Source organism: Pseudomonas sp. B7(2017) (assembly GCF_002112745.1).
Classification (GTDB): Bacteria; Pseudomonadota; Gammaproteobacteria; order Pseudomonadales; family Pseudomonadaceae; genus Aquipseudomonas; species Aquipseudomonas ekonensis.
Genome location: NZ_NEIP01000002.1, coordinates 511,139 through 624,199, shown reverse-complemented (window position 1 = coordinate 624,199; position 113,061 = coordinate 511,139). Strand labels below are relative to the sequence as shown.

The window sequence follows — 113,061 nt, the reverse complement described above, 5'->3', positions numbered from 1 at the left end:
TGCGCGCCCCGATCTCGGGGAAACCGTTTGACCCGGCGGCCCACCATGACCTGTTGCTCGACTGGAACGCACACTTGAACGGCACGCCGCCCAAGAATGCAGCCTATTGCATTGCCTACATTGACGAAGTCGCCCATTTGTCCGCCGCCACGTCAACCGCCCCGGCCAACCGCGACGAAGGCCCCACGAGCTGGCACTCCCCAAGACTCATGGCACTGGCGCAATGCGTCGCTTCCGAGTTTCTGTTTGTCGACGAACACCGCTTGCGCACCCAGGCCCGTGGCTTGACCGTCTTCGACGAGCAAAGGGCCAGGGAGGCAGAGCGCTGGGAAACGCTGCTGGCGATCATCAAGGGACTGGTGCCTTTCTGGGGCAGCACTGAAGACCTTCAGTCCGAGAAGACCACCGACAGGATCATGGGCGGCATTGCGCTCTTCCTGGATCTGGCGTCCTTTCTTTTTCCTGTCGGCAAGTTCATATCGGGCTCGGTGCGCCTCGCCAGGGTCGGCGCCAAAGCCTCACAAATGGCGGTAAAGGCCAGTCTGCCTACATTCTCCACGCTGTCGCGCAAACTTTTTGTCAGCTCACTGAACAACCTGAATCCGCTCGACGGCCTGCCGACGCTGTTAAAGTCCCTGGTCAGCGGCGTACGCCTGGCAGGTCAGACCGGCCTGCACGCGCTCAAGAACCTGAGCACGGGAAAAAAATCCTTTCCCCCGCTCCATGACGGTTCCTACGCAATCGACCCTGCGCGCTGGAAGCCCATGACCGAGCGCGACCGACTGGCAACGGTCAACGGAACGGATGACGTGTGGGTGCGCAACACCCACCCATCGAATCCGGCGCGGCACCATCGGGTCGATCCGTCGACAGCGTTGCCCTACGGCCCCCGCCTGTCCCTTTACCCCAAGGATTTCGTGCAGGGACAGTCATCCTTCCCGATGCTGCCGCCGACCGACACCCATGCGCTGGCCTTGATTCCCGAAAAGGCGCATGTCCGGGAACTGCTCGAAGTCGACGGCCGCACCACGCTGCTGATCGATGACATTCCCTATCGGCTGGACGGCGATCAACTGCGCCGCGCCGACCTGATCGACGATCGGGTGATGCACAAACCCTTGCCTTGCCGGGCAAAGCGTTCGCCGGGAGATGAAGTCTGCCGCACGATCTATGTCACCCGGGAACCGGCCCCGACGCCCCCCATCGGCAGCCAGGACGAAAGCAAGGGCTGGGCGCCGTGGTTCGGCGATTTCCTCTACCAACCCGCCGTCGCAAGACAGCCGACAGCGTTGAAGGCCCTCAAAGGCATCAGAGGGCTCAAGGCCTACGTCAATTTCCAGAAAGGGATCTACGCACGGATCAAGGCAAGGATTCCCTATGGGCGACGCAATCTGTTCGACGAGTTCAAGGTCGGCGCCATCCTTGTCCCGTCGAAGGACGAATCAACGCGCTACCTGTTCACTCGGCTCTATGCAGGCGATTTCTATGTCGCCGAACTGGCGCCGGGCCAGAACATCTTTCCGCCGCTGTCCTTGCGCAAGGCAGATACCTTGCCCGCAGACCTGGCCGAAGAACTGAAGACGGTCTACACAGGCTCGCTCAACGCCAACAACATGGTCAGGATCCACGGAAAGGCGCTGGTGGAGCGCGCGCTGAAAACCATGGAGGAGATCGCCATTCCGATCGGCGGACATGCCAATCCTCCGCAAACGCTGAAGCGGCTCAAGGTCGACACCAGCCCGGGGGAAGCCCTGCTTTTTGACCACGCCACACGCATGATGGTCAGCCGCCTCCCGGCCGGAACCGCCTCATGGTCGCGCAGCAAGACCGCCGACGAATCCTTCCGCCGCCGGGCCGCCGAGATATTCGATACCTTGTTTGGGGAAAAGACCATTGCCGTCAAACCGAACAGCGACCTGAAAATCAACAAGGCGATGGACAAGTTTCAGAACCTGTTGCCTGAGCAACAGAGAACGACGAATGCGCGCAACATCGCGTATGCCGACGTCGAGACGGCAACCGGAGCTCGCGAAGTCTACGTAAGCGTTTCCGGCGGACAAGGATTGACGGGGGAACTGCCGCTGTTCAAGTCGGCGTCGGCCCAAGAGAAGGTTGTCGTCGACGGCACCACCTACATCAACGCTGACTTCGGTCAGGACGTTGCCAGAACGTCGTTGGGCGTCTCCGGCGAAGGAAAGGTGTACGCGATTCCCCTTACGATCCTCGACGTGGAAACCTACACGCCGGCAAGGACCGGCCGACCGACCTCGCTGGACAGCGAGGCCAAGCTGATCGCCCTCCTCAGGGAACGGTATCCGGACAAAAACAGGCTCCGATCGGTGGACGTGGCCACGACCATGCCGCCCTGCACCAGTTGTTCGGTCGTCATCAAGGAGTTCGGGTACGACGGTTCGGCAGAGGCGCTGAACATCCTGTGGGGCTGACCTACAGCCGCTGCAGGTGCCCGTAGAGCTTGGCGTACAGCCCGCCGTCGGCGATCAGTTGCTGGTGGTCGCCGTCTTCGGCCACCTGCCCGCCGTCGAACACCAGCACCCGGTCGGCCTGTTTCACCGCCGACAGGCGATGGGCGATGATCAGGGTGGTACGGCCGTCGAGGAACTGCGCCAGGGCCTGGTGCAGGTTGTACTCGGTGGCGGCGTCGAGGGCCGAGGTGGCTTCGTCGAGGATCACCACTTTCGGCTCGGCCAGGATCATCCGCGCGATCGCCAGGCGCTGGCGCTGCCCGCCGGACAGGCGTACGCCGGAGCGGCCGACGATGCTGTCCAGGCCATCGGGCAGCGCACGGATGGCGGGTTCGAGCTGAGCGATCTGCAACGCCTGCCAGCAGGCCTCGTCGCTGCGGGTGCGGCCCATGGTCAGGTTGGCCCGCACCGTGTCGTTGAACAGCGCCGGATGCTGCAGCACCACCGCCACGTTTTCCCGTACCGTCTCCAGGCCGATGTCCTGCTGGGTGCAGCCGCCGAAGCGGATGGTGCCGGCCAGCGGCGTGTACAGCCCCAGCAGCAGTTGCACCAGGGTGCTCTTGCCGCCGCCGCTGGCGCCGACGATGGCCACCTTCTCGCCGGGGGCGATGGACAGATCCATCCGGTCCAGCACCAGCTCGTCGCCGTAGCCGAAGCTCAGGCCCTGCACCTGGATGCCGACCGTCTCGCGGCCCTTGAACGGATCGATGCCGCCGGGGTACTGCGGCTCGTCGGCGCGGGCCAGCAGTTCGTTGATCCGCGACAGCGCGCCGCCCGCCGCGTAGTAGGCATATTGCAGGTTCAGCAACTGCTCGACCGGGCCGATCATGAACCACAGGTAGCTGAACACCGCGAGCATCTGGCCGATGGACAGGTCCGAGAACAGCACCGTGAGCATCGCCGCCGCGCGGAAGATGTCGATGCCGAACTGGAACAGCAGGCCGCTGGCCCGGTTGGAGGCGTCGGTCTTCCACTGCGAGTTGACCGCGTAGTTACGCACCTCCTGGGCGCGCAGGCCGAGGCGACCGAGGAAGAAGCCCTGGCGGTTGCCGGCGCGCACTTCCTGGATCGCGTCGAGGGTTTCGCTCAGCGCCTGGGTGAAGCGCGACGTGCTGTCGTTCTCCAGTTTCTTCAGGTGCTTGACCCGTTTGCCCAACTGCACCGTGGCGTAGATCACCAGCGGGTTGAACAGCAGGATCAGCAGCGCGAGCTTCCAGTGCATCCACACCAGAATGCTCGCGGTGCCCACCAGGGTCAGCATCGCCACCAGGAAACGGCTGAGGGTTTCGCCAACGAATTTGTCGAGGGTGTCCAGGTCGGTGACCAGGTGCGTGGTCACCGTGCCGCTGCCCAGGCTTTCGTATTCGCCGAGGGAGATGCGCTTGAGGCGCTCGATCAGCCGGATCCGGATGCGGTAGACGATGTCCTTGGCCAGCCGGGCGAACAACCGCGCCTGCAGCACGCCGAAGCACAGGGCGCTGCAGCGCAGGGTCAAGGTCACCAGCAGCATGAGGCCGATGTAGCCGGCCGCCTGCTGCCACATCGACGGCAGCACGTGGTTCATGACTTTGAGCGCGGCGTCGCCGTGGCCCAGCAGGACTTCGTCCACCAACAGCGGCAACAGCAGCGGGATCGGCACGCTGCACAGCGTCGCCAGCACGGCCACGCCGTTGGCGATCCACAGGGATTTCTTGTGATGCAGCGCCAGTCGCCGGACTTCAGCCCAGCTCAGCCGGTCGACACGCTTGACGGCTGGCGTGTCATCGGCCGGGTCAGACACAGGCGGCGCGCTCCAGCCATCGGCCGAGCAACGGCGAGAGCTCGCCCAACGGCTGATAGCCGTTGGTCAGCAGCGCCAACTGGCCGTTGCGCTCGGCCAGCAGGGTCGGGAACCCGGCGATGCCCAAGTCCTGCACCCAACTGAAATCGGCGGCGGTGGCCGCGTGCTGCTCGGCGCGGTCGAACGCTTCGGCGAACTCGATGCGCGGCACGCCGGCCCGCTCCGCCAGCTCCACCAGTACGCTGGCGTGGGTGACGTCGCGGCCTTCGGCGTAGAACGCGTGCTGGATCAGGCCCAGCAGTTTCCAGGCGCAGTCCGGCGCCAGGCTGCGTGCGGTGACGATGGCGCGGCAGGCAGGCTCGGTGTCGTAGACGAAACCGTCGGGCAACGCGCCTTCGAACCGGAACGGCTGGCCCGTGGCCTCGGCGACCGCGTGCCAGTGCTCAAGGATGTAGCGCCGGGTGGTCGGCTCCAGTGCCGCACCGCTGCCGGTGCGCAATCCGCCGACCACCAGGTGCAGTTCCACCCCCGCCGCCTGCGCCTGCTCGACCAGGGCCTTGGCCACCGGAGCGAACCCCCAGCACCAGGAACACATCGGATCCATCACATAGAGCAGGCGCGCAGACATGGTTCAGGCCTCGGTGGATGCTTGCTTATAGTTGTAGCCGATCGGGTGCGGCATGTTGCGCGCCTTGGCCAGTTCGATCTGCTTTTGCCGGTCGATGGCGCTGCGGCGGGTCTTCTCGCTGAGGGTGTCCCAGCAGTGCGGGCAACTGATCCCGGCCACGTAGTGTTCGGAGGCGCGATCCTCGACGCTCACCGGGTTGCGGCAGGCGTGACATTGGTCGTAGTCGCCTTCGCTCAGGTCATGGCGCACGGTGACGCGGTTGTCGAACACGAAGCAGTCGCCCTGCCACTTGGTCTCTTCCTGCGGCACTTCTTCGAGGTACTTCAGGATCCCGCCCTTGAGGTGGTAGACCTCTTCGAAGCCTTCGCCCAGCATGTAGCTGGAGGCCTTCTCGCAGCGGATGCCGCCGGTGCAGAACATCGCGACCTTCTTGTGCACGGCCGGGTCGAAATGCGCCTTGATGTAGTCCGGGAACTCGCGAAAGGTCGTGGTCTTCGGATCGATGGCGCCTTCGAAGGTGCCGATCGACACTTCGTAGTCGTTGCGCGTATCGATCAGCAGCACCTCGGGATCGCTGATCAGCGCGTTCCAGTCCTGCGGTTCGACGTAGGTGCCGACCTTCTTGTTCGGGTCGACGCCCGGGACGCCCAGGGTCACGATCTCTTTCTTGAGCTTGACCTTGGTGCGGTAGAACGGCTGCTCGTCGCAGTACGATTCTTTGTGGTCGATGTCGACCATGCGCGGGTCGTCGCGCAGCCAGGCCAGCAGCCCGTCGATGCCTTCGCGGGTGCCGGACACGGTGCCGTTGATGCCTTCCTCGGCGATCAGCAGGGTGCCTTTGATGCCGTTGTCGAGCATGGCCTTGAGCAGCGGCTCGCGCAGGTCGACGTAATTTTCGAGGGTGACGAACTTATACAGTGCCGCCACGACAATCGGTTGTGTCATGGGTGTCTCTCCAGGTGGCTACCCTCGCAAAGGGTGAACCGGATGCGAAAAAAAACGCGCCGGGTCAGCGGCGCGTTGCGGATTCTAGCAAAAAACCAAGGGTCAATGCTTGCTGCCGCCAGCGCAGGTCGGCGACGCCGGGGCGGCCCCGACCTGCGCCCATTCCTGCGGGGTGTAGGTGTGCAGCGCCAACGCATGGAACTCGCCCATCAGCTCGCCGAGCGTGCCGTAGACCTTCTGGTGGCGCTTGACCCGGTTCAGGCCCTCGAACTGGGCGCTGACCACCACGGCCTTGAAGTGGGTCTGCAGGCCGCGGCTGTGCATGTGGCTTTCGTCCAGCACCTGCAGGTGTTCAGGCTGAAGCAGGGCCAGCGTCGATTCGATGCGTTGTTGCATGGTCATCACGGACTCCGCTTACGGCTTTTTCTTGGCCGGTGCCGCGCCTTTCGGGGCCAGCTCGTTGGTCATGTCGTCCAGCAGCTTGTTGACCACCGGCACGGCGCTTTCCAGCTTGGCCTGGGTCATCTGGGCCGATTGCTGGGTCAGCTGCGGCATTTTCTCCAGGACTTTCTTGCCCAGCGGCGACTGGTAGAACGCCACCAGGTCCTTGAGCTCCGATTCGCTGAAGTTGCTGGTGTAGAGCTTGACCATGTCCGGCTTCAGCTTGTTCCAGCCGATGGCCTGGTCCAGGGCGGCGTTGGCCTTGGCCTGGTAGGTCTCCAGCACGGCTTTCTTGGATTCGGGCGCCTTGGTCTGTTCAAAGCGTTGGGCGAACATCTGCTGAACCTGCATGTACACCGGAGTGCCCAGCTTGTCGGCGTGCGCCAGGGTCAGGAAAGCTTCGGCACTGGCGTTGTGGCTGGCGGTATCGGCAAGCACCTGGCCGCTGGCGCAGACCAGGGCAACCGCGGTGCAGATGGCACGAAGACGAGTCATCGAGTTTCCTTTTCTAGCAGGCGAGGTAAAACCCCAAGGGCGACCATTCTGCGCCTGATTAACATCGGGGCTCAACCCCCGGGCCTTGCCGCGCTTGCCTGGCGGGCGTGAGCGGTCAACAATCGGTTCGATGGAACCACCCTGGCCGAAGCCGGCCTAAACAGCGCAAATCAGACCGACAGGAGTGTGCACGATGAGCCGTATCGAAACCGACAGCCTGGGCCAGATCGAGGTCCCGGACGACGCTTACTGGGGCGCTCAGACGCAACGCTCGCTGATCAACTTCGCCATCGGCCAGGAGCGCATGCCGTTGCCGGTGCTGCACGCCCTGGCGTTGATCAAGAAGGCCGCCGCCCGGGTCAACGACCGCAACGGCGACCTGCCCGCCGACATCGCCCGCCTGATCGAACAGGCCGCCGACGAAGTGCTCGACGGCCAGCACGACGACCAGTTCCCGCTGGTGGTCTGGCAGACCGGCAGCGGCACCCAGAGCAACATGAACGTCAACGAAGTGATCGCCGGGCGCGCCAACGAACTGGCCGGCAACCCGCGCGGCGGCAAGCTGCCGGTGCACCCGAACGATCACGTCAACCGCTCCCAGAGTTCCAACGACTGCTTCCCCACCGCCATGCACATCGCCACGGCCCAGGCGGTGCAGAGCCAGTTGCTGCCGGCCATCGCCGAGCTGTCCGGCGGCCTCGCGGAGCTGTCGGCGCGGCACCTGAAGCTGGTCAAGACCGGCCGCACCCACATGATGGACGCCACGCCGATCACCTTCGGCCAGGAGGTCTCCGGCTTCATCGCCCAACTGGACTACGCCGAGCGGGCGATCCGCGCCGCCCTGCCGGCGGTGTGCGAACTGGCCCAGGGCGGCACGGCCGTCGGCACCGGCCTGAACTCGCCCCACGGCTTCGCCGAAGCCATCGCGGCTGAACTGGCGGCGCTGTCCGGGCTGCCGTTCGTCACCGCGCCGAACAAGTTCGCCGCCCTCGCCGGCCACGAGCCGCTGACCACCTTGTCCGGCGCCCTGAAGACCCTCGCCGTGGCCCTGATGAAGATCGCCAACGACCTGCGCCTGCTCGGCTCAGGTCCCCGCGCAGGCTTCGCCGAAGTGAAGCTGCCGGCCAACGAGCCGGGCAGCTCGATCATGCCCGGCAAGGTCAACCCGACCCAATGCGAAGCGCTGTCGATGCTGGCCTGCCAGGTGCTGGGCAACGATGTGGCGATCGGTTTCGCCGCCAGCCAAGGCCACCTGCAACTGAACGTGTTCAAGCCGGTGATCATCCACAACCTGCTGCAATCGATCCGTCTGCTGGGGGACGGCTGCAGCAACTTCCAGCAGCACTGCATCGCCGGGCTGGAGCCGGATGCGGAGAAAATGGCGGAACACCTGGAACGCGGCCTGATGCTGGTGACGGCGCTGAACCCGCACATCGGCTACGACAAATCGGCGGAAATCGCCAAGAAGGCCTACAGCGAAGGGCTGACCCTGCGGGAGGCGGCGTTGCAGCTGGGTTACCTGACCGATGAGCAGTTCGACGCCTGGGTGCGGCCGGAGAACATGCTGGAGGCCGGGGCCAAGGGCTGATCCTTGCGGCGCCTTCGCGGGCGCCATCGCCAGCAGGCTGGCTCCCACAAAAGGCTCGGGTGAATGCAGCCCCTGTGTTCACCGCAGAACCCTGTGGGAGCCAGCCTGCTGGCGATGGGGTCGGCAGAGCGCCGCCTAGATTGTGGGAGCTCGGTTTGCCCGCGATGGCGTCAGCGAGGGCCCCGCTCAGCCCGGCACGACCTTGGCCCGCCGCGCCTTGAGCCCGGCGATCAGCGAAGGCCCCAGGGCCACCAGCGCCGAACCCAGCACCACCAGCACCGCCCCGCCGTACGCCAGCAGGTTGATCTGCTCGGCGTGCACGTAGTCAGGCCAGCACCAGGCCGCCACCGCCACCGCCCCGAACGTCACCAGCGGCGTGATCGCCAACGTCGCGCTGACCCGCGACGCCTCCCAATGCGCCAGCGCCTCGGCGAACGCGCCGTAGGCGATCAGGGTGTTCATGCAGCACGCCAGCAGCAGCCAGCCCTGCAACGGGCTGAGGCCGAGCGCCTCCTGCGGATGCACCCAGGGCGTGAGCAGCAAGGCGCAGAACAGGTAGATCACCATCATCACCTGCAGCGAATTCCACACGGTCAGCAACTGCTTCTGGCCCAGCGCGTAGAACGTCCACACGGTCGAGGCCAGCAGCACCAGCAGGACGCCGGCGGTGTAGTCGGACAACGACGTCAGCAGCTCCGCCAGGCGCTGGTTGAAAAACAGCGCGAAGCCGATCAGCAGCACCGCCAGGCCGATGCCCTGGCCGATGCTGAAGCGCTCCTTGAACACGAACAGGCTGGCGATCAAGAGCATGATCGGCCCCATCTGCACCACCAACTGCGCCGTGCCGGGACTGAGCAGGTTCAGGCCCATCAGGTACAGCACATAGTTGCCCACCAGCCCGAGCACCGCCATCAGCACCAGCCAGCCACCCTTGGGCCCGAGCGCCTTGCGGCTGGGCAGGCGCCGGGTGGCCGCCAGATAGACGAACAGGCAACCGCCGGAGACCAGCAGGCGGAACCAGGTCACCGTGACCGGATCCATCGCCACCAGCACCTGCTTGAGCTTGATCGGCAGGATTCCCCACAGGAACGCCGTCAGCAAGGCCAGGAACATGCCGTACACCCAACGGCCCGATGAAATGTGCATGAGTCCCCCGGAAAACGACTGACGAGTGCGCTCATTCTAGGCGCGGCGGCCGGCGCGACACAGGGACAGTTGGGGTCAGGCCGCAAACGGAACGGTGCGGGTCGCAGCGGAATGTTGACGTACGCCCGTTGATCGGCTCGGCAGGCGCGCCAAGTGCTTCAGGCATAAGCTCATTGGATCCTTCCAGCGCCCCTCCAGGAGACCCACCATGTACGGCATGCGCGCCCAGGATCCGGCACCCGCCATGCACTTTCGCAGCGACCGGCTGTGCCGGGTCAACGGCGAACTGTTCTTCAGCACGCGGGAGAACACCCTCGAAGGGCCGTTCGACAGCCTGGAGAAAGCCGAGCAGGAGATCCGCGCCTACATTGCGCGGATGCAACTGCTGGATGCTGGCAGATAGAGCAAGAACCTGTTCCCTGCTCGCGATGGCGGTCAATCAGGCGACCTTGCTGTCTCAGGGCTCAACGCACCGCCTCGAACAACCCCGTCGCGCCCATTCCGCCCCCCACGCACATGGTGACGATCCCGTAACGCAGGTTGCGCCGCTGCAGTTCGCGCACCAGATGCCCGACCTGCCGCGATCCTGTCATGCCGAACGGGTGGCCGATGGAGATCGAACCGCCGTTGACGTTGTACCGTTCGTTGTCGATCTCCAGCCGGTCGCGGCTGTACAGGCACTGTGAGGCGAACGCCTCGTTGAGCTCCCACAGATCGATGTCCGCCACTTGCAGGCCCTTGGCCTTGAGCAGTTTCGGCACCGAGAACACCGGGCCGATGCCCATTTCGTCCGGCTCGCAGCCGGCCACGGTGAAACCGCGGAAAAACGCCTTGGGCTTGAGCCCCAGCTGCAGCGCTTTCTCAAGACTCATCACCAGGGTCATCGACGCGCCGTCGGACAATTGCGACGAGTTGCCGGCGGTCACCGAACCGTCTTCGGCGAACACCGGCTTGAGCCCGGCCAGGCTTTCGTAGGTGGTGTCGGGGCGGTTGCAGTCGTCGCGGTCGACGATGGCGTCGAGGATCTGTTCGGCGCCGGTGGTCTTGTCCTCGACCCGGTACTTCACCGCCATCGGCACGATTTCGTCGTCGAACAGCCCCGCCGCCTGGGCCTGGGCAGTGCGCAGCTGGCTTTGCAGCGCATAGCGGTCCTGCGCTTCGCGGGTGACGCCATAGCGCCGCGCCACCGTTTCGGCGGTCTGGCCCATGGTGTGGTAGATGCCCGGCACCCGTTGCTTGAGCAGCGGGTTGATCAGGTGGTCGGTGTTGACGCTCTTGAGGGTCAGGCTGATCGACTCGACGCCGCCGGCCACGATGATGTCGCTGCAGCCGGACGCGATCTGGTTGGCCGCGATCGCGATCGCCTGCAGGCCCGACGAGCAGAAGCGGTTGAGGGTCATGCCGGCGGTGCCGGTGCCCAGGTGCGACAGCACCGCCACGTTGCGGCCGATGTTGTAGCCCTGGGCGCCTTCGTTGGAGCCGGCGCCGACGATGCAGTCCTCGACGCTGGCCGGGTCGATGTCGTTGCGGGTGAGCAAGGCATTGACGCAATGGGCCGCCATGTCATCGGGACGGGTCATGTTGAACTTGCCGCGAAAGGATTTGGCCAGGCCGGTCCGGACGCTGTCGACGATCACCACTTCACGCATCGCACACCTCATTGCAGTAGTCGGTTGGGAGTGGCTCCGAGCATAAGTCCACCCCTGGACCTGCCGCGACGATCATTCACCCGGCGTATGCGTGTCCATCGGTTCAGCTCTTGTGCTTTTTCTCCCGGCGGTCGGACTTTTCGAAGGCCTCCTCCAGCGCCCGGTTGATCGTGCGCAGCACCTTGACCCGGGCCCAGCGCTTGTCGTTGGCCTCGACCAGCGTCCACGGCGAGACCTCGGTGCTGGTGCGGTCGACCATGTCGCCCACCGCCGCGCGGTAGGCATCCCACTTGTCGCGGTTGCGCCAGTCGTCCTCGGTGATCTTGAAGCGCTTGAAGGGGATCTCTTCCCGGGCCTGGAAGCGTTCCATCTGGGTGTCCTTGTCGATGGCCAGCCAGAACTTGACCACGATCACCCCGGCGTCGGCGACCTGCTCCTCGAAGTCATTGATCTCGCCGTAGGCCCGCAGCCAGTCGGCCTTGCTGCAGAAGCCTTCGACCCGTTCCACCAGCACCCGGCCGTACCAGGAGCGGTCGAACACGGTGAACTTGCCCCGCGCCGGAATGTGCCGCCAGAAGCGCCACAGGTACGGTTGCGCACGTTCCTCTTCGGTCGGTGCGGCAATCGGCACGATGCTGTACTGACGCGGATCGAGCGCCGCCGCCACCCGGCGGATCGCCCCGCCCTTGCCGGCCGCGTCGTTGCCTTCGAACACCGCCACCAACGCATGGCGGCGCATGCGCTTGTCGCGCATCAGCCCGGACAGCCTGGCCTGTTCGGTGATCAGTTGCTCTTCGTAGTCTTTCTTGTCCAGGGACTGGGTCAGGTCGAGGCTGTCGAGCAGGTTCATCTGATCGACCGGCGTGCCCAGCGGCGCGGCGTTGACCTCTTGCGCGTGCACGTCCTGGCGCTTGAGCGCGTTCTGCAGCCCCTCCAGCAGGATCTTGCCCACCGCCAGGCTGCGGTAATGGGCGTCCATCCCCTCGATCACATGCCAGGGCGCGTAGTCGCGGCTGGTGCGGCGCAGCACCCGTTCACCGTATTTGACGAACTTGTCGTAGGTCTGCGACTGCTGCCAGTCCAGCGGGCTGATCCGCCAACTGTGCAGCGGGTCGTCGGCCAGGGCCTTGAGCCGCGCCTTCATCTGCTTCTTGGACAGGTGGAACCAGAACTTGAAGATCAACGCGCCTTCGTCGCAGAGCATCTTTTCCAGGCGCTCGGCGGCGTTGATCGCCTGATCCAGCCGCGGATCCTTGAACAGCCCGTGCACCCGCCCCTGCAGCATCTGGCTGTACCAGTTGCCGAAGAAGATACCCATCCGTCCCTTGGCCGGCAGCATCCGCCAGTAGCGCCAGGCCGGCGGCCGGGCCAGTTCTTCGTCGGTCTGCTGATCGAAGGTGCGCACCTCGATCAGGCGCGGATCCATCCATTCGTTGAGCAACTTGACCGTTTCGCCCTTGCCGGCCCCCTCGATCCCGTTGATCAGGACGATCACCGGAAAACGCCGTTGCTGCTGCAGTTCGAACTGGGCTTCGAGCAGCGCTTCGCGCAGGGCCGGCACCGCGGCTTCGTAGGTGTCTTTGTCGATGGCGTGACCGATTTCAGCGGATTCGAACATGGGGCGGCTCCTTCCAGGGTTCAGCAAGACTAGCGGATCAGGCACCGGCGCGGCACAGAAATTCCGGCGGGCGGCGGATTGTCCGTGAACCTGAGGCCGCAAGGTTTGCCATGGATCAAGCCGCCCCTGCGCAATCGGCTAGAATGGCGGCCTTGCCGTTGCCGAGCCTGCCATGAAACCTGAACTGCCCCACGCCCAGCTCGACTGGGACGACCTGGGACGCCCGCGTTCGCGGGCCTTTGACGATGTGTACTTTTCCGACCAGTCCGGGCTGGAAGAGACCCGCTACGTGTTCCTCGAACAGAACCGCCTGGCCGAGCGCTTCGCCGCTTTGCCGGCAAACGGCAGGTTTGTGATCGGCGAGACAGGCTTCGGCACCGGGCTGAACTTCCTCTGTGCCTGGCAACTGTTCGAACAGTCTGCCCCGGCCGGTGCACGGCTGCATTTCGTCAGCGTCGAAAAGTACCCGCTGAGCCCTGCGGACCTTGAGCGAGCGCTTTCGCTGTGGCCGGAACTGACCACGTTCGCCGATCAATTGCTCAAGCGCTATGTAGCGATCCATCAAGGGTTCCAGCGCATCGTGCTGGACAACGGCCGGGTCACCCTCACCCTGCTGATCGGCGATGCGCTGGAGCAACTGCCGCAGTTGGACGCCCGGATCGACGCCTGGTTTCTCGACGGTTTCGCGCCGGCGAAGAACCCGGACATGTGGACCGCCGAACTGTTCGCCGAACTGGCCCGGCTGGCGGCGCCCGGCGCGACCCTCAGCACCTTCACCAGCACCGGCTGGGTGCGGCGCCTGCTCAATGCGGCGGGCTTCAAGATGAAGCGCACACCGGGCATCGGCCACAAGTGGGAGATCCTGCGCGGCGAATTCCTCGGCTGGCCGGCGCAAGTGCCCGCCCCCGCGCCGGACAAGCCCTGGTTCGCCCGCCCGGCACCGTTGACCGGTGAGCGCCGAGCGCTGGTGATCGGCGCCGGGCTGGCCGGTTGCGCCAGCGCCGCCAGCCTCGCGGCCCGGGGCTGGCAGGTCAGCCTGCTGGAGCGCCACGGTGCAGTGGCGCAGGAAGCCTCGGGCAACCCCCAAGGCGTGCTGTACCTGAAACTGTCGGCCCACGGCACGGCCTTGTCGCAGTTGATCGTCAGCGGCTTCGGCTACACCCGCCGTCTGCTGGAAAGCCTGCAGCGCGGCACCGACTGGGACGGCTGCGGCGTGCTGCAACTGGCGTTCAACGACAAGGAAGCCGAGCGTCACGCGCAACTGGCCGCCGCGTTCCCGCCGGACCTGCTGCAATGGCTCGACCAACCCGAGGCGCAAGACCGTGCCGGGATCGGCCTGGCCCACGGCGGCCTGTTCTACCCTGAGGGCGGCTGGGTTCACCCGCCGGCGCTGTGCCAGGCGCAGGCCGCGCAACCGAACATCGAACTGCTGCGCCATCACGAAGTGCTGGAGCTGCGCAAGGTCGATGGCCAGTGGCAGGCCTTCGACGGTGATCGCTTGATCGCCAGCGCGCCGGTTGTCGTGCTCGCCGGCGCCGCCGATGTCCGACGCTTTGCGCAAAGCGCCGAACTGCCGCTCAAGCGCATTCGCGGGCAGATCACTCGCCTGGCGCAAACGCCACAGAGCCAGGCGCTGAAGACCGTGGTGTGCGCCGAAGGCTATGTCGCCCCTGCCCGCTTGGGCGAACACACGCTGGGCGCCAGCTTCGATTTCAACAGCGACGACCTGACGCCGACCGCCGCAGAACACCTGGGCAACCTGGCGATGCTCGACGAGATCTCCGCCGACCTGACGGCACGCCTGAACATCCCCGGGCAGGACGTGAGCCATCTGCAGGGCCGCGCGGCCTTTCGCTGCACCAGCCCCGACTACTTGCCCATCGTCGGCCCCCTCGCCGACCGCGAAGCCTTCGCCCACGCCTTTGCCGCACTGGCCAGGGATGCCCGGCAAGTGCCGCAGGTGCCCTGTCCGTGGCTCGATGGCCTGTACATCAACAGCGGGCACGGTTCGCGCGGCCTGATCACCGCACCGCTGTGCGGCGAGCTGCTGGCGGCATGGCTGGACGACGAGCCGCTGCCCTTGCCCAAAGCCGTTGCCCAAGCCTGCCATCCCAACCGCTTCGCCCTGCGCCGGCTGATCCGCGGCAAATGAGACCGGATCCGCAACCGTTCAGAAATCGGACAAGGCGCATACGCCCAGTTCGATGCGCTTGATGACGTCGTCGGTCAAACGCTTCATCAGGTTCGTTTCGGCGGTTTGCCTTTCAAGCGAAATCGCATTGACCTGTTCGAGATAGTCAGAATCCGTCAGGGTATCGGCCTTCTCGAACAGGGCTTGCAGCCTGGGTGGGTAGATTGCTTCCGTCGAGCTGAACTGACGGGGATGATGCTGCCTCATGAGGTCGCACCAGAACGGCTGCTGCACCAGATACTCGGGAAACCGTGTCGACAGCTCGGCATTCCTGACCTTGAGCAACGCGCCCTTGAGGTCATCATCGGTGACGCCGCTCAAGAACTCGAAACGCATGTGCCTGGGCTGGCCGGGCAGATCCAGGGCCTCGGCCAGGCCCGTGCGATAAGCTAGGCCAACCTCCAGCGCATCGACCCTCGGATGGCTGTCGATGTGGGCTTGGACGATCTGATCCACCTGCTCCAGACGAAACAGCCTCTGTCCCAGCCTCAGCAGGTCCGCGGCGCTCGCCTCGGCATTCGTCTGACGGTGGAGGATCTGATGCACCTCCACGGCCACTTCCAGATGACTGAAGTTCAGCGCGGCCGAGTCCGTGCAGCGGATCGGGTTGGCCGCCAGGTCCAGAACCTGTTCGCAAAGCACCGCATCGCCCTCGGCAGCCTGCAGCACACGCCAGACCCGGCGCGCCATGTCCTGATGAACGAATTCGGAGTCAGCGGTGTTCCCCAACTCCGAGAGCAGATGAAACAGACCGCCGGCCCGTGAATCTTCCTTGAAGGCCGTCCAGACCCTGTTTCGTTGCTCGAACATCTGCCCGGCCTGGTCCGTGAACCACAGTTCCTTGGCCTGTCGCTCGCTGAGACGGGTGATGTCGTCTTCGAAGAACCCCATCCCTACCCCGACACGGTCCCGGTATGCCAACAACAAACCGCGGCTGGGATCTTGCAGCGGATTGTGCCGCAGGTTGACCGTCTCGCTCATGCGCCTCGGCGCCTGGAACAACCAGTTCGGCAGTTGCCGGATATCGTTGTCGCGCAGATCGACCCGGTCGAGGTTCGGCAAACGGGACACGCCTTTGGGCAGCTCGGTCGCCCGGGTGTTTCGCAGGGACAGGAAGCGCAGATCGAACATCTTGCCGACATCCGGGGTCGCCCCCAGCGCGTTGCCGCTCAGGTTCAGCGAGTGCAACGAGCGCAGCCCGGACAGTTTCGCCAGTGTCTGCTCGGTCAGTTGCACGCGATTGTCCGAAAGGCTCAGGCGCGTGAGCGCAGGCATGTGCGAAATCACCTCCGGCAGCCGGGTCAGCTGGTTGCCGTCCAGGTCAAGGGACTCGGCGTTCTGGAAAGCCTTGAGAAAATAGACCCCGTCATCCGTCAGTTGCATGTTCTTCAAGGACACGTGCCTCACATGATCGAACGAAGCATTCGCGGGCAGGTGCGGCAGTTTTCCGATGCGCATGTCGTCGAGCCTGAGGCTGCAATGCCCGTCGGCCATCCTGGTCTTGCGCCGCCAGGCCTCAATGATCAGCCGAGCCGCCTGTCGCCGGCTCTGGCGGGCCTCACGCAGTTCGCCGCCCATGGCTTGCAGCGCCTCACCGTCCTCGCTCCAGCGTTCAAGGCGGGTGGTCAGGTCTTTCAGCGCCTGTTCCAATTGCCTGACCGCCCGGGCGCGGGTCAGGCGATCCGGGCCCAGTCCGTCGAGAAGCGCGTTGGCCTGCGCATCGGAAAACAACGGATAGAGCCGCTTGACCTTGCGTCGCAGGGCATCGGCGTGTTTCGGCGAACCGACGGGACTGTCGCCCTGCACGCACGCCACCCCCTTGCGCACCGGCAACGGCAGATCGTTGATCAGCGCCCGTTCGGCATCGAATCGGCCATCCAGTGCGGTCTCCAACAGTCGAGCACGCAGGCGTGCGGCATCACCCGGCCGCTGTTCGGCAAACCCTGTCGCGGAGCGCCACGACGCCGGCATGCCTTTCAGTACAGCGGCATACAGGCTTTCAGGCCCAGGCAGCACCCGGCCCAGGGACTGGTTCCCCTTGAACACCTCATAACCGGCCGACGATTTGACGATCGTGCAGGTCTCGGCAAGCGCGGCAACCGGATGGCCGATGCCTTCCAGCAACGGGCCGTGGAACGTCCGTTCGCGCAGTTCCAGCCGCCAGTCCGCCTGCCAGCCGTCCAGATGCGCCAACAACCGAATGCCCAGCCTCTGCGTATCGTCATCGGCCAGTTCGGGCAGGTGGAATCCCGCCAGCGCCCTGTCCATCCGCACCGCGTCGCGGATCTGGCGCATCCTATGCGCCAATCCCATCGGCAGCCGTCCGGTAGCCTGCAAGTGCTGGCGCTCGACGCTGGGGGCCAGATCGATGAGCTGCCGGGCACAGCGCTCAGGCAGGCCAGGAAACGCTTCACAGGCCTTTTTCACATCGCTAGCCCCGCCTGAGTCGTAGAGCCGGTAAAGCTGCTCGAACAGCGGCCGCCGCCCGGCCTTGAGCTCGGCGCCCAGTCGCTTCGCCAGTTGCGTGTCCTGCCCTGCGCCGATGGCGGGGGCGCCGATCAGCGTTTGCGCCTCTTCGGGGTAGAGCCCCCCGACAACCGTCTGCAGCAATTGCCCGGCGGCCAATTGAGTCTGGGTCACGTGGACGCAAAGGTCAGGGTCGCTCACCGCAGTGGGCGGGTATGTCGCCATGACGTTCGCCTCGTCATCCAGCACTTCGATGTAGCGCCCATGGGGCCAACCCTTGAGCATGGGCAACGCTTGCAACTGCTCCTGGGCATGCAGCGGGGCGCCCGCATTGCCTTGCTCCATGTCGGCGATGAAACGGCGCAACTTGCCGTCGAGCTCGAAGCGCTTGGCCATGTCCTGCAGACGCAGCGGCAGGGGCGTACTGTCCTGCGCCAACCGATGCAGTTCGTCGAGCGGTGTATCGGTCAGCCTGCAGATCATCCCCAACTGCCTGTCATCGATACCGGACAGACGCGGGTTCATGCGCTTGAGCACATAGGCAGAATCACGCCATCGCTCGACCTGCTCACCGGGACGCAGCCAGCCCCCTTCGCCATTGGGCAGGGGCTCAGGCGCAAAGGCCGTCTTGCGCGTCGGATGCAGGATCCGCCAGGTCTTCGAATCGGGATCGAGCGTCACGGCATAGTGCTTGTCCTCGATCTGCAGGAACGTCCGGTCGCGGGCCTGATACAACCCTGAATAATCGACCTGCGTCGGCGCCTCCGTTGCCGCAGGCTGCTCATACCCCTGCAACGACTGCATCCACAATCGCGATCTGCCCGCCCGATCGAACACCGCAGCGAAACGCCCGAAGAATTCCGGGTGCCGTGCAAGCGAGCGACTCACCACGCCCCCCAACGATTTGGCCACGCCTGCCGTCGCGGCCATGAGGGCAACGTTTTCCGCCACCCCGAGCATGTGCGCCAGGGCATCGTGGCGGTCGCCGCTGCCCCAGTCTTCGATGCCCTCGTAGACTTCCGCCAACAGTTGGCCGACCGCCACGCCCATCATCAGCTCGCCCACCACCGGCAAGAAAAACCCTGCCAGCCCGGCGATGGTCACGCCGGTGTCCAAATAGCCGAGCCAGCGTTCACGCGATGCCTCGGCGTCCACGTCGGCGGTGGGCACCGCAAGTACCCGCGCATCGATCTGAAGCTTGCCGACGTGGCTGTGCAGCATGAAATCGAACAACGACCGTGCAATCGGCCGGGCCTGGAGCGTCCCCAGCTGCCGTGTGCGGGCGAAGGTCTGGAAAAAGTCCGCCTTGCTGTCTTCATCCAGATAGCGGGCGAAAGGCGCCGCATAGCTGCGCAGACCCAGCTTCAGCGTCAGGTATAGCTTGAACGTGCTGAAGGCGGGGTATTCGAACAGCGGACGGTAGGGTTCGCCGGGCATGTAGACAAGACACCACTCATCCGGATGTTCCTCCACCGGGCGTCGCGAAAACACCACCACACCCCAGAAGCAGATGTCCTGCCCCCCGAGGCCCTGCATAAGCAAGGGACGCCCCGCGTAATGCAGTGCCTTCGCGTCGCCGGCACCCTCGGCATCGATCAGCCGCTGCAGCATCTGATGCCCCTCCTGGGTGATGTCCCCTTTCATAGAGGCCAGATGCATGTCGAACGCCAGCAAGCGCTTTTTCAAGCGGACGATGTCCGGGCCCAGGGCGCTCGTCACCTCCGTTCGCCCGGCCCGCTCCTGCAGGCCGAACATCTGCGCGAAGTGCTCCTGATAGCGCTGCCCCAGATTCAGGTCGCGGCACAGGCCGGCAAAGGCCGACGGCGTCAATCCGGCAACGCCTTGCGGGTGGTTCTTGAGCTGGATCTCGCTGCCCTTGGGCAAGCCGTCGGAGCCCGCCTCTTCCACGGTGAAGTTCTGCATGGCCGCGTCCAGCAAGGTGCGCGTGCCCTGGTGGTCGCCCTTGAGCACCAGGCCATCGTGCTCGACCTCGAACGTCACCGGCCAGCGCAGGCGCAACGCGTGGGTCAAGGCGGAGGCGCAAAAGGCCTCCAACGGCCGCAGGTGGCTCAGTCCGACTTCGACCTTTAGCTGACTGGCCCGAAGCTCCGAGGCAGCCTGCATCAATGCGGCGATCCTTGCAGCGGAGGCCTTGAGCAGCCATGAAGGGATTCGTTCCTGCAGCACCTCGGCGGTGTCCAGGTCCCCGGTGGCGTCCAGCAGGATGGCGAGCACCTGTTCGTTCGTGAGCGTGACAGGTGTCAGGGGAGTATCCGGGCTCGGCATCGGCAATCGTCCTTAATTGCGGGGTTCAGGCCTTTAACTTATCGATCCCGCCGAGCGATTGATAACGCGAAATCCTGCGCGTTTGCCGTTGCGGATCAGCAAGAATTCCCATGTTTTGCATAACCCTGTACCGCACAGAATCGTGGCGAAGCTGTTATGGGTTCTGGCCGACGACGACGCTTTATAACCGATCGTTCTAAAACTACCGGTTCCTGCGCAGGTCAGTTTTTCAGTACCGGCCATTCCGGCGCGGTGCGTCTTGACCTCCCCAACGGAAAAAACCGGTAAGGAACTTATGTGCGGATTAGCTGGCGAGTTACGTTTTGACCAACGCCCTGCAGACCTTGCAGCCCTCGAACGAATCACCCATCACTTGGCCCCCCGCGGCCCCGACGCCTGGGGCTTCCACGCCCAGGGGCCGGTCGCCCTTGGCCATCGACGCCTGAAAGTCATGGATCTGTCGGACGGCTCGGCGCAGCCGATGATCGACAGCAGGCTGGGCCTGGCCCTGGCCTTCAACGGCGCCATCTACAACTTCCCGGAACTGCGCGCCGAGCTCGAAGGCCTCGGCCATGTCTTCCATTCCGGCGGCGATACCGAAGTGCTGCTTCGGGGCTATCACGCCTGGGGCGAAGCGCTGCTGCCCAAACTCAACGGCATGTTTGCCCTGGCCATCTGGGAACGTGACGCCCAGCGGCTGTTCATCGCCCGCGACCGGCTGGGCGTGAAGCCCCTGTACCTGTCGCGCACCGGCGAGCGCCTGCGCATTGCCTCAAGCCTGCCGGCGCTGCTCAAGGGCGGCGACATCAGTCCGGTCCTGGATCCGGTGGCCCTCAACCATTACCTGAACTTTCATGCCGTCGTCCCGGCGCCGCGCACCTTGCTGGCCGGCATCGAGAAACTGCCCCCGGCCACCTGGATGCGCATCGGCGCGGACGGGCGCACCGAACGCAAGACCTGGTGGACGCTGCCCTACGGCCCGCACGAAGACGAGAAAGGCCTGACGCTTGAGGACTGGCGCGACCGCGTGCTCGACAGCACCCGCGAGGCGGTCGCCATCCGCCAGCGTGCGGCGGTGGATGTCGGCGTGCTGCTGTCCGGCGGCGTCGATTCGAGCCTGCTGGTCGGGCTCCTGCGTGAAGCCGGCGTGGACGACCTGTCGACCTTCTCCATCGGCTTCCAGGACGCCGGCGGCGAACGTGGCGACGAGTTCCAGTATTCGGACCTGATCGCCAGGCATTACGGCACCCGCCACCATCAACTGCGCATCGACGAAAAAGAGATCATCGAACAGTTGCCCGCCGCGTTCCGCGCCATGAGCGAGCCGATGGTCAGCCACGACTGCATCGCCTTCTACTTGCTCTCCCGCGAGGTGGCCAAGCACTGCAAGGTGGTGCAGAGCGGCCAGGGCGCCGACGAACTGTTCGCCGGTTATCACTGGTATCCCCAGGTGGACGGCGCGGCCGATCCGTATGCGGCCTACCGGCAGGCGTTCTTCGACTGCACCCACGACGGCTACAAGGCCACCGTGCAGCCGAAATGGCTGACGACCCATGACGCGGCCGGCGACTTCGTGAAGGAACATTTCGCGCAGCCCGGCGCCGACGCGGCGGTGGACAAGGCCTTGCGCCTGGACAGCACGGTGATGCTGGTGGACGACCCGGTCAAACGGGTCGACAACATGACCATGGCCTGGGGCCTAGAGGCGCGGACACCGTTCCTGGACTATCGCCTGGTCGAACTGTCGGCGCGGATCCCCGCCCGCTTCAAGCTGCCCGACGGCGGCAAGCAAGTGCTCAAGGAAGCGGCGCGGCAGGTGATTCCTGCGCAAGTGATCGACCGCAAGAAGGGCTACTTCCCGGTGCCCGGCCTCAAGCACTTGCAGGGCGACACCCTCGACTGGGTCCGCGAACTGCTGCTCGACCCAAGCCAGGACCGCGGCCTGTTCGACCCGGTGATGCTCGACCGCCTGCTGACCGACCCGCAAAGCCACATCACCCCGCTGCGCGGCTCGCGCCTGTGGCAACTGGCGGCCCTGAACCTGTGGCTCAGCGAACAAGGAATCTGACCGATGAAACCTCATGCCACGGCCTTTGGCCAGCGCCTGCTGCGCGGTCAGTCGCCCTCCTACGAACGCTTGCAGGCGCGCCTGGCCGAAGACGGCAGCGCGCCGGCCGGCGCCCCGATCGCGGTGCATTGCGGCTGGGGCCGCCTGCTGATCGGCCATACGTTCCCGGATCCTTCGAGCCTGGCCGCAGAACTGCTCAAGGAGCAGCCGGGCGAACGTGACATCGCCCTGTACGTCGCCGCGCCGCAGCAGGTGCTCGGCCTCGAACCCGCGCAGCTGTTTCTCGACCCCTCCGACACCCTGCGCCTGTGGTTCAGCGACTACCGCCCGGCGACCCGGGTGTTTCGCGGCTTCCGCATCCGCCGCGCCCAAAGCGACGCGGACTGGCAAGCCATCAACCGGCTGTATCACGCCCGCGGCATGCTGCCGGTGGATCCCGCCCGGCTCACCCCGCACCACCGGGGCGGGCCTGTGTACTGGCTGGCCGAGGACGAGGACAGCGGCGCGGTGATCGGCAGCGTCATGGGCCTCAATCACCGCAAGGCGTACCACGATCCGGAAAACGGCAGCAGCCTGTGGTGCCTGGCGGTGGATCCGCAGTGCCCGCGCCCGGGGGTCGGCGAAGTACTCGTGCGCCACCTGATCGAACACTTCATGAGCCGCGGCCTGAACCACCTCGACCTGTCGGTGCTGCACGACAACCGGCAGGCGAAGACCCTCTACGCCAAACTGGGCATGCGCAGCCTCCCGACCTTCGCCGTCAAGCGCAAGAACGGCATCAATCAGTCGCTGTTCCTGGGGCCGGGGCCCGAAGCGCCGTTCAATCCCTATGCGCGGATCATCGTCGAAGAGGCGCACCGGCGCGGCATCGATGTGCAGGTGGACGACACCGAAGCCGGGCTGTTCACCCTCAGCCACGGCGGACGCCGGGTGCGTTGCCGCGAATCCCTGAGCGACCTGACCAGCGCCGTCAGCATGACCCTGTGCCAGGACAAGAGCCTGACGCACAAAGTGCTGAAGGGCGCCGGGCTGAACGTGCCGACGCAGCGCCTGGCGGGCAACGCGGATGACAATCTGGCGTTCCTCGACGAGCACCTGCGCGTCGTGGTCAAGCCGCTGGACGGCGAACAGGGCCAGGGCGTGGCGGTGGACCTGCAGAGCATCGAAGAGGTGCAGCAAGCCGTCGAAGCGGCGAAGGCGTTCGACAGCCGGGTGCTGCTGGAGAGTTTCCACGAAGGGCTCGACCTGCGGATCCTGGTGATCGGCTTCGAGGTCGTGGCGGCGGCGATCCGCCGACCGGCGCATGTGGTGGGCGACGGCCTCCACCCGCTCGACGCCTTGATCGACGCCCAGAGCCGGCGCCGGCAGGCGGCCACCGACGGTGAAAGCAAGATCCCCATGGATGAGGAGACCCGGCGCACCCTGCACATGGCCGGCTACGACTGGGACAGCGTCCTGCCGGCGGGCGAGCACCTGTCCGTGCGGCGCACCGCCAACCTGCACACCGGCGGCACCCTGGAAGACGTCACGGCCATCCTGCACCCGACGCTGGCCGATGCGGCCGTGCGCGCCGCGCGGGCGCTGGACATTCCGGTGGTCGGCCTCGACCTGATGGTGACCGCCGCCGACCGGCCGGAGCATGTGTTCATCGAAGCCAACGAACGGGCCGGCCTGGCCAACCACGAGCCGCAGCCGACGGCGGAACGGTTTGTGGATCTGTTGTTTCCCCACAGCCGGCCGGCGGTCTGACCCGGATGCGTTGAATGGGCCACCGCTTTCGCGAGCAGGCTCGCTCCCACAGGCGTGCAGCGAGCTGCCCGCGGAGGTGCCCTGACGATCAGCGCATGCCTCTCACCCAACAGGAGATTCCATGTCCCCTCAACTTCCCGAACCGGACCTGAACTACCTGCAGAAAGTCCTGCTGGAAATGCTCGCCATCCCCAGCCCCACCGGGTTCACCGACACCATCGTGCGCTATGTCGCCGAACGCCTGGAGGAACTCGGCATCCCTTTCGAGATGACGCGCCGCGGCACGATCCGCGCCACGCTCAAGGGCAAGAAGAACAGCCCCGACCGGGCGGTGTCGGCGCACCTGGACACCATCGGCGCCGCCGTGCGCGCGATCAAGGACAACGGCCGCCTGACGCTCGCGCCGGTCGGCTGCTGGTCGAGCCGCTTCGCCGAAGGCAGCCGCGTCAGCCTGTTCACCGACAGCGGTGTGATCCGCGGCAGCGTCCTGCCGCTGATGGCTTCCGGGCATGCGTTCAACACGGCGGTGGATGAACTGCCGGTCAGCTGGGATCACGTCGAGCTGCGCCTGGACGCCTACTGCGCGACACGGGCCGACTGCGACTCGCTGGGCATCGGCATCGGCGATGTGGTGGCCTTCGACCCGTTGCCGGAGTTCACCGAAAGCGGCCACATCAGCGCCCGCCACCTCGACGACAAGGCCGGCGTGGCCGCCCTGCTGGCGGCGCTCAAGGCCATCGTCGACAGCGGCCGGGAACCGCTGATCGATTGCCACCCGCTGTTCACCATCACCGAGGAGACCGGCAGCGGCGCGGCGGCGGCCCTGCCGTGGGACGTCAGCGAGTTCGTCGGCATCGACATCGCGCCGGTCGCGCCCGGCCAGCACTCCAGCGAACACGCGGTCAGCGTCGCGATGCAGGATTCCGGCGGGCCGTACGACTATCACCTGTCGCGGCACCTGCTGCGCCTGGCCGACGAACATGAACTGCCGGTGCGCCGCGACCTGTTCCGCTACTACTTCAGCGACGCCCATTCGGCGGTGACCGCCGGCCACGACATCCGCACCGCCCTGCTCGCCTTCGGCTGCGACGCGACCCACGGCTACGAACGCACCCACCTCGACAGCCTGGCGGCGCTCAGTCGCCTGCTGGGGGCGTACATGCTCAGCGCGCCGGTGTTCGCCAGCGACGCGCAGCCGGCCGATGCGTCCCTGGAGCGCTTCAGCCACCAGATCGAACATGACACGCAGATGGAGAGCGACACGCGGGTGCCGTCGGTGGACAGCCTGGTGGGTCAGCGATCCGACAGTTAGGTCGGCGGTGTCTGGGCCGGCGCCTTCGCCGGCAAGCCGGCTCCCACAGAGATCGGGCTTGCCGGCGAAGGGGGCGAACAGGCCACTGGTTCCTCCCGCGCTGGCCGCCGACCGCCAATCGCCGTAGCATCACGGCATTGATCGAGCCGAGGCCCCCATGCTGATTCCCCACGACATGCTTGAAGTCGACACCCTCACCCGTCTGATCGAGGACTTCGTCACCCGCGACGGCACCGACAACGGCGACGACACCCCGCTGGAGACCCGCGTGCTGCGGGTTCGCCAGGCCCTGACCAAAGGCCAGGCGCTGATCGTGTTCGACCCGGAAAGCGAGCAATGCCAACTGATGCTCAAACACGACGTGCCCAAGCACCTGTTCGACTGACCCTCAGCGCCCCTTGCCTGCGGCCTGCTTGCGCTGGATGCGCTCGTAGACCTCGGCGCGGTGCACCTCGACCTGCTGCGGCGCCTCGACGCCGAACCGGACACTGGAGCCGTTGACCGACAGCACGCGCAGGGAAATGTTGTGGCCGATGGAAATCTGTTCTCCGACGACACGGCTGAGTACAAGCATGGGGTTGATCCTTCAAGGTAAACGGGCCTTGAAGATGCGCGGCTTGCCCGCGCCCCACAATGCATGCCGGACAAATCAGTCATGCCCTACACGCGGTGGGTACATCGCCCTTCGGACGTTTCCCGCAAAGCGGCGATGGCCTACACCGTTTCAGGCAGCGGAAAAGCGCGGGCCGAACAGGATCACCGTGGCGCCGATCACGCACAGCGCGACGCCGATCCAGTCCGAACCCAAGGGCCGGATGCGCTCGACCACCGCCAGCCAGCCGATCGACGCGACGATGTAGATGCCGCCGTACGCGGCGTAGGCGCGGCCGGCGTAGGTCGCCTCGATGCGCGTCAGCAGCAGCGCGAACAGGGTCAGGCTCAGCAGTGCCGGGATCACCCACACGGCGCTCTTGCCCTGGCGCAGCCACATCCAGAAGGCGAAGCAGCCGGCGATTTCGAACAGCGCGGCCAGAAGGAACCACAGGTAATTGAGCATGCAAGACGTCTCGTCAGGGTGACAGTTGCGGCCACCCTAGCGATGAGGCCCTGCGGGAGCAAGTTCAGCCGTTGTTCTGCCGTGCCTTGGCGCGCATTTTGTCGGCCATGGCGGTCATTTCGTCGTACAGCAATTGCGGATTCTTCTGCTTGAGCGCCCAGGCCATGCGCCCTTGCTCGTGGGGCAGGATCATGAACTCGCCGGCGGCGACCCGGTTGAAGATGTAGTCGGCGATATCGGCGGCGGTGATCGGCGAACTCTCCAGCAACTTGCCGACCTGGGCCTTCATGGCCGGCGTCGGGCCACGGAACGAGTCCAGCAGGTTGGTCTGGAAGAATGATGGGCACACCACGTGGACACCGACCTCCTGCTGGGCCAGTTCCACCAGCAGGCTCTCCGACAGCGCCACCACGCCGGCCTTGGCCACGTTGTAGTTGCTCATGGCCGGGCCCTGCATCAGCGCCGCCATGGAGGCGATGTTGATGATCTTGCCCTTGCTCTGCTCCAGCAGCGGCAGGAACGCCTTGCAGCCCTTGACCACGCCCATCAGGTTGATCGCGATCTGCCAGTCCCAGTCTTCCAGCGACAGCTCGCTGAAGAAGCCGCCCGACGCCACCCCGGCGTTGTTGACGATGATGTCGATGCCGCCGAACTTCACCTCGCAGGCCTGGGCGAAGGCGGTGAGCTGGCTGTAGTCGCGCACGTCGCAACGCTGGACGAAGCCGTCGCCGCCGGCCTCGCGCACGAGTTTGAGGGTTTCCTGCAGGCCCGCCTCGCTGACGTCCGACAAGGCCAGCCGCCACCCCTCACGCGCCCAGCGCAACGCGATTTCGCGACCCAGGCCGGAGCCTGCACCAGTGATCATCATGCGATTTTGCATAGCAGACAGCCTTGTTGTTCTTTGGAAGATGCGCGGAGTGTAGCGAAGGAACCGCGGCCACCCACGCTCCATCAGAGTGCTGAATGGCGAGGGCAAACCGCCACGCGATGCGTGGCTCGGGCCTGGGCGGAGCGCGTTGCGGACAGCGCCAAAAAACATTGAATTTTCTGTCGGGCGCGCCGGTCGGAACTGGTAAGACGCCTGGATCCGCATGGTTTCCAGCCGGCCTTGGACTGCAAGACTTTCCGAAACCTTCTCGCCAAGGAAACAGACATGGGCACAATCCTCATCATTATCCTGATCCTGTTGCTGATCGGTGGTCTGCCGGTCTTTCCGCACTCCAGAAGTTGGGGCTACGGCCCTTCCGGCATCATCGGCGTCGTGCTGGTCGTGCTGCTGGTGCTGTTGTTGCTCGGCCGGATATAGCGTTTTTCGCAGGCAAAAAAAGAGGCCCTTCAAGGGCCTCTTTTCATGGGGCGGAACCTGGCGTGCCTGACAGTCAGTCCGGCTTGCCGTTGACCACACCGGCGGTGTTGTCGATCAGGCTCTTGGTGGCCGTCTGCAGGAACGCTTCGAGCTTGTGCTTGAGCTCGGCGGTGCGCGGCGCATCGGGAATGACCTCGGCGTGAGGATTGGCGCCCAGCTCGTAGGCGTAGATCTTCGGCGCCATGTCCTTGTCCTTCGGCAGCACCAGGATCTGGTCGGCGGTCACGATGGCGGTGGTCTGCTCGCTGCCGGACGGCTTGATCACGCCGAAACCGGTGTCGCCCTGCGGCAGGTTGAGCAGGTCGCGGCCCCAGCACTGGTGACGCACTTCGCCGCCCAGGCGGCCCATGATGGTCGGCACGATGTCGATCTGGGTGCCCACGGTGTGGTCACGCTGGCCGAACTTCTCCTGGATGCCCGGCGCGATCATCAGCATCGGCACGTTGAAGCGACCCAGGTCCATTTCGGTGATCTGGCGTTCGTTGCCGAAGCCGTGGTCGCCGACGATGACGAACAGGGTCTCCTTGAAGTACGGCTCCTTGCGGGCCTTCTCGAAGAACTGGCCCAGCGCCCAGTCTGCGTAACGCATGGCGGTCAGGTGCTCGTTCAGGGTGCCGCGGTCGGTCACGCGCTCCACCGGCAACGGCGTCGGCAGCGCATACGGGGTGTGGTTGGACAGGGTCTGCAGCAAGGCATAGAACGGTTTCTTGTCCTTGCCGTCGCGGGCCTTCAGTTCTTCCAGGCCACGGTCGAACATGTCCTGGTCGGACACGCCCCACGTCGGGTCGGAGAACACCGGATTGACGAAGTCGTTGCGGCCGACGAAGTTGGTCATGCCCTGGTTGCTGAAGAAGCCCGACTGGTTGTCCCAGGCGAAATCGCCGTTGTAGACATAGACATCGTCAAAGGCGCGGGCACTGAGCAGTTGCGGCAGGCCGGACAGCTTGTGGCTGCCTTCCGGCGTCTGCATCAGGTATTCGAAGCCCGGCAGGTTCGGGAAGCACGCCATGGTGGCGAACATGCCCTGGTGGGTGTGGGTGCCGTTGGAGAAGAACCGGTCGAACAGCAAGCCTTCCTTCGACAGCTTGTCCAGGTACGGCGTGATGTTGCCCGGGCCGCCCAGCGCGCCCACCGAATGGCCGGCCATGCTTTCCATCAGGATCACGACGACGTTCTTGATCGGCAGGGTCTTGTCGGCCGGTGGCGTGTACTCGCGACGCACGGCGGCGATGTCGGCATCGACCAGCTTGTCGTCCGGCATCAGCAGCATCTCGCGCACCACCTTCTGCGCCTCAGGCTGCGGCAGCGTGGCCTTCCAGATGTTGTTGCGGTCTTCGCCCATCCGGTCCTTGGCCGCCGCGATCAGCGACAGCGTGCCGTTGAGGCCCAATTGGTTGGCGAAGTTCGACTCGGTGGTGTACACGTCGCCCCAACGCAGCGGCGGGCCTTGACGCAGGGTGCCGCGGGCGGCGACCACGCAGACCACCAGGCAGACCACGAACACCGCAAGGCGCGCATACCACGGCGCCACCTGACGGGTGCCGACGTTACCGCCGCTGAACGGCCCGCGCGGGCGGGTGGCGCGGTCGGCGCCCTTGAACGCCAGGGTCAGGATCAGCGTGCCCACGGCCCAGGCCAGCAGGTAGCGCACCACCGGGAAACCGTACCAGAGCATGCTCATGACGGTTTTCGGGTCTTCCTTCACGTACTGGAACACCAGGCCGTTGAGGCGCTGGTGGAACTCGCGGTAGAAGTCCATCTCCATCAGGCCGAGGAACAGCGCGATGCTGGAGACCACGGTCAGCCACAGGCGGAAGAACCCGCGGGCGGCCATCGCCCGGACGCTGAACAGCGCCAGCAGCAGCGGAATGCACAGGTAGACCACCAGGCGCAGGTCGAAACGCAGGCCGTTGGCGAAGGCTTCGAGGAAGGTGGAAGCCGGGGTGTCGAGGATCATCTCGCGGTTGTAGACCAGCAGCGCGAGGCGCAGCACGGACAACATCACCATCATGACCAGCGCGCACAGCAGCGTGTAGGCCAGATGCGATTTGACGGTCGGTTGCAGCAGGCGACTGGAAGATCGCTGCCGGTTCAGGGCGTCCGGGTTTGCCATGTCGTTTTAGGACCCATTGGAAGTTGAAATTGCAAGAAACAGCTGCGCCCTGCCCTCTGTTGGCCATTCCCAGGCCCCGGGGCTCGCGCGGTGCGCAAATGTTGCACGATAGACGGCGGCATTGCCATTGATTACTGCCCCGGCGCCGGACACTTTCATGTCGGGCCGGCAGGGTGCAAGGATGCGGGCGAATTGTCGGGAAGCAATTGTGAAAATTTCGTTCAACGCATATCCGGAAACACAAAATAAGTACAAAACCACCACAAAACAAAACGCCCCGAGGGATCAGGGCGTTTTCTCCATTGCGCCGGCGCTTACTTCTCGGCGCGGGCCTTGAGGGCCTTGAGCGTGTTGAACGGCGCATCCACCACGAACTTGTTGGCGACCATCGCCGGCACGCTGCCGCCCGGCTCGGTGTGCACCTGGTAGGTCACTTCGACCTGGTCGCCCTTGGGCACGAACTTCCAGAAACCCTTGACCTGGGCAACCCGCACATAGCCTTTCTCTTCCGGAACGTACTCCGGCACGCCTTCCAGGTTGCGGGTCAGGCTGCCGTCGGCGCCTTCGACGGTGGTGATGTGCAGCACCGAGTCACGGGGGGTGACCGGCCATGGCGTGTTGAAGCGGGTGTAGGTCCAGCTCTGGTCGCCTTCGTGCTTGAGCAGCTCCTGGGACTTGCACTCGTGGATCCATTTGCAGGCGCCGGCAACGTCTTCCTGGAGGGCGCGCAGCTTGGCGACGGTGGTCTTCATCAGCGTCACGCCCTGATAGGACTTGTAGTCCGAACCGGGCACTTCGCTCAGGGACACCTTGATCCCGTCCTCGTTCTTGGCGACTTTCCAGTCTTCGGCCTGGGCGGCCGAGGTGGCCAGCACGGCGGTCAGACCGCACAACACAGCGATACGGTGCAGCGAACCCATAGTCTTGTTCCTTATTGTTGAAGTTCCGTTCGTTTGACGCATCACGCCGCCGTCATCTGCTCCCACCAGCCGATCAGCCTGACCGCCTCTTCGCGGCTGTCGCCGCAGACTTCAGGATCGGCCTTGAACCCCGAACAGACCGCCGGACGCTCCGGACGGCCGAAAATGCTGCACAGGTTTTCGACCGAGAGCTGCACGCAGCGTTCCCCAGCGGGCTTGCCGTCTGGCATGCCGGGAATCGGTGAACTGATGGATGGGGCAATGCAGCAGGCGCCACAACCTTCACGGCAGTTCATGGCAACAGATTCCTCGCGGCGGGCAATGCATGAAAAGGACAGGGAACAGAGTAACGGCTAAAACGCCTGTTTTAAATTCCCTGAAACGGAGTTTTTGCGTGTAAACGGAAATGACCGACCAGTCTCCGACAAAGTGTCTGGCCGGCGGGTCACCGATGAGCGGGTTTCACTGCTTGAATTCGAAATCCAGCGCGGCCCCTTCGACATCCCGCCGCTCCTCGTTGCGCAGCTGCAACTGCATTTCGTTGCTCAGCAGACGGCCGTTGAGCTGGAAACCGCTGTTCTTCTCGCCGAACATCTGCGGCAGGATCGCCTCATGCTTGGGCAGCGGCACGGCGCCGGCCGGCTTCAGTTGCTGCACCATCTCCTTGGGCAGGCTCAGGTCGAGCCTGGCGGGCGGCAACGGCGTCTTGGCCACTTCACTGGCCGACTTCGACTTGGAAGCGACCGGCGCACGCTTCTTGACCGGCGCGGCCTTCTTTTGCGGCGCCTTCTTCGCCGGCGTCGCCTTGGCGGCAGCGGCCGGCTTTTTCGCGGCGGCGGCAGCGGGTGCCTTGTCCTGGGCAGCAGCCGCCAGGACGCCAGGCACCTGTGCGAACGCAAACAGGCAAAGCAAAACCCGGACGGCAGGAAGAATCGCTTTCATGAATCCAACGGGGCTAACGGCAGAGGGCCATATGCTCGCCTGTCGCAGAGCCTGTGACAAGCTCTGCCATCGACTCAGAAGCCGCCGGCAGTCTCTTGGCAGAGTTGGGTCGCCAGCAGGCCGAGGGTCATCAGCGTCCGCTCCGCCTCGCGGTTCCAGGAAATGCCGCAGTTGAGCCGGATGCAGTGGTTGAACTGCTCGGTGTTGCTGAAGATCAGGCCCGGCGCAATGCTGATGCCCTGTTGCAGGGCCCGCACGTGCAGCTCCTGGGTGTTGACCCGTCCCGGCAGGCTCACCCACAGAATGAAGCCGCCAGTGGGCCGGGTCATCTGGGTGCCTTCAGGGAAATACTGCTGGACCGCCAGCTGGAAGGCGCTGAGGTTTTTCCGGTATTCCTGGCGGATGTACCGTAAATGCCGGTCATAGCCGCCGTTCTCCAGGTACGCGGCGATCGCCATTTGCGTGACGCTGCACGCCGAATGGGTGCTGAAGGTCTGCAGCCGCTGGATCTCCTGCTGATACTTGCCGGCGATCATCCAGCCGATGCGCACGCCGGGCGACAAGGTCTTGGAAAAGCTCGAACAGTAGATCACCCGGTCGAGCCGGTCGTAGGCCTTGAGCGCCTTGGTGCGGCCCTGCTCGAACATCAGCTCGCCATAGATGTCGTCTTCGACGATCTGGATGTCGAAATCCGAAGCCAGGCGCAGCAGCTGTTTCTGCCGCTCTTCGGGCATGGTGCCGCCCAAGGGGTTGCTCAGGCGCGTGGTCAGCACCAGGGCTTTGATCGACCATTGGTTGGCCGCCAGCTGCAGGGCCTCCAGGCTCATGCCGGTGGCCGGGTCGCTGGGGATCTCGATGACTTTCAGGCCCAGCAAGTCGGCCAGCTGCAGCAGGCCATAGTAGGTCGGGGATTCGGCGGCGATCAGGTCGCCGGGCCGGGTCAGCACCCGCAGCGACATCTGCAGGGCATCGACGCAGCCGTGGGTGATCACCACTTCGGACGGGTCGACCACCACGCCCGCGTCGCGCATGCGGATCGCCACTTGCCGGCGCAGCGGTTCGAAACCGGGGCTGAACATATAGCTGAACGCCCGCGGGCTGTGGAACCGCGTGACCTTGGCCAACTGCTGGTGCAGCGCCCGCACCGGCAGGTAATCGACGCTGGGCACCGCAGCGCCCAACGGGAACACGCCTTCGCGGCGGGACTCGACCAACACTTGCTGAATGATGCTGCTGCGGGTGACCAGGCCCGGCCGTTCGACCCGCGCGATGTCCGGCGTCGGCGCCGTCAGGGCGGGTGTCTGGTGCACGTAGTAGCCGGACTGCGGCCGCGCCCGGATCAGCCCCTGATCCTCAAGGTTGGCGTAGGCCTGCAGCACCGTGGCATGGCTGACGTTGAGCTGCGAACTCATCTTGCGCACCGACGGCACGCGTTCCCCCGGCTGATACACGCCGCGACGGATGTCTTCAGCCAGTTGTTGAGCAATACGCTGGTAGAGCAAGAGATTGGTCATGACGCAGCACTCGATTTCACGGGGCGTTTTATTCTTGTTCGAAACAATACCGGAACAGTTTAGAAGTGTACTGGGACAGTTGCCACATTACTCGACCGCACAGTGCAGTGTCAGCCGTCGGCCTGAATATTTGAGCGCTATTCGACAGACGTAAAAAAGCCCGGCGCTGCCTGACAGCCCGGGCTTTCCAGTGACGCCGGCCTCAGCGGGCGGCGCCGAGCTGGCCTTTTTCGTCGGAGAACACGATTTCCACCCGACGGTTCTGCGCACGCCCGCGCTCGGAAGCGTTGGCGTCCACCGGGTACTCGTCACCGTAGCCTTCGACCTGAATGCGCTTGTCGTCGATGCCCAGATCCATCAGCACATCGGCCACCGACTGGGCGCGGTCGCGGGACAGCTTGAGGTTTTCCTGCTTGCCGCCGGTGCTGTCGGTGTAGCCCTCGATGCGCACCACCCGCTTCGGATTGAGCTGCAGGAACTGCACCAGCTTGAGCACCACGCGGTTCGCCGAGTTGTTGAGCTCCGCTTCGCCGGTGTCGAACAGCACGTCGCCGAGGGTCATCACCAGGCCGCGGTCTGTCTGGGTGGTGGCCAGGGCAACGATCTGCTCTTCCAGCCATTTGCCTTGCTGCTGCACGCTCGACAACTTGGATTCGCGCAGGGCCAGTTGCAGGCGCTGGCGCTCAAGCTCCAGTTTCGCGGCGTGCTCTTCGTTGAGCACCTGATTGGTGTGTTCGCGGGCGATCGCGCTGTAGCGCTGGCTCAGATAGGCGTAATGCTGCACGTCGCCGCCGCTGCCCCAGTACGTGGAGAGACGGTCGGCACGGGCCAGGGATTCGCCGGCGCGGATCACATCCTTCGGCGCGATGCGCAGCACGTTGGAGTCTTCCTTGACCTTCTGGAAGTCGGCACCCGCCTGCTGCAGCGCCGATTCGCTCTGCTGGCCGGCGCAGCCGTAGAGACCGACGCAGCCGGCCACGACCAGGCCGCCAAGGAGTCTGGACGTAAGGCTCATTGGGCATCCCCCAGTTGCTTGCGCAGACGGGCGATGCGGGTGTTGAGCGCATTCACCTGCTCTTCGCTCTTGTGGGTCAGCACCTTGGCCTCCGCCAGCCGCGCGTCCAGTTCGGCCTGCTCGGCCCGCATCCGCGCGTTCTTGTAGGACTCGCCGGCCATGCTGCCCTTGGCGCGGTTGTACTTGTCTTCGGCCAGTTTCATTTCCGGCACATCGTCGGCACTGGCGCCCACGGCCTTGGCCTGTTCCAAGGCCTGCCCGGTCAGGCGCATCTGCTCATTGGGCGCAGGATCGTTGGCGCAGCCGGCCAACGCCAGAACGGCCACCGCTGCGAAAAGAAGTCGATTGCTCACTAAGAATCCCTACTGTTTTGGGGCACTGACAGGTTGCTGCGGCTGTTGCTGCTGCGCCTTCCAGCGCTCGATGTTGCGCTGCAGCGCGGCTTCCGTCAGTCCGGACGCGGGCAATTCTGTCATCTTTTTGGCCAACTGTCCGCGCAACCACGGATCGTTGCAGGCCGAGTTGTGCGAAACCGCCAGGTACAGCCCCGGCCGGTCGACAGGCTGCTCGAAGGCCAGCAAGTCATCGGCCATCCCCAGCGCCTGCGCGGCCGCCATGCCCGAGTAGCGTCCGGCGAGTACATATTCCACTTCGCCCAGCAGCAATTTCTGCAAGGCCTGGGCGAGGTTTGCCGTACGGGTGAGGGTCAAATGCTGCTCGGCATAGAGGCTGAATGCCTGGGTCAAACGAGACTTTTCCGACAGAGCGCCCGAATGCCCGTTAAGGTCCTTCGCTTCGCCGTAGACCAACGCCGAGCCCTTCTTCGTCCATACCAGGTAATCGTTCTCCAGCAGCGGCGGGTGAATGTAGTCCAGATGCTCCAGCTCGTTGAAGGCCAGCGGCGCGTCGGCCAGCATGTCCATGCGCCCGCTGCGCACTTCGTCCAGCGCCTGGGAACGTTTGCCGGCGTACAGCAGCTCGACCTTGATGCCCAGCTCCTTGGCCGCCTGCTGAAGCAGGTCGGCACTGGCGCCGATCAGCTGCTTGGGGTTCTGCGGGTCCTGCCACAGGTACGGCGGCGCATCCGGACTGCCGGTGACCACCAGGCGCTCGCACTTGCCCGCGGCCATCGACAGGCCCGGCAACGACAAAAGACCCAGCAGCGACATAAGGCCCAACCGGCGACGCAGATCCATGGCGAAACGCTCCCACTCAAATCCGGAACAAAAAAAAGCCCGACCAACAGGCCGGGCTCTTTATAAGTGAAGCCGCCGGATTAGACCAGCTTCTCCAGCTCAGGCACCGCTTCGAACAGATCCGCCACCAGGCCGTAGTCGGCCACCTGGAAGATCGGCGCTTCTTCGTCCTTGTTGATCGCGACGATCACCTTGGAGTCTTTCATGCCGGCCAGGTGCTGGATCGCGCCGGAGATGCCGACGGCGATGTACAGCTGCGGCGCGACGATCTTGCCGGTCTGGCCGACCTGCATGTCGTTCGGCACGAAGCCTGCGTCGACGGCAGCGCGGGAAGCGCCGACGGCGGCGCCCAGCTTGTCGGCCAGGGCGTACAGGTGCTTGAAGTTGTCGCCGTTCTGCATGCCGCGGCCGCCGGAAACGACGATCTTGGCAGCGGTCAGTTCCGGACGGTCGGACTTGGCCAGCTCTTCGCTGACGAAGCTGGAGATCGCCGGGTTGTGGGCAGCGGCAACCGATTCAACGGCAGCCGAACCACCTTCGGCGGCAACCGGATCGAAACCGGTGGCGCGCACGGTGATCACCTTGATCGCGGCGGTCGACTGCACGGTGGCGATGGCGTTGCCGGCGTAGATCGGACGCTTGAAGGTGTCGGCGCTCTCAACCGAGATGATCTCGGAGATCTGGTCGACGTCCAGCTGGGCGGCGACGCGCGGCAGGATGTTCTTGCCGTTGGAGGTGGCGGCGGCCAGGATGTGGCTGTAGCCCTTGCCCAGTTCGGCCACCAGCGGCGCAACGTTTTCCGGCAGCTGGTGGGCGTAGGCGGCGTTGTCGGCGTTCAGGACCTTGCTCACGCCAGCGATCTTCGCGGCGGCCTCAGCCACGGCGCCAGCGCCCTGGCCTGCGACCAGGACGTGGATGTCGCCGCCGATCTTGGCAGCGGCAGCAACGGTGTTCAGCGTGGCCGGGGCCAGCACTTTGTTGTCGTGTTCAGCAATAACCAAGATAGTCATTTAGATTACCTTCGCTTCGTTTTTCAGTTTCTCGACCAGTTCAGCCACCGACTTGACCTTGATGCCCGCGCTGCGTGCAGCCGGCGCTTCGACCTTCAGGGTCTTGTTGGTGGAGGCGGTGGAAACGCCCAAGGCGTCCGGAGTCAGAGTCTCCAGAGGCTTCTTCTTGGCTTTCATGATGTTCGGCAGGGACGCGTAGCGCGGCTCGTTCAAACGCAGGTCGGTGGTGACGATGGCCGGCAGCTTCAGGGAAACGGTCTGCGCGCCGCCGTCGATTTCGCGGGTCACGGCAACGCTGTCGCCGGAGACTTCGACTTTCGAGGCGAACGTGCCCTGGCCGTAGCCGCTCAGCGCGGCGAGCATCTGGCCGGTCTGGTTGTTGTCGCTGTCGATGGCCTGTTTGCCCAGGATCACCAGCTGAGGCTGTTCCTTGTCGACCACCGCCTTGAGCAGCTTGGCCACGGCCAGGGAGGTCAGGTCTTCAGCGGATTCGACGAGGATGGCGCGGTCGGCACCCAGGGCCAGTGCGGTACGCAGTTGCTCCTGAGCGGTGGACGGGCCGATGGAGACGACGACGATTTCGCTCGCCACGCCCTTCTCTTTCAGGCGCACGGCTTCTTCCACTGCGATTTCGCAGAACGGGTTCATCGACATCTTGACGTTGGCGAGGTCTACGCCGGAATTGTCCGCCTTCACGCGAACCTTGACGTTGTAATCCACAACGCGTTTGACAGCTACAAGAACCTTCATGGATTCCTCGTTACTCTCCGGTGAAAAGGAAATCGCCTAGGCGAACCTGGCGGTTGGTGCTCATCGGGCACAAGGGCACCTCTAAAAACGCCGGCTTCAGTACGGCTGACTTCTCCAGCGAACGACTGACCGTTCGTCAGGAGCGACCCGCAGGTCATTCATCTTCCCGGTGTGCAGACTGCGCGCTGCGCCTCACCGCCGTACCGCCCACGCCCTGTCTTTAGAGGTGCTCTTGAAACCACCATTCAGCCTACGGCGAGCGCAAAACCGCCCGTATCTTGACCGGAACGCCTATTCCGGTCAATACGGCAAAATGGTCGTCCATAAGCCGCGCTTCTTTGATTTCTCTGGCCTGCGGCCGATTCAAACAAACGTTTGTATTGGACGCTGGGAGTGGTGTAGATATAATGCGCCCCCTAGAGAGACGGGTGGCTTATCCATTATTTCCTTTGACGTTAACGTAAAGGCAATAACGAATGCGACATCAAACCTCCAAATTAGAAAAAAAACTGTTGAGCCTTGAGTAGGAGATAGCCTGTGGAACGCGAATACATGGAATTCGACGTGGTCATCGTCGGTGCCGGCCCCGCTGGCCTTTCCGCCGCCTGCCGCCTGAAGCAGAAGGCCGCCGAAGCCGGTAAGGAAATCAGCGTCTGCGTGGTCGAAAAAGGCTCCGAGGTCGGCGCTCACATCCTGTCCGGCGCGGTATTCGAACCACGGGCCCTGAACGAGCTGTTCCCTGACTGGAAGGAACTCGGCGCTCCGCTGAACACCCCCGTCACCCGCGACGATATCTTCGTGCTGAAAAACGCCGAAAGCGCGCAGAAAATTCCTGACTTCTTTGTGCCCAAGACCATGCACAACGAAGGCAACTACATTATTTCCCTCGGCAACCTGTGCCGCTGGCTGGCCCAGCAGGCCGAGAACCTGGGCGTAGAGATCTACCCAGGCTTCGCCGCCCAGGAAGCGCTGTTCGACGAGAACGGCGTGGTGCGCGGGATCATCACCGGTGACCTGGGCGTCGACCGCGAAGGCCATCCGAAGGACGGCCTGTACACCCCCGGCATGGAACTGCGCGGCAAGTACACGCTGTTCGCCGAAGGCTGCCGCGGCCACATCGGCAAGCAGCTGATCAAGCGCTTCAACCTCGACAGCGACGCCGACGCCCAGCACTACGGCATCGGCCTGAAGGAAATCTGGGAAATCGACCCGGCCAAGCATCAGCCGGGCCTGGTGGTGCACACCGCCGGTTGGCCGATGGACATCATGGGCACCGAGAACACCGGCGGCTCCTTCCTCTATCACTTGGAGAACAACCAGGTGGTGGTCGGACTGATCGTCGACCTGTCCTACAGCAACACCTACCTGTCGCCTTTCGACGAGTTCCAGCGCCTCAAGCATCACCCGGTGCTCAAGCAGTACCTGGAAGGCGGCAAGCGCATCAGCTACGGCGCCCGCGCGATCTGCAAGGGCGGCCTGAACTCGCTGCCGAAGATGGTGTTCAAGGGAGGCGCGCTGATCGGCTGCGACCTCGGCACCCTGAACTTCGCCAAGATCAAGGGCAGCCACACCGCGATGAAGTCCGGCATGCTCGCGGCCGAGTCCGTGGCCGACGCGCTGTTCGCCGACAAGGACGGCACCGAAGAGCTGACCGCCTACGTCGACGCCTTCAAGAACAGCTGGCTGCACGAAGAGCTGTTCGCCAGCCGCAACTTCGGCCCGGCGATCCACAAGTTCGGCGCCATCGTCGGCGGCGGCTTCAACTGGCTCGACCAGAACATCTTCGGCGGCAAGCTGCCGTTCACCCTGCACGACACCAAGCCGGACTACGCCTGCCTCAAGCCAGCGGCCGAGTGCAAGAAGATCGACTACCCGAAACCCGACGGCAAGATCAGCTTCGACAAGCTCAGCTCGGTGTTCATCTCCGGCACCAACCATGAGGAAGAGCAGCCGTGCCACCTGCGGCTGACCGACCCGAGCATCCCGCTGACCAAGAACCTGCCGATCTACGACGAACCGGCCCAGCGCTACTGCCCGGCCGGCGTGTATGAAGTGATCACCAAGGAAGACGGCGAGAAGCGCTTCCAGATCAACGCCCAGAACTGCGTGCACTGCAAGACCTGCGACATCAAGGATCCTGCGCAGAACATCACCTGGGTGGCGCCGGAAGGCGCCGGCGGCCCGACTTACCCGAACATGTAAGCCACACCGCAGAACAACGAGGCTCCCGAATGGGGGCCTTTTTGTTGCCCGGCATCTACAGGGCAGCGGGAAAACGGCAAGGCCTTCATCGCCAGCAGGCTGGCTCCCACAGTGGGCCCGGGTGCCCACAGAATCGGCGATGACCGCAAACCTGTGGGAGCGGGCTTGCCCGCGAAAGCGCCCGTACTGGCAACATCAATGCAAGCTGCCCCACCCGCAAGGCAGCAACGGTTCAGGCCGCGCGCTCCTCGCCCGGGCTGCGTTCGAAGTAGCGCTTGTACTCGCGGCTGAACTGCGACGTGCTCTGGTAGCCCACCCGGTGCGCCGCCTGCGCCACGCCCAGCCCTTCGGCGATCAGCAGCGTCTGGGCCTTGAGCAGGCGCAGGCGCTTGAGGTACTGCACCGGCGACAGCAAGGTGCTGCGCTTGAAGTGCTCGTGGAAGGTCGACACGCTCATGTTGGCGCAACCGGCCAGGGTCTCGACGTTCAGCGGTTCGGTGTAGTGGGTGTGCAGATGGCTGATCGACGCGGCGATCCGGGCAAACTGCCCCTGCTGCTCCACCAGCGCCCGCAGCACATCGGCCTGGGGCCCGCGCAACGCAGTGAACAGCAGCTCGCGGATGCGCGCCGGGCCGAGTATCCGGCAGGCCAGCGGATCGTGCAGGCAGCCGAGCAAGCGTTCGACGCAGCCGCGCATGTCGTCGTCGAGCACCACCGAGGTCATCGACTCAGGCGTCTGCGCCGCAATGTGCCGCCCCGGCGCCAGCCCCATGGCCAGCACCAGCTCGCCGAGCAGCACCCGGTCGATCGACACCGACACCCCCAGCAGCGGCGCATCCGGCTCGGCATAGGTCTCGCACTCGAACGGCACCGGCAATGCCTGGATCAGGTAGTGCCCGGCGCCGTACTCCATTGTGCGCGGGCCCAGGTACGCCAGTTTGCTGCCCTGGGCGATGATCATCAGGCTCGGCTCATAGATGTGCGGGCCCCGGGCGACATCGCAACTGGCGCGCAGCACCTGCACGCCCGGCAACCCGGTCTGGCTGAAACCGTCGCGCCGGGCCAGCGGCTCGATCAGCGAAACCAGCGTGGCATTGGCATCGAGGTGGCGGGTCAACTGCATGGAAAACTCTTCACGGAAAAGTGACGGAAAAAGGCACGAAACCATCATCGCAGATCCTTTGGCCCATGCGGCGCGCCAGCCCCGCATGCCGGAGGAATAGGCATGATACCCGGAGGAATCGTCATGGCCGGACACCCGGCCTGCGCCCAGAATGCGCCGCCTCATTTGTCAGCGCTTTTGCGAGGTTCCCCATGTACACCGCCATCGGCTACGCCGCCCAGACGGCCACCACTCCCCTCGCCCCGATGACGTTCGAACGCCGCAGCCTGCGGGCCGACGACGTCGCCATCGAGATCCTGTTCTGTGGCGTCTGCCACTCCGACATCCATCAGGCCCGCAACGAATGGGGCATCGCGGTCTACCCGCTGATGCCGGGCCATGAGATCGTCGGAAAAGTCACCGCAACCGGTGCGAACGTCACCCAGCACAAGGTAGGCGACCTGGTCGGCGTCGGCTGCATGGTCGACTCCTGCCGCACCTGCGAAGCCTGCAAGGCCGACCTGGAGCAGTACTGCCTCGAAGGCCCGACCATGACCTACGCCACCCCGGACCGGGTCGACGGCAGCAACACCATGGGCGGCTACTCCGACAGCATCGTGGTCAGCGAGCATTTCGTGGTGCGCATCCCCGCGACGCTGGACCCGGCCAACGCCGCGCCGATCCTCTGCGCCGGCATCACCACCTACTCGCCGCTCAAGCACTACGGCGTGAAGGCCGGCGACAAGGTCGGGATCCTGGGCATGGGCGGCCTCGGCCACATGGGTATCAAGTTCGCCAAGGCCATGGGCGCCGAAGTGACGCTGTTCACCCGCTCCGCCAGCAAGGCCGAGGAAGGCCGCCGCCAGGGCGCCGACCATGTGATCGTGTCCACCGACGCCGAACAGATGGCCGCCGCGGCCGGCCGGTTCGACTTCCTGCTCGACACCATCCCGGTGCAGCACGACCTCAACCCCTACCTCGACACCCTGCGCTTCGACGGCGTGCACATCCTGGTGGGCCTGATCGAACCGATCGATCCGCCGGTGCACGCCGCCAAACTGGTGCTGGGCCGCCGGGTGCTGGCCGGTTCGCTGATCGGCGGCATCGCCGAAACCCAGGAAGTGCTGGATTTCTGCGCCGAGCACAACATCACCTGCGACATCGAAATGCTCGACATCCGCCAGATCAACGAAGCCTACGCGCGGATGATCGCCGGGGACGTGAAGTACCGTTTCGTGATCGACATGGCGACGCTCAAGCGCTGAGGTTCAGACCTTAAGGCCAAGCTCCGCCGACAGCCGGGCCGTGACCCCTTTGATCAGGGGAATCAGCTCGGCCATCTTCTCCAGCGGCATGTACGGCACGGTGCTGGCGATGCTGATGGCCGCGACGATGCGCTTGCTGGCATCGCGCACCGGCGCCGCCACGCAGCGGATCGACGGTTCGTTGTCTTCCAGGTCGAACGCGTAGCCGCCTGCCACATACTCGCTCATGCGCTGTTCGAGCTGTTCCCAGGACTGCTGCGGATGCTGCGGCCAGAACTGGCTTTTCCCACCCGCCGGCAGGCTGATGTCGTACAGCCGCTGCCACTCTTGCGGAGCGTCGTCGAGCATCAGCGCCTTGCCGATCCCGGTGCGCGCCAGCGGCATGCGGTGACCGACCCGCGAACGCATCTCCGGGCCGTTGCGCCCCGGATTCTTCAGCAGGTACAGCACTTCGTCGCCCTCGCGGATGCCCAGGTGGACGGTGTCGCCGGTCAGCGCCGACAACTCGTCCAGATAAGGCCCTGCCAACGTCACCAGCGGCAGGTCTTCGCGGGCCTGGAAGCCCAGCTCGATCAGCTTCGGCCCCAACAGATAGCCGACCTGCGGCACCACCCGCAGGTAGCGCTCGTCCACCAGGCAACTGGCCAGACGGTGGGTGGTGCTGCGCGTGGTGCCGATCAGGCGGGCGATCTCCTTGAGGTCGCGGGCGCCGCTGGCGACGGCCTGCACCACACCCAACCCGCGAAGCAGGGTCTGGGTGCCGGTGGGCGCGGCGTCCTTGGCGGGTTTCGGAGCGTCTTCCTGCATATCCAGCCTTTTACCGTTGAGCGAGGGAACGGGCGGCATTATGGTCGCCCGGCGCCGGCGACTACAACTCGATGCGCTCCACCTTGCCCACCAGCAGCACGTAGGACAGCGCACCGATCAGCGCCAGCAGCGCAATGTAGGTGATCGCCGGGGCGAACGAATCGCCGCTGGCCAGGAAACCGATGACGATCGGCGTGGCGATCGCCGACAGGTTGCCGATGAAGTTGAACACCCCGCCGGTCAGGCCCAGCAGCCGCGCCGGGGCCAGCGTCGAGACCAGCGACCAGGTGATCGAGGCCAGCCCGTTGCCGAAGAACGCCAGCGCCAGGAAGGCGATCACCAGCGGCGTCGACTCGACGAAGTTGGCGCCGATGATCGAGGTGGAGATCAGCAGTCCGCCGATGATCGGCAACTTACGCGCAAAGCCCACCGTGCAGCCGCGCCGGATCAGGAAGTCGGAAAAGAACCCGGAACACAGCACGCCGACGAACGCCGCCAGAAACGGCAGCGAGGCCAGCAGGCCGGACTTGATGAAATCCATGCCGCGGTATTTCACCAGGTAGGTCGGGAACCAGGTCAGAAAGAACCACAGCGTCGAGTTCAGGCAGAACTGGCCCAGGTAAATCCCCCACAGCTTGCGCTTGCTCAGGACGATGCCCAGATCGCGCCAGTTGAACGCCGCCTTCACCTTCGCCGCATCGGCCTGGATGTCCACCAGCCCGCCGCCCTCGCGGATCAGGTCGATTTCCGCGTCGTTGGCCCCCTTGAAATCCCGGGGCTCGCGATACACCGCGTACCAGATCGCGGCCCAGACGATGCCCACCGCGCCGGTGGCGACGAACACCATGTGCCAACCGAACGCATGCTGGAGCCAGGCCAGCACCGGCGTCAGGAACGCCAGCCCGACGAACTGCCCGGACGTGTAGAAGCCGATGGCCGTGGCCCGTTCGCGCTCGGGAAACCAGGTGGTGACCACCCGGCTGTTGATCGGGTAGGCCGGCGCCTCCAGCGCGCCGACCGCCATGCGCAGCACGAACAGCGCGATGAAGCTGGCGGCGAAACCGAGCATCACCGTGGCCAGCGACCACAGCAGCAACGCGGCGCTGTAGAGGATGCGCGGCGGCACCCGGTCCACCAGCCAGCCGCCGGGGATCTGCATGGCGGCGTAGGTCCAGCCGAACGCGGAGAAAATCAGCCCGACATGGATCGGGTCGATGCCCAGGTCGCTGGTCAGCGCCGGAGCGGCGATCGACAAGTTGCTGCGGTCCAGGTAGTTGATGACCACGGTGATGAACAACAGCACCATGATGAAAAACCGCTTGCGGCTGGGCGTGACCAAGGACGCCTGCCCGGTGAGGGTTTGCGGTTGCATGGGGAGCCTCTTTCTTGTGTTTATTGAGGTCTGGGATGAAGGCCGATCCCCTGTCCCTGGAGATCACGCTGCGGGAGCCGGCAGGGCTGGCTCCCGCAGGGGATTGGCGGCGGGTCAGGCAGGACTCACCACTCGGCGAAGCTGCCGTCGGCATGGCGCCACACCGGGTTGCGCCAGCGGTGGCCGACGGCGGCGCGCTCGGTCACGTATTCCTCGTTGATCTCGATCCCCAGCCCCGGCCCGTTCGGGATCTTGACGAAGCCCTGGTCGTAGTCGAACACCCGCGCATCCTTCACGTAGTCGAGCAGGTCGTTGCTCTCGTTGTAGTGGATGCCCAGGCTTTGCTCCTGGATGAACGCGTTGTAGCAGGCCGCGTCCAGCTGCAGGCACGCCGCCAGCGCAATCGGCCCCAGCGGGCAGTGCAGGGCCAGCGCCACGTCGTAGGCTTCGGCCATGTTGGCGATCTTGCGGGTTTCGGTGATGCCGCCGGCGTGGGACGCATCCGGCTGGATGATGTCGACGTAGCCTTCGCTCAGCACGCGCTTGAAGTCCCAGCGGGAAAACAGCCGCTCGCCGAGGGCGATCGGGGTGCTGGTCAGCGGCGCCAGTTCCTTCAAGGCTTCATAGTTCTCGCTGAGCACCGGCTCTTCGATGAACATCAGCTTGAACGGATCGAGCTCCTTCATCAGCACCTTGGCCATGGGCTTGTGCACCCGGCCATGGAAGTCCACGCCGATGCCGACGTTGGGCCCCACCGCATCGCGCACGGCCGCCACGTTGGCCAGGGCCTGGTCGACCTTGTCGAAAGTGTCGAGAAACTGCAGCTCTTCGGTGCCGTTCATCTTCACCGCCGTGAAGCCGCGGCCCACCGCCTCTTTCGCCGCCCGCGCGGTGTCCGCCGGACGGTCGCCGCCGATCCACGAGTACACGCGGATCTTGTCCCGCACCTGACCACCGAGCAGGTCGCTCACCGACACCCCGAGGGCCTTGCCCTTGATGTCCCACAGCGCCTGGTCGATGCCGGCCAGGGCGCTCATGTGCACGGCGCCGCCGCGGTAGAAGCCGCCGCGGTAGAGCACCGTCCAGATGTCCTCGATGTTGCGTGGGTCCTTGCCGATCAGGTAGTCGGACAATTCCTCAACGGCGGCGGCGACGGTGTGGGCGCGGCCTTCGACCACGGGCTCGCCCCAACCGGTGACGCCCTCGTCGGTCTCGACCTTGAGGAAGCACCAGCGCGGCGGGACGATGAAGGTGGTGAGTTTGGTGATTTTCATCTGTTTGTCTCTCTTGTAGATGAGCCGAATGCTTAGCGCAGGGCGTTCCAGGCAGCGACGTAGGCCTTGGCGCTGGCCGCCACCTGCTCCGGGGTCATGCCGGGCTTGAACAGGCCGGAACCGAGGCCGAAGCCTTTGGCGCCGGCCTCGAAGAACGCTTGCATGTTGTCCGGGGTGACGCCGCCGACCGGCGCCAGCACCGTCCCGACGGGCAGCACCGCCAGCCAGGCTTTCACCACCGCAGGCCCCATCTGTTCGGCCGGGAACAGCTTGAGAATGTCCGCGCCCTCCTCCAGCGCCGCGAAGGCTTCGGTCGGCGTGGCCACGCCCGGCGACAGGTACAGCCCTGCCGCCTTCGCCGCCCGCAGGACTTTGGCGTCGCTGTGGGGCATGACGATCACCTGGCCGCCGGCCTCCTTGACCTGCTCCACCTGCTCCGGGGTCAGCACCGTGCCGGCGCCGATCAGGCAGTCGGCGGGCAACGCCTGACGCAAGATGCGGATGCTTTCGTACGGCGCAGGGGAATTGAGCGGCACTTCGATGACGCGAAATCCGGCCGCATACAGGACGTGTCCGATCGCGGCCGCTTCCTGCGGATGCAGGCCGCGCAGGATCGCGATCAGACCGTTTTGCGCCAATGCTTGCTTGAGCATGTCTGGCCTCCAGTCGGGGGTTAACGGGATGGGGAAACGATCAGTCCGGCGGCCAGCGCCAGTTGCCACAAGCCGCGCTCGGTGGCCTGCTCGGCCAGCGTCACGCGGGCGAAGCCGCAGGCGTCGAGGGCTCGACCGTAGCGGGCGCACAAGGCGCCGTTGCCGATGAGGACGATCGCAGGAAGGTGCACGCTGTGGCGCCGCTGCCGCTGCACCTGGGCGAGGGCCGCCAGCTCATGGCCGATCAGCAGGCCGGACAGATAGTCAGGTTGCGCGGTGGCGCTGAGTTCGCCGGTGAGGCCCAGGCTGCGGGCACTGAACAGGGTGGACAACACGCCGATCTCACCCTCCGCCGACAACGCCACCTGCACGCCCCGGTCGAACGCCTGGCCGTCGAAGGCCGCGCCGAGCTGCTGGGTCCGCCCGAGGATGCTGTGCTCGCTGAGCACGGCGAACACTTCGCCGGTCATGAAAGTGTCGAACCGGGTGATGCAGCCTTCGGCCACCTCCACCCATTTCGAATGGCTGCCCGGCAGGCCGATCAACAGATCGCCGCCCGCCCCCGGCGCCAGGTTCTGCAGCGCGCCGAGGACTTGGGTCTCCTCGCCGCGCATCACGTTCGGCAGGCGCGAACGCTGGATCACGCCCGGCACGATGTGCACATCGACACCGCGCTGGCTGCGCACCACCTGCAGGGAATGGCCGAGGTCGGCGACGTCGGCCGGCGTCTCGCGGTAGGCCGCCTCGCGCCAGCCCTGGGCGCTGCCGACCATGCCGCAGGCGATCACCGGCAGGCCGGGCTGCGCATCGAGCCAGTCGCCGCAGGCCTCGTCGAACGCCAGTTCAAAACCGTCGACGCATTCGCGGCCATGGATGACCCGCGCCGTCTTCGGCAACTGCATAATCCCGAACGACAGCGACCGCTGCTCCAGCACCTGGCCGTCCGGCCCGAGTTTGTAAGCACGTAGGGAGGTCGTCCCCCAATCGAGGGCGATCAATTGCGCCAGCATCGCTTCACCTGTTTTGTTTTTGGCAGTGAGTGGGCTGGACTATAAACCTGGGCGCTTCAAAATCTCAATATATAAATATCAATCCCATATTCTGGGACGACACAAATATGACGCGCAGGCCTGCGCCAACGCTCTAGAATGCGCGCCTGCGGCACGACTGCCCGACGGATCAAGGAAGAAAGAAATGGGACATCCGCTGAAAACGCTGCTGCTCTGCGCTGCCCTGGCTTCAGCGAGGGGAAGGCCGGGGCGGGGCGACAAGCGCTGGATGGGTGGGTGCAGGGGAGTTGGGAAGAATCAGGCGGGTTTCATCCTTAGGGTGAGTTCATGGCTGCACGTCACCCAAAAACAATCTCTTTACCGACCATTCCTTCACTCAATGGCGCGCACAACCTCAACTGCCGGAACATTCATTGAATTCGAGTAATAACCGCCATATGAGTAAGAGGAAGTAAAAACCCTGCAAGCCAATAAATCCTGCCCCCTCAATACTTCCAGCAGTTGAGCCTTGGGAATGAAAGTGCTCGATATTCCGCCATCCGGTGTTTGCATGGCAAAGAGGCGAGCGGAGTAAATATGCTTCCCATCCGGCCCTGGCGCAGTGCCACCGACCTCAACCATTTCACCCTCAAGGTAACGCGGCAAATCCTGCCTCCTCTCAAAGGGAACATTCTGATCCAAAGAGCAGATCAGCGCTTCTCCCAATTGATCCTCGCCGGTATTTGACTTAAAGAACATCAACAGGTCGGTCTTCGAACTGAAGTGAAGATCAAGAAAAGGACTGCCTTTAATCTCCGCCACGGAAATAAACTCTATGCGCGACTCAGGGAGCTTGATTTTTTTTACACAAGATGCACAAAGCATCAAGAAAAGTATTGAAAATTTGATCTTCACATCAGGATTACCTATTTGAACTTCTCGACCTCTCTCAGAAGGTCGGCCACCGGCAATCTCATTTCCTCTGACAAGTACACCTTATAGGAGTAGGAGTTTATCCTTACCTTACAAACAAGAAACTCTCTCCCCAGCAAACGTGATTTCAACCCTTCACTATCTAGGACTTTCTCGCTGGTAGCATCCTTCCTCTCGAAAAACAATACATCAGCCCTAAACTCCGGACTTTTACTTGAAACTATCGACTCTATAGATCCTTCCCCATAACTATCCATGGCATGAGAAACCGAAAAGTCCAAATCATCTCCAAACGAACAGATTAAAGCCTGACTTATTTTCGATGTGAATAAATCAACAACATCAACATCAGAAGCGAATCTTACCTGATATATATTCCTATCCAGATAGCGATCCACCCCGAGATATTTTAGGTTAGCAATAGGCTTCCCATGATTCATGGCACAGGACGAGCTAAGCAACAGAGCAACAAACAATATAAAATTACGCACACTGTCTTCCTTTAAAATGTTTGACAACAGACTGCATCAAAACATCTCTAGCCGATTTCCCACTCGGCAGTGCCCTTGTATATATATACCCAGCATCGGCGTGATTTACATCTACCCTTCCGTTCATATTGGGCCCGCTTTTCATATCCCATTGCTCCCCGAAATCAGCCACCAGATCAGAAAAGTTCCAGTTTTTCGCGTCGGCCCTGACATTTACCCAGTACTCGGCCTTCGGCTTCGGCTCCTGACGATAGATATTGGATATCCCCCACACAATCTTTCCTTCACCTACTGGATCAAGTGTGGCTAAAAACGAAACTCGATACCCCCTATCCGTCAAAACAGCGGACAAATGTGCACCATTCCAGCCCCCAAGGCTATGCCCAACTATGTATACGGGAGTCGTCATATCAGCAATCTTATCTAGCACATTACTTTTCAGGTCTTCATCATTAAAAAAATAGTTATAGCCAATATGATGCGCATCATAGTTATCTGCGCAAAGCCCCTCAGCATCCATATTCTTCACAAATATTTTTTGCACATCGGCAACGTTATTATTCGGCCCTGTACCATAATAGCTTTCTTTATCTCCAGCACCGCCCACGAAAAAGAGGACAATTTTCTTGGGAGCAACCGTCGCCTGCTTTACAGTCCCATCAGTTTTGCAAGTCAAGTCATGGGCCACGACCAGCCTTTGACACCCTTTAAGCGCAGGATTTTCAGCTGCCATAGTTTCCTACTCCACAAACAACTTGATGGTTTCACGCAGATGCGAACTCACCATATGGGTGAAGCCCGCCTCATTCGTTACGCCGTGCTCTACGCTCCCATCACCACGCTGAATCGCATAAGGGTGATTTGGCATTGGTTCGCCGGTGATTTCATTGACCACCTGCATCCGGTCATTGAAATGCACCGGCATCGGCAACAACCCACTGAACGCCGCCCCTCCCCCGCTCTGCCCGATGATCACCGTCCCGGAACCGCCCACCACGACATTGCCGTGGCCTCCGGTGCTGTCGAGCGTCGCGGCGTTCAGGCCGTTGATGAATACGGTGGCGGAGACGCCGCCGGTGATCGGGCTGCCGCAAGCGGATTTGTCGGTCATGCGCGCGGCCGGGAGGCCGTCGAAGAACACGTTAGGGGAGCCGGAGACGATCGGGTTGTTGCCATGGCCAGGCAAAGGGCACGCGGTCGGGTCTGAGACGCGGGCGGCGGGTTTTCCACTCAATTCAAAGCTCCTTGCTTCAAGGGTTCCGGGTGAGGCTGATGGATATCAATGTCGGTCGCGGCGAAGCGCCAGCGGTTGTCGGTGGGGTCGAACAAGCCGTGGCGATGCCCTCGGCCGTCGTGGGCGATGACGGTCTGCGCGCGCTGCCAGGCTTGGTCGGCCTGCCAGGCCAACTCCGCTGGCGTGGCGTCGTCGAGTTCGTTGAGCCAATCGTTGTAGTGGCGCAAACCGTGCGACCGGTAAGTGTCTTGCAGCAGTCCGGCCATTTGCGGGCCGAGCTCCAGGTAGTGCCCTTCCGTCCAGCGCCCGGCTTCGAGGTAGACATACCAGCCCATCGGCGACAGCGTGCCTTCATGCAGCATCGCTTGCCCGGCCGGGGCGGTGAAGCCGCAGCACACGTGAAGGATCAGCCAGCCGCAATGGGCGCCGATGAACGCATTCGGGTCGAAGGTGCGCAGCGGTATCACGCGGTAGCCCTCCAGCCCCGCGCTGCGCGCCATCAGTTCGGCGTCGAGGCGCGACACGAAGGCGCGGATGGCGTTGCCGCCCGTGCGGTTGACGGTGCAGAGAATGTCCACCGCCTGCCGACGGGGGTTGTCGGTAGAGCCGAGGTTTTTCACCAGGCCGTACAGACGCATGGACGCCCGTAGTCCGCTCATCGCCGGTCACTCATTGACGCAGCGAAGGCTCCACGGGCGTGGAGAAAGAGTGCCGAAGGCATTGCAGGTGTCGTCCGTGAGCGCGCAAAAAAAGGCGCACAGGATGCCGGACGGGAAGCGTGCGGACAATCAGGCGAACCCTGAATCGCCCGCCTTTTTTCAGCCCTCGGCAAACTCCCGCAGCACCTTGCCGTCCATGCGGTAGCGCACCCACTCTTCCTGCGGCTGGGCGCCGAGGGATTTGTAGAATTCGATGGCCGGGGTGTTCCAGTCCAGCACGCTCCACTCGAAGCGGCCGCAGTCGTTGGCGCAGGCGATCTTGGCGAGGTGGCGCAGCAGGGTCTTGCCGGCGCCGCCGCCGCGCTGCTCCGGGGTGATGTAGAGGTCTTCGAGGTACAGGCAGTTGCTGCCGAGCCAGGTCGAATAGCTAAAGAAGAACACCGCGAACCCGATGGGCAGGCCGTCGCGCAGGCAGATCAGGCCGTGGGCGGTGGCGCCTTCGCTGAACAGGCTGCGCTCGATGTCGGCGACGCTGGCGATGACTTCGTGGCGGGCCTTTTCGAAATCGGCGAGTTCCGTGATGAACGCGAGGATTTGCGGTGCATCGCTGGGGGTCGCCGGGCGGATCTCGATCGTCATGGACGGGCCTTGTCGGAAATGGAAAAGCGCCATACTACGGCGGCGCGCAGCGCTCGTCACATGGCGATGCACGCACTACCCTATCCGGCCAGCCAGGCGCCGCCTGGACTGACGCCATCGCCAGCAAGCTGGCTCCCACAGGATCTTCGCATGCCGGACACAACGCCCATGAACAACCTCGCCTTTTCCCCATTGGCCCCGCTCGCCGCCCAACTGCTGCCCCACGCCCTGGAACCCTCGGAAGACGGCGCCCACGACCTGTCGCACCTGCAGCGGGTATGGCACAACGCGCGGGCCCTGCAGGCAGAGGAAGGCGGAGATCTGCCGGTGCTGCTGGCGGCGGTGCTGCTGCACGACTGCGTGGCGGTAGAGAAGAATTCGCCACTGCGCTCGCAGGCATCGCGGCTGGCGGCGGCGAAGGCCGCAACGGTCTTGACGACGCTGGAGTGGCCCCAAGCCGAGATCGACGCCGTGCGTCACGCCATCGAGGCCCACAGCTTTTCCGCCGGCATCGAGCCGCTGACGCTGGAGGCCAGGATCCTGCAGGACGCCGACCGGCTCGATTCGCTGGGCATGCTCGGCGTCGCCCGCACGTTCTACACCGCCGGGCGCATGGGCAGCGCGCTGTACGATCCGCTCGACCCCGAAGCCAAAGACCGGGAGTACGACGACCGCCGCTTCTGCCTCGACCACTTCCAGACCAAGCTGCTGCACCTGGCCGCCGGTTTCCGCACCGTGGCCGGCCAGCGCCACGCGCAACTGCGCCATCAGCGCCTGAAGCAATTCATGGAGCAGTTCAAGGAAGAGATCGGCATCGCCTGACGGTTACTCCGCCCGGCGCCGATCCTGACTCCACCAACCTTTGACCTAACCCGCCCGCCCGGCATGGTAGATAGGGGACGCTCATTTCTGTCGGCTGAAGGAAACGCGTCATGCCTCACGCAACACCCAAGGTTCCGGGCAGGCTGTTCGGCCTGTTTTGCCTGGCCAGCTATCTGCTGTCGCTGTCCTACGGCGCGACGTTTCTGCTGTCGCTGCTGATCGGTTCCCGCGGCGGCAACGAACACGACGCCGGAAGCGTGATCAGTGCGGCGATGCTCAGCACCTTTGCGGCGGTTCTGGTGTCCGGGCACCTGTCCGACTGGCTGGGCGCGGCGCGCTCCATTGCGCTGTTCGGCCTGCTGCTGGCGGCGGCGAGCCTGGGGTTTGCGCTGACGCCGGGGTTCGGTTCGCTGCTGCTGTTTTTCGGCCTGCTGCTGGGGCTGGGCTGGGGGGTGTTCTACACGCTGGGGCCGATCATCGTCGCCAGCCTGGTGAGCCCGACGCAACGGGCGAAGTATTTCGCCCTGCTGTCCGGCAGCATGATGACCGGGATCGGCAGCGGCCCGCTGCTCGGCCGTGCGGCCACCGCGCTGGATTGGCCAGTGACGTCGGCGTTCGTCCTCGCGGCGGCGGCGAGCCTGATCGGCGCAGGGCTGTTCTGGCGCCTCGGCGCACGGCTCAACGGCAGCCAGGCGACATCGGCCGCGCGCATTTCCTGGCGCGCGACGGCACAGGTGCTGGGTTCCCGGGCGGTGCTGCCGATCATCATGGTCGGGCTGGGCGGCGCGGTGTTCGGCGGCCTGTCGAGCTTCCAGACCAGCTACGCCGCCGGCCGCTCGCTGGATTACTCGCTGTTCTTCATCGGCTTCATGAGCGCGGCCATCAGCAGCCGCCTGCTGATCGCGGGGTGGGTGGTCAAGCGCGATCCGCTGCGGGCGTCGTGCCTGTTGTCGGGGCTGATGCTGGGCTCGATCGTGCTGTTCGCCTTCGGTGTGCACAGCGGCGCCGCTTACCTGCTGGCGGCGCTGATGCTGGGCGTCGGCTACGGCCTCACCTATTCGGTGATCAACGGCCTGGCGGCCAACGAAGCGCCGCCGGGCACCATGCCGCAGGCGTTGCTGCTGTTCAGCCTGGCGTACTTCATCGGCGTGTTCGGCTTTCCGCTGCTGGCGGGCAAGATTATCGTCGAGCGGGGCATGCCGGCCCTGCTGCTGACGGTTCTGGCGGTGGCGGCGCTGAACTGGCTGATCACCGTCGCCCGCCTGCTGTGGCGACGGTCACGGGCGCGCTGGGCACAAACGGCCTAGACCGTTCGTCACCGGCCGGGCACCTCGGCGCGGCAGCAGCAGACCAACGACAGGTAAGGACATCCATCACTGGAGACTCGCCATGATTGCGTCAAGGCTGACTGCCCTATTGCTCACCGCCGCGCTCTGCCCGGCGGCCTTCGCCGCCACGGTCACCGCCGCCGGCACCGGCCCCACCGATCCGGTCGAGCGGCCCAAGGCGCCCGCCATCCAAAGTGCCCCCGGCATGAACACCGATGGTTCGGGCGTGGAAAACGCCCTGCCGCCGGCCACCGGCATCGACCCCCGCACCCAGGGCAACGATCCGGGGCGCCAGGGTGGCACACCCGGCAATCCCGTCCCGCCTGCCGACCCCGCCCCCGGCAGCGGCAAGACGCCCGACGCCCTGCCGGGCTCCGGCAGCGGCAACCCGTAGGAGGAACACCCCATGCCCCGTGGAAGCAAAGCCAAATACACCGCCGAGCAAAAGCGCAAGGCGCAGCACATCGAAGAGAGCTACGAACACAAAGGCGTGCCGAAGGACGAAGCCGAAGCCCGCGCCTGGGCGACGGTGAACAAGCAGTCCGGCGGCGGCGAGAAGGCCGGCGGCTCGGGCCGCAAGAAACCGGCGCCGGCCAAGGCCAGGGACCGTGAGGAATCAGCGCGGCGGGCGGCCGCCAGCCGTGAAGGCCACCCGCGCGACAGCCGGGCTTCGCGCAACACCCAAACGGTCGAGAGCCTGAGGAAAGAAGCGCGGGCAAAGGCCATTCCGGGCCGCTCCACGATGCGCAAGCAGGAACTGATCGAGGCCTTGCGCAAGGCGGGATGAGTTTCTTCTGCGGATCTTGAGGTGCTTGGGCCTACGCCATCGCCAGCAAGCTGGCTCCCACCCTTTGCGACTGCGCGGTGCCTGGGCTGACGCCATCGCGGGCAAGCCCGCTCCCACAGGGTTCTCGGCTGAATGCAGGGTTTGCGTTCACCGCAAAACGAGGTGGGAGCCAGCCTGCTGGCGATGGCGTCGGTTCAGGCGCTGCCGGTCAGCGCTGCTTGAGCCGGTCGATGACCACCGCCAATAGCAGGATCGAGCCGCGGATCACGTACTGGTAGAACGTGTCGATGTTCTTCAGGTTCATCGCGTTCTCGATGATCGCCAGGATCAGCACCCCGGCGATCACGTGCCGGATCATGCCGATCCCGCCGCTCAGCGAGACCCCGCCCAGCACGCAGGCGGAAATCACCGTCAGCTCGAAACCCTGGCCGATCATCGGCTGGCCGGAGGTCATGCGCGAGGCGAGGATGACCCCGGCCAGCGCGCCGATCACCCCGTGCACGGCGAAGATGATGATCTTGGTGCGGTCGACGTTCACCCCCGCCAGCAGCGCCGCTTCCTGGTTGCCGCCGATGGCCATGGTGTTGCGTCCGTAGGTGGTGCAGTTGAGCAGCCAGCCGAAGAACAGGAAGCACAACACGGTGATCACGATGGGCACCGGCACGCCGAACATCTGCCCGTTGCCGAACACGAAGAACGATTCCCGGGACACGCCCACCGCTTTGCCGTTGGCGAAGATGTAGGCCAGGCCCCGGACGATCTGCATGGTCGCCAGCGTGGTGATCAGCGCATTGACCCGAAGCTTGGCGATCACGATCCCGTTGATCAGCCCGACGATCAGCCCCATCGCCAGCGCCGCGCCGACGCCGAGCAGCACGCTGTCGGTGTCGCGCATCACCACCGCCGCCACCACGCCGGCACAGGCGATCACCGAGCCCACCGACAGGTCGAAGTGCCCCGACGCCAGGCAATACAGCATGGTGCAGGCGGCGATCCCGGTGGTGGAGATCGCCAGCCCCAGCCCGCGCATGTTCAGCGGCGACAGGAAGTTGTCGATCAGCAGCGTGCAGGCGACGAAAATGCCGACGGCCGCCAGCAGCATCACCCAGTCGTCGAGAAAGCGCCGCAGGTCCATGGGCTTGCGCGGCGTCGGCAAGGTTTCGTTTTGAGTCGTCATCATGTTCACCTCTCAGTTCGCCGCGCCGGCGCGTTGGCGCGGCAGAGCCAGTTGCAGCAGGTTGGATTCGTTGGCCTGGTCGCGGCTGACCTCGCCGCGCACGGCGCCTTCGCACAGCACCAGGATGCGGTCGGAAATGCCCATCACTTCCATCAGGTCGCTGGACACCACAATCACCGAAATGCCGCCGGCGGCCAGGTCGTGGATGATTTGGTAGATCTCGGCCTTGGCGCCGATGTCAATGCCGCGGGTGGGCTCGTCGAGCAGCAGCACCTTCATCGGCATCGACAGCCAGCGGCCGAGGATCGCCTTCTGCTGGTTGCCGCCGGAGAGGAACTTGATCGGCTGCCCGGCGTGGGGCGTCTTTACCTTCAGCGCCTTGATCTGCTGGTCGGCGTTGCCCCGCTCCCAGACCCCGCGCAGCAGGCAGCCGAGGCCGGAGTGGGCGCCGCGGGCGCTGATGTTGATGTTCTCGGCGACGCTGGCCAGCGGGATGATGCCTTCCTTCTTGCGGTCCTCCGGGCACAGCAGGATCCCGGCGGCGATGGCGTCGCGGGGCGAGCGCAGCTTCAGTTCATGGCCGCGCAGCAGCAGGCGTCCGGCGCTGTTGCGCGACAGGCCGCTGAGCAGGCGCAGCAGCTCCGTGCGCCCCGCGCCGACCAGCCCGAACAGGCCGAGGACTTCGCCCTTGTGCGCCTCGAAGCTGACCGGTTCGCGCAGGCCCGGCCCGAGCAGGCCGTCGACCTTGAGCGCCACAGCACCCCGGGGCCGGCTGCGGTAGTCGTAGATGTCCTGGATGTCGCGCCCGACCATGCAGGTCACCAGGCGGTCATGGGTCAGTTGGCTCATGTCCTCGAAGGTGCACACGTAGCGGCCGTCCTTGAACACCGTCACCGCGTCGCAGAGGCGGAACACCTCCTCCATGCGGTGGGAGACGTACAGCACCACTTTGCCCTCGTCGCGCAGGCGCCCGATGATCGCCATCAGACGCTCGATTTCCCGGGCCGAGAGGCTGCTGGTCGGTTCGTCGAAGGCAATCACGTGGGCGCCCCGGGACAGCGCCTTGGCGATCTCCACCAATTGCCGCTGGCCCAGGGACAGGCGTCCGACCTTGGTCTGCGGGTCGATCTCATCGGCCAGGCCCTTGAGGCAGGCCAAGGCCTGACGGCGCAACGCGCCGCGGTCCACCAGGCCGAAGCGCGCCGGCAGGTGACCGAGAAACAAGTTCTCGGCCACGGTCATCTCCGGCACCAGATGCAGCTCCTGGTGGATCACCGCCACGCCGCTGGCGATGCTGTCGGCGGTGGAGCGGAACGCCATCGTCCGCTCGCCGATCTGCAGCTCGCCGCTGCTGGGCAGGTAGGCGCCGCCGAGGATCTTCAGCAACGTCGATTTGCCGGCACCGTTCTCGCCCATCAGGGCGTGCACCTGCCCCGGCCGGGCGACGAAGCTGATGCCGTCCAGCGCCTTCACGCCGGGAAAGGTCTTGCCGATCCCGTTGAAGCGCAGGCTGCCGCCGGTAGAAGGCGGTTCGTGTTCGTGTGTCTGTTCTTGCGCGTGCATAAAGCCACCTCTTCACACCGTCCGGACAGTCTTCAGTTCCACAGGCCGATCTTTTCCAGCTCTTGCTTGAAGTTGTCGCGGGTGATCAGGGTGACGTCATCCATCGCGGTGTACTTGGGCGGCTCTTTGCCGGTGGTGACCCACTCGTACATCATGCTCGCGGTGTTGTAGCCCTCGATGTGCGGGCTGGGCAGCATGGAGCCGTGGAAACCGCTGGCGGGCTTTTTCAGCTCACCGATGGCGTCGGTGCCGTTGATGCCGATGCCGATCACATTGCCGGCCGCGAACCCGGCCGCTTCGGTGGCGCGCACGCCGCCCAGCACGGTGTTGTCGTTCATGCCGCCGATGATCAGGTTCTTCGCCGCGCCCGGCAGCTTCACCAGGGCCGAGTTGGTGGCGTCCATGCTGCCCGGAACATCGAGGGTCTTGAGCGCCGAGAACAGAATGTTGGCCTTCGGCATGCCGGCATCCTCCAGCGCCTTGACCGAACCGTCGGTGCGCTTCTTGCCGGTGTCGAGCTCGTTGTAGGTGTTGATCACCGCGTAGGTGTCTTTCCAGTCCCAGTTGCGCTTCTTGGCTTCGGCGGCCATGGCGGCGCCCTGCTTCTGGCCCACCTCGAACGCGGCCATGCCCAGGTACGGCACGTCCTCCATGAACTTGCCGCTGGCGTCGACGAAGCGGTCGTCCACGGCGATCACCTTCAGGTCGTTGAGCTTGGCCTTGGCCATGATCGCCGGGCCCAGGGACACATCCGGCGGGCAGATCACAAAGCCCTGGGCGCCGTTGGCGGCCAGGCTGTCGATGGCCGAGAGGGTTTTCTCGCCGTCCGGCACAGCGATCTTGATGAGCTCGAAGCCTTTGTCCTTGGCGGCCTTTTCGGCGAAGGCCCATTCGGTCTGGAACCAGGGCTCTTCCGCCTGCTTGACCAGAAAGCCGATCTTCACCGGGTCGGCGGCCAGCAGCGAGCCGCTGAGGCTGAACGCAGCGGTCGCCAGCGCGGCACTGCACAAATTGCGGATTCCGTAACGACGTTTCATGAGCAGACTCCTTGTTGTTTTTCTTGAGCGTTGTTCGAAAGCGTTAAGTCTTGGCGGCGAGGGCGCTTGCGCCTGCCAAGCGGCGAAGCCGCCCTCCCTCCGTACCGACAATAGTCATATCGTATGATGATTGAATTTCAGACGGACTGATCCGCCCCAAACGCCATTGCGTCAGTCGTGGTACAGCACCGAACGGCCGCCATCGATGGTGATGCACGAGGCGTTGATGAACGGCGCTTCGTCGCTGGCCAGGAACACCGCCGTCATCGCCACCTCGATGGGCTGGCCGATGCGGCGCGGCGGGTGCAGGTCGAAGGCGCGCTGGCGTTCGGCATGGGGGTCGTCGAAGCCGTTCCAGTAGTCGACGTTGAGCTGGGTTTCGATGTAGCCCGGCGCGATGGCGTTGACCCGGATGCCCTTGGGCGCGTACTCGATGCCCAGGGCGCGGGTCAGTCCGAGCAGGCCGTGCTTGGCCACGGGGTACGGAAAGCAGCCGGGAATGATGTTCGTCGAATGGGTCGAGGCGATGTTGATGATGCTGCCGACGCCCTGCTCGATCATCTGCGGCAGCACAGCCTTGCAGCCGTACCAGGCGCCGTCCAGGTCGATGGCGAAGCAGCGTTTCCAGTCCTCTTCGGTCATCTGCAGCGGGTCGCGGAACACGTTGACGCCGGCGCAGTTGACCAATACGTCGATGCGCCCGTGCAGGCCCACGGCCAGTTCGGCCATGGCGTGCAGGTCCTGCTGGGAGGACACGTCAGCCCTGACCGCCTGAACGTCGGCGCCCTGCCCGCGCCAATGGGCGGCGACCTTCTCGACTTTCTCGGCCTGGATATCGCTGATCACCAGCCGGGCCTGCTGCGAAGCGAACGCGGCGACGATCGCCTCGCCGATGCCCTGGGCGGCACCGGTGAGCAGCACGACCTTGTTCTTCAGGCGCTCGCCTTTCGGCGGTTCAGGCACCGGCGGCAGGGAAAGGGGTTCAGCCATGGATCAGGACTCCTGTTTCAAAGCGCAAAAAAAACCGGACATCTGACGATGTCCGGTACGGAAGGCTTCTGGAACAAACAGGCGCATGGACGCGACGGCACCGAAACGGCCCGAAGCGCCGGCTCCACTGGGGAGTGCAAGGGAGATTGGCTGCATCACTTCACCTGTTTTGTTCTTTTTGAGTGTGAGTGCGTGTCACTGCTGGGGCCGACTATAAACCCGACCGCCAAATAATCTCAATATATAATTTTGCATCCCATATTGTGGGAATCACCCAGCAAAGCGGGTGCAAGCCACGCCGGCGATATCCACCCGCATCGACAGCACCGCGCCGTCCAGCGGGTGGTTGCGCGGGCTCTTGGCACTGGTGATGTACAGGGTTTTCATGTCTTCGCCGCCGAACACGCAACTGGTCGGCCGGCTGACCGGCAGTTCGATCCGGCGGTCCACTTGGCCGTCCGGGGTCAGGCGCAGCAGGCAACCGCCGTCCCAGCGGGCGTTCCACACGTAGCCGTCGACGTCCATCGCCGAGCCGTCCGGCCCGCCGTGCTTGCCCTGGTGCTGGCCGGGGCCGTACCAGATGTAGGCGGTGTCGAGGTTGCCGTCGGTATGGACGAAGTAGCGGTAAAGCGTGCCGTCGAGGCTGTCGCCGAACAGCAGCGTGGTGCCGCCGTCGCGCCACAGCAGCGTATTGGGGATCCCCAGGCCGCGCAGCAGAGGCGTGACGCGCTTGTCCGGATCGATGCGGAACAGCCCGCCGGAGCGCCGCACGATGGGCAAGTCCTCGCCCTGTTCGCCGATGTTGTTCTGCATGGTGCCCAGCCACAGCCGGCCCAAGGCATCGCAGCGGGCCTCGTTGGGCCGGTTGCCGGGCTGCGGGTCGGCGACGCAGAACAGCGTCAGCTTGGGCTCAAGGCCCGGCGAGTCGAGGTCCAGGCGGTACACGCCGCTGCTCAGGGTCACCAGCGCATCGCCGCTGGCGCAGGGAATGAACGCCGACACGTGCTCCGGCATCTGCCAGATCTGCACGTTGTGGCCGATCAGCCGCAAGGCCTGGCGGCCGGCGATGTCCACCCAATACAGCGCCTGGGTCGGCGCATCCCAGAACGGGCCTTCGCCCAGGTGCGCCCGGTGCTGGGTCACTGCGGTCCACGTCATGCAACCTCCTTCGATCGTCTGTGTTGGCTGGGGATGGCGGTGTGTCAGTCGCTTCTGTGTCGGCCGAGAATCCGCCGTCGCAAGCGGGCTCGCTTCCACAAGGGCTGCGCTGCGGTCAGCCCTGTTGTCTGTCGGCCATCACCTGCGGGTAATGACGCTTGATCGCCAGATCCGCGTCGTCGATCAACGTCATGCAGGCCCAGACGCCCCGCGCGGCGTCACGGGCGGCAATGGCGTCGGCCATGTCTTTGTGGATCGGCAACGTGCGGCGCAGCTCATTGGGGTCGGCGGCGGACACCTCGAAGGACACCGCCAGCAACGCGCCGAGGGCCGGCACCATCTGTTCGATGAACTGGTTGTGGCTCGCGGCGAGGATGCATTCGTGAAAGGCCTGGTCGGCGCGGTTGTAATCGAGGCCGCCGTCCACCGCCCGTTCCAGCGCGTTGTAGGCCAGTTGCACGGCGTGCAGCTGTTCGGCCGTGGCCCGCTCGCAGGCCCAGCGCACCGCCATCGGCTCGATGGTGCGGCGCAGGTCCAGAAGGTCGTCGACGAAATTCTCCGGCAGCCCGTTGCGCGACAGCCAGCCCACCACCTGCGGATCGAACAGGTTCCAGCGCCGCACCGGCAACACCCGGGTGCCGACTTTCGGCCCGACCTCAAGCATGCCTTTGGCGACCAGGGTCTTGATGGCTTCGCGGATGACGGTGCGGCTGACGCCGAGCTGCTCGCCCAGATCGGCCTCGACCTTGATGGCCTGCCCCGGCTGCACATGGCCGGCCGCGATCCATCCGCCGAGCCAATCGACCGTTGACGCATGAAAGCTGCTGGACATGGACACCTCAACGCCATTTGCGATGGGTGCCCACGCTAATCATCATACGATTGGGAGTCAAATCGGATTATTCGATCCCACGCAAAAAACCTGCAGGAGCCAGCCTACTGGCTCCTGCAGATGATGCATGAACATCAGGGTTCCAGGCCGATGGGGAAGAACTCGCCGCCGCTCCACACGCCGAGCCAGCGCAGGCCGTCGATTTCGCGGCTGACCGCCAGTTCCACCAGTTGGTAGAACACGTTGCGGTGGATCAGCGCTTCCAGGTTGCTGCGCACATGCACATACGGCGCAGGCTCTTGCGTGAGCGGATCGGTCTGCACACGGATCGGATGCTCCGCGCCGGCCTCGGCGGTCTCGTCGACGTTGGTGGTGAAACGCAGGACCTGCGCCTCGCCCTCGCCTTGCGCCTCGACGGCAATCGCCACGAACGGCGCATCGTCGACCTTGATCCCGACCTTCTCGACCGGGGTGATCAGGAAATAGTCATCGCCGTCGCGGCGGATGATGGTGGAGAACAGTTTGACCATCGGCTTGCGCCCGATCGGCGTGCCCAGGTAGAACCAGGTGCCGTCCCGGGCGATGCGCATGTCGATATCGCCGCAGAAATCCGGATTCCACAAGTGCACCGGGGGCAAGCCTTGGGTCTTGGGGATCTGCCCCAGCAGGTCATTGGCCTTTTGCGGTCCGCTCATGGCGCATTCCTCTGGTTATTGGTCGGCCACGCCCAGCAGGCTGCGCGCATATTGGGCAAGCGGCGGACCGATCAGGTCTTCCGGCTTGTTGTCGTGGAACGTCAGCAACCCGCCACGGCTCTTGATCCGTGCAGTATCGATCAGATACTGGGTGCTGGTCTCGATCAACATGATCTGAATCACGCCGCTGTCGATGCCCAGGCGGTCCACCGCCTCCTCGTCGAGCCATTCATCGGAGTTGCCGATGCGGTTGTCGGCCTTGGCGAAACGGGTATACAGCAGGTAGTGGGCGCCGGCCTCGCGGGCCTCGCCCATCGCCTGGTCCAGGCCTTCCGGCGCACGGGCGCGGCGCACCATCGGGAAATACTCGACGAAGCCCTTGAAGGCTTCCTCGGCGACCACGTTCGGGCGCGGGTAAGAACCGCCCGGCGGCGCGAACGCCCCTTGGGCGATGTAGATGAACGAGTCCGGCTGAATGCGCAGGTTGTTCACGCGCCGGCTGTCACTGTGATCCAGCAGGCCCGCGTCGCTCATCTGATAGCGGGTGCCCTCCGCCATATCGCTGACAGTCATACAGCCACCAAGTGCCAGAACGGCCAGCAGCAAAACCAGGCTACGCATCCTCATCCTCCAGAAGCCGGTGACGGAAAACCGGCGAATGGCCGTAGGATGCAGCTTTTGCGCCAGCTCGGTCATCCGGTGCGTCTCACAGCTCGCAAAGAGGCGGGCTCAGCCACCGATGATCTTCATCACCGTCGCGCCGCCGGAGAACGCCACCTCCTGCTTGTCCCCCAGCGCCTTGACCAGCAACCGTTGCAACGCCGGCAACGCCTGGTGGCGGGGCTTGTCCAGAAGATCGCCGACATAGTGGCGATTGCTCGACGACAGGCAGCCATGCAGCCAACCGGTGGACGACAGGCGCAACCGCGAGCACGTCCGGCAGAACGGCACGCTTTCATTGGCGATCACGCCGAAATGACCGACGCCGGGAATCCCGTAGCGCACGGCGGTGGCATCGATGGGCGCATCGGCCTGGGCGAACTCGTAATGCTCGCCGATCAGGCTGAGCAACTGCTGCAGGCTGACGAACTGCTGCAGGAAGGCATTGGTGTCGTTGGCCAGGTGGCCCATGCGCATCAGCTCGATGAAGCGCAGCTCGTAACCCCGCGCCAGGCAGTAGTCGAGCAGCGGCATCACCTGATCGAGGTTCTGCCCGCGCAACGGCACCATGTTGACCTTGATCTTCAGGCCCGCCGCCGCGGCCTGCTCCATGCCGTCGAGCACCGTGGCCAGGTCGCCGCCACGGGCGATGCTGCGAAAGGCACCGGCGTCCAGGGTATCGAGGGAAACGTTGATCCGCCGCAGGCCGGCGTCGACCAGCAACGGCAGTTTTTTCGCCAGCAACTGACCGTTGGTGGTGAGGCTGATGTCCTCCAGCCCCATCTGGCCGACGGCGCCCATGAAGGATTCGAGCTTGGGGCTGACCAGCGGCTCGCCACCGGTGATGCGCAGACGCTCGATGCCCGCCGCCTCGATCAGATAGGCCACGCCGCGCGCCATGGCCTCGGCCGACAGCTCATCCTGCGCAGCCACCAGCCGCTTGCCGTTCGGCACGCAGTAGGTACAGGCGTAATTGCAGGCAGAGGTCAGGCTGATCCGCAGATTGCGAAAACGCCTGCCTTGACGGTCAACGATCATGATCACTCCGGCAACAGTAAATCGGGCGGCTAAAACTTGACTCACAAATCAAGTTTTAGCAACCCCTATGCCTGAGTATATTCCTGTGGTACTGCGCCATGCAGCGAAAACATGGCGCGATAAGGCAACTGAATGGCTTCAGTTGGTCGGCGCTTCAGGGTCACGCTTGCGCTTGTTGCCCATGCGCACGCCGATGTCCATCAGGAACTGGAAGAAACCTTCCTGGTCCTCCAGCACGTTGCTCCAGAACGGCGAGTGATACAGCGCCACGGCACCGTGCACCAGCGCCCAGGACGCGCAGTAGTGGAAGTACGGCGGCACGTCCTCCAGCTTGCCTTCGCTGATGCGGCCTTTGATGAGCAGGGTCAGACGTTCGAAGTTCGAGGCGCGGATCTTGTGCAGCTCCTCGACCATTTCCGGCACCTGATTGCCCTTGACCACTTTTTCTTCCAGCCGGTCGAACAGGCGGTAGCGCTGCGGATCGCGCATGCGGAATTCAAAGTAGGCACGGGACAGGGCTTCCTTGTCCTTGTCGACATCGGCCGAATGCAACAGCGCGTTCAGGTCCCGCTCGTAATCGAGCATCAGGCGCAGGTAGATCTCCGCCTTGGACTTGAAGTGCTTGTAGATCGTGCCTTTGCCGATACCCACGGCATCAGCAATCATCTCGACGGTGACACTGTCTTCACCTTGTTCGAGGAACAGCTTGAGCGCGGTATCGAGAATTTCTTGCTCGCGGCGACGAAACTCACGGACCTTACGAGGTTCTTTGTGCATAAGAAAAGGTCTGTAGGGGTCAAAATACGAAGCCGCGTATTATGCCTAACTTGCGCAAAAATGCACGGATCATCCGACCATATCTGTGTTTCCCGTTCGTTTCACGAACGTTTGCCCGGGAATGAGAACTCAACCGAAGCGATCGTATTCCAAATTTGTTTAAAAACCCCGGCCGACCCACTGGACTGAACGCCAGACTGATCAATACTTGAACTGTCGGGCGGCATCTCCCCCAAGTGCCGCGCCGGTAAAGGTACCAAAGGACCGCGTGCCTTTGTTTTACTCCTAATGGTCTTAACCCGGATTCACCCCCCAGAACCCGGGTTTTTTTTGCCCGCGATTCAGGCGCTTACGTGAGCCAGCGGGAACAGCCGCCTGAAGTTCGCGGTGGTCTGGGCGGCGAAACGCTCGTAGTCCTCGCCCCGCAGCATCGCCAGGAACTCTGCCACTTCCCGCACGTACTGCGGCAGGTTCGGCTTGCCCCGGTACGGGATCGGCGCGAGATACGGCGAGTCGGTCTCCACCAGCAGGCGGTCCGCCGGCACCCGGCTGGCCACATCGCGCAGCGCATCGGCGTTGCGGAACGTGACGATGCCCGACAGGGAAATGTAATAGCCCATGTCCAGGGCGGCCTTGGCCATGTCCCAATCCTCGGTGAAGCAATGCAGCACGCCGGCCTGGGGCAGCGCCGCCTCGCGCAGCAGCGCCAGGGTGTCCTCGCGCGCTCCGCGGGTATGGATGATCACCGGCTTGCCGGTCTGCTTCGCGGTCTGCAGGTGAAGGCGGAAGGATTCCTGCTGCAGTTCGGCGGCTTCCGGTTCGTAGTGGTAGTCCAGCCCGGTCTCGCCGATGGCCACCACCTTGGGGTGATCGACTTCACGCAACAGCCAATCCAGCGCCGGCGCCGCGCCCGGCTGGACGTCCAGCGGATGCACGCCCACCGAACAGTCGACGTCGTCGTAGCGTTCGGCCAGCGCTTTCACGTCGGCGGCGTTGTCGGCACTGATGCCGATGCACAGGAAGTGCCCGACACCCCGCTGCCGGGCGGCGTCCAGTGCGGCATCCAGGGAGCCGTCGTGGGCGGCGAGGTCAAGGCGATCGAGGTGGCAATGGGAATCTACAAGCATAAAAGGACTGCAACTTACATCGTATGAGTGGGACGGTCGGACTTCAGGGCTCCGGCCAGATGGGTTTCGATGCGACTGCGGGCGGTGTTGTCGCCATCGTTGAACTGCACGCCGACGCCCGCCGCGCGGTTGCCTTGCGCCCCTTTGGGGGTGATCCAGGCCACTTTGCCGGCGACCGGTATCTTTTCCGCCTCGTCCATCAGGTGCAGCAGCATGAACACCTCATCGCCCAACCGATAGCTTTTGTTGGTCGGGATGAACAGGCCGCCGTTCTTGATGAACGGCATGTAGGCGGCATACAGCACCGACTTGTCCTTGATGGTCAGGGAAAGGATGCCGTTGCGCGGCCCGGGGCTGACAGGTTCATTCATGTTGACCTCCACTGCTGATCTTCAGAGTCTAGGCACACACCGCCGCTTTTGCGGCGCTCTCGCAAGCGTCAGCGCTGGGCAGGCAAGCCCGCCCACTGCACCAGCAGCGACTCCAGCAACAGCGCCGGATTGAGGTTGGCCTTGCTCAGCACCTTCTGGCGCTGGGCCAGGATCCAGTCCTGGATGTCGAGCACTTTGCCCTGGGCGCTTTTCTGCGCCAGGTACTGCACGACCTTCTGCATGTCGCTCAGACCCAGGCCGGTTTCATCCTGGGTCAACTGATAGCGCAGGATCAGGTTCGACCAATCGCAGAACCAGTCGAACAGGCGCAGCATCGGAATGTTCTTCCATTCCTCGGCCAGCTGCATCGGCGATTGCTGTTGCTTGAGCAGCTTCTTCACCCCGTCGACCACCTGCGCCCGCTGCTCGCGCACGCCCTGATTGTGCAGGGTGACCGCTGCCAGCGGCGAACCGGCGGCCAGGGTCAACAGTTCGACACGCTCGTCTTCGGAACATTCCGGCAAGGCGCCGGCCAGCCAATTCAGGCTCATCGCCTCGCCCGGCAGCGGACAGGCCTGCTGCACGCAGCGGCTCTTGATCGTCGGCAGCAGGCGGCTCGGCTGATGGCTGACCAACAGCAGCACGGTATCGCCGGAAGGCTCTTCAAGGCTCTTGAGCAAGGCGTTGGCGGCGTTGATGTTCATCGATTCCACCGGTTCGATCAGCACCACCTTGCGCCCGCCCAGTTGCGCGGTCTGCACCACAAAGCTCACCAGATCGCGCACCTGGTCGACCTTGATCGCCTTGTCGGCCTCCTCCGGCTCCAGGATGTAGTTGTCCGGATGGCTGCCGGCCTTGAGCAGCAGGCAGGATTTGCATTCGCCGCAGGCGTCCGGTGTCGGGCGCTGGCACAACAGGCTGGCCATCAGCCGTTCGGCCAACGCCCGCTTGCCGATGCCGGCAGGCCCGTGCAGCAAGTAGGCGTGGGCGTGCTGGCTGCGTCCGGCCAGTTGCTGCCAAAGGCTGTCCTGCCAGGGGTAGGCTTCAGCCACGGCTGCGCTCCAGGAGACGCGGCAGCAAGGCGTCGAGGGATTGCTGAACCTGCGCTAAGGGCTGCGCGGCATCGATCAGCACATAGCGCTTTGGGTCAGCCTCGGCCCGCTTTAGGAACGCGCCGCGCACCGCTTCGAAAAACGCCTGACCTTCCAGCTCGAACCGATCCAACCGGCCACGGGCAGCGGCCCGGGCCAGACCGACGTCCACCGGCAAATCGAAAACCAACGTGAAGTCCGGACGCAGATCGCCCTGGACAAAGCTTTCCAGCGCGGCGATGCGCTCCAGCGACAAACCACGGCCGCCGCCCTGGTACGCATAGGTCGAATCGGTGAAGCGGTCGCACAGCACCACCGCTCCCCGGGCCAGCGCCGGACGGATCACTTCGGCCAGGTGCTGGGCACGGGCGGCGAACACCAGCAGCAGTTCGGCGTCGGAGTTCATGACTTCGTCGGCCGGGGCCAACAGCACCTCGCGGATGCGTTCGGCCAGCGGCGTACCGCCGGGCTCGCGGGTCAGCACCACTTCGATGCCGGCGGCGCGCAGCCGCTCGGCGAGGTATTCGCGGTTGGTGCTTTTGCCGGCGCCTTCCGGGCCTTCCAGGGTGATAAACAAGCCAGTCACGGACAGTCCTTCATCAAATTCATTGCGTCGTTTGCGGAGCGGTCGCCTCAGGGGCCGGCGCCGGCTCCTGCGGCGGAACCGGCGGCAACGATTCCGGCGCAGCATCGGGCGCGGCGGCGGGGATCACGTCATCGCCTGCCGGTGCGGTCTCCTGCGTCGGGGCCTGGCCGGCCGGCGCAGGGCTGGAGCGGTAATCGGCACGGCGCTTGAGCTGAAACTCGCGCACCGCGTTGTTGTGCGCCTCCAGGTCGTCGGAGAACACATGGCTGCCGTCGCCCCGGGCGACAAAATACAGGCTGTTGCCTTCCACCGGGTTGAGGGCGGCATGGATCGCCTCGCGTCCGACCATGGCGATCGGCGTCGGCGGCAATCCTGGAATCACATAGGTGTTGTACGGCGTGGCTTCCTTGAGATGGGCCCGGGTCAGTTTGCCGGTGTAGCGGTCGCCCAGCCCGTAGATCACGGTCGGGTCGGTCTGCAGCTGCATCCCGAGCGCCATGCGCCGCACGAACACGCCCGCGATCTGGCCGCGCTCCTGAGGCACGCCGGTTTCCTTCTCCACCAGCGAAGCCATGATCAGCGCCTGGTAAGGCTCGGTGTAAGGTGCATCGGCCGAGCGGTTCTCCCACTCCTTGGCCAACACTTCGTCCAGGCGGTCGAAGGCCTTCTTGAGCAGTTCGGTGTCGCTCATGCCACGCACGAAACGGTAGGTGTCCGGGAAGAAACGGCCTTCCGGGAACAAGCCGCGATGGCCGATCTTCTCCATCACCTGGCTGTCGCTGAGGCCGTTGAGGGTCTGTTCGAGCTTCTCGTCCTTGGCCAAGGCGGCGCGCACCTGATGGAAGTTCCAGCCTTCGACCAGGGTCAGGCTGTACTGAACCACATCGCCCCGCTTCCACAACTCGATCAGCCCGTTGACGGTCATGCCCGGCTGCATGCGGTATTCACCACTGTGAATCGGGGTTCCGGCCAGGTTGAATCGCCAATAGACCCGCAGCCAGAAAGCGTCCTTGATGACGCCGTCCGCTTCGAGCCCGAGGAACGTGCGGGTGGGGGTCGACCCCTTGGGAACATTCAGCAGTTCTTCCTGCGTGATGTTCAGCGGCTGTTCCAGCGCCGAATGGATCTTCCAGGCGCTGGCGCCCATCAGCAGCCCTGCCAGAACCAGTCCGGTCTCCAGCAGCAGCAAAAGTTTACGTCTCACGAATCAGGCATCCAGTAGCGCGCGGGCAATGGTTTGCAGTTTACGGGTGAGCGGACCAACCGGCCAGCTCAGTGCAGCGCAGGCACGTACCGGCCAGACGCCATAGACGCTGTTGCAGACAAACACTTCATCGGCCCATTGCAGCTGTTCGAGGCCGATGTCGGTGATTTGGGTGGCAATTCCGAGGGCACAGGCCTGTGACAGCAGCTCGGCGCGCATCACGCCGGCCACCCCGCAGCGCTTCAGGTCCGCCGTGACCAGGACGCCGTCGCGCACCAGGAACAGGTTGCTGAACACACCCTCGATCACCCGGCCGGCCTGGTCGAGCATCAAGCCTTCGGCGTGCTCGCTGTCCTGCCATTCGCTGCGGGCGATGACCTGTTCGAGTCGGTTGAGGTGCTTGAGCCCGGCGAGGAGCGGCTGGTGGGAAAGGCGCGTGCTGCACGGAAACAGGCGGATGCCCTGCTCACCGTGGGCGGCGGGATAGGACGGCGCAGGGCTGGCCTGCAGAATGCGCCGCCCCGGCGCCGTCGTGTCGAGCGCGTAACCGCGCTGGCCGTCGCCCCGGGTGAGGATGAGCTTGAGCACACCCTCCCCCATCGCAAGCGCATAGCTCGACAGCTCATCGCGGATCCGCTCGGGATCGGCCGCGATGGCCAGGCGCGAACAGCCTTCGGCCAGACGCGCCAGATGCCGGTCCAGCAGCAACGGTTGCCCGCCCCGCACGGCGATGGTCTCGAAAAGACCGTCGCCGTAGGCCAGGCCGCGATCTTTCAGCGACAGTGCGTCAGCCGGTTGACCGTCGACCCAGCAGTCCATCAGCCGGCGAACCGACGGAACGCCAACGTGCCGTTGGTGCCGCCGAACCCGAAGGAGTTGGACAGCACGACGTCGATGTCCATGTTACGCGCGGTGTGCGGCACGAAATCGAGGTCGCAGCCATCGTCCGGCTCATCGAGGTTGATCGTCGGCGGCGCCACCTGGCTGTTGATCGCCAGCACGCTGAAGATCGCCTCGACCGCGCCCGCCGCACCCAGCAGGTGGCCGGTCATGGACTTGGTCGAACTGACCGCCAGCCGGTAGGCATGGTCGCCGAACACGGTCTTGATCGCCTGGGCTTCGGCGAGGTCGCCGGCCGGGGTCGAGGTGCCGTGGGCGTTGATGTACTGCACCTGGTCGGCGTTGATCTTCGCGTCGCGCAGCGCATTGGTGATGCAGCGCGCGGCACCGGCGCCGTCGGCGGGCGGCGACGTCATGTGGTAGGCGTCGCCGCTGGTGCCGAAGCCGATCAGCTCGGCGTAGATGGTCGCGCCGCGGGCCTTGGCGTGCTCCAGCTCTTCAAGCACCAGGGCGCCGGCGCCGTCGGACAGCACGAAACCGTCACGGCCCTTGTCCCATGGACGGCTGGCGCGGGTCGGCTCGTCATTGCGGGTCGACAGCGCACGGGAGGCACCGAAGCCGCCCATGCCCAAGCCGCAGGCGGCCATTTCGGCACCGCCGGCGATCATCACGTCGGCTTCGCCGTACATGATGTTGCGGGCGGCCATGCCGATGCAGTGCGTGCCGGTGGTGCAGGCCGTCGCGATGGCGTAGTTGGGGCCCTGTGCACCCAGGTGGATCGACAGGAAACCGGAAATCATGTTGATGATCGAGCCCGGCACGAAGAACGGGGAAATCCGGCGTGGGCCGGTCTCATGCAACGTGCGGCTGGTCTCTTCGATGTTGGTCAGTCCGCCGATGCCCGAACCCATGGCCACGCCGATGCGTTCGCGGTTGGCGTCGGTGACTTCCAGGCCGGCGTTGCGCACGGCCTGGAAGCCCGCCGCGAGACCGTACTGAATGAACAGGTCGAGCTTGCGCGCTTCCTTGACCGACAGGTATTCCTCGACATTGAAGCCCTTTACCGAGCCGCCGAAACGGGTGGAATAGGCAGAAAGGTCGGTGTGTTCGATCAGACCAATGCCACTGCGGCCAGCCAGAATGCCCTGCCAACTGCTCGGCACGTCCGTGCCCAGTGGCGACAACATACCCATACCGGTGACTACGACGCGTCTACGCGACACAGCACTCTCCTTTTTCAAATGACGATTTGCATCAGACCTAAAGAAAAAACCGCACGCCATGATGGCAGTGCGGTTTTTCCATGACAGCGAACAACGATTACAAACTATTACGCCTGATGAGCGTTAACGTAATCGATTGCAGCTTGTACGGTAGTGATCTTCTCGGCTTCTTCGTCAGGGATTTCGGTCTCGAATTCCTCTTCCAGAGCCATCACCAGCTCAACGGTGTCAAGGGAGTCGGCACCCAGGTCGTCAACGAAGGAAGATTCGTTCTTCACTTCTTCTTCTTTAACACCCAGTTGCTCGGCAACGATTTTCTTGACGCGCTCTTCGATGGTGCTCATACCTTGTTTTCACTCCTAATGGACAAATTCAGGCAGCTGGCCAGTGGGTAAGTGTATAGAAAGGCTTTTCAGCTTTTCAACTGAAAGCTTCACTCCTCGAACCCTGCGGCCCCCTGCCTATAAAATAGATTGCAGCTTTATAACGGATTTTAGACAGCTCGTATGACATTTTTTTGAAGCAATCCGTCACATTTGTCTTACATGTACATCCCGCCGTTCACCGGGATTGTAGCCCCGGTCACGTATGCCGCGCCGTCGGAGGCAAGGAAAGCGACCACGGATGCGATCTCTTGAGCCTGCCCCAGACGACCCAGCGGAATTTGCGTCTGCAAGGCTTCACGCTGCGCTTCCGGCAGCTCGCGGGTCATATCGGTATCGATGAACCCTGGGGTCACCGAGTTGACCGTAATCGAACGCGAACCGACTTCACGAGCCATCGCACGGCTGAAACCTTCCAGACCGGCCTTGGCGGCCGCATAGTTTACTTGCCCGGCGTTGCCCATGGCACCCACCACCGAGCCGATACTGATGATCCGACCCCAACGCGCCTTGGTCATGCCGCGCAGAACGCCCTTGGACAGGCGATACAGACTGTTCAGGTTGGTATCGATCACGTCGTACCATTCGTCGTCTTTCATGCGCATCATCAGGTTGTCACGGGTGATGCCGGCATTGTTGACCAGGATCGCCGGCGCGCCGAACTGCTCCTGGATGCTTGCCAGCACCGCGCTGACCGATTCGTCGCTGGTGACGTTGAGTTCCAGGCCGGTGCCCTGGATGCCGTGTTCCTTCAGGGTGGCGGCGATGCGCTCGGCGCCCGAGGCGGAGGTCGCGGTGCCGACGACGATGGCGCCTTGACGACCCAGTTCCAGGGCGATGGCCTGGCCGATGCCACGGCTGGCGCCGGTGACCAGTGCAACTTTACCTTGCAGACTCATGCAAGCTTCTCCTGATTCAGGCCAGCGCTGCGCGGGCGGCAGCGAAAGCGTCTGGGGTGTTGAGGTTGGAGGTCGATACGCCTTCGGCGCAGCGCTTGTTCAGACCGGCCAGGACTTTGCCCGGACCGCATTCGACCAGGCTGGTGGCGCCATGGGCGGCCAGGGTCTGCACGGACTCGACCCAACGCACCGGCTTGTACAGCTGCTCCAGCAGATCGCGCTTGAGGGTGTCCAGATCCGCCGGCACCTGCGCGCTGACGTTCTGCACCACCGGGATCTGCGGCGCCTGCCAATCGATGGCGGCGACGGCTTCGGCGAAGCGCTCGGCGGCCGGACGCATCAGCTCGCAGTGCGACGGCACGCTGACCGGCAGCGGCATGGCACGCTTGGCGCCCTTGGCCTTGCAGAGCTCGATGGCGCGGTCGACGGCTGCCTTGGCGCCGGCGATCACCACCTGGCCCGGCGAGTTGAAGTTGACTGCGCTGACCACTTCGCCCTGTGCCGCTTCGGCGCAGGCAGCCCGCACGTCAGCGTCTTCCAGGCCGAGGATGGCGGCCATGCCGCCCTGGCCGGCCGGAACCGCTTCCTGCATCAGTTGGCCGCGGCGCTCGACGAGCTTGACCGCATCGGCCAGGCTCAGGCTGCCGGCGGCGACCAGCGCGCTGTACTCGCCCAGGCTGTGGCCGGCGACGAACGCCGGACGCGCGCCGCCTTCAGCCAGCCACAGACGCCACAGGGCGATGGAGGCGGTCAGGATGGCGGGTTGGGTTTTGTCGGTCTGGTTGAGCAGCTCTTCCGGGCCCTGCTGGGTCAATGCCCAGAGGTCGTAGCCCAAGGCGTCGGAGGCCTCTTTGAAGGTTTCGAGGATCAACGGATGTTCCGCGCCCAGCTCGGCCAGCATGCCGAGGGACTGCGAACCCTGTCCTGGAAAGACGAATGCGAGGGAAGCAGACATGTAACAAGCCCCTAATGATCTTGTCGTCGAAGAATTGGCGCCCCGCCGGGGGACGCAAGAAACTGACAGTTGGATGGCCCTTTGAACCGGGCGGTCACATTTAAGCATTGTCCGACGAAAACGCCTAAGACAACAAATCACCCAGACGACCGTGAAGACGCTCGGGCAGGTTCTCCTGAATTTCGATCAGGGCACGCTGAATGGCGCTCTGAAAGCCCTGCACCCCTGCCGAACCGTGACTTTTCACCACAATGCCCTGCAACCCGAGGAAACTCGCGCCGTTGTGCCGTGCCGGCGCCAGATCGGCCTGCAAACGCTTCATCAACGGCAACGCCAGCGCGCCGATCGCACGGGACGCCAGGTTTTTCCTAAACAGCGCCTCGATCCGCGCCGCGATCATCGCCGCCAGGCCTTCGCTGGACTTGAGCAGGATGTTGCCCACGAAGCCGTCGCACACCACGACATCCGCCTCGCCCCGGTACAGCCCGTCCCCCTCGACGAACCCGATGTAATGGATGCCCCGGGCCGCCTGCAGCAGCGTGGCCGCCAGCTTGACCTGCTGGTTGCCCTTGATGTCTTCGGTGCCGATGTTCAGCAACGCCACCCGCGGACGGGCGATGCCCAGGGTCTGCGCCGCCACCGAGCCCATCACCGCGAACTGCAGCAGATGCTCGGCGCTGCAGTCGACGTTGGCGCCCAGGTCGAGCAGCTGGCAATAGCCTGTCTGGGTCGGGATGGCCGCGACCATCGCCGGACGGTCAATGCCGGGCAAGGTCTTGAGCACGAAGCGGGAGAGCGCCATCAGCGCGCCGGTGTTGCCGGCGCTGACGCAGGCCTGGGCCTTGCCGTCGCGCAGCAGCTCAAGGGCGACGCGCATCGACGAGTCCGGTTTGCCGCGCAGGGCCTGGGCGGGTTTTTCGTCCATGGTGACGACTTCGGACGCCGGCATGATCGTCAGGCGCGAGCGATCCGCAGCCGACTGGCCGCTGAGCAGTTCTTCAAGCAGGGAGGGTTGACCGACGAGGGTCAGGTGCAGCGAGGGTGTGGCGGAGAGGCAAGCGAGGCTGGCCTGAACAATGCTGCGGGGACCGAAGTCCCCGCCCATTGCGTCAATCGCGATGACTTGAGCGGACAAGTGATTACTCGTCGGCGCCCTTGTCGATCACTTTACGGCCACGGTATACGCCTTCTGGCGATACGTGGTGACGCAGGTGTACTTCACCGGTGGTTTTTTCCACGGACAGAGCGTTCGCCTCGAGAGCGTCGTGCGAACGGCGCATGTCACGGGCAGAGCGGGATTTTTTGTTCTGCTGAACAGCCATAATTGATTAACTCCTAAACGTTTGGGTCACGCTTTAACTGCGCCAATACACTGAACGGGTTGGACCGCGTTACCTCGTCCTCGCTCGGCTCGGGCTCATCTGCGCCCGCCGGCTGCTGGCATTCTTCCGGATGATGAGCAGGCACAATGGGCAAGGCGAGCAGAAGCTCTTCCTCGATCAGTGACTGCAGATCCAAAGGATCTTCGCCCAGTTCCAGCACGTCATAACCTTTCGGTAACGACTGGGTATTCGCACCCTCCTTCACCACCGCGTAACTGCATTCGCTGTGGATCGGCAGGGTGACCAGCTCAAGACAACGCTGGCAAACCATTTTGACTTCAGTGTCGATAACGCTGTGGATCACCACGGCATTACGTTCATCTCGTTCAAAAACGAATTTGGCCTGCACCGTACCGACATCGTCGGAAAGCGGGTCGCAGAGTCTCTCCAAATCGGCCAGCAGCAGCTCACCTTGAAGGGTGGCGCCACGATCAGCCAATTTGCGCGGGTCAACGTGAGGTGGAATCGGGTCATTCAACATAGGCGCAGCATTATAGGGATGCCCCCGCCCATGTCAAAGGAAATTCCGCCCTGTCCGTCAGTTGCCTGCCTCCGCTAGAATCCCGCCCCTGCCTCAGGAGACGCGAATGCTGCCTTTATTACTCGCTTCAAGCTCGACGTACCGCCGGGAATTGCTCAGCCGCCTGCGCCTGCCGTTCACCTGCCGCTCGCCGGACATCGACGAAAGCCACCGCCCGGGCGAGTCCGCCACCGAGCTGGTCAAACGCCTCGCCGAACAGAAGGCCCGCGCCCTTGCCGGCAGCCACCCCGACCACCTGATCATCGGTTCCGACCAAGTCGCCGTGCTCGGCGAGCGCATCATCGGCAAGCCGCACACCTTCGAAAAGGCCCGCGAACAACTGCTGGCCGCCAGCGGCGCCGGCGTCACCTTCCTCACCGGCCTGGCCCTGCTCAACAGCCGCACAGGCCACTGCCAGATCGACTGCATCCCTTTCACCGTGCACATGCGCACCCTGGACGAAGCCCGCATCGAACGCTACCTGCGCGCCGAGCAGCCGTACGACTGCGCCGGCAGCTTCAAGGCCGAAGGCCTGGGCGTGAGCCTGTTCCAGCGCACCGAAGGCCCGGACGCCACCAGCCTGGTCGGCCTGCCGCTGATCCGCCTGACCGACATGCTGCTGGCCGAGGGCGTGCAAATCCCTTGACCACAAAAAACCGGCCCTCAAGGCCGGTTTCCGTTGTCAGCGAGCGCTCAGCGCAGCGACGGACCGTGAAAGCCCATCCACATCGCCAACTGCTCGGCCACGCTGGCGCCGAGCTTCTTGGAGAAACGGTCGAACGGCGATTCCTGCACCGTGAAGTCCACCAACTCCTTTTCGCCGATCACGTCACGGGCCACCGAACTGGCGTTGCCCAGCCCGTCGATCAACCCCAGCGGCAAGGCCTGCTCGCCGGACCAGACCAGGCCGGAAAAGAGCTCAGGGTGCTCCTTGTCCTTGAGCCGGTCGCCACGCCCCTTCTTGACGCTGTTGATGAACTGCTGATGCGTCGTGTCCAGCACACCTTGCCAGAACGCGGTCTCTTCAGGCTTCTGCGGCTGGAACGGATCCAGGAATGACTTGTGCTCACCAGAAGTGTAGGTGCGACGCTCGACCCCCAGCTTCTCCATGGTGCCGACGAAGCCGTAACCCGCCGCCGTCACGCCGATGGAGCCCACCAGACTGGCCTTGTCGGCATAGATCTGGTCCGCCGCACTGGCGATGTAGTAGGCACCGGACGCCCCGAGATCGGAAATCACCGCATACAGCTTGGTGTCCGGATTGAGGCCGCGCAGGCGCTTGATCTCGTCGTACACGTACCCGGACTGCACCGGACTGCCGCCAGGACTGTTGATCCGCAGGATCACGCCCTTGACCTTCTTGTCCTCGAACGCCGCCCTCAGGCTGCCGACGATGTTGTCGGCGCTGGCCGGCTCCTTGTCGGCGATCATGCCGTTGATGTCGATCAACGCCGTGTAGTTCGAGCCGCGGGTGGCGTTCTTTTCCATGTCCATCAGCGGCGTGAACAGGATCAACGCAACGAACAAGTACACGAACGTCAGCAGCTTGAAGAAGATCCCCCAGCGCCGCGAGCGGCGTTGTTCCTGCACGCTGGCCAGGAGGGTCTTCTCCAGCAGCTTCCAGCTCTTTGCGTCACCGTCGTCGGCACTTGCCTTGGCCGGTGCTTTCCATTCGTCGGTCATGCCATCCACCCCAGCGAAAACGTATTAGGCCTGCTGCCCCAGCCAGGCATGCAATTGGGAAAAGCGATCGATCGCCAGGCGCGGCTCGAACACCTGCAACGCCTCGATCGGCTGAGCGCCGTAACTGACCGCCACCGACCCCATGCCGGCGTTGCGCGCCATCTGCAGGTCGAAGGAAGAGTCCCCGACCATCAGCGCCTGCGCAGGCTCCACGCCGCAATGGGCGAGGATCTGCTCAAGCATCAGCGGGTGCGGCTTGCTCGCGGTCTCGTCGGCGGCGCGGGTGATATCGAAATAATCTTCCCAGCCGTGCGCCCTCAGCACCCGATCCAGACCGCGCCGGGCCTTGCCGGTCGCCACCGCCAGGCGGTAGCCGTCGGCGCGGAACGATTCCAGCGATTCCGCCACGCCCTCGAACAGCGGCGAAGGCACGGCTTCGGCAGCGATGTAGTGATCGGCGTAGTGCCCGCGGAAGGCGATCAGTTCATCATCGCCGATCTCCGGGTACAGCGTGCGGATCGCCTCGGGCAACCCCAGCCCGATGATGCCCTTGACGGCAGAATCATCGCGCAATTCAAAGCCGGAACGCTCGGAGGCGACGTGCATCGCCTCGACGATCCGACCGATGGAATCGGCCAGCGTGCCGTCCCAATCGAAGATCAGCAGCTCGTAGTCAGGGTGCCGCACTGAGTCGCTCCACGGTCTTGGCCCACATGTCGTCCACCGGGGCCTGCAATTTCAGTTCACCGCCGTCAGGCAGCGGCACCGTCAGCATGTACGCATGCAGAAACAGACGCTTGCCGCCCAGCTCGCGGATTTCCTTGGTGAAATCGTCATCGCCGTACTTGCTGTCACCGGCGATGCAATGCCCGGCATGCAGGGTGTGCACGCGGATCTGGTGGGTACGCCCGGTCACCGGCTTGGCCTCGACCATGGTCGCGAACTCGCCGAAGCGACGCAGCACCTTGAACACGGTCAACGCTTCCTTGCCCTCGTCGTTGACCTCGACCATGCGCTCACCGGAACGCAAGTTGCTCTTGAGCAACGGCGCCCGCACCTGCTTGATCGATGTGGCCCAATGGCCGCGTACCAGCGCCATGTACCGTTTGTCGACGCCGTCGCCGCGCAATTGCTCGTGCAAGTGGCGCAGCATGCTGCGCTTCTTGGCGATCATCAGCAGGCCGGAGGTGTCGCGGTCGAGGCGGTGCACCAGCTCCAGCTCCTTGGCATCCGGACGCAACTGACGAAAGGCCTCGATCACGCCGAAGTTCAGCCCGCTGCCGCCGTGGACCGCAATGCCGGCAGGCTTGTTGATCACGATCAGGGCCTTGTCTTCGTAGACGATCGACTCTTCCAGGCGCTGCAGCAGGCCCTGGGCGACCGGCACCGGCTCGTCGCGCTCAGGCACGCGAACCGGCGGCACGCGCACGACATCGCCGGCCTGCAGCTTGTACTCAGGCTTGATCCGGCCCTTGTTCACGCGCACTTCGCCCTTGCGCAAAATGCGGTAAATCAATGTCTTGGGCACACCCTTGAGGCGGGCGAGAAGGAAATTGTCGATTCGTTGGCCGGCATATTCCGGCGAGACCTCAAGCAATTGAACGCCGGAAGTCGGAGGGGTCGTAGTCGTCATGGCGCGGATGATAACAATTTTTATGGAATTGAAGCACTTAATCATTGCTGCTATAGTCGCGAACGCCGCCAAAAGCGGCCTGGACAGCGGAACCACGGTCAAAGACCGGCCCTGACCAACGCAATTCACCAGGACGCAAGGCCGTCCTACGGGGCTTTCGCTACGTAACGGTGGAGTTTGCAGATGCAACGAGCGCAGGTGACATGAGGCCTGATTCACGCCGCCAGGCAGAGTTTCCACTCGCCAGGCGCGCCATATTCACGGCCAGTTCACAAAGTGCAGTCGTCTGCGGATGACCCCGAGCGAAGGCGTCGGAAACATCGCCTGAAAAGCCATGATGCGTGACCTCCCCAAACCGGAGCTCACGGTAAATGCCAACCCGCTGCGGATTCTGCGCGCGGCAGCACCCGAATTATCAGGGATACGTGTAGGGTGGAGATGCACAACCGCTGGACTGCGTAGCGACAGGCTTTATCAAGACGCTTCATCCCGTCCGCAGCCGCCGGTTGATTCCTCCTCCTGACTGAGTGCTTAAGTAGCCACAGCAAGCAGGACGCGTACGTCGCGATACCCGCGCCACAGGCCGGACATCGCTGGACACGGGAATGGCCAGCCACTCCCGACGCACCTGACACCGACCGTGAGAAGTCGTGTGTGCCGAACGCCGTTTCCGGCAGCCCGGAAACCGACGGTACTACATGAAAAGAATGCTGATTAACGCAACTCAACCCGAAGAGTTGCGTGTTGCCCTGGTAGACGGCCAGCGCCTCTACGACCTGGACATCGAGTCCGGTGCCCGCGAGCAGAAGAAGGCCAACATCTACAAGGGCCGCATCACTCGCATCGAACCTAGCCTCGAGGCCGCCTTCGTCGATTTCGGCTCCGAGCGCCACGGCTTCCTGCCCCTTAAGGAAATCTCCCGCGAATACTTCAAGAAAGCCCCCGAAGGCCGCGTCAACATCAAGGACGTCCTGAGCGAAGGCCAGGAAGTCATCGTCCAGGTCGAGAAAGAAGAGCGTGGCAACAAGGGCGCCGCCCTGACCACCTTCATCAGCCTGGCCGGCCGTTACCTCGTCCTGATGCCGAACAACCCGCGTGCCGGCGGCATCTCCCGCCGCATCGAAGGCGAAGAGCGCAACGAACTGCGCGAAGCGCTGAACGGCCTGGTGGCTCCGGCCGACATGGGCCTGATCGTGCGCACCGCAGGCCTTGGCCGCAGCAGCGAAGAGATGCAGTGGGACCTCGACTACCTGCTGCAGCTGTGGACCGCCATCAAGGAAGCCTCGCTGGACCGTTCCGCGCCGTTCCTGATCTACCAGGAAAGCAACGTCATCATCCGCGCCATCCGCGACTACCTGCGCCAGGACATCGGCGAAGTGCTGATCGACAGCGTCGAAGCCCAGGACGAAGCCCTGACCTTCATCCGCCAGGTGATGCCGCAGTACGCCAGCAAGATCAAGCTGTACGAAGACAGCGTGCCGCTGTTCAACCGTTTCCAGATCGAAAGCCAGATCGAGACCGCCTTCCAGCGCGTCGTCGAACTGCCGTCCGGCGGCTCCATCGTCATCGACCCGACCGAAGCCCTGGTGTCCATCGACATCAACTCGGCGCGCGCCACCAAAGGCAGCGACATCGAAGAGACCGCCCTGCAGACCAACCTTGAAGCCGCCGAAGAGATCGCCCGTCAGTTGCGCCTGCGCGACATCGGCGGCCTGATCGTCATCGACTTCATCGACATGACCCCGGCCAAGAACCAGCGCGCCGTGGAAGAGAAAGTCCGCGAATGCCTGGAAGCCGACCGCGCCCGCGTGCAGATCGGCCGCATCTCGCGCTTCGGCCTGCTGGAGATGTCCCGTCAGCGCCTGCGTCCGTCCCTGGGCGAAAGCAGCGGCATCGTCTGCCCGCGCTGCAGCGGCACCGGCATCATCCGTGACGTCGAGTCGCTGTCCCTGGCGATCCTGCGCCTGATCGAAGAAGAAGCCCTGAAAGACCGCACCGCCGAAGTCCGCGCCCAGGTGCCGATCCCGGTGGCCGCGTTCCTGCTCAACGAAAAACGCAACTCGATCACCAAGATCGAACTGCGCACCCGCGCCCGCATCGTCATCCTGCCGAACGACCACCTCGAAACCCCGCATTTCGAAGTTCAGCGCCTGCGCGACGACAACCCGGAAGCGGCGAACAACCAGTCCAGCTACGAGATCGCCGCTGCCGCCGCCGAAGCCGAAGAAGCCCAGCCGACCGCCGCGACCCGCACCCTGGTACGCCAGGAAGCGGCCGTCAAGACCGCTCCGGCCCGCGCCAACGCTCCGGTTCCGACCGAAGCCGTCGCCCCGGCCCCTGTGGCCCCGGCCCCTGTCGCTGCGCCTGAGCCAAGCCTGTTCAAGGGCCTGGTGAAATCCCTGGTCAGCCTGTTCGCCAGCAAGGAAGAGCCTGCCGCTCCGGTCGCGGTCGAAAAACCGGCCACCGAACGCCCGGCCCGCAACGAAGAACGCCGCAACGGCCGTCAACAGAGCCGCAACCGTAACGGTCGCCGCGACGAAGACCGCAAGCCGCGCGAAGAGCGTGCGCCGCGTGAAGAACGTGCACCGCGCGAGCCTCGTGAAGAGCGTCAGCCACGCGAAGCCCGTGAGCCACGTGAACTGCGTGAGCCTCGCGAAGCCCGTGACGATGCGCCGGCTGCCCGCGAAGAGCGCGCACCGCGTGCCCCGCGTGAAGAACGTGCGCCACGCGCACCGCGCGAAGACCGCAAGCCACGCGGCGAGCGTGAAGAGCGCGTGCGCGAACTGCGCGAGCCTCTGGATGCCGCACCGGCCGCCGCCGCTGAAGAGCGTCCGGCGCGTCAGCCACGCGAAGAGCGTGCGCCGCGTCCTCCGCGTGAAGAGCGTCAACCGCGTGCCGAGCAGGCCGCTGCCGCCGTGGCGGAAGAGGAACTGAACGCACAACCGGTCGTCGGCGAAGAGCAACTGCCGGAAGACGGTTCGGAAAGCGCCGAAGGCGACCGCCCACGCCGCCGTTCCCGTGGCCAGCGCCGTCGCAGCAACCGTCGCGAGCGTCAGCGTGATGCCAACGGCAACGTGATCGAAGGTTCGGACGAGTCCGAATCCGGCGAAAACGTACCGACGCCAGCCGCTGCCGACCTGGCCGCCGGCCTGGCGGTCACCGCTGCCGTCGCCGGCACCGTGATCAGCGCACCGGCCGAAGCCGAGGCCAACGAACAGGCCGAACGCGCCACCGCCGCCGTCCAGGACGCTGCACCAGCGGAAGCGCCGGTCGTCGAAGCGACCTCGCCGGTGGAAGCGATTGCCGCACCGGAAGTCGAAGTGGCTCCGGCCCGCGAAGAACAGCCTCAGGCTGAAGCGGTCGCCGAACCAGCCGTCGCCGAGGCACCGGTCGTTGTCGAAGAGTCGGTTGTCGAAACCGTCGCTGAAACCGTGACCGAAACCGTGCGTGAAGTCCGCGAAGAGCAGACCGCATTCAACTGGGCCGCCGAGCCTGCTGCCGAACCTGCCGTCGCCGAAACGCCTGCGCCTGCCGTTGAGGCAGCGCCGGTTGAAGAAGCCAAGGTAGAGGAAGCGGCTGTCGAGCCGGCTCCAGCCGTCGAAGAAGCGCCAGTCGTCGCCGAAGCTGCACCAGCGGCAGAAGCGGCTCCGGCCAGCGCCCTGAGCCCGAGCGGCCGCGCACCGAACGACCCACGTGAAGTGCGTCGCCGCAAGCGTGAAGCCGAAGCCGCTGCTGCAGCCGCCGCTGCCGCAACCGTTGCCGTCGTGGAGCCGGTCGCTGAAGCCGTGGTCGAGGCAGCCCCTGCCCCGGTCGCCGAAGAAGCCACTGCGCCGGTTGAGTCCGTGATCGACGAAGCGCCGCGCTCCGTACAGGAAGCGGTCGAGCAGCACGAACGGTCCGAGGAAAAAGAACACGAGAGCAAACCGCTCGTCTGATTCCGACAGCCGTTAAAAAGCCCCGCCTGGTGATCCAGGCGGGGCTTTTTTTGCCTTCGCGAACTGTGAATCCCCTGCTCGCTCCTACAGGGGCACGTCAGGATGGCGTGAAAAGCAGCGCCTGCGGCACATCGATATCCCATAACACCCCGGGATCATCCACCGCCACCTCCACCACCATCCGCCCTTGCTCAAACAGCCGCCTGGCGCCCCGATCGCCGGACAGCGCCTGCAACTTCGGCCCGAACGCGTGACCAAATCCGACCGGATGCCCGAACTCGCCGTTGAACACCGGCACACTGACGCCATCGTCAGCGACGGCAGCCACCACCTGCTCAATGCTGGACGGCAGGATGAACGGCATGTCGCCCAGCACAATCAGCCAGCCGTCCAGATCAGGACATGCCGCAACCCCCGCCGCAATGCTGTCGCCCATCCCGGTGGACTCGATCGAGACGATGTCACAACCATACGCCTGCGCCATGCGCATGGCCTGCGGGCGCGCTTCGGTGGTCACCAGCACGCGCCTGTCGAGTTCCGCCGGCAGACTCACCAGCACCTGTTCGATCACCGAGCGCACCGCGCCGTCACGCCCGGTGCAATCGGCCAGCAGCTTGTCCTTGTCGGCCCCCGCCACTTCGCGAAACCGTCTGCCCTCGCCTGCCGCGAGCACAATCACGCCGATGGATCGACTCATACGCTCTCCATTGCCTCTTTCTGTTTCTGCCCGGCACCGTTTTTCAACGCCACGATTTCCGCCAGCAACGACAAGGCGATCTCCGCCGGGGAATGGCTGCCGATGGGCAGGCCGATCGGCCCGTGCAAGCGGGCGATGGCCTGTTCCGACAAGCCTAGCTCAGCCAGGTTGTCGCGCCGCTTGCGGCTGTTGACCCGCGAGCCGAGGGCGCCGACGTAAAACGCCCTGGAGTCGAGCGCCGTGAGCAACGCCATATCGTCGAGGCGCGGGTCGTGGGTCAGCGCCACAATCGCCGTGCGTTCGTCTGCCTGGATGCTCAGCACGGCGTCGTCCGGCATGCCGGGGACGAACCGCCCGTGCAGCGCTTCCCAATCCTGCACGAACTCCGTGCGTGGATCGCAGATCAGCACCTCGAAATCCAGCAGCCGTGCCATCTCGGCCACATAACGCGACAGTTGCCCGGCGCCGATCAACAACAGCCGCCAGCGCGGGCCGTAGATGGCGCGCAGGACCCGGCCGTCGAAGGTCAGCGAATCCTGCTTGCCGGCCGCCTGCAACGTCACCTCACCTGTCTCGACATTCAGTGTCCGGGCGACGATTTCGTGGTCATCGCAACGGGCGATCAGCTCGGCGACCCAGGCCGGATCACCGACCCGCTCCTCGGTCAGGCGCAAGGTGCCGCCGCAAGGCAGGCCGAAGCGCGCCGCCTCCTCCTGGGTCACGCCATAGGTGATCAACTGCACCGGCGGCCCGTCGGCAGGGATCCGGCCGTCGTGCAGACGGGCGATCAGATCGTCCTCGACACAACCGCCGGACACCGAACCGATCACCACGCCATCCTCACGCAGCGCCAGCATCGCGCCAGGCGCCCGGGGCGCGGTGCCCCAGGTCTGCACCACGCTGAACAGCACCACCCGCTGCCCGGCGCGGCGCCACTGAAGCACGCTGCGCAGGACGTTGAGATCGACGCTGTCCATCACACCTGCGCCTTTTGCCAGCCCTGCAACTGGTAGCGCACCGGCAGGCTGCGGATCCGCTGACCGGTGGCAGCGAAGATCGCGTTGCACAGCGCCGGCGCAATCGGCGGCACGCCCGGTTCGCCGACGCCGCCCAGCGGCACGTCGCCCGGCGGCGTGACCAGGTGCACCGCGACCTCCTTCGGCGCCAGGGACATGCGCGCCACTTCATACATATGGAAGTTGTCCTGCTGCACCTTGCCGTCCTTGAAGCTGATTTCGCCCCACACGGCATTGCCCAGCCCCATCACACAGGCGCCCTCGAACTGCGAACGGATGCGCTCGGGGTTGATCTGCGGCCCGCAGTCCACGGCGATGTCGGCCTTGTGCACGATCAGCGTGCCGTCGTCCTTTACCTCGACTTCGATCACCGCCGCCACGTAGGTGACGAAGCTGTAATGCACCGCCAACCCCAGCCCGCGCCCTTTCGGCAGCTTGCGGCCCCAGCCGGCGGCCTTGGCTGCTGTCTCCAGCACGGTGCGCATGCGCCCGGTGTCGATCGGATAGCGCTCCGGGGATTCGCCGTAGTTCCACTCTTCGCTCAGGGTGCGCGGGTCGATCTGCCGATCCGGGCCGAGCAGCCGGACCTGGTACTTGAGCGGATCCTCACCGGCCCTGTGCGCCAGCTCATCGACGAAGCTCTGGATCGCGAAGCCATGGGGAATGTTGGACACCGAGCGGTACCAGCCCACCCGGGTGTGCACGGCGGCTTCGGGGTTCTCCAGGCGAACGTTGGGGATCGCGTACGCCATGTTGGTGAAGCCCATGCCCAGCTCGAACGCCGCCTCGTGGTTCATGCCCGGCGCGAACAGCGCGCTGATGCTCGGCGCCACCGTGCGATGCAGCCAGGCGGACGGCAGGCCGTCCTTGCCCACGCCGGCCTTGAGGTACTCGGCGGAGACGGTGTGGAAATACGAATGGTGGATGTCGTCTTCCCGCGTCCACTGCACCCGCACCGCCTTGCCGGGGAATTCCTTGGCCAGGATCGCGGCTTCGATCACGAAGTCCGGTTTGGATTTGCGGCCGAAGCCGCCGCCCAGCAGGGTGACGTTGAAGGTGACGTTGTCGAACGGCAGGCCCAGACGCTCGGCGATCCGCTCGCGGGTGACCTGGGGTGCCTGGCTCGGCGCCCAGGCTTCGCAGGTGCCGTCCTTGTAGCGGGCGACGGCGACCATCGGCTCCATCGGCGCCTGCGCCAGGTGCGGCAGGTAATAGGAGGCGTCCAGGGTGCCGGCGGCTGCGGCGATGGCCTTGTCGACGTCGCCGGTGTTGCGCACCACCTTGCCCGGCTTCAGCGAAGCGGCTTCCAGCGTCTTGCGGTAGGCCACCGAGTCGTAGCTGGCGTTGGGCCCGTCGTCCCACTCGATCTTCAGGGCTTCGCGGCCCTTGAGCGCCGCCCACGTGTTGCTGGCCACCACCGCCACGCCGCCCAGCGGCTGGAACTCCGAAGGCAGCGGACGGCCGTCGATCCGGATGACCTTGAGCACCCCCGGCACTTTCAGTGCGGCGCTGTCGTCCACCGAGCGGACCGTGCCGCCATACACTGCCGGCCGGGCGATGACGGCGAACAGCATGCCGTCGAAATGCACGTCGGCCCCGTACACGGCACGTCCGTTGACGATGTCGGCGCCGTCGATGGCCTTGGTGCCTTCCTTGCCGATGTAGCGGAACTCCGACGGCTGCTTGAGCCGCAGGCCGTCACGGGCCGGCACCGCCAACGCACTGGCGGCGGCAGCGAGTTCGCCATAGCCCAGCTCGCGCCCGGACGGTTTGTGAATGACCTTGTGCAGTTGCGCATGGCATTCGCTCACAGGCACCTTCCACTGGGCGGCGGCCGCCTGTTCGAGCATGGTGCGGGCGGCGGCGCCGCAACGGCGCATCGGCTCGTACCAGTGGCGCATGCTGCGCGAACCGTCGGTGTCCTGGTTGCCGAAACGCACCTCGTCACCGGGCGCCTGCTGCACTTTCACATGGGCCCAGTCGGCTTCCAGTTCGTCGGCGACCACCAGGGACAGGCTGGTGCGCACGCCCTGGCCCATTTCCGAACGGTTGCACACCACCGTCACCGTGCCGTCGGCGGCGATGCTGACGTAGACCTTCGGGTCGTCCACCCAGCCGTTGGGCATGCCGTCGGCGCCGAACTGCTTGGGCTTGTCCTCGGCCAAAGCGTCCTGCCAGCCCCAGCTCGCCGCCAGCACCAGGGCGCCGGTCGCGCCGACGCCTTTGAGAAAGCCCCGGCGGCTGAGGTTGCTCAGGGCGAAATCGTTGGGTAGACGGCTCATGCCTTGGCCTCCTTCAGGTGGGTGGACGCCTGGCGGATGGCGGTCTTGATCCGGTTGTAGGTGCCGCAGCGGCAAATGTTGCCGACCATCGCCTCTTCGATCTGCTCGTCGCTAGGGTTCGGGTTTACCTTGAGCAACGCGGTGGCGGACATGATCTGCCCGCCCTGGCAGTAACCGCACTGGGCCACGGCGGTGTCGAGCCAGGCCTGCTGGACGATCCGGCCCACCGGGTCGGCATGCAGGTTGTCGAGGGTGGTCACGTCCTGCCCGGCCACCGAACCGATCGGCGTGATGCAGCTGCGGGCTGGCGAACCGTCGATATGGATGGTGCATGCACCGCACAGGCCCATGCCGCAGCCGAACTTGGTGCCGTTGTAGCCGGCGACGTCACGGATCGCCCACAGCAGCGGCATGTCTTCGCCGACATCGAGTTGATGGTCTTGACCGTTGAGTTTCAGGGTAATCATGGGCACGCCCGCATATTCATGGAGGTTATGGGGTCGAGCAATCTGCCGCCGCAGGCACGGCGGTGGTTCGTGCAGATCGACTCAGGCTAATGCGGCTCTCTTGTGCCGACGGCGTACGTCTGCACCGGGCCTTTGGTGAAGCAAATGACTCGTATCGTTAGCTCGCTAAGTTAACCCAGCATTAACAAAAAAGCCCTGCACCGGTGTCCGGTGCAGGGCTTTGGGCCGGGCCTTGGAAGCGTAGCCTCAATACCGGTTGGGCTCCATTTCCAGCTCGACATTGAAACGTTCCGCAATGTCTTTCTGGATGCGTTGCGCCAGGTCGAACAGTTGCAGCCCGGTGGCCGCGCCGTAGTTGACCAGCACCAGGGCCTGGAGCTTGTGCACCCCCGCGTCGCCCTCGCGGAACCCCTTCCACCCGGCCCGCTCGATCAGCCAACCGGCGGCCAGCTTCACCTGACCGTCCGCCTGCGGATAAGCCACCAGGTCCGGGTGCTGCGCCTTGATCTGCGCCGCCGTGTGCGCCGGCACCAGCGGGTTCTTGAAGAAACTGCCGGCATTGCCGAGCACCGCCGGATCCGGCAGTTTCTCGCTGCGGATGCTGCAGATGGCGCGGCTCACGTCGCTGGGGGTCGGCTGCTCGATGCCCTGTTCGGTCAGGCGCTGACGCACCGGCCCGTATTCCAGATGCAGATGGGCCGCCCGGTTCAGGTTGAAGCGCACCCGCAGGATCAGCCAGCGACCAGGGTGCTGCTTGAACACGCTGTCGCGGTAGGCGAACCCGCACTCCGCCAGCGTGAAATCGCGCAACGCTCCGGTCTGGCGATCCAGCGCCGTCAGGCCGGCGAACACGTCCTTGATCTCGACGCCATAGGCGCCGATGTTCTGCATCGGCGCCGCCCCGACGGTGCCGGGGATCAGGCTGAGGTTCTCAAGGCCCGACAGGCCCAGCGCCAGCGTGTGCTGCACGAACGGATGCCACGGCTCCCCGGCCTCGGCTTCCAGCACCACACGGTCGCCGTCGTCGCCGACCACCCGGATCCCGCGGCTGACCATGCGCAGCACCAGCGCCGGCACATCCGCCGTCAGCAACAGGTTGCTGCCGCCGCCGATCACCAGCAGCGGCACGTCCTGCTGCGCCGCATAAGCCAGCGCGTCACGCACATCGGCATCGTTGCGGGCTTCGGCGAACAGCTGCGCCCGCACGTCCACGCCAAAGGTATTGAACGGCTTCAGGGAAACCTGCGGTTGCACCGACAGACTCATAGCCGCCCCTTCACTTCGATCAGCAGTTGGTCGCAGGCGCGCTCGATCAGGTCAAGCACCTGCTCGAAACCCTGATCGCCGTCGTAGTACGGATCCGGCACTTCATCGACCTCACCTTCGTAGCGGCGCAGGAACAGATCCAGTTCGGCCTTACCGGTAGACGGCTGCATCGCCTTGAGGTTGCGCAGGTTGCTGTTGTCCATGGCCAGGATCAGGTCGTAGCTGGCGAAGTCGGCCCGACTGACCTGCTGCGCCCGTTGGGCCGACAGGTCATAGCCGCGCAGCTTCGCCGCCGCCTGGCTGCGCTTGTCCGGCGGATTGCCGACGTGCCAGTCGCCGGTGCCGGCGGAGGCCACTTCGACCTGCCCCGCCAGCCCCGCTTCGCGCAGCTTGTGGCGCAGCACGCCTTCGGCGGTGGGCGAGCGGCAGATGTTGCCCAGACACACGAACAGAACGCGCATCAGGCCTCCAGCAGGCGACGGACGCGCTCGAGGTCTTCGGCGGTGTCGACCCCCGTCGGCGGTGCGATCAGCGCGTCGGCCACATGGATGCGCACGCCGTGCCACAGGGCACGCAGCTGCTCCAGGGACTCGGTGTTCTCCAGCCAGCACGGGCCCCAGTTCACGAAGTCCTGGAGGAACCCGGCGCGGTAGGCATAGATGCCGATGTGGCGGCGGTACGGCACGCCCTCCGGCAATTGCTCGCGGCTCTTGGCGAACGCATCGCGGGCCCACGGCAAGGTCGAGCGGCTGAAGGTCAGCGCCAGGCCGTTGAGGTCGCTGACGACCTTGACCACGTTGGGGTTGAACAGCGTGTCCACGTCCTCGATCGGCTCGGCCAGGGTGGCCATGCGCGCCTCGGTGTGGGCCGCGAGGTTGGCGGCCACCTGGTCGATCACGCTCGGCGGGATCAACGGCTCGTCGCCCTGCACGTTGACCACGATGGCGTCCGGCGCCAGGCCCAGTTTCGCGGCCACTTCGGCCAGGCGGTCGGTGCCGGAATTGTGGTCTTCGCGGGTCAGCACCACTTCGGCGCCAAACGCCTTGCAGGCCTCGACGATGCGCGCATCATCGGTGGCCACCACCACGCGGTCGGCGCCGCTCTTGCTCGCCTGTTCCCAGACGTGCTGGATCATCGGCTTGCCGGCGATCGGCAGCAGCGGCTTGCCCGGCAGGCGGGTGGAGGCGAAGCGCGACGGGATGACGACGGTGAACGCTGTGCTCATTTGTCCAGGCGCTCGTCGCTGGTCAGGGTGCGGGCTTCGCTTTCGAGCATCACCGGGATGCCGTCGCGGATCGGGTAGGCCAGGCCTGCGCCCTTGCTGATCAGTTCGGTCTTGTCGGCGCTGAGCTTGAGCGGGCCTTTGCAGACGGGGCACGCGAGGATGTCGAGCAGTTTGGTGTCCATGAACATTCCCTGGATGAAAACGGTTTAAGGCAAAAGCCGATCCGGCAGCAGGCGCATCAGTTGGGTGTCGAACCAGGCCACGAAGGCCGACGACGGCACGGCATCGACCGCCAGGTACCACCAGTCGGCGGCGGCGAAAGCGCGGCACTTCACCGCATCCTTCTCGGTCATCACCAACGGCAATGACGGCGTGAAATTCAAGGCCTGCACGCTGTACTCGGCGTGGTCGGCAAACGCATGCGGAACCGGTCGCCAGTCTAGCGCTTCGAGGGTATTGAAGAAACGTTGCGGATTGCCGATCCCGGCCACCGCGTGCAGGGCCTGGCCGGCAGGGAAATGATCCAGCGGCCGGCGTTCGCCGCTGCGCAGGTTGACCAGCGCCGTGGGTTGCAGGCGGAAGGCGAAACCGTCGTCGCGGTCGGCGGCGGCGCCGTTGTACAGCACGCCGTCGACGCTCTGCAGGCGCTCGACCGGTTCGCGCAGCGGCCCTGCGGGCAGGCAGCGCCGGTTGCCCAGGCCGCGGGCGGCGTCGATCAGCACCAGCTCCAGGTCCCGGGCCAACCGGTAATGCTGCATGCCGTCGTCGGACAGGATCAGATCCAGCGGCTCGCGCTCGAGCAAGGCTTTGACGGCAGCGCTGCGGTCGGGGTCGATCATCAGCGGCACGCCGGTGCGCCGCACGATCAGCAACGGCTCGTCGCCGGCGACGTCGGCGCCCTGATCGGCCTCGACCCGCCAAGGAAATTGCGGCGGCCGGGCGCCGTAGCCGCGGCTGACCACGCCGACCCGCAGGCCGCTGCGCCGGCAGTGCTCGATCAGCCAGAGGATCATCGGCGTCTTGCCGGTGCCGCCGACCGTGATGTTGCCGACCACGACCACCGGCACCGGCGCCTGATAGATCGCGCCTTCGCCGTCCAGGAAGCGCCGGCGCTTGCCGTCGACGACGCGGCGGTACAGCCACTCCAGCGGCCGCAGCAGGCTCAGGGCCGGATGCCCCGCGTACCAGGCAGCGAGCAATCGATCGGACATGGCCATCAGGATTTGGGCGCCGCCTCGACCGTGGTCATGCGCAGATGGCTGAAACCGAGCTTGCCGGCCGCGTCCATGGCGGTGATCACCGATTGGTGCTGGGTCTTGCCGTCGGCGCTGATCGACAACGGCATGTTGGTGTCGCCGTTGGATTCCTTCTGCATGGCTTCCATCAGGGTCGCCAGATCGCTCTTCGGCAGGATCCGGTTGTTCACCGAGAACACGCCCTCGGCGTTGATGGCGACGTCCAACTGCTTGACCTGCTGGTCTTCGGCGGGCGAACCGCTGACCGCTTCCGGCAGGTCGACGCGCAGCTGGGTCTCACGGGTGAACGTGGTGGTCACGACGAAAAACAGCAGCAGGATGAACACCACGTCGATCAGCGACGCGAGGTTGATGTCGATGGTTTCCCGGGGCTTGCGACGGAACTTCACGCTTTGGCTCCGGCCAGGTCGACGTCACGGTCGCCCTGCACCACCTCGACCAGCTTGATCGCTTCCTGCTCCATGCCCACCACCAGCTCATCGATGCGCCGCTGCAGGAAACGGTGGAAGAACACCGACGGAATGCCCACCATCAGGCCCGCCGCCGTGGTGATCAACGCCTTCGAGATGCCGCCGGCCAGCACGGACGCGTTGGTGGTCATGCCGGAGCCGGTGAACGCACTGAAAATGTCGATCATGCCCAGCACCGTGCCCAAAAGGCCCAGCAGCGGAGCCATGGCGGCGATGGTGCCCAGGGCGTTGACGTAGCGCTCCAGCTCATGGATGACCCGGGCGGCCGCCTCCTCGATGCACTCCTTCATGATCTCGCGACCGTGCTTGGAGTTGGCCAGGCCCGCCGCGAGGATCTCGCCCAGCGGCGAATTGGCGCGCAGTTCCTTGAGTTTTTCCTTGTTGAGCTGCTTGTCCTTGATCCACACCCAGACCTGACCGAGCAGGTGCTCCGGGGTCACGCGGCTGGCCCGCAGGGTCCACAGGCGCTCGGCGACGATCGCCATGGCGGCGACGGAACTCAGAATGATCGGCAACATCATCCAGCCGCCGGATTTGACCAATTCCCACACAGTGACAGCCCCCTCGAAAAAGTGCGCCACTTTACCATACCGGTTCGCGATGACGACCCGTCGCTCCGACGACCGTGCCCTGCGGCGGCTCAACGGTGCGTCTCGGCCGGCGGCGGCGCGTCGCGCCAGAACCGTCGCTGCTGGCGCAGAGTACGGGGCGGCTGGAACCGGCCGAGCCGAAGGTGGATGGCGCCGTGCCGGGCGCTGTCGTAGACGTGGATGCCCTGATGGCGGTAACGCGCGGTCACGGTGGGGTGCGGATGGCCGAACGAATTGCCTTGCCCCCGGGAAATCAGCACGGACTCGGGACGCAAGCCCCTGAGCAACGCCATCGACGATGACGTGCGGCTGCCGTGGTGCGGCGCCTGCAGCCAGCGCACTGGCTGCGCCAACGGGCTGTCGAGCAGGGCGCGCTCGGCGGCGGCATCGATGTCGCCGGTCAGCAGCAGGCGCTCACCGGCGGCGTCGACCTGCAAGACACAAGAGCGTTGATTGCTGTCATGGGCCGCGTCCCATTGCCACAGCCGGAAACCGACGCCGTCCCACTGCCATTGCCGACCGCTGGCGCACGCCTCCGCCGTCAATCCGGCGGGAAGCCCTCCCGGATCGCCGCTCATCACCCGGCCGACCGGCAGCCCGCGCATCAGCGCCTGTGCTCCGCCGGCATGGTCGGCGTCGGCATGGCTGAGCAACAGCAGGTCCAGCCGCCCGACATCCAGTTTGCGCAGGGCCGGCAACACCACCCGCTCACCGGCATCGAAATCGCCCATGCGCGGACCGGCGTCAAACAGCAACGCGTGATGGCGAGTACGCACCAGCACCGCCAGGCCCTGCCCGACATCGAGCTGCCAGACGTCGGCCACGCCCTCGTCCAGCCGTTCCCGGGGCGGCGCCGCCAGCAGCAACAGCAACGGCCAGCCCAAGGGGCGCATCGGCACACCCCTGGGCAACAGCAGCAGAAAGGCCCCCAGCCCTCCCGCCGCCAAGACCCAGCCCGAGACCATGGCAGGCGTCCATGCCGGCCATTGCCCGGCGATCACGGCCAGACCGCGGAACAGCCCCTCGATCAGTCCGCCGGCCAGCCACAGCAGGGCTTCTCCCACCGGCGCAACCGGCAGCAGCAAGGTGCCGAGCAAGGCCGGCGGCAGCACCGCCAGACTGACCCAGGGCACCGCCAGCAGGTTGACCAGCGGCCCGCTGAGGCTGACCGGCAAGCCCAGCGCCAACAGCACCGGGCACAGCCCGAGCGCAATCAGCCATTGCGCCCGCGTCCAGGTCTGCCACCATCGCCATGGCCCCAAACGTCCGCCGAAGGTGAAGATCAGCACCGCCACCGCCGCAAACGACAGCCAGAACCCCGGGCGCAGGCTGGCCAGCGGATCCATCAGCAAAACGGCGTCGAACGCCAGCAGCAGCGGCCACCAGAGGCCCAGATGGCGAAAGCGCAGGCGCCACAGCAGCACCAGCGCGACCATCACGCAGGCGCGCCGCACCGGCACGTCGAACCCGGCCAGCAGCCCGTATCCCAGGGCCGTCGCGAACGCCAGGCCGCAGGCCCACGGCAACCAAGGCCAACGCACCGGCCACAGGCCCCACCTCGCCAGGCCGGCGACCAGCCCATAGACGACCGCCGCCAAAAGGCCGATGTGCTGGCCCGAGATCACCAATAGGTGCACGGTGCCGGTGTCCTGAAGGATCTGCCAGTCTTCGCGCGCCAGCCCCGAGCCGTCGCCCAGCACCAGCGCCGCCAGCGCGGCATTGCGGCCCTGCGCGTCCACGGCGAGCAGGCGCTGACGGACGCCGTCGCGCCAGGCCCCCTGCGCCGCCGACAACCGTTGGCCGTCCTTGACCGTGCCGGTCGCGCCGATGCGCTGCGCCAGCGACCAGGCCTCGGGGTCGAAGGCGTCGGGATTGAGCAGGCCGCCCGGGCGCTTGAGCTTCACCGCCAGCCGCCAGCGCTCGCCGCTGTTGACCGGCGGCCCGTCGTACCACGCCAGGCGCATCTTCGCCGGCAGCCGTTCATGGCGCGAACGGGCGTCGGCCAGCTCGAACCGCACCACGCCTGCGCCGTTCTGCGGCAGGCCGGTCACCCGCCCCTCGACCCAACGGGTCTCGCCCTCCAGCGCCGCCGGCAAGCGGTCGTCCAACGCCCAATGGGCGCCGAGGCCCGTCCACATGAAACCGAACAGCAGAAAAGCCAATGGATAGCTGCGAAACGGCAGCAGCATCAGCACCGCCACCGGCATCGCCCACAAAAGCCCGACCGGCGGCAAGGCCGGCAAAAAAACCGGGGCCAGCAGACCGGCTGCCAGCGCCATCATCCCTGTGCGCATACGCCCGTCCTTGAAAGTCCCGCCTTCAGGCATAGCGGATCCGGGGTCCTGGCGTCGTCAACAATTGTCACAAAGTCTGAATGGGCCGCTTCTAGAATCCAGACATACTTGCCGCCTTGACCGACCGAGAAGCCTTATGCCCCGGCGCCTATTCAAACGTTACATGCCCGATCCGACGAGCATCAGGGAACACAAGTCCTTACGCTTTCTCGGCACGTTGCTGCATGACCCCAACCTCTGGCACCTCAACCGCCACTCGGTGGCCCGCGCCATGGCGGTCGGCCTGTTCGCGGCGTTCCTGCCGATCCCGGCGCAGATGCTGGTGGCGGCCGTGCTGGCGATCATGGTGCGCGGCAACATGCCGATCGCCGTCAGCCTGGTCTGGCTGACCAACCCGATCACCATGCCGGCAGTGTTCTTCTGCACCTATCAGGCCGGCGCGTGGCTGATGGACGTTCCGGCCAGGACCCTGCCCGACGAACTGACCTGGGAATGGATCAGCGGCGAACTCTCCACCCTGTGGAAGCCGTTCCTGCTGGGGTCGGTGGTGACAGGGCTGGCGCTGGGCGCCCTCGCCTATTTCACGGTGATGATGTACTGGCGCTGGTGGGTGGCCCGGCAATGGGCGCGCCGCAAGAAGAACCGAATGCCATGAACGCAAACGGCCTCCATCACTGGAGGCCGTTTTCTTTGGGGTGCCTGGTGTGCAGCCATCGCCAGCGGGCTGGCGATGAACGCAACCGGTTCTTAGGTGCGCATCCCGCGCCCGCTCACCAGCAACCGTGCGCAACCGATGTACAGCACCACCGTGGCCACCAGCATGAACGTGATGGCGGTGCCGATGCTGATGTCCGACACGCCGAGGATCCCGTAGCGGAACGCGTTGACCATGTGCAGCACCGGGTTGGCCAGCGACACGGTCTGCCAGAACGGCGGCAGCAGGCTGATCGAATAGAACACGCCGCCCAGGTAGGTCAGCGGGGTCAGCACGAAGGTCGGGATGATCGAGATGTCGTCGAAGTTGCGCGCAAACACCGCGTTGATGAAGCCCAGCAGCGAGAAGATCGTCGCGGTCAGCATCACCACCAGCACGGTCACGCCCAGGTGATGCACCTGCAGGCGGGTGAAGAACAGCGACAGCAGGGTCACGATGATGCCCACCATCAGGCCGCGCAGCACGCCGCCCAGGGTGTAGCCGACCAGGATCGTGTGCGGCGACACCGGGGAGACCATCAGTTCTTCGATGGAACGCTGGAACTTGCTGCCGAAAAAGCTCGACACCACGTTGCCGTAGGAGTTGGTGATCACCGACATCATGATCAGCCCCGGCACGATGTACTCCATGTAGGTGAAGCCGCCCATGTCGCCGATCTGCCGGCCGATCAGGTTGCCGAAGATCACGAAGTACAGGACCATGGTGATCGCCGGCGGCAGCAGGGTCTGCGGCCAGATCCGGGTGAAGCGTTTGACCTCGCGGTAGACGATGGTGTTCAGGGCGACGAGGTTGGGGCGCAGTTCGGAACTCATACCGCCACCTTCGACAGGTTCTTCTCGACCAAAGACACGAACAGCTCCTCGAGGCGATTGGTTTTGTTGCGCAGGCTCAGCACTTCGATGTTCTGCAGGGCCAGTTGGCCGAACAGCGCGGTGATGCCCATGGATTTGTCGACCTGGACCTCCAGGGTGTGGCCGTCCACCAGCCGGCACGGATAGCCGGCCAGTTGCGGCGCGGCCTGCAGGCCGGTCTTGAGGTCGAGCAGGAAGGTCTCCACATGCAGTTGGCCGAGCAGTTGCCGCATGCTGGTGTTCTCGACGATGGTGCCGTGGTCGATGATGCCGATGTTGCGGCACAGCTGCTCGGCCTCCTCCAGGTAATGCGTGGTGAGGATGATCGTGATGCCCTTCTGGTTGAGCTCGGTGAGGAAGCTCCACATCGAGCGGCGCAGTTCGATGTCGACGCCTGCGGTCGGTTCGTCGAGGATCAACAGGCGCGGCTCGTGGATCAGCGCGCGGGCGATCATCAGGCGCCGCTTCATGCCGCCGGACAGCGAACGCGACGGCACGTCGCGCTTGTCCCACAGGCCGAGCTGGGTCAGGTACTGCTCGGCGCGCTCCTTGGCGATCCGCGCCGGGATGCCGTAGTAGCCGGCCTGGGTCACGACGATGTCGAAGGTCTTTTCGAACTGGTTGAAGTTGAACTCCTGGGGCACCACGCCGATCGAGCGCTTGAGCGCGGCGGGGTTCTTGTCCAGGTCGTTGCCGAAAATGTTGACCGTGCCGCTGGTCTTGTTCACCAGGGTCGACAGGATGCCGATGGTCGTGGACTTGCCGGCGCCGTTGGGGCCGAGCAAGGCGAAGAAATCACCTTCGGCGACGTCCAGATCGATACCGTTCAAGGCCTGGAACCCGTTGCCGTAGGTTTTGGTTAGCTGCCGGATGGACAGAGCGGAACTCATATCGGATTTACGCACCAAGAAGGAAATATGGAATGGGGAAAAGCCGGCGGCGAGGGAAACAACCGCGACGCATGGGCGCCATGGTGCTTGCCGTCGCCGCACAAGTACAGTCAAGTGTGTCGATAGTAGGTATTAAGTCAACGCGGTCATGACCGCCTTGCGGTAAGCCGGACGCTGCTTCAGTCGCTCGTACCAGGCCTGCAGGTGCGGCAGCGGCGCCCGCTCGATGGGCATTTCGAACCAGGCATAGATGAAACTGCCCAGCGGAATGTCGCCCATGCCGATTTCGTTTCCGGATAAGTACGGCTGCTGCTTCAGGGCTTCGTCGGCCATCGCCAGCAGCCCTTCGCATTCCTTGACGGCGGCGTGGATCGCCGGCCAGTCCTGTTGCTGGGCCGGCGTGCGCAGCACACCCCAGAACACGGTGCGAAACGGCCCGGCGAAACTGGAGGTCGTCCAGTCCATCCACTTGTCGGCGACGGCGCGGGTGCGCGGATCGGCCGGATACCAGGCGGTGCCGGCCGCATGCGTGGCCAACAGGTAACGGACGATGGCGTTGGACTCCCACAGCACCAGACCGTCGTCCTCGATCACCGGCACCCGGCCGTTCGGGTTCATGGCCCGGTACTGCGGCGTATCGACCACGCCGAACGCGCCGCCGGCATCGATCGCCTCGTAGGCCAGCCCCAGCTCTTCGGCGGCCCACAGCGGTTTCCTGACATTCGACGAATTCTTGCGACCCCAGATCTTCAGCATGACCGCCTCCTTTCCATTGAACGGGCGGGCAGCATACGCCGGATCAGCCGCCCTTGGCATCACACGTCAGGTCGCCCTGCATGTCTCCCAGCAACGGCGGTTGCCCCTCGCCGAACAGGTGCGGGTAGCACTGCCTGATATGCCCGAAAAACAAGTCGTCCGGCACGTCGGCGAACTGGCCGTGATCCACCAGGTACTCCATCAGCAGTTCGCCGTCGCGGTTGTAGGGGTGGAACACGCTGTCATGGATCCCGTCGAATTCCAGCGGCGCGACGTTGAACAGCTCGCAGAGCCCTTGGTTGAACGCCGGCGTGGCCTTGACCCAGCGGCCGTCCAGGAACAGCTCGGTGTAACCGTGCATGGCGAACACATCGCTCCTGAGCAGCTCCAGCAGGCGCGGGGTCGACAGATGATTGCGCACGTCGGCCAGGCCGATGCGCGCGGCGATCCCGCAATGCCGTGCGCAACCGGCCAGCAGCGTGGCCTTGGGCACGCAATAGCTCTCGCCCGCGGCCAGGGCATAACTGCCGCGCAGGGTGTCCGGGTCGCGGCTGAAGGTATAGGGGTTGTAGCGCACCGCCTCGCGCACGGCGTAATAGAGACTGACCGCCTGCGCGCGCGGATCGCGGTCCGGGCCACGGTGCAGTTCTGCGAACTCCACCACCGCGGGGTGGTCGCTATCAATGAAGCGGCCGGGACTCAAATACTCGCGCATGACGGTTATCTCCTGGGTGAATCCCGAGTCTAGCGAGCGCCCGGGCGCAGAGATAACGACGTTTCGGCCAAACATGCACGCAAAGCTGCGGGATTGACGAACGATTTCCCACAGCTGTTGCCCACCGAACTTACGAAAGCCATCCGGGGCTTCCCACGCGTTCAGTCAGCCCGATCCGACCGTCCGTTTTCGCGGATGCCGTCTAAGCTCTGGGAGGTCGTTTTGCCCTGGTTCACGGAGGACTCAATATGCTGTTGTTGTGGATACTGGTTCTGATCGTCGGCGTGGCGTATCTCGCCCATCGCCGGACCGCACCGCTGCCGGCGCTGGGCATCGTCGCCGCCTACCTGCTGGCCATGGGCATTTTCGGGCGGGCTCCCGGCGGGCTCTTGCTGGTGTTATGGATCGTACTGGCGCTGGTCGCCGCCCCGCTGCTGCTGCCGGACCTGCGTCGCCGGCACTTCAGCGCACCGCTGTTCGCCTGGCTCCAGAAGACCCTGCCGCCGATGTCGCAGACCGAACGCGACGCCATCGACGCCGGCACGGTCTGGTGGGACGGCGAACTGTTCAGCGGGCGTCCCGACTGGGACAAGCTGCTGTCCTATCCCAAGGCCGAGCTGACCGAAGAGGAACAGGCGTTCATCGACGGCCCCACCGAAGAACTGTGCGCGATGGTCAGCGACTGGCAGATCGGCCAGGCGATGGATCTGCCGCCCGAAGCCTGGACGCACATCAAGGAACACGGCTTCTTTGCCCTGATCATTCCCAAGGAGTTCGGCGGCAAGGGCTTCTCGGCCTATGCCCACTCCCAGGTGGCGATGAAGCTGGCCACCCGCAGCGGCGACCTCGCCTCAACGGTCATGGTGCCCAACTCCCTGGGGCCGGCCGAGCTGCTGCTGCACTACGGCACCGACGAGCAGCGCAACCACTATCTGCCGCGCCTGGCCCGTGGCGACGACATCCCGTGCTTCGCCCTCACCGGGCCGCTCGCCGGCTCCGACGCCGGCGCCATGCCCGACACCGGCATCATCTGCAAAGGCCAGTGGGAAGGCGAGGAAACCCTCGGCCTGCGCCTGAACTGGGAAAAGCGCTACATCACCCTCGGCCCGGTCGCCACCCTGCTCGGCCTCGCCTTCAAGGCCTATGACCCCGATCACCTGCTGGGCGACCAAGAGGACCTGGGCATCAGCCTGGCTCTGATCCCCACCGACACCCCCGGCGTGAACATCGGCCGTCGCCACCTGCCGCTGGGCGCGGCGTTCATGAACGGACCGAACTCGGGAACGGACGTGTTCATCCCCCTGGACTTCCTCATCGGCGGTCGGGACATGCTCGGCAAGGGCTGGATGATGCTGATGAACTGCCTGTCGGTGGGGCGTTCGATCTCGTTGCCGGCGGTCGGCACCGGCGCGGCCAAGTTCACCAGCCTGGTGACCGGGCAGTACGCGCAGGTTCGCGAGCAGTTCAACGTGCCGCTGTCCGCCTTCGAAGGCATCCAGGAAGCCATGGCGCGCATCGGCGGCAACGCCTGGATGATGGACGCCGCGCGGATGCTGACCGCCAATGCGGTGGACCTGGGCGAGAAGCCTTCGGTGCTGTCGGCGATCCTCAAGTACCACCTCACCGAACGCGGCCGCGAATGCATCAGCCACGCCATGGACGTGCACGGCGGCAAGGCGATCATCATGGGCCCGAACAACTACCTGGGGCGCAGCTGGAACGGCGCGCCGATCTTCATCACCGTCGAAGGCGCGAACATCCTGTCGCGCAACCTGATGATCTTCGGCCAGGGCGCGATCCGCTGCCATCCGTTCGTGCTCAAGGAAATGGCCCTGGCCGGCCGCGAAGACAAGGAACAGGCGCTGAAGGAGTTCGACGGCCTGTTGCTCAGGCACATCGGCTTCGCCGTGGGCAACGCCGCCAGCACCCTGGTGCTGAACCTGGGCCTGGGCCACTTCGAAAAGGCGCCGGGAAACCGGCTCAGCCAAGGGTATTTCCGCGCGCTCAACCGCCAGGCGGCGGCCTTCGCCCTGCTGGCCGACCTGAGCATGATGCTGCTGGGCGGCGAACTGAAGCGCCGCGAACGGCTGTCGGCGCGGCTGGGCGATGTGCTGAGCAACCTGTACCTGGCCTCGGCGGCGCTCAAGCGCTACCACGACCTGGACTCACCGGAGCACATGGAGCCGCTGTTCACCTGGGCGATGGAGGAAAGTCTCGGCCAATCGGAGAAGGCGCTGGACGAGTTGCTGACCAACTTCCCGAACCGGGTGTTCGGCTGCCTGCTGCGGCTTGTCGTGTTTCCGTTCGGCCGACGCCACAAGGGCCCGTCGGACAGGCTCGGCGCCGAAGTGGCGGCCGTCATCGGCCGCGCCAAGGGGGATCCGGCCTTGGAGGAACTGCTAGGCGGCTGCTATCGCCCGCAGTCGGCCGAGGATCCGGTGGGCGCCCTGCAGCACGCCAGCGACCTGCTGTCGGCTGCGCAGCCGTTGCACAAAAAGCTGCACACGGCGCTCAAGAGCGGGCAGGTCAGACCGTCCGCAGGGGAACATGCCATCGAAGCGGCGCTGGAGGCCGGCGTGCTGCAGCCGATGGAGGCCCAGACCCTGCGCAACGCCGAGGCGGCGCGACGCAAGGTGATCGATGTCGATGACTTCGACAAGGCGCAACTGGCGCTGGCCGAAGGCAAGGTGCGCTGAGCCTTCGGGCCCTGCGGCGCTTTGACCGTGAAAAAGGGGCGCGGTGGCTTTATACTCCGCGCCCGTTTTGCTCTTGAGGACTTATCCCGTGTCCAACATCGTTGCCGATCATCTGGTTTTGCTCGACCACCTGCGCACCATCCTGGTCGCCGTGGGCGAGGCTGATCAAGTGCCTGAAGAGAGCCATGCCCTGTTCCTGGAGCGCTTCGACGAGCTCCGCGCACAACTGCCGGTCGACCCGATCGAGAGCCAGTACCTGGGCCAGGACATCCTGTGCCAGATCATCAGCCGCTACCCGCAGATCGCCCACCTGATCCCGCGGGATCTGCTGTGGTACTTCGGCGGCGACTGCCTGCACTACCTGGCCGACGAAGAGATCGACCTTTACCAGGCGCTGGAAGAGCGTCGCTACGAAGCCGAACAGAACGACGAACCGTTCGACTGGAACCAGGAAAAGCAGTTGCTGGCGATGCCGGACCAAGACATCAAGCACTGAGTCTCCCGGTGATACGAAAAGGCCCGCATGGTTGTCCATGCGGGCCTTTTCATTGCGCTTGCCTACAGCAGGCCGTCGCTTTCCGGCAGTTCGTAGGCGGCCATGACCTTGTTCGCGCCACCCGGCTTGCCGGGCTTGCTCAGGGTCGGTTCCTTTTCCAGGCACGCCACCAGATAGTCGATGAACACCCGCAGCTTGGGCGGCAAATACCGCGTCGGCGAATGCAGCAACCACAACCCGCCGTGGTAGGACGCCAGGAACGTCCAGTCCGGCAGCACCTGCACGACCAGGCCCTGCTCCAGGGCATAACGGGCGGTGAAGTACGGCAGGCTGCCGATCCCGATGTGCTGCAGCACCGCCCCCAAGCGCACGCCGGTGTGGTTGGCGGCATACCGGCCGCGTACGCCGACGGTCACTGACTTGCTGCCTTTCTTGAACTTCCAGCGCGCATCGCTCGGGGTTTCGCCCAGATAGATGCAACTGTGGTTGAGCAAATCGTGGGGGTGGGTCGGCGTGCCGTGTTCGGCCAGATACTGCGGCGTGGCGCACAACAGATGGTCGATGGTCAGCAACTGACGCCCGACCAGCCCGGCCGGAGGGCGGTCGGTGATGCGGATCGCCAGGTCGACATGATCGTCGATCAGATCCACCTGACGGTCCTCCAGCAACAATTCCACATCGACCTTGGGATAGCGGCGCAAGAACTCCGGCATGTGCGGATGGATCACGAACCGCCCCACCGCTTTCGGCACGCTGACCCGCACCAGCCCTTCGGCCTCATGGGTGTACTGGCCACTGATCTCCATCACCGACCTGGCGGCGCTGACCATTTCCCGGCAACGCTTGAACACCTCTTCCCCGCCATCGCTCAGGCGCAGCTTGCGTGTGGTGCGCTGCAGCAGCCGCGTGGCCAGAGCCTTCTCCAGACGGGAAATGCTGCGGCTGACCGCTGATGGCGAAGAGCCCAGTTGGCGGGCCGCCTCGGAGAAGCTGCCGGTCTCCACGACCTTGACGAAGATCGCCATTTCACCCAGCAGCGGCAGCGGTAGATTTATGCTCACAGCGCAACAGTCCTTTGATCTTTGAACGGATTATCACGTTATTGCACGATTCATATAATTAAAAAAGAAACTTTAATAAGGGCATGGAATATGACGCTCCGCCTCTTTTTCCATAGTGATGACCTCAAGGCCAATGTGGAAGTCCTCGACTGCACGCCCCACGAAAGCGAATTCGCCGTGGTGCTGCGCGCGACCCTGTTCCACCCGCAAGGCGGCGGCCAGCCCTGCGACACCGGATGGATCGGCGAAAGCCAGGTGCTGCGCGTGGTGCAAGAGCCGGAGCGGATCGTCCACTACGTCGACCGGCCGGTTGCGCCGGGCATGGTGCAGATCCGCGTCGACGAACAACGCCGCCGCTTCAACACCCGTATGCATTCGGCCGGCCACCTGATCGGCCATTTCGTGCAGGCCCTGGGCTGGACGCCCGTAAAGGCCCATCACTGGCCGGACGAAGGCCGGGTACAGTTCAAGCCGGGGGACGCAGCGCAGGAAGTCGACGCGCAGACCGTTCAGTACGGCATCGGGCAATGGATCGAACACGACCTGCCCCGCTTGACCTCCCTGCGCGAAGGCGCACGGGAAATCGGTTTCGGTGCGCTGCCGGCCTACGGCTGCGGCGGCACCCATGTACGTAGCCTGAAGGATTTGGGCACAGTCACGATCGCGTCCCTTTCGCAGAAAAAGGGCACGTTATCCGTCCACTACAGCGTGGATTGAGCATTTCGGACGCTGACTTGCGCAGCGTCCGACGCCGGGGAACCGCCTTCGCCGGTTCCGTTGACTATTCGATAGATGGACCTGACAACATGATGCTTGACGTCGAGCGTCTCGATGAGACGTGCATAAAAAAACTGGCCAACGAAGAAGTCCTCGCCATCCGCGTCAAAGGCTTTTTGCCCCAGGCGCTGGCGATCCAGATTGGCGACAAAATCCTGGCCCCCGGCTTCGAGGGCTACATCAACGCCCCCAGCATCGGCCGCATCGGCATGGCCTTCTACGAGGCGGAAAACCAGCCGCTGCTGATCGAGGACTACTTCGAACGCGCCACCAGCAACATCGCTGAGTTGCGCAACCGCTGCGCGCCCTACTCTTCGCCGGTCGACACCTTGCGCTGCATGCTCGACGAATCCTGGCCCGCCGGGGCCCATCTGGAAAACCTCTACGGCCGCAAGATGTACGTCGGCCTCTCCCGGGTGGTGAAGCCGGGCGTGTGCTTCCTGGCCCACCACGACATTTTCGCCAAGGATGCGCCGGAAAGTTTCCAGGCCAAGAGCCTGGCGGCGCAGTTCGCCTGCAACGTGTACCTGAACATGCCGACCGAAGGCGGCGCGCTGCAGATGTGGAACGACGACATCTCCCCCGACCGGTTCGACGAAATGCGCGGCGACAGCTACGGCATCGACCCGCAGCTGCTCGGCCCGCCAGCGCTGGAAGTGCGGCCGCAGCCGGGGGATTTCATCATGTTCAACTCGCGGCGCATGCATTCGGTGACGCCCGGCGTGGCCGATCCGCGCCTGAGCCTGTCCTTCTTCGTGGGCTACCGCGGCAACGCTTCCCCCCTGACTTTCTGGAGCTGAAATGCAATCGAACTATCTGGGCGAGTTTCTCGCGCTGGCCACTATCCACTTTCTGGCCGTGGTCGCTCCCGGGCCGGACTTCGCCGTCACCATCCGCCAAAGCGTGCGTTTCGGCCGGCTGGTCGGCATCTGCACGGCGCTGGGCATCGGCGCAGGCATTTCCGTGCACGTGCTGTACACCCTGCTGGGCGTCGGCGCCTTGATGCACGCCACGCCCTGGCTGCTGACGGTGGCCAAGGTGGTGGGCGGCGCCTACATCTTCTACCTCGGCATCAGCCTGATCCGCAGCCAGCCCAAGTCGGCCCTGGAAGGAGACAAGCCCACGACCGAAACGCCTGAGGGACAGTCGCTGTTCAAGGCCTTCACCACCGGGTTCCTGACCAACGCCACCAACCCCAAGGCCACGCTGTTTTTCCTGGCGATCTTCACCACCGTCATCAGCGCCACCACGCCCCTTGAAATACAGGCGCTGTACGGCGTCTGGATGTGCAGCGTGAACGCCTTGTGGTTCGTGATCGTCGCGCTGTTCTTCTCCAGCAGCCGGGTGCGCCTGCTGTTCATGCGCCTGGGACACTGGTTCGAGCGCAGCATGGGGGTGATCCTGATTCTGTTTGCCGGGCGTCTGGTGCTGTCGATGTAGCACAGTCGGATCAGTGAAAGGCTCGACCCGTCAGTCAGGGTCGGGCCTTTTTCGTTTCTGCGCCGAATTTGCGGTTCTGTGCGACAGATCCCGTTTCCGGGGCTCCCCTATCGTGGGATGGCGGTGTTAGTTTGGAAAAGTATCTGTCTGATCGTTCAGACATTTCCCACTCACCGCCTGCAAAGGAATGCCCACAGCAATGAACGTCCCCTTCAAGCGCCTAGCCGCTTCGACCCTAATCCTGGCCGGCCTGTCCGCGCTCGCCCTGCCTGCCGCCGCCAACGTCACGCCGCAGCAGAGCGCGGCCATCATCAAAACCTTCAGCGAGACGCCGGCCACCGATTTCCGGCAGTTTCTGGGCAACCTGGCCAAGAGCGACCTGGGCAACACCGCAGACGTCGGCCCGGCCATCAAGGCATTCCTCGACAACAAGGACCTGACCGCCGAACAACGCAACGAGATCCATCGCCTGCTCGGCCTCTATACCCGGGTCAAGTACGGCAATGCGGCCAAGGAGACCCTGCGCGAACTGGTGGAGATCCCGACCTTCCGCAAGGACGGCGTCGCCCAGCACGAGAACCCTGAATTCATCAAGATCGCCGACAAGATCAAAAGCCTCGCCCAGGCGTTCAACCTGAACTATCGCAACATCGACAACCGCGTCTACGAGATCTCCCTGGAAGGCAGCGGCAAGGAAGTCGTGGGCATCCACGCCCACGCCGACGTGGTGCCGGTGACGCCGGAGAACTGGGTTCTGCAGGACGGCACCCGCCTCGACCCGTTCAAGGTCACCGTGATCGGCGACCGCATGTACGGACGCGGCACCGAAGACGACAAGAACGGCATTGTGGTGACGCTGTACGCGATGAAGGTCATCAAGGAAGAGAAGCTGCCGCTGGCGCGCAACTTCAAGCTGCTGGTGGACACCACCGAAGAGACCACCGGCGATGCGATCCCTTACTACTTCGAACGCAACCCGACGCCGGAGTACAACCTCGCGCTGGACGGCGGCTACCCGGTGGTGATCGCCGAAAAGGGCTACGGCACCGTGATGGCCCATTTCCCTCTGCGCAAGGCCGAGGGCAAGGGCGCCGAGATCGTTTCGATGACCGGCGGCCTGGCGACCAACCAGATTCCTTCGGTTTCGGTCGTCACCCTGGTGACCGACAAGCCCGCCGAACTGGCGGCCGGCCTGCAGAAGGCCGGCGATGAGTACGCCAAACGCAACGGCGGGGACTTCCAGATTAGCGCCAAGGTCGACGGCAAGGACGTCAAACTCTCGGTCACCGGTGTTTCCGCCCACTCCTCCGAACCCGAATCCGGGGTGAACCCGGTGGCGCGGATGCTCGATTTCATTCACGGCCTCGACGGCAAAGTCGCGCTCAAGCGCAACGCCTACACCGATGCGGCCCGCTACGCCGCCGACAACTGGGGCCTGGACTACAAGGGCAACAAGCTGGGCGTGGGCTTCTCGGATGCGTTCATGGGGCCGCTGACCACCTCCTTGACCTATGTCGGGAAAGACGAGAAAGACTTCAAGCTGGCGGTGAACCTGCGCGTGCCGAAGGGCAAGACGCCGGAGGTGCTCAAGACGGAAATCGCCGACAAGCTGGCGGCCTGGAGCAAGAAGAACAAGGTCGCGGTCAACTTCGACTACTCGGTGGCCGAACCGATGTACCGCAATCCCGAAGGCGAGTGGGTCAAGGCCTTGCTGGCCGTGGCCAGCGAAAACCTGGGCATGAAGCATGAGTTCGGCACGTCGGCCGGCGCCACGTCGGTGCACGAATTGCCCAACGGCGTGCAGTTCGGCCTGGCCCGGCCTGAAGAGAAGTACACCGGCCACACCGACGGCGAGTTCAAGACCAACGAGCAGTTTTTGCTGGATCTGCAGATCGTGACGGAAATGATGGGACGCATCGGGCAATTGCCGACGCTTTGAGGAGATGACAGGGCCTGCCCGAGCGGCGGGCCCGACCCTTCAGCGCTGCATTGGCTGACGCACCGCCAGCGCGGGCAGGCTCGCGCCCACAGGCCACACAAACTCTGGACAAACAAAAACGCCGCTCATCTCTGAGCGGCGTTTCTGTGAAATTGGAGCGGGAAACGAGACTCGAACTCGCGACCCCGACCTTGGCAAGGTCGTGCTCTACCAACTGAGCTATTCCCGCAAATGGCGTCCCCTAGGGGACTCGAACCCCTGTTACCGCCGTGAAAGGGCGGTGTCCTAGGCCACTAGACGAAGGGGACACGCTACCCGGAACACATGGTGTGTGTTTCGGTGTCCAGATCCGCATCCGAAGACTTGGTTCTGGTTTCACTCGACCCTGCCCGAAAGCAGTGCCGTTTAAAATTGGAGCGGGAAACGAGACTCGAACTCGCGACCCCGACCTTGGCAAGGTCGTGCTCTACCAACTGAGCTATTCCCGCATTGGCGTCCCCTAGGGGACTCGAACCCCTGTTACCGCCGTGAAAGGGCGGTGTCCTAGGCCACTAGACGAAGGGGACACGCTACAACATTCACTCCCTGCTTCGTTTCGCTGTGTGCTTTACGCTGCAAGTGGCGCGCATTCTATGGATGGTTTGAGAGGTCGTCAACCCCCTGATATAAATTTATTTAAATCAATGACTTCGACCTGCTTTCAGAGGCCGTCCGGGCTTTTCTGCCGTCCGGCGTTTGACGCCTATATTCCGACACCCGCCAAGGCGCTATAGTCCACGGCATAGGTGATGGCAATCTGAACCCCACGCGCCAGCATTCATATAAGCAGGCGCCTGGCCGATACAGGTTCAGCCACGCCGATCCAACTCGTCGAGCGGCCCTAGGCGCGTAAATGCCTAGCCACTACACTCGATCGTGAACCCTATAAAGAGGTCTTACCGGTGACACCACTCATGATCACCCTGCTAGTCGTAGCCGGGATCGCCCTACTGATCGCCATTGGCTACATGAACCATGTGGTGGAAAACAACAAACTGGAGAAGGCCCGCACCAAGGTCGAGCTCAACGACCGCCTGCGCCGCTGCGGCGAACTGACCGAAACCTTCCCCGGCCAGTTCATGACCCCGGCCCTCAAGCTGCTGCTGACCCGTCTGGAGCTGAACGTCTGCCAGCGCCTGCTGAACCTGGAAAAGACCAGCGCCACCACCAAGGCACGCATCACCGAACTGAGCGCGCTGGTGGCCCAGGGCGAATCGATCCCGGTCAACAACCCGCCGTCGCCGATCCAGACCGAAGCCAAGGCCAAGGACGTGCGCTTCCTGCTCGAAGCCCTGCACGGCCAGATCACCCGCGCCGCTCAGGACGGCTTCCTGCCGCCGAACGAAGCCAAGCACTGGGTCCGCGAGGTGCGCCATATCCTGGTGCTGCTGCACATCGAGTTCTTCAACAACCTCGGCCAACACTTCCTGCAGCAGAACCAGCCGGGCCAGGCCCGCCTGGCCTTCGAGCGCGGCGTCCAGTACCTGCGCAAGCAGCAGGACCCACGGATCTACGCCGAACAGCTGGAGTACCTGGAAAAGCTCCTGGCCCGGGCCAACGCGCAGGTCATGGACAAGATCGCGCCGGTGGAAGGCGAAGAGAACCAGTTGACCGCCGGCCTGAAGGAAGTCGAAGCCGATGCGGACTGGAAGAAACGTGTGATCTACGACTGATCGGATCCGCAATGAGAAAAGCCACCGCAAGGTGGCTTTTTTGTGGCTGGCATAAACCGGGGCGCGTCGCGCGTGGGGTTCAGAGCCTGAAGTGCCCCACCATCCCCTTCAGTTCATGCCCCAGCTGCGCCAGTTCCACGCTGGACGCCGCATTGCCCTGCATCGCAATCGAGGACTGGTCCGCGCTCGCCCGGATGCTGGTCACGCTGCGGTTGATCTCCTCGGCCACGGAACTCTGTTCCTCGGCCGCCGCCGCGATCTGCTGATTCATCTGCTGGATCAACGACACCGCCGCCGCGATGCTGCCTAGCGCGCTTTCCGTCTGCAGGGCATCGCTGACCGCCAGCTTCACCAGTTCGCCGCTGCTCTGGATCTGCTGCACCGACGCATGCGCCGCCGCCCGGAGCGCGCTCACCAGCCGCTCGATCTCTTCCGTCGACTGCTGGGTACGCCGCGCCAGCGCGCGTACCTCGTCGGCCACCACCGCGAAGCCCCTGCCCTGCTCGCCGGCCCGGGCCGCCTCGATGGCCGCGTTGAGCGCCAGCAGGTTGGTCTGCTCGGCGACACTCTTGATCACACCGAGCACCGTGCCGATGTTCTGGATTTCCGCGCTGAGGCTTTCGATGCTGGAACTGGCGGTCGTCGCCGACTCCGCCAACTGCTCGATGCGCGCCATGCTCTGGCGCACTACCTGCTGGCCGCTCTCGACCTTGCCGTCGGCCGTCTGCGCCGCCAGCGCCGCCTCTTCAGCGTTGCGCGCCACGTCATGGACGGTGGCGGTCATCTGGTTCATGGCCGTGGCGACCTGTTCGGTCTCTTCCTTCTGGCTGCTGACCTCAAGGTTGGTCTGCTCGGTGACCGCCGACAGCGACTGCGCCGAACCGGCCAATTGCTCGATGCCCGCCTGCAATCCGCTGACGATGGCACTGAGCCCGTCGCCCATCTGCTGCATGGCGGCCATCAGTTGGCCGATCTCATCGCGGCGGGTCACTTCCACCTTCGAACTCAGGTCGCCGGCGGCGATCTGCTGCGCGACACGGATCACGCTGCGCAGCGGCGCGACGATCAGGCGGGTGATCACCCAGGCCGCGACCAGGCCCACCAGCAACGCCAACGCCGAAGACCCGACGATCAGCACCGAGTTTTTCTTCAGTTCCGCCTGCATCGCGCCGTCTTCGTCGGCATAGGCCTGATCGACCCGCGCCACCACCTCGGCGGCGCGCTGATGCAGTTGTTCGTACACGGTCTTTTCCTGAGCCAGCAGGCCGGTGTACTCGGCCAGCTTGTCGTTGAAACCGGCGATGTGCCCGGACACCTCGTTGAGCACCGTCAGATAGCCCTCGTCCTTGACCGTCGTCTTCAACTGCTCGGCCTGGGACAAGGCCTGGGCCGCCTGCTCGATGTTGCCTTTGCCGGCGCTGTCGGCATCGCCCTTGCGGCTCTGGTCCAGGCGCACCCGCGCCTCGTTCATCGCCTGCAGCATCAGGCGCGACACCTGGCTGACCTGGCTGGCCTGCTCAATGAACTGCGCACCGTCCTTGCCCTCGGAATCCTTGAGGGTGTACGCGCCGTCATCGGCCAGACCGGCCTGCAGCACGTCCAGGTTGTTGGCCACGCTGGACACCGACCAGCTGGCCATCTCCAGCGCCAGATCCTTGGCCTGGGTCAGGGACACGAACTCGTCGAACGCCTTGCGGTAGGCGCCCAGCGACTGTTCGACGTCGCTCATCACCGAAGCGTTGACCGCCGATTGCGCCTTGAGCTGTGCGGCCAGGGCCAACAGGCCGTCGACGCCCTCGTGCAAGGCGTCGACGGTTTTCGGATTGGCGTGCAGCGCGTAGTCCTGCTCCAGCAGACGCACCTTGAGCAGGCCGCTGTTGAGCGATGACATCTGCTTGAGGCCGTCGAAGCGCTGACTGATCGTTTGCAGGGACCAGACGCCGATGGCTGCCACCAGGGCGGTCAACAGCAGCACCAGAACAAACCCGACACCCAGTTTTTTCGCCATACCGAGGTTGGCAAAATGTCCTTGCACGGCCGAAATCATTGCGCGTAGTCCCCTGCCATTGTCTGTAGCCGAAGATTCGCAACGGCCATGGAACAGCACAAGTCTCTGGCGTCGGAATAATGGCAAAAAGCTAGACACCCGTCGTTTTCAGAACATTCGAGGTCGATCTGCCGCCACTCCCCGGAAGAACCGCCGGGCCCGGGGATCGCAGGCGTAGGCCACGTTGATGCGCTGCCAGTCGCTGCATTCGCCGCTGGGGCTGAACGCATCGGCCGATGCCAGCATCACGCCGCAACCGCGCGCCCGCTCGCGCACCCGCGCCTGGTCGTCCCGGGTCGGGCGGGCCCAGATGAACAGCCCCCCTGCCGGTTTGCCGAACACCTCCCAATCGGCCTCCTCCAACATCTCCAGCGCGGCCGTGCGGTCGGTGCTCAGACGCTGCCGCTGACGCTGCACCAGTTTGCGGTAGGCACCGCTGGCCAGCAGGCTCGCCATCACCGCTTCGCAGAAGCCCGACCCGCCCAGGCTGCTGACCGTCTTGACGCGGGCCAACTGCGCGATGGTGTCGGCATCGGACGCCACGAAGCCGACCCGCAGCGAACTGCTGAGGGTCTTGGAGAAACTGCCGACGTAGATCACGCCCTGCCCGTCGCCCTGGGCCGCCAGCCGTACGCCTCGGCCATGATGCAGGTCCGCGTAGACGTCGTCTTCGATCAGACGCACGCCGTGGGTCGTGCACAGTTGCAGGACCCGCCTGGCCACCGCCGGCGCCAGGCTGCTGCCCGTGGGGTTCTGGTGATGGCTGTTGATGAACAGTGCCTTGGGCCGCAGGCTTCGGATCAGCGCCTCGAGCGCCTCGGTGTCCGGACCGTCGGGCAGCCGCCGCACCTCGAGCATGCGCACGCCCTGCAACCGCAGGAGATCGAACAGCGGCGCGTAGCCGGGGGACTCGACGAGCACGCTATCGCCCGCCTTGAACAGCGCCCGTACGATCAGGTCGAGGCCCTGGCTGGCCCCGGCCGTGGTCAGCACCTGTTCGTCGCCGACCTGGATGTCCAGGCCCTTGAGGCGTTTGACGATCTGCGCGCGCAGGGCCGGCAGACCCAGCGGCGTGCCGTAGTTGAACAGGCCGGCCATGTCCGTGCGGGCCACCTGACGGATCGCATAGCTGAGGTCATCGGGTTCGCGCCAGCTCTCGGGCAGCACGCCGCAGCCCAGCATCAACGCCTCGGCCTGGCCTGGCGCCCCCACGGCATAGGCGGCGCCGCTACATCTCACCGAGCCTCCCGGGGCCACCATGAAGCCCGAACCCGGCCGCGCCGCCAAAAGGCCTTGGGCCACCAGACGCTCGCAGGCCTCGGCCACGCACGACTGGCTGAGCAGGTTGCAGCGCGCGATCTGCCGTACGGACGGCAATCGCGTGGACGGGGCCACGTCGCCCTGCAGGATCCATTCGGTCAGTCCGTCAACGATCTGCTGGACGACGGGCACCAGTGCCTGTCGATCAATTCTCAATTCCATGAGCAAGCCAACTCCTGTCCGTTTTGCTGACGGCAGTAAAGCACAGCGGCGCCGGGCACGTTGTGCGACAACGCCGCCAAAAGGGGCTCCCCTAACTATTTGAAATACAATGTTTAAATGGCTCACCGAGCCAGTTGAAAACAAAAAACCCGCACGAAGGCGGGTTTCCCGAGGCGTTGTCCCGCCTGCATTCAGAACGCCGTGACGCCGCCGTCCACCGCCAGGGAATGGCCGGTGGTGAACGCCGCGCCGTCGCTGCACAGGTACAGCACCGCGCTGGCGATCTCCTCGACCTTGCCGATGCGGCCGACCGGATGCATCGCGTTGGCGAACTCGCCTTTCTTCGGATCGGCCTCGTAGGCCCGGCGGAACATGTCGGTGTCGATCACCGCCGGACACACAGCGTTGACCCGGATCTTTTTCTTGGCGTACTCGATGGCCGCCGACTTGGTCAGGCCGATCACCGCATGCTTGGAGGCGGCATAGATGCTCATCTTCGGCGCGGCGCCGAGCCCGGCCACCGACGCGGTGTTGACGATCGCCCCGCCACCCTGGGCCAGCAACAGCGGCAACTGGTACTTCATGCACAGCCAGACGCCCTTGACGTTGACGCCCATGATCGCGTCGAACTCGTCCATCGAGCCTTCGGCCAGCTTGCCCTTCTCGATCTCGATGCCGGCGTTGTTGAAGGCATAGTCGAGACGGCCGTAGGCGTTGATCACTTCGTCCATCAGATTTTTCACTTCGCTTTCGACGGTGACGTTGCAGCGCACAAAGGTCGCTTCACCGCCGGCGGCGCGGATCAGCGCCACCGTGCCTTCCCCTCCGGCCGCATCCAGGTCCGCCACCACCACCTTCAGGCCCTCGGCGGCGAACGCCAGGGCGGTGGCGCGGCCGATGCCGTTGGCCGCGCCCGTCACTACGGCAACCTGGCCGGAAAACGTCATGCTCATTGTTGTGTCCTCGAAGGATTGTCAGCACAGGGAAACATCGGCGTCGAGGATAGCCACAACGGCCGGCGGCGCGTCAGCACTATCAAGAGCCCCGTTGGCGGCCCATGGATCCCAGTGATGGATACCCCTGCAGCACTATCACCGAATCGGATAAACCTGCATTCGCCCCGTCAGCCGACCTTGCGGCATCGGCGATGACGGTCTATCAACAAGGCTTCACACCGTCCGAGTGCCTGCCATGACTACCCAGAACAACCGCCAGTTCCTGCTCGCCAACCGCCCCGTGGGCGCCGCGACCCGCGAAACCTTCACCTATCAGACCGTACCGGTCGGCGAACCGGCGGCCGGGCAGATCCTGGTCAAGAACGAATACCTGTCCCTGGATCCGGCCATGCGCGGCTGGATGAACGAAGGCAAGTCCTACATTCCGCCGGTGAACATCGGCGAGGTCATGCGCGCCTTGGGCGTGGGCCGGGTCACCGCCTCGAACCACCCCGGTTTCGCGGTCGGCGACTACGTCAACGGCGCCTTGGGCGTGCAGGACTACTACCTCGGCGAGCCGAAGGGCTTCTACAAGGTCGATCCGAAACTGGCGCCGCTGCCGGTCTATCTGTCGGCGCTGGGCATGACCGGCATGACCGCCTACTTCGCGCTGCTGGACGTCGGCGCACCGAAGGCCGGCGACACGGTGGTGCTGTCCGGCGCGGCCGGGGCCGTGGGCAGCATCGCCGGGCAGATCGCGAAAATCAAAGGCTGCCGGGTGGTCGGCATCGCCGGCGGCGCCGACAAGTGCAAGTACCTGGTCGATGAACTGGGCTTCGACGGGGTCATCGACTACAAGAGCGAAAACGTGCTGGCCGGCCTCAAGCGCGAATGCCCGAAAGGCGTGGACGTGTACTTCGACAACGTCGGCGGCGACATCCTCGACGCGGTGCTCAGCCAACTGAATTTCAAGGCGCGGGTGGTGATCTGCGGCGCCATCAGCCAGTACAACAACAAAGAAGCGGTCAAAGGCCCGGCCAACTACCTGTCGTTGCTGGTCAACCGCGCACGGATGGAAGGGTTCGTGGTGCTGGACTACGCCGCGCAGTACGCCGACGCCGCCAAGGAAATGGCCGGCTGGCTGGCCAAGGGACAGCTCAAGAGCCGGGAAGACATCGTCGAAGGGCTGGAGACCTTCCCCGAGACGCTGGCGAAGCTGTTCAGCGGCGAGAACTTCGGCAAGTTGGTGCTGAAGGTCTGAAGCCCCCGGAAACCACTGCGGGAGCGACGGTGCAAGGTTGCACCGCCGCTCCCGCAGATGTTCGGCTATGTCCGGGTCAGGCCAGCTCGGCCACGACCGCCGCCAGGGCCTTGGCCGGATCCGCCGCCTGGCTGATCGGGCGACCGATCACCAGGTAGTCGGAGCCTGCGTCCAGCGCCTGGCGCGGGGTCAGGATACGGCGCTGGTCGTCCTGGGCGCTGCCCGCCGGACGGATCCCCGGGGTCACCAGTTGCAGCGCCGGATGCGCCGCCTTCAAGGCCTGGGCTTCCTGGGCCGAGCACACCAGGCCGTCCATTCCGGCCTTTTCGGCCAAGGCGGCCAGGCGCAGCACCTGCTCCTGAGGCTCGATGTCCAGGCCGATGCCGGCCAGATCCTCGCGCTCCATGCTGGTCAGCACGGTCACGCCGATCAGCAGCGGCTGCGGGCCGCTGCGCTTGGCCAGCTCTTCGCGGCAGGCCGCCATCATGCGCAGGCCGCCGGAGCAGTGCACGTTGACCATCCACACACCCATCTCGGCGGCGGCCTTGACCGCCATCGCGGTGGTGTTGGGGATGTCATGGAATTTCAGGTCAAGGAACACCTCGAACCCCTTGTCGCGCAGGGTGCCGACGATTTCCGAGGCGCAGCTGGTGAACAGTTCCTTGCCCACCTTGACCCGGC

Annotated in this window: 107 protein-coding genes, 4 tRNA genes and 1 pseudogene (2 of these 112 only partly in view); 26 read left to right on the top strand and 86 right to left on the bottom strand. The window is 64.7% G+C overall.

Annotated features, from left to right (window positions below; all coding sequences use genetic code 11):
• Positions 1–2,444 carry the 3' portion of a deaminase domain-containing protein gene (locus CAG29_RS06365; protein ID WP_085694010.1) on the top strand. Its footprint begins 1,714 nt before the window's first position, so the window shows 2,444 of its 4,158 coding nt (coding positions 1,715–4,158); its start codon lies off the left edge, out of view; it ends in the stop codon at positions 2,442–2,444.
• A 1-nt stretch (position 2,445) separates the two neighbouring features.
• Here CAG29_RS06365 and CAG29_RS06360 read toward each other — a convergent pair whose 3' ends face one another.
• The 5 genes from CAG29_RS06360 to CAG29_RS06340 all read right to left on the bottom strand — a co-directional run bounded on the left by CAG29_RS06360 (position 2,446) and on the right by CAG29_RS06340 (position 6,772).
• The gene (locus tag CAG29_RS06360; RefSeq protein ID WP_085578059.1) at positions 2,446–4,263 is read right to left on the bottom strand and encodes an ABC transporter ATP-binding protein; all 1,818 of its coding nucleotides are present in this window, start codon (positions 4,261–4,263) and stop codon (positions 2,446–2,448) included.
• A complete protein-coding gene (locus CAG29_RS06355) occupies positions 4,256–4,858 on the bottom strand; it encodes a DsbA family protein (RefSeq protein WP_170930268.1) in 603 nt (200 codons plus the stop codon). The genes CAG29_RS06360 and CAG29_RS06355 overlap by 8 nt, the downstream gene beginning before the upstream one ends.
• Before the next feature lie 36 nt (positions 4,859–4,894).
• A complete protein-coding gene (locus CAG29_RS06350; RefSeq protein WP_085629751.1) occupies positions 4,895–5,836 on the bottom strand; it encodes a rhodanese-related sulfurtransferase in 942 nt (313 codons plus the stop codon).
• Positions 5,837–5,938: 102 nt separating this feature from the next.
• Positions 5,939–6,238 (bottom strand): BolA family transcriptional regulator, encoded by a 300-nt coding sequence (locus CAG29_RS06345; RefSeq protein WP_085578062.1) that lies wholly within the window; start codon positions 6,236–6,238, stop codon positions 5,939–5,941.
• Positions 6,239–6,250: 12 nt separating this feature from the next.
• Entirely contained in the window at positions 6,251–6,772 is a 522-nt protein-coding gene (locus tag CAG29_RS06340) for a DUF2059 domain-containing protein (RefSeq protein WP_085578063.1), read from the bottom strand.
• Positions 6,773–6,965: 193 nt separating this feature from the next.
• Between CAG29_RS06340 and CAG29_RS06335 the strand changes: the two genes are divergently transcribed.
• Entirely contained in the window at positions 6,966–8,360 is a 1,395-nt protein-coding gene (locus tag CAG29_RS06335) for a class II fumarate hydratase (protein ID WP_085578064.1), read from the top strand.
• Positions 8,361–8,546: 186 nt separating this feature from the next.
• Here CAG29_RS06335 and CAG29_RS06330 read toward each other — a convergent pair whose 3' ends face one another.
• Complete coding sequence (locus tag CAG29_RS06330) at positions 8,547–9,506, bottom strand: DMT family transporter (RefSeq protein ID WP_085693990.1); 960 nt, start codon at positions 9,504–9,506, stop codon at positions 8,547–8,549.
• A gap of 208 nt (positions 9,507–9,714) precedes the next feature.
• Between CAG29_RS06330 and CAG29_RS06325 the strand changes: the two genes are divergently transcribed.
• Positions 9,715–9,909 (top strand): DUF6316 family protein, encoded by a 195-nt coding sequence (locus CAG29_RS06325; RefSeq protein ID WP_085629747.1) that lies wholly within the window; start codon positions 9,715–9,717, stop codon positions 9,907–9,909.
• 61 nt (positions 9,910–9,970) lie between these two features.
• Here CAG29_RS06325 and CAG29_RS06320 read toward each other — a convergent pair whose 3' ends face one another.
• Positions 9,971–11,155: a thiolase family protein gene (locus CAG29_RS06320; protein WP_085629745.1), complete on the bottom strand. Its 1,185-nt coding sequence runs from the start codon at positions 11,153–11,155 to the stop codon at positions 9,971–9,973.
• A gap of 103 nt (positions 11,156–11,258) precedes the next feature.
• On the bottom strand, positions 11,259–12,773 hold the full coding sequence (gene pap / locus CAG29_RS06315; RefSeq protein WP_085629743.1) for a polyphosphate:AMP phosphotransferase: 1,515 nt from the start codon (positions 12,771–12,773) through the stop codon (positions 11,259–11,261).
• A gap of 172 nt (positions 12,774–12,945) precedes the next feature.
• Here pap and mnmC point away from each other — a divergent pair, with 172 nt between their 5' ends.
• The gene (gene mnmC, locus CAG29_RS06310) at positions 12,946–14,925 is read left to right on the top strand and encodes a bifunctional tRNA (5-methylaminomethyl-2-thiouridine)(34)-methyltransferase MnmD/FAD-dependent 5-carboxymethylaminomethyl-2-thiouridine(34) oxidoreductase MnmC (RefSeq protein ID WP_085578069.1); all 1,980 of its coding nucleotides are present in this window, start codon (positions 12,946–12,948) and stop codon (positions 14,923–14,925) included.
• Positions 14,926–14,943: 18 nt separating this feature from the next.
• Here mnmC and CAG29_RS06305 read toward each other — a convergent pair whose 3' ends face one another.
• Positions 14,944–19,716, bottom strand: coding sequence for an NEL-type E3 ubiquitin ligase domain-containing protein (locus CAG29_RS06305; protein WP_085693988.1), 4,773 nt, complete (start codon positions 19,714–19,716; stop codon positions 14,944–14,946).
• A 295-nt stretch (positions 19,717–20,011) separates the two neighbouring features.
• On the opposite strand from CAG29_RS06305, the gene CAG29_RS06300 reads away from it, so the two are divergent.
• The 4 genes from CAG29_RS06300 (at position 20,012) to CAG29_RS06285 (ending at position 25,230) form a co-directional block, all read left to right on the top strand.
• Positions 20,012–21,784 carry an N-acetylglutaminylglutamine amidotransferase gene (locus CAG29_RS06300; RefSeq protein WP_085693986.1) on the top strand — a complete coding sequence of 591 codons (1,773 nt, stop codon included), beginning with the start codon at positions 20,012–20,014 and terminating at the stop codon, positions 21,782–21,784.
• Between the two features lie 3 nt (positions 21,785–21,787).
• Positions 21,788–23,533 (top strand): N-acetylglutaminylglutamine synthetase, encoded by a 1,746-nt coding sequence (gene ngg, locus CAG29_RS06295; RefSeq protein ID WP_085578072.1) that lies wholly within the window; start codon positions 21,788–21,790, stop codon positions 23,531–23,533.
• Positions 23,534–23,654: 121 nt separating this feature from the next.
• Positions 23,655–24,845, top strand: coding sequence for an osmoprotectant NAGGN system M42 family peptidase (locus tag CAG29_RS06290; protein ID WP_085629733.1), 1,191 nt, complete (start codon positions 23,655–23,657; stop codon positions 24,843–24,845).
• Positions 24,846–25,002: 157 nt separating this feature from the next.
• A complete protein-coding gene (locus tag CAG29_RS06285; protein ID WP_085578074.1) occupies positions 25,003–25,230 on the top strand; it encodes a YheU family protein in 228 nt (75 codons plus the stop codon).
• A 3-nt stretch (positions 25,231–25,233) separates the two neighbouring features.
• On the opposite strand, the gene csrA is transcribed toward CAG29_RS06285, so the two are convergent.
• The 3 genes from csrA to CAG29_RS06270 form a co-directional block, all read right to left on the bottom strand.
• Entirely contained in the window at positions 25,234–25,419 is a 186-nt protein-coding gene (gene csrA, locus CAG29_RS06280; RefSeq protein ID WP_085578075.1) for a carbon storage regulator CsrA, read from the bottom strand.
• A gap of 150 nt (positions 25,420–25,569) precedes the next feature.
• Positions 25,570–25,902, bottom strand: a complete 333-nt coding sequence (locus CAG29_RS06275; RefSeq protein ID WP_085578076.1) for a YnfA family protein — start codon at positions 25,900–25,902, stop codon at positions 25,570–25,572.
• Between the two features lie 64 nt (positions 25,903–25,966).
• Positions 25,967–26,782 carry an SDR family oxidoreductase gene (locus CAG29_RS06270; RefSeq protein ID WP_085578077.1) on the bottom strand — a complete coding sequence of 272 codons (816 nt, stop codon included), beginning with the start codon at positions 26,780–26,782 and terminating at the stop codon, positions 25,967–25,969.
• 273 nt (positions 26,783–27,055) lie between these two features.
• On the opposite strand from CAG29_RS06270, the gene CAG29_RS06265 reads away from it, so the two are divergent.
• A complete protein-coding gene (locus CAG29_RS06265) occupies positions 27,056–27,208 on the top strand; it encodes a DUF3309 family protein (RefSeq protein ID WP_003226960.1) in 153 nt (50 codons plus the stop codon).
• Between the two features lie 73 nt (positions 27,209–27,281).
• Here CAG29_RS06265 and CAG29_RS06260 read toward each other — a convergent pair whose 3' ends face one another.
• From CAG29_RS06260 to CAG29_RS06215, 10 genes are all read right to left on the bottom strand, one after another.
• Entirely contained in the window at positions 27,282–29,381 is a 2,100-nt protein-coding gene (locus CAG29_RS06260) for an LTA synthase family protein (RefSeq protein WP_085578078.1), read from the bottom strand.
• A gap of 314 nt (positions 29,382–29,695) precedes the next feature.
• Complete coding sequence (locus CAG29_RS06255; protein WP_085656055.1) at positions 29,696–30,301, bottom strand: START domain-containing protein; 606 nt, start codon at positions 30,299–30,301, stop codon at positions 29,696–29,698.
• Between the two features lie 41 nt (positions 30,302–30,342).
• Entirely contained in the window at positions 30,343–30,597 is a 255-nt protein-coding gene (locus CAG29_RS06250) for a YkgJ family cysteine cluster protein (protein WP_085578080.1), read from the bottom strand.
• Positions 30,598–30,763: 166 nt separating this feature from the next.
• A complete protein-coding gene (locus CAG29_RS06245) occupies positions 30,764–31,243 on the bottom strand; it encodes a translation initiation factor 2 (RefSeq protein ID WP_085693984.1) in 480 nt (159 codons plus the stop codon).
• 74 nt (positions 31,244–31,317) lie between these two features.
• Positions 31,318–32,757, bottom strand: a complete 1,440-nt coding sequence (locus CAG29_RS06240) for a PLP-dependent aminotransferase family protein (RefSeq protein ID WP_085578082.1) — start codon at positions 32,755–32,757, stop codon at positions 31,318–31,320.
• Positions 32,758–32,959: 202 nt separating this feature from the next.
• Entirely contained in the window at positions 32,960–33,772 is an 813-nt protein-coding gene (locus CAG29_RS06235) for an OmpA family protein (protein ID WP_085578083.1), read from the bottom strand.
• Complete coding sequence (locus CAG29_RS06230; protein WP_085578084.1) at positions 33,769–34,125, bottom strand: DUF4398 domain-containing protein; 357 nt, start codon at positions 34,123–34,125, stop codon at positions 33,769–33,771. Before CAG29_RS06230 ends, CAG29_RS06235 begins: the two co-directional genes overlap by 4 nt.
• 9 nt (positions 34,126–34,134) lie before the next feature.
• Entirely contained in the window at positions 34,135–34,968 is an 834-nt protein-coding gene (locus CAG29_RS06225; RefSeq protein WP_085629725.1) for an ABC transporter substrate-binding protein, read from the bottom strand.
• Between the two features lie 80 nt (positions 34,969–35,048).
• A complete protein-coding gene (locus tag CAG29_RS06220; RefSeq protein WP_085629723.1) occupies positions 35,049–35,978 on the bottom strand; it encodes an electron transfer flavoprotein subunit alpha/FixB family protein in 930 nt (309 codons plus the stop codon).
• Positions 35,979–36,728, bottom strand: coding sequence for an electron transfer flavoprotein subunit beta/FixA family protein (locus CAG29_RS06215; protein WP_085578087.1), 750 nt, complete (start codon positions 36,726–36,728; stop codon positions 35,979–35,981). It abuts the gene before it with no gap.
• Positions 36,729–37,265: 537 nt separating this feature from the next.
• Here CAG29_RS06215 and CAG29_RS06210 point away from each other — a divergent pair.
• Entirely contained in the window at positions 37,266–38,930 is a 1,665-nt protein-coding gene (locus CAG29_RS06210) for an electron transfer flavoprotein-ubiquinone oxidoreductase (protein WP_085578088.1), read from the top strand.
• A gap of 232 nt (positions 38,931–39,162) precedes the next feature.
• On the opposite strand, the gene CAG29_RS06205 is transcribed toward CAG29_RS06210, so the two are convergent.
• Positions 39,163–40,053 carry an AraC family transcriptional regulator gene (locus CAG29_RS06205; RefSeq protein WP_085578283.1) on the bottom strand — a complete coding sequence of 297 codons (891 nt, stop codon included), beginning with the start codon at positions 40,051–40,053 and terminating at the stop codon, positions 39,163–39,165.
• Between the two features lie 191 nt (positions 40,054–40,244).
• Here CAG29_RS06205 and CAG29_RS06200 point away from each other — a divergent pair, with 191 nt between their 5' ends.
• Positions 40,245–41,297 (top strand): NAD(P)-dependent alcohol dehydrogenase, encoded by a 1,053-nt coding sequence (locus CAG29_RS06200; RefSeq protein WP_085578089.1) that lies wholly within the window; start codon positions 40,245–40,247, stop codon positions 41,295–41,297.
• Positions 41,298–41,300: 3 nt separating this feature from the next.
• Here the strand turns inward: CAG29_RS06200 and CAG29_RS06195 are convergent, their stop codons facing one another.
• From CAG29_RS06195 to CAG29_RS06145, 11 genes are all read right to left on the bottom strand, one after another.
• Positions 41,301–42,104 carry an IclR family transcriptional regulator gene (locus CAG29_RS06195; RefSeq protein WP_085578090.1) on the bottom strand — a complete coding sequence of 268 codons (804 nt, stop codon included), beginning with the start codon at positions 42,102–42,104 and terminating at the stop codon, positions 41,301–41,303.
• 61 nt (positions 42,105–42,165) lie between these two features.
• A complete protein-coding gene (locus CAG29_RS06190) occupies positions 42,166–43,476 on the bottom strand; it encodes an MFS transporter (RefSeq protein ID WP_085578091.1) in 1,311 nt (436 codons plus the stop codon).
• 125 nt (positions 43,477–43,601) lie between these two features.
• Positions 43,602–44,750 (bottom strand): galactonate dehydratase, encoded by a 1,149-nt coding sequence (gene dgoD / locus CAG29_RS06185; protein WP_085629721.1) that lies wholly within the window; start codon positions 44,748–44,750, stop codon positions 43,602–43,604.
• Between the two features lie 32 nt (positions 44,751–44,782).
• Positions 44,783–45,403 carry a 2-dehydro-3-deoxy-6-phosphogalactonate aldolase gene (locus CAG29_RS06180; RefSeq protein ID WP_085629719.1) on the bottom strand — a complete coding sequence of 207 codons (621 nt, stop codon included), beginning with the start codon at positions 45,401–45,403 and terminating at the stop codon, positions 44,783–44,785.
• 20 nt (positions 45,404–45,423) lie between these two features.
• Positions 45,424–46,413, bottom strand: a complete 990-nt coding sequence (locus CAG29_RS06175; RefSeq protein ID WP_085636740.1) for a 2-dehydro-3-deoxygalactonokinase — start codon at positions 46,411–46,413, stop codon at positions 45,424–45,426.
• A 372-nt stretch (positions 46,414–46,785) separates the two neighbouring features.
• On the bottom strand, positions 46,786–47,307 hold the full coding sequence (locus CAG29_RS06170) for a hypothetical protein (RefSeq protein WP_085629715.1): 522 nt from the start codon (positions 47,305–47,307) through the stop codon (positions 46,786–46,788).
• Between the two features lie 11 nt (positions 47,308–47,318).
• The gene (locus tag CAG29_RS28115; protein ID WP_139831475.1) at positions 47,319–47,816 is read right to left on the bottom strand and encodes a hypothetical protein; all 498 of its coding nucleotides are present in this window, start codon (positions 47,814–47,816) and stop codon (positions 47,319–47,321) included.
• Entirely contained in the window at positions 47,809–48,549 is a 741-nt protein-coding gene (locus tag CAG29_RS06160) for an alpha/beta fold hydrolase (protein ID WP_085693982.1), read from the bottom strand. The genes CAG29_RS28115 and CAG29_RS06160 overlap by 8 nt, the downstream gene beginning before the upstream one ends.
• A gap of 6 nt (positions 48,550–48,555) precedes the next feature.
• The gene (locus CAG29_RS06155; protein ID WP_085629709.1) at positions 48,556–49,050 is read right to left on the bottom strand and encodes a PAAR domain-containing protein; all 495 of its coding nucleotides are present in this window, start codon (positions 49,048–49,050) and stop codon (positions 48,556–48,558) included.
• Positions 49,047–49,709, bottom strand: a complete 663-nt coding sequence (locus CAG29_RS06150) for a hypothetical protein (protein ID WP_085578098.1) — start codon at positions 49,707–49,709, stop codon at positions 49,047–49,049. Before CAG29_RS06150 ends, CAG29_RS06155 begins: the two co-directional genes overlap by 4 nt.
• A gap of 159 nt (positions 49,710–49,868) precedes the next feature.
• The gene (locus CAG29_RS06145) at positions 49,869–50,348 is read right to left on the bottom strand and encodes a GNAT family N-acetyltransferase (RefSeq protein ID WP_041475599.1); all 480 of its coding nucleotides are present in this window, start codon (positions 50,346–50,348) and stop codon (positions 49,869–49,871) included.
• A 168-nt stretch (positions 50,349–50,516) separates the two neighbouring features.
• Here CAG29_RS06145 and CAG29_RS06140 point away from each other — a divergent pair, with 168 nt between their 5' ends.
• The 4 genes from CAG29_RS06140 (at position 50,517) to CAG29_RS06125 (ending at position 53,285) form a co-directional block, all read left to right on the top strand.
• Entirely contained in the window at positions 50,517–51,170 is a 654-nt protein-coding gene (locus CAG29_RS06140; RefSeq protein WP_085578099.1) for an HD domain-containing protein, read from the top strand.
• A 110-nt stretch (positions 51,171–51,280) separates the two neighbouring features.
• Positions 51,281–52,477 (top strand): MFS transporter, encoded by a 1,197-nt coding sequence (locus CAG29_RS06135; protein ID WP_085578100.1) that lies wholly within the window; start codon positions 51,281–51,283, stop codon positions 52,475–52,477.
• Between the two features lie 82 nt (positions 52,478–52,559).
• Positions 52,560–52,892: a hypothetical protein gene (locus tag CAG29_RS06130; RefSeq protein ID WP_085578101.1), complete on the top strand. Its 333-nt coding sequence runs from the start codon at positions 52,560–52,562 to the stop codon at positions 52,890–52,892.
• Between the two features lie 12 nt (positions 52,893–52,904).
• On the top strand, positions 52,905–53,285 hold the full coding sequence (locus CAG29_RS06125) for a Rho termination factor N-terminal domain-containing protein (RefSeq protein WP_085629703.1): 381 nt from the start codon (positions 52,905–52,907) through the stop codon (positions 53,283–53,285).
• Between the two features lie 208 nt (positions 53,286–53,493).
• On the opposite strand, the gene araH is transcribed toward CAG29_RS06125, so the two are convergent.
• From araH to CAG29_RS06010, 23 genes are all read right to left on the bottom strand, one after another.
• Positions 53,494–54,462 carry an L-arabinose ABC transporter permease AraH gene (gene araH, locus CAG29_RS06120; RefSeq protein ID WP_085578286.1) on the bottom strand — a complete coding sequence of 323 codons (969 nt, stop codon included), beginning with the start codon at positions 54,460–54,462 and terminating at the stop codon, positions 53,494–53,496.
• Between the two features lie 12 nt (positions 54,463–54,474).
• Entirely contained in the window at positions 54,475–56,025 is a 1,551-nt protein-coding gene (gene araG, locus CAG29_RS06115; RefSeq protein WP_085629701.1) for an L-arabinose ABC transporter ATP-binding protein AraG, read from the bottom strand.
• A 32-nt stretch (positions 56,026–56,057) separates the two neighbouring features.
• Positions 56,058–57,062 (bottom strand): substrate-binding domain-containing protein, encoded by a 1,005-nt coding sequence (locus CAG29_RS06110; RefSeq protein ID WP_085578104.1) that lies wholly within the window; start codon positions 57,060–57,062, stop codon positions 56,058–56,060.
• Between the two features lie 171 nt (positions 57,063–57,233).
• Entirely contained in the window at positions 57,234–58,052 is an 819-nt protein-coding gene (locus CAG29_RS06105; RefSeq protein WP_085636735.1) for an SDR family oxidoreductase, read from the bottom strand.
• A gap of 270 nt (positions 58,053–58,322) precedes the next feature.
• Positions 58,323–59,210: an SMP-30/gluconolactonase/LRE family protein gene (locus CAG29_RS06100; protein ID WP_085693980.1), complete on the bottom strand. Its 888-nt coding sequence runs from the start codon at positions 59,208–59,210 to the stop codon at positions 58,323–58,325.
• 115 nt (positions 59,211–59,325) lie between these two features.
• On the bottom strand, positions 59,326–60,042 hold the full coding sequence (locus tag CAG29_RS06095) for a FadR/GntR family transcriptional regulator (protein WP_085578107.1): 717 nt from the start codon (positions 60,040–60,042) through the stop codon (positions 59,326–59,328).
• 134 nt (positions 60,043–60,176) lie between these two features.
• Complete coding sequence (locus CAG29_RS06090; protein WP_085693978.1) at positions 60,177–60,737, bottom strand: DUF1285 domain-containing protein; 561 nt, start codon at positions 60,735–60,737, stop codon at positions 60,177–60,179.
• A gap of 15 nt (positions 60,738–60,752) precedes the next feature.
• Positions 60,753–61,358, bottom strand: coding sequence for a DUF4823 domain-containing protein (locus CAG29_RS06085; RefSeq protein ID WP_085578109.1), 606 nt, complete (start codon positions 61,356–61,358; stop codon positions 60,753–60,755).
• A 108-nt stretch (positions 61,359–61,466) separates the two neighbouring features.
• Positions 61,467–62,435 carry a GTP 3',8-cyclase MoaA gene (locus CAG29_RS06080; protein ID WP_085578110.1) on the bottom strand — a complete coding sequence of 323 codons (969 nt, stop codon included), beginning with the start codon at positions 62,433–62,435 and terminating at the stop codon, positions 61,467–61,469.
• Positions 62,436–62,573: 138 nt separating this feature from the next.
• Positions 62,574–63,212: a TetR/AcrR family transcriptional regulator gene (locus CAG29_RS06075; protein WP_085578111.1), complete on the bottom strand. Its 639-nt coding sequence runs from the start codon at positions 63,210–63,212 to the stop codon at positions 62,574–62,576.
• 341 nt (positions 63,213–63,553) lie between these two features.
• Entirely contained in the window at positions 63,554–64,339 is a 786-nt protein-coding gene (locus CAG29_RS06070; protein WP_085693975.1) for a TatD family hydrolase, read from the bottom strand.
• Between the two features lie 14 nt (positions 64,340–64,353).
• Positions 64,354–64,710 carry a PilZ domain-containing protein gene (locus tag CAG29_RS06065; protein ID WP_085578113.1) on the bottom strand — a complete coding sequence of 119 codons (357 nt, stop codon included), beginning with the start codon at positions 64,708–64,710 and terminating at the stop codon, positions 64,354–64,356.
• A gap of 68 nt (positions 64,711–64,778) precedes the next feature.
• Positions 64,779–65,762 carry a DNA polymerase III subunit delta' gene (locus tag CAG29_RS06060; protein WP_085578114.1) on the bottom strand — a complete coding sequence of 328 codons (984 nt, stop codon included), beginning with the start codon at positions 65,760–65,762 and terminating at the stop codon, positions 64,779–64,781.
• Positions 65,755–66,387: a dTMP kinase gene (gene tmk / locus CAG29_RS06055; protein ID WP_085578115.1), complete on the bottom strand. Its 633-nt coding sequence runs from the start codon at positions 66,385–66,387 to the stop codon at positions 65,755–65,757. Before tmk ends, CAG29_RS06060 begins: the two co-directional genes overlap by 8 nt.
• A gap of 19 nt (positions 66,388–66,406) precedes the next feature.
• Positions 66,407–67,591 carry an endolytic transglycosylase MltG gene (gene mltG, locus CAG29_RS06050; protein WP_085578116.1) on the bottom strand — a complete coding sequence of 395 codons (1,185 nt, stop codon included), beginning with the start codon at positions 67,589–67,591 and terminating at the stop codon, positions 66,407–66,409.
• 3 nt (positions 67,592–67,594) lie between these two features.
• A complete protein-coding gene (gene pabC / locus CAG29_RS06045) occupies positions 67,595–68,410 on the bottom strand; it encodes an aminodeoxychorismate lyase (protein WP_085693973.1) in 816 nt (271 codons plus the stop codon).
• Positions 68,410–69,654, bottom strand: coding sequence for a beta-ketoacyl-ACP synthase II (gene fabF, locus CAG29_RS06040; protein WP_085578118.1), 1,245 nt, complete (start codon positions 69,652–69,654; stop codon positions 68,410–68,412). Before fabF ends, pabC begins: the two co-directional genes overlap by 1 nt.
• Positions 69,655–69,761: 107 nt before the next feature.
• Complete coding sequence (gene acpP, locus CAG29_RS06035) at positions 69,762–69,998, bottom strand: acyl carrier protein (protein WP_085578119.1); 237 nt, start codon at positions 69,996–69,998, stop codon at positions 69,762–69,764.
• Positions 69,999–70,195: 197 nt separating this feature from the next.
• Positions 70,196–70,936, bottom strand: coding sequence for a 3-oxoacyl-ACP reductase FabG (gene fabG, locus CAG29_RS06030; RefSeq protein WP_085578120.1), 741 nt, complete (start codon positions 70,934–70,936; stop codon positions 70,196–70,198).
• A 16-nt stretch (positions 70,937–70,952) separates the two neighbouring features.
• Entirely contained in the window at positions 70,953–71,891 is a 939-nt protein-coding gene (gene fabD / locus CAG29_RS06025; protein ID WP_085578121.1) for an ACP S-malonyltransferase, read from the bottom strand.
• A gap of 124 nt (positions 71,892–72,015) precedes the next feature.
• Positions 72,016–73,026 carry a phosphate acyltransferase PlsX gene (gene plsX / locus CAG29_RS06020; RefSeq protein ID WP_085578122.1) on the bottom strand — a complete coding sequence of 337 codons (1,011 nt, stop codon included), beginning with the start codon at positions 73,024–73,026 and terminating at the stop codon, positions 72,016–72,018.
• Between the two features lie 4 nt (positions 73,027–73,030).
• Positions 73,031–73,213 carry a 50S ribosomal protein L32 gene (gene rpmF / locus CAG29_RS06015; protein ID WP_009406838.1) on the bottom strand — a complete coding sequence of 61 codons (183 nt, stop codon included), beginning with the start codon at positions 73,211–73,213 and terminating at the stop codon, positions 73,031–73,033.
• Positions 73,214–73,226: 13 nt separating this feature from the next.
• Positions 73,227–73,754: a YceD family protein gene (locus CAG29_RS06010; protein ID WP_085578123.1), complete on the bottom strand. Its 528-nt coding sequence runs from the start codon at positions 73,752–73,754 to the stop codon at positions 73,227–73,229.
• Positions 73,755–73,860: 106 nt separating this feature from the next.
• Here CAG29_RS06010 and CAG29_RS06005 point away from each other — a divergent pair, with 106 nt between their 5' ends.
• Positions 73,861–74,439, top strand: a complete 579-nt coding sequence (locus CAG29_RS06005) for a nucleoside triphosphate pyrophosphatase (RefSeq protein WP_085629687.1) — start codon at positions 73,861–73,863, stop codon at positions 74,437–74,439.
• 47 nt (positions 74,440–74,486) lie between these two features.
• Here the strand turns inward: CAG29_RS06005 and CAG29_RS06000 are convergent, their stop codons facing one another.
• Genes CAG29_RS06000 through rluC form a run of 3 tightly spaced genes read right to left on the bottom strand, consistent with a single transcriptional unit; the run spans position 74,487 to position 77,109 of the window.
• Positions 74,487–75,476 (bottom strand): S49 family peptidase, encoded by a 990-nt coding sequence (locus tag CAG29_RS06000; RefSeq protein WP_085578125.1) that lies wholly within the window; start codon positions 75,474–75,476, stop codon positions 74,487–74,489.
• A 24-nt stretch (positions 75,477–75,500) separates the two neighbouring features.
• Positions 75,501–76,163, bottom strand: a complete 663-nt coding sequence (locus tag CAG29_RS05995; protein ID WP_085578126.1) for an HAD-IA family hydrolase — start codon at positions 76,161–76,163, stop codon at positions 75,501–75,503.
• Positions 76,150–77,109 carry a 23S rRNA pseudouridine(955/2504/2580) synthase RluC gene (rluC, locus tag CAG29_RS05990; protein ID WP_085693971.1) on the bottom strand — a complete coding sequence of 320 codons (960 nt, stop codon included), beginning with the start codon at positions 77,107–77,109 and terminating at the stop codon, positions 76,150–76,152. Before rluC ends, CAG29_RS05995 begins: the two co-directional genes overlap by 14 nt.
• A gap of 698 nt (positions 77,110–77,807) precedes the next feature.
• Here rluC and rne point away from each other — a divergent pair.
• A complete protein-coding gene (rne, locus tag CAG29_RS05980; RefSeq protein ID WP_085693969.1) occupies positions 77,808–81,044 on the top strand; it encodes a ribonuclease E in 3,237 nt (1,078 codons plus the stop codon).
• Between the two features lie 97 nt (positions 81,045–81,141).
• Here rne and CAG29_RS05975 read toward each other — a convergent pair whose 3' ends face one another.
• The 12 genes from CAG29_RS05975 to CAG29_RS05920 all read right to left on the bottom strand — a co-directional run bounded on the left by CAG29_RS05975 (position 81,142) and on the right by CAG29_RS05920 (position 92,607).
• Positions 81,142–81,741, bottom strand: a complete 600-nt coding sequence (locus CAG29_RS05975; RefSeq protein WP_085656040.1) for a nucleotidyltransferase family protein — start codon at positions 81,739–81,741, stop codon at positions 81,142–81,144.
• Positions 81,738–82,718, bottom strand: a complete 981-nt coding sequence (locus tag CAG29_RS05970; protein WP_085578130.1) for an XdhC family protein — start codon at positions 82,716–82,718, stop codon at positions 81,738–81,740. The genes CAG29_RS05975 and CAG29_RS05970 overlap by 4 nt, the downstream gene beginning before the upstream one ends.
• Entirely contained in the window at positions 82,718–85,039 is a 2,322-nt protein-coding gene (locus CAG29_RS05965; RefSeq protein ID WP_085693967.1) for a xanthine dehydrogenase family protein molybdopterin-binding subunit, read from the bottom strand. Before CAG29_RS05965 ends, CAG29_RS05970 begins: the two co-directional genes overlap by 1 nt.
• A complete protein-coding gene (locus CAG29_RS05960) occupies positions 85,036–85,506 on the bottom strand; it encodes a (2Fe-2S)-binding protein (RefSeq protein ID WP_085578132.1) in 471 nt (156 codons plus the stop codon). The genes CAG29_RS05965 and CAG29_RS05960 overlap by 4 nt, the downstream gene beginning before the upstream one ends.
• 246 nt (positions 85,507–85,752) lie before the next feature.
• Positions 85,753–86,772 (bottom strand): UDP-N-acetylmuramate dehydrogenase, encoded by a 1,020-nt coding sequence (murB, locus tag CAG29_RS05955; protein ID WP_085578133.1) that lies wholly within the window; start codon positions 86,770–86,772, stop codon positions 85,753–85,755.
• Positions 86,769–87,233 carry a low molecular weight protein-tyrosine-phosphatase gene (locus tag CAG29_RS05950; RefSeq protein WP_085578134.1) on the bottom strand — a complete coding sequence of 155 codons (465 nt, stop codon included), beginning with the start codon at positions 87,231–87,233 and terminating at the stop codon, positions 86,769–86,771. Before CAG29_RS05950 ends, murB begins: the two co-directional genes overlap by 4 nt.
• Positions 87,233–87,997 carry a 3-deoxy-manno-octulosonate cytidylyltransferase gene (gene kdsB / locus CAG29_RS05945; protein ID WP_085636719.1) on the bottom strand — a complete coding sequence of 255 codons (765 nt, stop codon included), beginning with the start codon at positions 87,995–87,997 and terminating at the stop codon, positions 87,233–87,235. The genes CAG29_RS05950 and kdsB overlap by 1 nt, the downstream gene beginning before the upstream one ends.
• Complete coding sequence (locus CAG29_RS05940) at positions 87,994–88,179, bottom strand: Trm112 family protein (protein WP_085578288.1); 186 nt, start codon at positions 88,177–88,179, stop codon at positions 87,994–87,996. Before CAG29_RS05940 ends, kdsB begins: the two co-directional genes overlap by 4 nt.
• A gap of 24 nt (positions 88,180–88,203) precedes the next feature.
• Positions 88,204–89,214, bottom strand: a complete 1,011-nt coding sequence (lpxK, locus tag CAG29_RS05935) for a tetraacyldisaccharide 4'-kinase (RefSeq protein ID WP_085693964.1) — start codon at positions 89,212–89,214, stop codon at positions 88,204–88,206.
• Positions 89,214–89,642 carry a biopolymer transporter ExbD gene (locus tag CAG29_RS05930; protein WP_085578137.1) on the bottom strand — a complete coding sequence of 143 codons (429 nt, stop codon included), beginning with the start codon at positions 89,640–89,642 and terminating at the stop codon, positions 89,214–89,216. Before CAG29_RS05930 ends, lpxK begins: the two co-directional genes overlap by 1 nt.
• Positions 89,639–90,274: a MotA/TolQ/ExbB proton channel family protein gene (locus tag CAG29_RS05925; protein ID WP_170929931.1), complete on the bottom strand. Its 636-nt coding sequence runs from the start codon at positions 90,272–90,274 to the stop codon at positions 89,639–89,641. Before CAG29_RS05925 ends, CAG29_RS05930 begins: the two co-directional genes overlap by 4 nt.
• Before the next feature lie 89 nt (positions 90,275–90,363).
• Entirely contained in the window at positions 90,364–92,607 is a 2,244-nt protein-coding gene (locus CAG29_RS05920; protein ID WP_085578139.1) for a DNA internalization-related competence protein ComEC/Rec2, read from the bottom strand.
• A 136-nt stretch (positions 92,608–92,743) separates the two neighbouring features.
• Here CAG29_RS05920 and CAG29_RS05915 point away from each other — a divergent pair, with 136 nt between their 5' ends.
• Positions 92,744–93,262: a DUF2062 domain-containing protein gene (locus tag CAG29_RS05915; protein WP_085629673.1), complete on the top strand. Its 519-nt coding sequence runs from the start codon at positions 92,744–92,746 to the stop codon at positions 93,260–93,262.
• A 92-nt stretch (positions 93,263–93,354) separates the two neighbouring features.
• Here the strand turns inward: CAG29_RS05915 and CAG29_RS05910 are convergent, their stop codons facing one another.
• The 4 genes from CAG29_RS05910 to CAG29_RS05895 form a co-directional block, all read right to left on the bottom strand.
• Positions 93,355–94,134 (bottom strand): ABC transporter permease, encoded by a 780-nt coding sequence (locus CAG29_RS05910; RefSeq protein ID WP_085578141.1) that lies wholly within the window; start codon positions 94,132–94,134, stop codon positions 93,355–93,357.
• Complete coding sequence (locus CAG29_RS05905) at positions 94,131–95,063, bottom strand: ABC transporter ATP-binding protein (RefSeq protein WP_085578142.1); 933 nt, start codon at positions 95,061–95,063, stop codon at positions 94,131–94,133. The genes CAG29_RS05910 and CAG29_RS05905 overlap by 4 nt, the downstream gene beginning before the upstream one ends.
• Before the next feature lie 132 nt (positions 95,064–95,195).
• Positions 95,196–95,819: a glutathione S-transferase family protein gene (locus CAG29_RS05900; protein WP_085578143.1), complete on the bottom strand. Its 624-nt coding sequence runs from the start codon at positions 95,817–95,819 to the stop codon at positions 95,196–95,198.
• A gap of 43 nt (positions 95,820–95,862) precedes the next feature.
• Positions 95,863–96,534 carry a transglutaminase family protein gene (locus CAG29_RS05895; protein ID WP_085693962.1) on the bottom strand — a complete coding sequence of 224 codons (672 nt, stop codon included), beginning with the start codon at positions 96,532–96,534 and terminating at the stop codon, positions 95,863–95,865.
• Positions 96,535–96,782: 248 nt separating this feature from the next.
• On the opposite strand from CAG29_RS05895, the gene CAG29_RS05890 reads away from it, so the two are divergent.
• Together CAG29_RS05890 and CAG29_RS05885 are read left to right on the top strand one after the other, a co-directional pair.
• Complete coding sequence (locus tag CAG29_RS05890) at positions 96,783–99,230, top strand: acyl-CoA dehydrogenase (RefSeq protein WP_085578145.1); 2,448 nt, start codon at positions 96,783–96,785, stop codon at positions 99,228–99,230.
• 88 nt (positions 99,231–99,318) lie between these two features.
• Positions 99,319–99,726, top strand: coding sequence for a PA2817 family protein (locus CAG29_RS05885; RefSeq protein WP_085578146.1), 408 nt, complete (start codon positions 99,319–99,321; stop codon positions 99,724–99,726).
• 62 nt (positions 99,727–99,788) lie between these two features.
• On the opposite strand, the gene CAG29_RS05880 is transcribed toward CAG29_RS05885, so the two are convergent.
• A complete protein-coding gene (locus tag CAG29_RS05880; protein ID WP_085578147.1) occupies positions 99,789–100,787 on the bottom strand; it encodes a LysR family transcriptional regulator in 999 nt (332 codons plus the stop codon).
• Positions 100,788–100,877: 90 nt separating this feature from the next.
• Here CAG29_RS05880 and CAG29_RS05875 point away from each other — a divergent pair, with 90 nt between their 5' ends.
• The 4 genes from CAG29_RS05875 to CAG29_RS05860 all read left to right on the top strand — a co-directional run bounded on the left by CAG29_RS05875 (position 100,878) and on the right by CAG29_RS05860 (position 104,943).
• The gene (locus tag CAG29_RS05875; protein WP_085636710.1) at positions 100,878–101,504 is read left to right on the top strand and encodes a hypothetical protein; all 627 of its coding nucleotides are present in this window, start codon (positions 100,878–100,880) and stop codon (positions 101,502–101,504) included.
• 89 nt (positions 101,505–101,593) lie between these two features.
• On the top strand, positions 101,594–102,364 hold the full coding sequence (locus CAG29_RS05870) for a 2OG-Fe(II) oxygenase (protein ID WP_085578149.1): 771 nt from the start codon (positions 101,594–101,596) through the stop codon (positions 102,362–102,364).
• Between the two features lies 1 nt (position 102,365).
• Positions 102,366–103,004: a LysE family translocator gene (locus CAG29_RS05865; protein ID WP_085578150.1), complete on the top strand. Its 639-nt coding sequence runs from the start codon at positions 102,366–102,368 to the stop codon at positions 103,002–103,004.
• Positions 103,005–103,203: 199 nt separating this feature from the next.
• The gene (locus CAG29_RS05860) at positions 103,204–104,943 is read left to right on the top strand and encodes a dipeptidase (RefSeq protein WP_085693960.1); all 1,740 of its coding nucleotides are present in this window, start codon (positions 103,204–103,206) and stop codon (positions 104,941–104,943) included.
• Positions 104,944–105,096: 153 nt separating this feature from the next.
• On the opposite strand, the gene CAG29_RS05855 is transcribed toward CAG29_RS05860, so the two are convergent.
• The 4 genes from CAG29_RS05855 to CAG29_RS05840 all read right to left on the bottom strand — a co-directional run bounded on the left by CAG29_RS05855 (position 105,097) and on the right by CAG29_RS05840 (position 105,509).
• Positions 105,097–105,172, bottom strand: a tRNA-Gly gene (locus tag CAG29_RS05855).
• A 3-nt stretch (positions 105,173–105,175) separates the two neighbouring features.
• Positions 105,176–105,251: transfer RNA gene (locus tag CAG29_RS05850), tRNA-Glu, on the bottom strand.
• A gap of 104 nt (positions 105,252–105,355) precedes the next feature.
• A tRNA-Gly gene (locus CAG29_RS05845) sits at positions 105,356–105,431 on the bottom strand.
• Between the two features lie 2 nt (positions 105,432–105,433).
• A tRNA-Glu gene (locus tag CAG29_RS05840) sits at positions 105,434–105,509 on the bottom strand.
• Positions 105,510–105,896: 387 nt separating this feature from the next.
• Here CAG29_RS05840 and CAG29_RS05835 point away from each other — a divergent pair.
• Positions 105,897–106,655, top strand: a complete 759-nt coding sequence (locus CAG29_RS05835; RefSeq protein ID WP_225927212.1) for a hypothetical protein — start codon at positions 105,897–105,899, stop codon at positions 106,653–106,655.
• Positions 106,656–106,734: 79 nt separating this feature from the next.
• On the opposite strand, the gene CAG29_RS28995 is transcribed toward CAG29_RS05835, so the two are convergent.
• From CAG29_RS28995 to CAG29_RS05820, 4 genes and pseudogenes are all read right to left on the bottom strand, one after another.
• Positions 106,735–107,598 carry a methyl-accepting chemotaxis protein gene (locus CAG29_RS28995; RefSeq protein ID WP_371857105.1) on the bottom strand — a complete coding sequence of 288 codons (864 nt, stop codon included), beginning with the start codon at positions 107,596–107,598 and terminating at the stop codon, positions 106,735–106,737.
• A pseudogene (locus CAG29_RS28990) lies at positions 107,593–107,820 on the bottom strand (HAMP domain-containing protein); the annotation flags it as partial. The pseudogene CAG29_RS28990 and the gene CAG29_RS28995, both read right to left, overlap by 6 nt.
• Before the next feature lie 990 nt (positions 107,821–108,810).
• On the bottom strand, positions 108,811–110,184 hold the full coding sequence (locus tag CAG29_RS05825) for a PLP-dependent aminotransferase family protein (protein WP_085578154.1): 1,374 nt from the start codon (positions 110,182–110,184) through the stop codon (positions 108,811–108,813).
• A 191-nt stretch (positions 110,185–110,375) separates the two neighbouring features.
• The gene (locus tag CAG29_RS05820) at positions 110,376–111,137 is read right to left on the bottom strand and encodes an SDR family oxidoreductase (protein WP_085578155.1); all 762 of its coding nucleotides are present in this window, start codon (positions 111,135–111,137) and stop codon (positions 110,376–110,378) included.
• A 238-nt stretch (positions 111,138–111,375) separates the two neighbouring features.
• On the opposite strand from CAG29_RS05820, the gene CAG29_RS05815 reads away from it, so the two are divergent.
• Positions 111,376–112,380 carry an NADP-dependent oxidoreductase gene (locus tag CAG29_RS05815; RefSeq protein ID WP_085578156.1) on the top strand — a complete coding sequence of 335 codons (1,005 nt, stop codon included), beginning with the start codon at positions 111,376–111,378 and terminating at the stop codon, positions 112,378–112,380.
• Between the two features lie 76 nt (positions 112,381–112,456).
• Here the strand turns inward: CAG29_RS05815 and pyrF are convergent, their stop codons facing one another.
• Positions 112,457–113,061: the 3' portion of an orotidine-5'-phosphate decarboxylase gene (gene pyrF, locus CAG29_RS05810; RefSeq protein ID WP_170929932.1), read on the bottom strand. 94 nt of this gene lie beyond the right edge of the window; only the last 605 of its 699 coding nucleotides appear in the window; its start codon lies beyond the right edge, outside the window; it ends in the stop codon at positions 112,457–112,459.

Bases quoted from the DNA above. Each gene is read 5' to 3' on its own strand.
- CAG29_RS06355 (WP_170930268.1), bottom strand. From the start codon at position 4,858: ATGTGTTCCTGGTGCTGGGGGTTCGCTCCGGTGGCCAAGGCCCTGGTC.
- CAG29_RS06350 (WP_085629751.1), bottom strand. From the start codon at position 5,836: ATGACACAACCGATTGTCGTGGCGGCACTGTATAAGTTCGTCACCCTC.
- CAG29_RS06345 (WP_085578062.1), bottom strand. From the start codon at position 6,238: ATGACCATGCAACAACGCATCGAATCGACGCTGGCCCTGCTTCAGCCT.
- CAG29_RS06340 (WP_085578063.1), bottom strand. From the start codon at position 6,772: ATGACTCGTCTTCGTGCCATCTGCACCGCGGTTGCCCTGGTCTGCGCC.
- CAG29_RS06335 (WP_085578064.1), top strand. From the start codon at position 6,966: ATGAGCCGTATCGAAACCGACAGCCTGGGCCAGATCGAGGTCCCGGAC.
- CAG29_RS06330 (WP_085693990.1), bottom strand. From the start codon at position 9,506: ATGCACATTTCATCGGGCCGTTGGGTGTACGGCATGTTCCTGGCCTTG.
- CAG29_RS06325 (WP_085629747.1), top strand. From the start codon at position 9,715: ATGTACGGCATGCGCGCCCAGGATCCGGCACCCGCCATGCACTTTCGC.
- CAG29_RS06320 (WP_085629745.1), bottom strand. From the start codon at position 11,155: ATGCGTGAAGTGGTGATCGTCGACAGCGTCCGGACCGGCCTGGCCAAA.
- pap (WP_085629743.1), bottom strand. From the start codon at position 12,773: ATGTTCGAATCCGCTGAAATCGGTCACGCCATCGACAAAGACACCTAC.
- mnmC (WP_085578069.1), top strand. From the start codon at position 12,946: ATGAAACCTGAACTGCCCCACGCCCAGCTCGACTGGGACGACCTGGGA.
- CAG29_RS06305 (WP_085693988.1), bottom strand. From the start codon at position 19,716: ATGCCGAGCCCGGATACTCCCCTGACACCTGTCACGCTCACGAACGAA.
- CAG29_RS06300 (WP_085693986.1), top strand. From the start codon at position 20,012: ATGTGCGGATTAGCTGGCGAGTTACGTTTTGACCAACGCCCTGCAGAC.
- ngg (WP_085578072.1), top strand. From the start codon at position 21,788: ATGAAACCTCATGCCACGGCCTTTGGCCAGCGCCTGCTGCGCGGTCAG.
- CAG29_RS06290 (WP_085629733.1), top strand. From the start codon at position 23,655: ATGTCCCCTCAACTTCCCGAACCGGACCTGAACTACCTGCAGAAAGTC.
- CAG29_RS06285 (WP_085578074.1), top strand. From the start codon at position 25,003: ATGCTGATTCCCCACGACATGCTTGAAGTCGACACCCTCACCCGTCTG.
- csrA (WP_085578075.1), bottom strand. From the start codon at position 25,419: ATGCTTGTACTCAGCCGTGTCGTCGGAGAACAGATTTCCATCGGCCAC.
- CAG29_RS06275 (WP_085578076.1), bottom strand. From the start codon at position 25,902: ATGCTCAATTACCTGTGGTTCCTTCTGGCCGCGCTGTTCGAAATCGCC.
- CAG29_RS06270 (WP_085578077.1), bottom strand. From the start codon at position 26,782: ATGCAAAATCGCATGATGATCACTGGTGCAGGCTCCGGCCTGGGTCGC.
- CAG29_RS06265 (WP_003226960.1), top strand. From the start codon at position 27,056: ATGGGCACAATCCTCATCATTATCCTGATCCTGTTGCTGATCGGTGGT.
- CAG29_RS06260 (WP_085578078.1), bottom strand. From the start codon at position 29,381: ATGGCAAACCCGGACGCCCTGAACCGGCAGCGATCTTCCAGTCGCCTG.
- CAG29_RS06255 (WP_085656055.1), bottom strand. From the start codon at position 30,301: ATGGGTTCGCTGCACCGTATCGCTGTGTTGTGCGGTCTGACCGCCGTG.
- CAG29_RS06250 (WP_085578080.1), bottom strand. From the start codon at position 30,597: ATGAACTGCCGTGAAGGTTGTGGCGCCTGCTGCATTGCCCCATCCATC.
- CAG29_RS06245 (WP_085693984.1), bottom strand. From the start codon at position 31,243: ATGAAAGCGATTCTTCCTGCCGTCCGGGTTTTGCTTTGCCTGTTTGCG.
- CAG29_RS06240 (WP_085578082.1), bottom strand. From the start codon at position 32,757: ATGACCAATCTCTTGCTCTACCAGCGTATTGCTCAACAACTGGCTGAA.
- CAG29_RS06235 (WP_085578083.1), bottom strand. From the start codon at position 33,772: ATGAGCCTTACGTCCAGACTCCTTGGCGGCCTGGTCGTGGCCGGCTGC.
- CAG29_RS06225 (WP_085629725.1), bottom strand. From the start codon at position 34,968: ATGGATCTGCGTCGCCGGTTGGGCCTTATGTCGCTGCTGGGTCTTTTG.
- CAG29_RS06220 (WP_085629723.1), bottom strand. From the start codon at position 35,978: ATGACTATCTTGGTTATTGCTGAACACGACAACAAAGTGCTGGCCCCG.
- CAG29_RS06215 (WP_085578087.1), bottom strand. From the start codon at position 36,728: ATGAAGGTTCTTGTAGCTGTCAAACGCGTTGTGGATTACAACGTCAAG.
- CAG29_RS06205 (WP_085578283.1), bottom strand. From the start codon at position 40,053: ATGCAGTTGACCCGCCACCTCGATGCCAATGCCACGCTGGTTTCGCTG.
- CAG29_RS06200 (WP_085578089.1), top strand. From the start codon at position 40,245: ATGTACACCGCCATCGGCTACGCCGCCCAGACGGCCACCACTCCCCTC.
- CAG29_RS06195 (WP_085578090.1), bottom strand. From the start codon at position 42,104: ATGCAGGAAGACGCTCCGAAACCCGCCAAGGACGCCGCGCCCACCGGC.
- CAG29_RS06190 (WP_085578091.1), bottom strand. From the start codon at position 43,476: ATGCAACCGCAAACCCTCACCGGGCAGGCGTCCTTGGTCACGCCCAGC.
- dgoD (WP_085629721.1), bottom strand. From the start codon at position 44,750: ATGAAAATCACCAAACTCACCACCTTCATCGTCCCGCCGCGCTGGTGC.
- CAG29_RS06180 (WP_085629719.1), bottom strand. From the start codon at position 45,403: ATGCTCAAGCAAGCATTGGCGCAAAACGGTCTGATCGCGATCCTGCGC.
- CAG29_RS06175 (WP_085636740.1), bottom strand. From the start codon at position 46,413: ATGCTGGCGCAATTGATCGCCCTCGATTGGGGGACGACCTCCCTACGT.
- CAG29_RS06160 (WP_085693982.1), bottom strand. From the start codon at position 48,549: ATGGCAGCTGAAAATCCTGCGCTTAAAGGGTGTCAAAGGCTGGTCGTG.
- CAG29_RS06150 (WP_085578098.1), bottom strand. From the start codon at position 49,709: ATGAGCGGACTACGGGCGTCCATGCGTCTGTACGGCCTGGTGAAAAAC.
- CAG29_RS06145 (WP_041475599.1), bottom strand. From the start codon at position 50,348: ATGACGATCGAGATCCGCCCGGCGACCCCCAGCGATGCACCGCAAATC.
- CAG29_RS06140 (WP_085578099.1), top strand. From the start codon at position 50,517: ATGAACAACCTCGCCTTTTCCCCATTGGCCCCGCTCGCCGCCCAACTG.
- CAG29_RS06135 (WP_085578100.1), top strand. From the start codon at position 51,281: ATGCCTCACGCAACACCCAAGGTTCCGGGCAGGCTGTTCGGCCTGTTT.
- CAG29_RS06130 (WP_085578101.1), top strand. From the start codon at position 52,560: ATGATTGCGTCAAGGCTGACTGCCCTATTGCTCACCGCCGCGCTCTGC.
- CAG29_RS06125 (WP_085629703.1), top strand. From the start codon at position 52,905: ATGCCCCGTGGAAGCAAAGCCAAATACACCGCCGAGCAAAAGCGCAAG.
- araH (WP_085578286.1), bottom strand. From the start codon at position 54,462: ATGACGACTCAAAACGAAACCTTGCCGACGCCGCGCAAGCCCATGGAC.
- araG (WP_085629701.1), bottom strand. From the start codon at position 56,025: ATGCACGCGCAAGAACAGACACACGAACACGAACCGCCTTCTACCGGC.
- CAG29_RS06110 (WP_085578104.1), bottom strand. From the start codon at position 57,062: ATGAAACGTCGTTACGGAATCCGCAATTTGTGCAGTGCCGCGCTGGCG.
- CAG29_RS06105 (WP_085636735.1), bottom strand. From the start codon at position 58,052: ATGGCTGAACCCCTTTCCCTGCCGCCGGTGCCTGAACCGCCGAAAGGC.
- CAG29_RS06100 (WP_085693980.1), bottom strand. From the start codon at position 59,210: ATGACGTGGACCGCAGTGACCCAGCACCGGGCGCACCTGGGCGAAGGC.
- CAG29_RS06095 (WP_085578107.1), bottom strand. From the start codon at position 60,042: ATGTCCAGCAGCTTTCATGCGTCAACGGTCGATTGGCTCGGCGGATGG.
- CAG29_RS06090 (WP_085693978.1), bottom strand. From the start codon at position 60,737: ATGAGCGGACCGCAAAAGGCCAATGACCTGCTGGGGCAGATCCCCAAG.
- CAG29_RS06085 (WP_085578109.1), bottom strand. From the start codon at position 61,358: ATGCGTAGCCTGGTTTTGCTGCTGGCCGTTCTGGCACTTGGTGGCTGT.
- CAG29_RS06080 (WP_085578110.1), bottom strand. From the start codon at position 62,435: ATGATCGTTGACCGTCAAGGCAGGCGTTTTCGCAATCTGCGGATCAGC.
- CAG29_RS06075 (WP_085578111.1), bottom strand. From the start codon at position 63,212: ATGCACAAAGAACCTCGTAAGGTCCGTGAGTTTCGTCGCCGCGAGCAA.
- CAG29_RS06070 (WP_085693975.1), bottom strand. From the start codon at position 64,339: ATGCTTGTAGATTCCCATTGCCACCTCGATCGCCTTGACCTCGCCGCC.
- CAG29_RS06065 (WP_085578113.1), bottom strand. From the start codon at position 64,710: ATGAATGAACCTGTCAGCCCCGGGCCGCGCAACGGCATCCTTTCCCTG.
- pabC (WP_085693973.1), bottom strand. From the start codon at position 68,410: ATGGACTGCTGGGTCGACGGTCAACCGGCTGACGCACTGTCGCTGAAA.
- acpP (WP_085578119.1), bottom strand. From the start codon at position 69,998: ATGAGCACCATCGAAGAGCGCGTCAAGAAAATCGTTGCCGAGCAACTG.
- fabG (WP_085578120.1), bottom strand. From the start codon at position 70,936: ATGAGTCTGCAAGGTAAAGTTGCACTGGTCACCGGCGCCAGCCGTGGC.
- fabD (WP_085578121.1), bottom strand. From the start codon at position 71,891: ATGTCTGCTTCCCTCGCATTCGTCTTTCCAGGACAGGGTTCGCAGTCC.
- rpmF (WP_009406838.1), bottom strand. From the start codon at position 73,213: ATGGCTGTTCAGCAGAACAAAAAATCCCGCTCTGCCCGTGACATGCGC.
- CAG29_RS06010 (WP_085578123.1), bottom strand. From the start codon at position 73,754: ATGTTGAATGACCCGATTCCACCTCACGTTGACCCGCGCAAATTGGCT.
- CAG29_RS06005 (WP_085629687.1), top strand. From the start codon at position 73,861: ATGCTGCCTTTATTACTCGCTTCAAGCTCGACGTACCGCCGGGAATTG.
- CAG29_RS06000 (WP_085578125.1), bottom strand. From the start codon at position 75,476: ATGACCGACGAATGGAAAGCACCGGCCAAGGCAAGTGCCGACGACGGT.
- rluC (WP_085693971.1), bottom strand. From the start codon at position 77,109: ATGACGACTACGACCCCTCCGACTTCCGGCGTTCAATTGCTTGAGGTC.
- rne (WP_085693969.1), top strand. From the start codon at position 77,808: ATGAAAAGAATGCTGATTAACGCAACTCAACCCGAAGAGTTGCGTGTT.
- CAG29_RS05975 (WP_085656040.1), bottom strand. From the start codon at position 81,741: ATGAGTCGATCCATCGGCGTGATTGTGCTCGCGGCAGGCGAGGGCAGA.
- CAG29_RS05970 (WP_085578130.1), bottom strand. From the start codon at position 82,718: ATGGACAGCGTCGATCTCAACGTCCTGCGCAGCGTGCTTCAGTGGCGC.
- CAG29_RS05965 (WP_085693967.1), bottom strand. From the start codon at position 85,039: ATGAGCCGTCTACCCAACGATTTCGCCCTGAGCAACCTCAGCCGCCGG.
- CAG29_RS05960 (WP_085578132.1), bottom strand. From the start codon at position 85,506: ATGATTACCCTGAAACTCAACGGTCAAGACCATCAACTCGATGTCGGC.
- murB (WP_085578133.1), bottom strand. From the start codon at position 86,772: ATGAGTCTGTCGGTGCAACCGCAGGTTTCCCTGAAGCCGTTCAATACC.
- CAG29_RS05950 (WP_085578134.1), bottom strand. From the start codon at position 87,233: ATGCGCGTTCTGTTCGTGTGTCTGGGCAACATCTGCCGCTCGCCCACC.
- kdsB (WP_085636719.1), bottom strand. From the start codon at position 87,997: ATGAGCACAGCGTTCACCGTCGTCATCCCGTCGCGCTTCGCCTCCACC.
- CAG29_RS05940 (WP_085578288.1), bottom strand. From the start codon at position 88,179: ATGGACACCAAACTGCTCGACATCCTCGCGTGCCCCGTCTGCAAAGGC.
- lpxK (WP_085693964.1), bottom strand. From the start codon at position 89,214: ATGGCCATGTCCGATCGATTGCTCGCTGCCTGGTACGCGGGGCATCCG.
- CAG29_RS05920 (WP_085578139.1), bottom strand. From the start codon at position 92,607: ATGCGCACAGGGATGATGGCGCTGGCAGCCGGTCTGCTGGCCCCGGTT.
- CAG29_RS05915 (WP_085629673.1), top strand. From the start codon at position 92,744: ATGCCCCGGCGCCTATTCAAACGTTACATGCCCGATCCGACGAGCATC.
- CAG29_RS05910 (WP_085578141.1), bottom strand. From the start codon at position 94,134: ATGAGTTCCGAACTGCGCCCCAACCTCGTCGCCCTGAACACCATCGTC.
- CAG29_RS05905 (WP_085578142.1), bottom strand. From the start codon at position 95,063: ATGAGTTCCGCTCTGTCCATCCGGCAGCTAACCAAAACCTACGGCAAC.
- CAG29_RS05900 (WP_085578143.1), bottom strand. From the start codon at position 95,819: ATGCTGAAGATCTGGGGTCGCAAGAATTCGTCGAATGTCAGGAAACCG.
- CAG29_RS05895 (WP_085693962.1), bottom strand. From the start codon at position 96,534: ATGCGCGAGTATTTGAGTCCCGGCCGCTTCATTGATAGCGACCACCCC.
- CAG29_RS05890 (WP_085578145.1), top strand. From the start codon at position 96,783: ATGCTGTTGTTGTGGATACTGGTTCTGATCGTCGGCGTGGCGTATCTC.
- CAG29_RS05875 (WP_085636710.1), top strand. From the start codon at position 100,878: ATGACGCTCCGCCTCTTTTTCCATAGTGATGACCTCAAGGCCAATGTG.
- CAG29_RS05870 (WP_085578149.1), top strand. From the start codon at position 101,594: ATGATGCTTGACGTCGAGCGTCTCGATGAGACGTGCATAAAAAAACTG.
- CAG29_RS05865 (WP_085578150.1), top strand. From the start codon at position 102,366: ATGCAATCGAACTATCTGGGCGAGTTTCTCGCGCTGGCCACTATCCAC.
- CAG29_RS05860 (WP_085693960.1), top strand. From the start codon at position 103,204: ATGAACGTCCCCTTCAAGCGCCTAGCCGCTTCGACCCTAATCCTGGCC.
- CAG29_RS05835 (WP_225927212.1), top strand. From the start codon at position 105,897: ATGATCACCCTGCTAGTCGTAGCCGGGATCGCCCTACTGATCGCCATT.
- CAG29_RS28995 (WP_371857105.1), bottom strand. From the start codon at position 107,598: ATGGGCGACGGGCTCAGTGCCATCGTCAGCGGATTGCAGGCGGGCATC.
- CAG29_RS05825 (WP_085578154.1), bottom strand. From the start codon at position 110,184: ATGGAATTGAGAATTGATCGACAGGCACTGGTGCCCGTCGTCCAGCAG.
- CAG29_RS05820 (WP_085578155.1), bottom strand. From the start codon at position 111,137: ATGAGCATGACGTTTTCCGGCCAGGTTGCCGTAGTGACGGGCGCGGCC.
- CAG29_RS05815 (WP_085578156.1), top strand. From the start codon at position 111,376: ATGACTACCCAGAACAACCGCCAGTTCCTGCTCGCCAACCGCCCCGTG.